Origin of the sequence: Salmonella sp. SAL00653, assembly GCF_046552515.1 — a bacterium.
In the GTDB taxonomy this organism is placed as follows: Bacteria; Pseudomonadota; Gammaproteobacteria; order Enterobacterales; family Enterobacteriaceae; genus Salmonella; species Salmonella enterica.
Map to the genome: position 1 here is coordinate 56,763 of NZ_JBGDTY010000005.1, position 115,343 is coordinate 172,105.

The following is a 115,343-nucleotide window of genomic DNA, read 5'->3' on the forward strand; positions in this document are numbered from 1 at the left end:
AGTTACCAATCCAGTTTGCGTGATAATAAAGAACGCCGGTCTGGAAACCAAACGCCGGAGATATTTCCCCAGCATAAGCGATAGGGCCACCCTGTTGAGGGTTTTTGGTTGCCAGCCTCGCATAAACATAAGCCAGCGACATTGCCCCAATAATAGAAATTACCCAGCCCCAGATGGCAATGCCACCAATACTGGCAAGGTTGGCGGGTAATAATGCAATCCCGCTCCCCATCATATTACCGGCAACGACGCCAGTACAGGCAAATAGCCCGATCTTTTTGACAGAACTCATGTTCATTTCTCCTGAGCTGTATTTTTAAGAACCGGGCTTATGCTTCATATATGATGCGTGCCCGTTCAACTGTCGACAAGATTAACGATTGGGTTGAGATAAGTCCTAAAGAAAAAGTGAAATAAACACAAACATGAAAAAACTGATAGATTGATTTTTTTGAATTAACATATAAATATCATGAAAAATATCATGAAAGGATAAACATCGTTTAATTACAAAGAGTTATATTTACATATCTTTGCGATGAATATGTTGCCAAAATTAACATAAGCTATTTTGGGAAACATGTTTTTCACAAAATAAAAGCGAAAAATTTAATATCTTTTCGCTTTTATTCGTCATGGTTCAGCGTTAAATTTAATCTTCTGCCAGAAAACTATTCAGATAAGGGACAATTTTCTGAACGGATGTCTGAAATACGCCATTTTCGATCCAGTACAGCGTGTTTTCACCTGGACGTAAATTAAAGGCGGTCAGATAGGCATCAGCGGCCAGACGATTCTCACCTTTCATTTCGTAAACTTTCCCCAACAGGACATAGTTAAACCACGACATTTCAAGCTCGATGCTTTTATTGATTTCCTCATACGCTGCATCGATATCACCTTTGCCTAACAGATCAACGGTCTTGATTTTATAATAAACAGAGGTTTTCTCAACGCCCGGAATTTGATCTATTTTTTTAAACTCTTCGTTCAGCGCAGCCACTTGTTCTTTATCAAACGGCTGCTGTGATTGCCGTAATACATCTACCAGCACTTTATATTCATAGGCATAGTTGAAATCAGGCGTTTCCTTAATAATGCCATTCAGAATATCGCTGGCTTTACTTAGCGCCTGCGCATCGCCGCTCAGAATAAGCTGGCGCGCCTCATAAAAACGCATCAGCGCGGTATTTTGCGGCGTTCTGAACAGGGCCAGTTGTTCTCGCATACGATCAGGCCAGGGCTGTGTTAAAACGAAAGACAGGCTATTAAACAGATCATCCTGGATGGACAACTGGTTAGTATTGGTGACGAAATAACGCTTATCCAGCATGGTTGAACCATCGGCGTTATCAATGAGCACTACAGACATAAAGCACTGCTGCGCCCGATAGTGGCGCTGATTGACAAACTGAATGGTTAACGTCTTACCGGAGCTGCTTGGCTCATTAACCCGGTAATTAGTTTTATCGTGCACCATAAAGGTCGAGTAGGTGTTCAGCAGGTCGGTGATTAAGCCGCCCAGACCGATGGCGTAGGACTCCTGCGAGACCCAGTTATTACAGGAATTGCCGCCTTCAAAACGAACATCTATATCTCGTGGGTTAAGTAATAACCGCGTTTTTGTTACCGCGGCATTATGATCTACCACCGACATCACGATAAACACCACCAGCGTCGCCAGCGAGAGCAGGAACATCACCCACGTCCAGAAAGCGGCGATACGCGGCTTTTTCGCCTTTTTAGTCGGCGTTTGCAAAGAGGCGGGCGGCACAGGCGTAGCGGCAGTAGCCCCCTCTGTCGGTTCTGCATTCGTTGCTGCGATCGGCGGCGGCGGCGACGTTGATGAATTATCGATCTCATCGCTATTTTCTTCGCACCAGATAACCGGCGCCGTCAGCTTATAGCCGCGTTTAGGTACGGTAACGATGTATTCAGCATTGCTGTCTCCGCCATCTCTTAATGATTTGCGTAGTTCAGAAATGCTTTGGGTGACAACATGGTTGGTCACGATGGTGCGCATCCAGACATGATCAATAATGTTATCCCGGCTTAACACTTCATCCGGATGATGCGCAAAATACATCAGAAGATCGATCAGCCGTGGTTCAAGAGTAATCTGGCGTCCCTGACGACTGATCTGATTAACAGAAGGTGTAACCAGCCACTCTCCAATGCGTACAACAGGTTGCTGCATAAAAAGATGCCCTAACGAGCTAAGTCAAACGTTAATAATAACACGATTTGCACAGACTTTTTTTATTCCCCTTTTTTGTAAAAGAAAGGCATAAAAAGCAGCGCAATAAGCAGGGGAACGGGGAGGAAAACGGGCGTTCGCCTTAACGATAACGCCCGTTTTTTCAGAGGATTTCTTGCAATTACAGCACCTTATGCGGGCCGAAGCATTCGTAATGAATGTTTTCGTTATTCACGCCAAGTGAAACCAGTTGTTTTGCGGCAAACTGCATAAAGCCTACCGGGCCGCAAAGATAGAACTGCATTGCCGGATCGCTGATCGCGGCTTCCAGTTTGCTTAAATCCATCAGCCCTTCGCTGTCGAAGAGGCGTTGGGCGCGATCGGCCTCAGTCGGCTCGCGGTACCAGGTATGGGCAGTGAAACGCGGCAGTGTACGGCCCAGCTCGCTCACTTCGTCGGCAAACGCATGAACGTCGCCGTTCTCCGCCGCGTGGAACCAGTTCACCTGCGCGGTATGCTGTCCTTTCGCCAGCGTATCGAGCATCGCCAACATCGGCGTCTGGCCGACGCCAGCGGAAATCAGCGAAACGGGGGTATCAGCGGCGACATTCATAAAGAAGTCACCTGCCGGCGCAGCCAGATGCACCACATCGCCCACGCTGGCGTGGTGGTGTAACCAGTTTGATACCTGGCCGCCGTCTTCACGCTTCACGGCAATACGGTACCCTTTGCCATCGGGTTTACGGGTCAGTGAATATTGGCGGATCTCCTGATGCGCAAAACCTTCCGGCTTCAGCCAGACCCCTAGATACTGCCCGGGACGGTATTCCGCCACCGTACCGCCGTCGACTGGTTCAAACTCAAAGCTGGTGATCAGTGCGCTACGCGGGGTTTTTGCAACGATGCGGAAGGGGCGCGTGCCTTCCCAGCCGCCGTCTTTGCTGGCGTTCTCGTGATAAATCTCGGCTTCCCGATGAATAAAGACGTTAGCCAGTACGCCATAGGCTTTGCCCCACGCGTCCAGCACTTCCTGGCCCGGGTTGAACATTTCGTCCAGCGTCGCCAGCAGATGCGTCCCGACGATGTTGTACTGCTCCGGCTTAATCTGGAAGCTGGTGTGCTTCTGCGCGATTTTTTCTACCGCCGGCAGCAACGCCGGTAAATTTTCGATATTGCTGGCGTAGGCCGCGATAGCATTAAACAGGGCTTCACGCTGATCGCCGTTACGCTGGTTGCTCATATTGAAGATTTCTTTGAGCTCCGGGTTATGCGTAAACATACGGTCGTAGAAGTGGGCGGTCAGTTTCGGTCCTGTTTCAACCAGTAGGGGAATGGTGGCCTTTACTGTAGCGATGGTTTGTGCGTCAAGCATACGTGCTTCCTTTATGTGAAAATCTAATGATGTATATCAAATACATCTTATAAAAATACCCTTGCATTGTAAATGGATCTTCTCTGCTTTACGTTATGGATGTAACAACGTGAAAAATCTGCATCACAAAGCTGAAAAGAAATCCGTTGAAATTCGTCAGGCTCTCGTTCAGGAAACCCTTATCTGGCGCATAGGTAATCGTTTGCGTAAAAACCTTTGTCAAGACCTGTTATCGAAGAATGATTCGGTTATACTGTTGGCCGAAGTCCCACGGACTGCCTTTTCAGGCACAAATTTTATTGTTAGCTGAGTCAGGAGATGCGGATGTTAAAGCGTGAAATGAATATTGCCGATTATGATGCCGAGTTGTGGCAGGCTATGGAGCAGGAAAAAGTACGTCAGGAAGAGCACATCGAACTGATCGCCTCCGAAAACTACACCAGCCCGCGCGTGATGCAGGCGCAGGGGTCTCAGCTGACCAACAAATACGCTGAAGGTTATCCGGGCAAGCGCTACTACGGCGGTTGCGAATACGTTGATGTCGTAGAGCAGCTGGCTATCGACCGCGCGAAAGAACTGTTCGGCGCTGACTACGCTAACGTGCAGCCGCACTCCGGTTCTCAGGCTAACTTCGCTGTTTACACCGCGCTGCTGCAGCCGGGCGACACCGTTCTGGGTATGAACCTGGCGCAGGGTGGTCACCTGACTCACGGCTCCCCGGTTAACTTCTCCGGTAAACTGTACAACATCGTACCTTACGGTATCGATGAGTCCGGTAAAATTGACTATGACGAGATGGCGAAGCTGGCCAAAGAGCACAAGCCGAAGATGATTATCGGTGGCTTCTCTGCCTACTCCGGCGTGGTTGACTGGGCAAAAATGCGTGAAATCGCTGACAGCATCGGCGCATACCTGTTTGTCGACATGGCGCACGTGGCGGGCCTGATTGCCGCAGGCGTTTACCCGAACCCGGTTCCGCACGCTCACGTTGTCACCACCACCACCCACAAAACCCTGGCGGGTCCGCGCGGCGGCCTGATCCTGGCGAAGGGCGGCGATGAAGAGCTGTACAAAAAACTGAACTCCGCCGTGTTCCCAAGCGCGCAGGGCGGCCCGCTGATGCACGTGATCGCCGGTAAAGCGGTAGCACTGAAAGAAGCGATGGAGCCGGAGTTCAAAGTTTACCAGCAGCAGGTGGCGAAAAACGCCAAAGCGATGGTAGAAGTGTTCCTGAACCGCGGCTACAAAGTGGTGTCTGGCGGCACTGAGAACCACCTGTTCCTGCTGGACCTGGTGGATAAAAACCTGACCGGTAAAGAAGCTGACGCCGCGCTGGGCCGTGCTAACATCACCGTGAACAAAAACAGCGTGCCGAACGATCCTAAGAGCCCGTTCGTGACTTCTGGTATCCGCATCGGTTCTCCAGCGGTCACTCGTCGCGGCTTCAAAGAAGCGGAAGTGAAAGAGCTGGCTGGCTGGATGTGTGACGTGCTGGACAACATCAATGATGAAGCCACCATTGAACGCGTGAAAGCGAAAGTGCTGGATATCTGCGCCCGCTTCCCGGTTTACGCGTAAGCGCTTGTGTTGTGAAAATGGCCCGATGGCGCTGCGTCTGTCGGGCATTACTTATGCGCCATAACGTGACGCCGCCGGAAGTCATTATCCGGCGGCGTTGCCGTTTGAACTTCTCCCTCCGCCTGTTAACCTTATGTTACCCTTGCCAGCGCAACCGTTTACCGCCAGACTATCGCCTCCAAACGGGAGGGAATCATGGCATTGCATTCCACGCGCTGGCTGGCGCTCAGTTATTTCACCTACTTCTTTAGTTACGGTATTTTTCTGCCCTTCTGGAGCGTCTGGCTCAAAGGTCTTGGGCTAACGCCGGAAACCATCGGTCTTCTGCTGGGCGTGGGTCTGGTCGCGCGTTTTCTCGGTAGTCTGCTCATTGCGCCTCGCGTAAGCGATCCTTCGCGGTTGATCTCCGCGCTGCGCGTACTGGCATTGCTGACGCTGGTATTTGCGCTGGCATTTTGGGCAGGAACGCATGTCGCGTGGCTAATGGTGGTGATGGTTGGGTTTAACCTCTTCTTTTCACCACTGGTGCCGCTGACCGATGCGCTGGCCAATACCTGGCAAAAGCAAATTACCCTGGACTATGGTCGGGTGCGGCTGTGGGGGTCCATCGCCTTCGTGATAGGGTCGGCGCTGACCGGTAAGCTGGTGAGTTTATACGATTACCAGGCGATTCTGGCGCTACTGACGCTCGGCGTCGCCTCGATGTTGCTGGGTATGTTGTTACGTCCCAGCGTGCCGCCGCAAGGGGAAAGCCGTCAGCAGGAGAGCGCAGGCTGGCCCGCCTGGCGTACGCTGGTGGCACAAAGTTGGCGTTTTCTCGCCTGCGTCTGTTTGCTGCAAGGGGCGCACGCCGCCTACTACGGTTTTAGCGCCATCTACTGGCAGGGGGCTGGCTATTCAGCATCGGCGGTCGGCTATTTATGGTCGTTGGGCGTGGTGGCGGAAGTGATCATTTTTGCCCTGAGTAAAAAGCTATTCCGCCGGTTTAGCGCCCGCGACTTGCTGTTGCTTTCCGCTGTGTGCGGCGTGGTACGCTGGGGACTGATGGGCTGGAGTACGGCGTTGCCGTGGCTGATTGTGATACAAATTCTGCACTGTGGCACGTTTACCGTTTGCCATCTGGCCGCCATGCGCTATATCGCTGCGCGTCAGGGAAGCGAGGTGATTCGTTTGCAGGCCGTCTATTCCGCTGTGGCGATGGGCGGCAGTATCGCGATTATGACGGTATTTGCCGGTTTTCTGTATCAACATCTGGGCGGCGGCGTATTCTGGATTATGGCGCTGGTGGCATTGCCCGCTATCTTCCTTCGGCCCAAAGTGGTTGCCGCGTCATGATTCTAGGATCTTGCGGATCTGCTGCTGTTGGTGCTCTGTGAGGGCGCGATCCGCATGAATTAATGGCGGTGAGAAGAGCGGTAGCGGCGTGGCGTAAGGGGTAACAATCAGCGCTACGCCGCGCGGGCATCCCTCTTTTTGAAACGTCTGGAGCGATATCCGTCTGATATTCAGCGGCAATAGGGTCAGTTCACGCAGTTGCTGCTCAATATGCGTCTCCAGCGCATCATTTTTATCCGCTAACAATACGATCTGTCTCTCATGCAAATCGTTATCCTGCATCAGCCAGGCGCCGAAAATCACTGCCACCAGCCCCGTCTCTTCCTCGGAAAAGTGGATACCATATTCGGCTTCAAACCCGGCGAGCGCCTCACGTGTGGTGCGAACCAGACGCGGATAAAGACGGTTGAACTCTTCCGGAAGCGTATTATCGATGCCAATCGTGAATAAACTTCGGTTCAGCGCCTGGGCGAGATGGACATAGAGCTGATCGTTAAGCCCTTGTTCGTCGCTGAAGCGTACGTTCCCTTTTTCTCGAAAGCGCAGCACCAGCCGCGCCACCTCCAGTCGCAGTTGCTGCGCCCGTTGATGCGTGTCGCGAATCGGGTCGGGGAGGCGAATCATTGAAAACAGTAACGCCATAAACAGCGCTTCATTGAGCGGTGCGGCCTGCATCACGTGGCGCTGCCAGTGACGACCAATTTCCTGGGCGAGTGGATATTCCGCGCACGACTGCGCCCAAATCTGCTGTACAGGGTTGAATTCCGGGGTGATGCCGGCATGGTGTTGTAGCAGACAATACTGTAAAAAGAGGCGCAGGAACTGCACGTCGCGATGTTCAAATGGTTTTTGCAACCGGCGGGCGCACAGATTGATGAGCGCGTGCAGATTAATATCGTCATACAGCGGACGCGCGATACCGCGCTGCTTTAGCGCGTTTTTTAAGGCCGGGGTAAACTGTTGCGTGACGAAGGTCGGGCATAAACGCAGGCCGCGCCTGAGCCAGTGTAAAAGGCAAAGGCGCTGATCGAGTGCTGTACCTTCGATCCGATAGCAACCGTTCTGGCATGTTGTGATGGCAAGGCGATGATAGCGCTGGATCTCCAGGCTTGTCTCAGTGATATCCTCACGGGCAGTATCATCATCAACGCCATTAAGCGCGCTGAAGATTTCCACCGTGGCAATTGGCTCCGGCTGGAAAAGCGTCAGCAATACCTGACAGCGGCGCTGGGGAGCGGAAAGTACAGATGGTGGGGCAATTGTCGGCATCATCTGTCAGGTCTCCCGTTAGTTTGTCTGGTAAGGATAGCTAAAGTTTGCGTGTGAAAAATGTGATAAGCGTGCTTTTAGGCCAGGAATGCTGAGGAGTGTCACAGAATTTTTATCGCGAGGAACAGATGAAGCCAGTGAAACGCAGCGCCTTAACACTATTTCTTGCCGTTTTATCTTTCGTGGCGGCGGCGCATCCGCATAGCTTTATCCGTCTGCAAACGCAGGTGGTCAGTGAAAATGAGCAATTTGTGGCGTTAAAAATGCGCTGGACAATGGACGCGCTGACGTCCGCAGATCTGCTGTATGACGCCGGAAACGCGGCACCGGGGTCAGAAATATGGAAAAAGTTGGCGGCGGAAGTGATGGCTAACGTACTTGGGCAGCACTACTTTACAGAAGTGTGGCGCAATGGCGCGAAAGTGAAGTTTAAAAACAGGCCGACAGAATACGGTATGACGCGTGACGCGCATCAGGCGGTATTGACCTTTACGCTACCGCTGGCTGAACCGCAGCCGTTAAGCGGACAGACTTATACCTTTTCAACGTTTGATCCCTCTTATTATGTCGATATGCATTATGACCAGGCCAGCGATATCACGATGCCGGAACCGCTGCGCGAAAAGTGTCGGATTCAGGTTTATACTCCTGCGCCCGGCGAAGAGACACTACGTTTCGCCCAGTCGCTGGATAAAGAGGACGCGCCGCCGGAGGATATGGATTTAGGTAAACAGTTTGCCCAAACGGTGACCTTGCAATGTCAGTAATTTTTTCTCAACGCGCTCCGGGGCGACGCTGGCTCTCGCTGTGGCCATTGGCGTTATTCCTGCTGCTGATGCTGGTTGGCGGTCTGTGGATATGGCAGGCCTGGCCGCAGGTGATGTTGAAAAGCGCTCTTTGGCAGCGGGACGTAAATCAGCAGTTGAGCGCGCTGCTTAACGCGGTGGCGACGCATCCTGAGCGGGCGGGCGGATCGTTGCTTCTGCTGAGTTTTATGTATGGCGTGCTTCATGCGCTGGGGCCGGGACACGGCAAAGTGGTGATCGCGACATGGCTGGCGACGCATCCTTCGAAGCTGAAATCAAGTATCGTGTTAACCCTCGCCGCCGCGTTATTACAGGGGCTCGTGGCTATCGGGTTGGTGGTGGGCGTGCTGACCGTATTGCAACTTCCGGCCAGGCAGCTCCATCTGAGCGGCTTCTGGCTGGAAAAGGGGAGCTATGCGTTAGTTGGCGGGCTGGGCATCTTGCTGTGCTGGCGGGCCATAAAAAGGTTACGCGCGCTGCTACGTAAACCTGTCTTTATCGCTTTTACGCCGCGCCATGTTCACCATGAAAAATGCGGCTGCGGACATCAGCATTTACCGACGCAGGAACAATTGCATAGCGGCGATGACTGGCGCGCGCGACTCATGATCGTACTGTCTATGGGGATGCGGCCCTGTTCCGGCGCGATAATGGTGCTGTTATTCAGTAAAGTGATTGGCGTTTTTAGCTGGGGAATGGCGTCGGTACTGGCAATGGCGGCGGGAACCTCGCTAACGATTACCTCGCTGGCGTTGCTGGTACACACTTTTCGTGCTCTGGCGGTGAAGCTCAGTGGAAACAAAGCGCCAGCGTTATGGCGGCAGGTAGGCTGGTCAACGCTGGCGCTGGCCGGAGGGGTCATACTGCTTGTCGCGGCGCTGGTCATGTGGTTTAGCGTGCCGCAGCCTGTGGGCGGGCTGCGGCCATGGCGTGGTTGATTAGTGTCCGGCGGGTTTGAGATGCATCCGCGCGACGGATTCGTCTTCGGCCCAGTAAATGCGTTCGGCGACCATCGCTTCCGGATTGAGCTGAACGCCGCGCAGTACCCGTTCTTTAAAACGCAGATAGCCGCCTTTGTCGATCAGATGGCCCATATGTAGATAGATCGGTTTTCCGCCGAGCATCTCTTTTTCAAATTCATACAGGTTAACGATCACCTGCTTTATCACATCTTCAGTCACCCAGTTGAGGAAGAGCTTGCCGACGCGCGGCGTCTTTTTACTGGTGCGTCCGCCCAGACGGACTTGCCAGAGCTGATCCGGCTTACGTTGCCAGGCCAGCGTCGGACAGGCCAGCACGCACTCGCCGCAGCCGATACAGGCGGACTCTTCTTTGACCGCTTTGCCGTTCTTCAGCGCCAGGCAGCCTACCGCGTGGTGACTACAGGCCTTCACGCAGGCGCCGCAGCCGATACAGCGATCGGCAGTGAAGCGCATTTTCGCCACGCCAATAATTCCCAGATCGGCCATTGACGCCTTCGCGCAATCATTCGGGCAGCCAACGATGACCGTTTTGAGATGATAAGGGCTGGGATAGACCAGTTTTTCAAGACGACGGGACAGACCGGTCGTGTCAGTGTTGGCTTTCTGGCAAATGCGGTTCCCCTGACAGGCGACAATATTTCGCCCGCCAATAGCGAGATAGCCCGCTTTGGTATCCTCAACCTGGACGTCGCACAGTTCTATTTCAATCTCGCGAAGAAATGGCTCCAGCGCAGCGTTCACGTTGTCGATATCTTCGTAACGGATACCCGGCATCGCCAGCTTCTGGCGGGTAGTGAGGTGAATTTGTCCGTTGCCCCAGGTTTCGGCTATGTCACGCGCCACCGTTAGCAAATGCGCGGGCAAAATACCGCCGGGAATGCGGACGCTGATCATGGCTTCGCCGCGCACTTTTGACAGGCGATATTCGTTTTTCGCACGGGCTTTAATGATATCAATATCAATGCTCATGGTGTTCTCCTTAATCGGCAAAACGTTGCGCGACGGCGTAGTTAAATATCGGGCCGTCGGTGCAGACATACACTTCGCCCATACGGCAGTGGCCGCACTTCCCGACGGAGCAGGCCATCCGGCGTTCGTAGTCCACCCAAATTTGCTCCGGCTTGAGCCCTTTTTGCAGCAGCATTTTTACGGTAAAGGTAATCATTATTGGCGGCCCAACGACGATGGCCTGCATGGTGTCGATATCGCTAAGCGTCATGTCGGCAAGCCGATCGGTCACCCGACCAATCTGGTAACGGTCATCAGCCTCGCCTTCATCCAGCGTGAGCACCAGATTATGTTTGCCGCGCCACGTCGCCATTTCTTCTTTGTACAGCACGCAATCGCGATTTTTATAGCCGAGAATCATATCCAGTTGACCAATTTCCTGGGGATTCTCAACGAAATAGCGCATTAAGCCTTTCACCGGCGCGACGCCCGTGCCGCCTGCGACAACCAGTAAGGGTTTATGGCGCAGCGTATCGACCGGATAGCCATTGCCATAGCAGCCGCGTAGCCACACGTTGTCGCTTTCTTTCAGCGTAAAGAGGGCGCTGGTCACTTTTCCGACATTACGAATCAGCAGATCTATCCAGCCGTCGCCGTAGTCGGAAACGGAGATGGGCGCTTCGCCGACGCGCGGCAGCGACACCTCAACAAATTGCCCCCAGTGCGCGGGAAAATCGACGGCCACGCGGAAATTCCACTCCAGCGGCGTGTGGCGAGTAATACTGAGGATGCGGTACGCCGCAGGCAGCAAACTGTGCTGCGGTTTATCATGACAGGAACAATGTGACATGCGTTATGCCTCCTCTGCCAGCGCCTGCCGAACGGCAGCGGTCATTTTGTTGATAATCAAAGAAAATTTGATGTATTGCGGGCAGCGATCGTCGCAGCGGCCGCAGCCGACGCACATATGTTCAATGCCGTTGCGCGCTTTGTAGTCATTGACCTTATGCAGGGCGCGGTAGCGCAGACGCTCGCCGGGTTTTTCGCGAAAACCATGACCGCCGGCCATGTCGCTAAAGCCCGGCATCATGCAGCTTGCCCACTGGCGGCGGCGTTCGCCGCGCTGCGGATTTTCATCATAGGCGACGTCAAAGACGCTATAGCAGGTACAGGTTGGGCACCCGGTAGTGCAGCGGCCACAACTGATGCAGCGGCTGTCGTAAGCGTCCCATAGCGGATGGCGGGTGAGAATGTCGCGAATTTTTTGCGGATCGCGGCAAACGCTGTCCGGCGTGACGACGGTTTCCCGGTTTTCGCTGACGAAAGAGGGGGTATAGTCAGCCTCCTGCCCCAGCCCTTGTATCGCCGCCTCGATAAAGGGATCGCGGATGCTGACAAGCGCGCCCTCATCGCTAAAACGCATGGCGGCGCTATAACAGTCAGTTTTATTAGTACCCATTGAGACGCAGAAACAATTTTCGAAGCTTTCTTCACACTCAATAAGGACGAAACGAATATGCTCCCGTAGCAGTTGATAACTGTAATCGGAATTATTCCCATTTGATAAATACATATAATCCAGCCGCGACATGGCGTTAATGTCGCAGGCGCGGGCAAAGATGATTATCGGGGAAATGTCTGTCTCGGCAATTTGAATGGTGTCTTTATCGAAATAAAAGAGCGTTTCGGTGATAGGGGCGATAATGGTATTCGGCGACATGTGCGATTTCTCGTGCCAGATGAGATCGCGCCAGCCGCTAATCCATTGATAAATAATGTTGTCAGTGTCGGAAAAACGTCCGCCGCGAAACTCTGCGGACGGGGCAAACACGCGCCATTTTTGGTTTAATCGCTGGATAAGCAAACTAAACTCGTCAGGCGTAATTTTGATAGCCATCACATACTCCACAGTAATATTCAGGAAAAACAAATGAAAATAAATTGTTATAAAAATCAGTTGAATATTACTGTTACGCTAGCGCTAATCCATCGCCTTCGCTAACGGGAAAAAATGGTTTTTACTATCGGTATAATAAATATATTCTTAATCATAAAATATGCATATATACAGCGTCGCGCTATTTAGCGGATAGCGCGGTCTGAATAAATTTAATCATTGCATCACGGTAAAGGTTTGCATAACGTCCGGAAAAAGCATCAATGTGATCGCCGTCAGGAATGAAGATTTTTTGTTTGGGCTCCCGGGCGAGGGCATACAATTTCTCACTGTCCTGCCAGGGAATAACATGGTCTGCCGTGCCATGAAGAATCAATACCGGAATGGGGCTGACGCTGGCAATATTGCGATCCGCGCTATAGCGGTCATCAAGCAAATAGCCGCTGCCCGGGATCATCTGGTTGGCGATGGAGGAATAGGATAAAAACGTTGAGTCAAGGATAATCGCACGTATGCCCGCCTGGTCGGCGTAGCGCATATTTGCGCAGCCTACGCAGTGGCCTACGGCGGCCAGTACATTATTGCCGCCCAGGCTCTGCCCCAGCAGTACCAGGCGCTCGGGGTTAACGTCGGCGCGATGCCGCACATAATCTATCGCGCTTTTCGTATCGTCCAGTAGCCCCTCTTGTGATGGGGTACCCTCCGATTCGCCAAAACCACGGTAATCAAACATAAACAGGTTTACGTTGCGTTCTGGCAGCCAACTGACTAACGGCCAGTGCGCCGACATATTTCCGGCGTTGCCATGGACATGAATCACCGTCGCGACGGCGTTTTCCGGCCTGCCGAAAGCAGTGGGAATAAACCAGCCGTGCAGATGCGTGCCATCTTTGGCGGTAAAGGTAATGGATTCAGCTTCGGCAGGGGTTGGCCCATAGACTTTATTGTCCGGGTAATAAAAGGCATTGATCGCTACGCGGGGTAGCAGATAAATACAGACCACAATGATAAACAGAATAAAAAGGGATTTGACGATGCGTCGGGTATGTTGAAGGGTCATGTTCGCTTCCTTGCCGCTTTATGCCAATAGCGGAGCAGGGAGCGATCGTACAAAAACATGCAGGCAAGTAAAGCGATGAGGCTGTGTTTAGGAAAAACGCCTGAAAAGGCACGGCGGATGAGTGGCCCCATCCGCCGAAGAGACTTAGCGCTTCAGCGCATCGCTCAGTTCGTCGCGCATATTCGCCAGCATGGCTTTAACGACGCGCGGATTCCCCGCCACGATATTACCGGTCATCATGTAGTTATGACCGCCGGTGAAATCGCTGACGATACCGCCCGCTTCACGAACCAGCAGTTCGCCCGCGGCGAAATCCCACGGACGAAGGCCAATTTCAAAGAAACCATCGACACGACCTGCAGCCACATAGGCCAGATCCAGCGCGGCGGAACCGGTGCGGCGGAAATCGGCGCATTCGCTGAACAGCTTGCCGATAATATTAATGTAGGTGGTCGCGTATTGTTTGGCTTTGAACGGGAAGCCAGTAGCGAGGATAGTGCCGTCCAGATCGCGCGCGGTACTGCCGCGCAGACGGTAGCCGTTCAGCTGTGCGCCCTGACCGCGGGTGGCGGTGAACAGTTCGTTACGCATCGGATCGTACACGACAGCCACTTCAGTACGGCCTTTAATGCGTACAGCAATGGAAACAGCGAAGTGTGGCAGACGTTTGATGAAGTTGGTGGTGCCATCCAGCGGATCGATAACCCATTGAACATCCTGATCTGTGCCAACGTGCTCACCGCTTTCTTCGGTGATAATAGTGTGTTGCGGGTAAGATTTGCGAATGGTGTCGATAATCACCGCTTCAACGGCCTTATCTACATTGGTCACAAAATCGTTACTGCCTTTTTGGCTCGCTTCTACAGCGTCCGGAGTTTCATAGTTTTTGGCAATTACATTACCCGCCTTGCGCGCTGCGCGCACGGCGATGGTCAGCATCGGATGCATCGGTCTCTCTCACTGGATGTTAAAGAACGGGAAAACGGCGCAGAGTATAGCAGCGAGATCGGAATCTGTCTTGGTTTTATGGTAAGATGTCAGAATAATCTTTAGCTGAAGAAAGACAATGCTGCAAAACATTCGAATTGTGCTGGTGGAAACCTCCCACACCGGCAATATGGGCTCCGTGGCTCGCGCTATGAAAACCATGGGCTTAACTAACCTGTGGCTGGTAAACCCGTTGGTGAAACCGGACTCCCAGGCCATCGCCCTGGCGGCAGGCGCCAGCGATGTGATCGGTAATGCGCAGATCGTCGATACGCTGGATGAAGCGTTGGCTGGCTGTAGCCTGGTGGTCGGCACCAGCGCCCGTTCCCGCACTTTGCCGTGGCCGATGCTTGATCCGCGCGAGTGCGGCTTAAAAAGCGTGGCGGAAGCGGCAAATACGCCGGTTGCGCTGGTTTTTGGTCGTGAGCGTGTCGGGCTGACTAACGATGAGTTGCAAAAATGCCATTATCACGTCGCTATTGCCGCTAACCCGGAGTACAGCTCGTTGAATCTGGCGATGGCGGTACAGGTCATCGCGTATGAAGTCCGCATGGCCTGGCTGGCGACGCAGGAAAACGGCGACGCGGCAGATCATGAAGAGATGCCGTATCCGCTGGTGGACGATCTTGAACGTTTCTACGGCCATCTGGAGCAGACGTTGCTCTCCACTGGCTTTATTCGCGAAAACCATCCGGGGCAGGTGATGAATAAATTGCGCCGTCTGTTTACCCGCGCCCGCCCGGAAAGCCAGGAGTTGAATATTCTGCGTGGGATTCTGGCGTCTATTGAGCAGCAGAATAAAGGCAAGTAACCGCATCAATATCGCACGGAACGCTAAATACCTGACTAATTTACTCAAGTAAATAGTTGACCAAATTACTCGGGAATGTCAGACTTGTCCCTGCTATGCAATACCCCCATTTTACAATAAAAACCCCGGGCAGGGGCGAGTTTGAGGTTAAGTAAGACATGAGACTGACATCTAAAGGGCGTTATGCCGTGACCGCAATGTTAGACGTTGCGCTCAACTCCGAAGCGGGCCCGGTACCGTTGGCTGATATTTCTGAACGTCAGGGGATTTCCCTTTCTTATCTGGAACAGCTATTTTCCCGTTTACGTAAAAACGGTCTGGTTTCCAGCGTACGCGGGCCGGGCGGCGGTTATCTGCTGGGTAAAGATGCTGGCAGTATCGCGGTCGGCGAAGTGATCAGCGCGGTTGATGAATCCGTTGACGCGACCCGTTGCCAGGGCAAAGGCGGCTGCCAGGGCGGCGATAAATGCCTGACCCATGCGCTGTGGCGTGATTTAAGCGATCGCCTGACCGGTTTTCTCAACAATATTACCTTAGGCGAGCTGGTGAATAACCAGGAAGTTCTGGATGTGTCTGGTCGCCAGCACACGCATGACGCGCCGCGCGCCAGTGGTCGTGCGCAGGACGCTATCGACGTTAAATTACGCGCTTAATTAAAATATTACGCCATCTCTTCTGGCGGCCTCATGCGGTGAATGCCGCGGTCGTCTGAAGGATGAAGCGTAAAAAAGAATTCAGAATCAGGCCGGGACGCGGACGTCCCGTCAACACGGTCGTACATCCAGCCGGTTGCCTGATTCCTTGCATTGAGTGATGTACGGAGTTTAAGAGCAATGAAATTACCGATTTATCTCGACTACTCCGCAACCACGCCGGTGGACCCGCGTGTTGCCGAGAAAATGATGCAGTTTCTGACCCTGGACGGAACCTTTGGGAACCCGGCGTCTCGTTCACACCGTTTCGGCTGGCAGGCTGAAGAAGCCGTCGATATCGCCCGCAACCAGATTGCTGAACTGGTCGGCGCCGACCCGCGTGAAATCGTCTTTACCTCAGGGGCGACGGAGTCCGATAACCTGGCGATCAAAGGCGCTGCCAACTTTTATCAGAAAAAAGGCAAGCACATCATCACCAGCAAGACCGAGCACAAAGCGGTGCTGGACACCTGCCGTCAGCTTGAGCGCGAAGGGTTTGAAGTGACCTACCTGGCGCCGCAGCGCAACGGCATCATCGATCTCAACGAGCTCGAAGCAGCGATGCGTGACGACACCATTCTGGTTTCCATCATGCACGTGAACAACGAAATCGGCGTGGTGCAGGATATCGCGACCATCGGCGAAATGTGCCGCGCGCGCGGTATCATCTACCACGTTGACGCCACCCAGAGCGTGGGCAAACTGCCTATCGACCTGAGCCAACTGAAAGTGGATCTGATGTCCTTCTCCGGTCATAAAATTTATGGTCCGAAAGGCATTGGCGCGCTGTATGTGCGTCGTAAGCCGCGTATTCGCATTGAAGCGCAGATGCATGGCGGCGGGCACGAACGCGGTATGCGCTCTGGTACTCTGCCTGTCCACCAGATCGTCGGCATGGGCGAAGCTTACCGTATCGCGAAAGAAGAGATGGAGACCGAAATGGCCCGTCTGCGCGGTCTGCGTAACCGTCTGTGGAACGGCATCAAAGATATTGAAGAAGTTTACCTGAACGGCGACCTTGAGCAGGGCGCGCCAAACATTCTCAACGTGAGCTTTAACTACGTTGAAGGCGAGTCGCTGATTATGGCGCTGAAAGACCTGGCGGTCTCTTCCGGTTCCGCCTGTACATCCGCCAGTCTGGAACCGTCTTACGTGCTGCGCGCGTTGGGCATGAATGACGAGCTGGCGCATAGCTCTATCCGTTTCTCTTTAGGTCGTTTTACCACTGAAGAAGAGATCGACTACACCATTGATCTGGTTCGTAAATCCATTGGCCGTCTGCGTGACCTTTCTCCACTGTGGGAAATGTACAAGCAGGGTGTGGATCTGAACAGCATCGAATGGGCACATCATTAATCGGTATCGGAATCAGGAGAATTTATAATGGCTTACAGCGAAAAAGTAATCGATCACTATGAGAACCCGCGTAACGTAGGGTCGTTTGACAACAACGACGATAACGTGGGAAGCGGCATGGTTGGCGCTCCGGCCTGCGGCGACGTCATGAAGTTGCAGATTAAAGTTAACGATGAAGGTATCATTGAAGACGCGCGCTTCAAGACTTACGGCTGCGGTTCCGCTATCGCCTCCAGTTCTCTGGTAACGGAGTGGGTGAAAGGGAAATCCCTGGACGAAGCGCAGGCGATTAAAAACACCGACATTGCAGACGAACTGGAGCTGCCGCCGGTGAAAATTCACTGCTCTATTCTGGCGGAAGACGCGATTAAAGCCGCTATTGCGGATTACAAAAGCAAACGCGAAGCGAAATAAAATAGAACGTTAACATTGAGGTTTTGTTATGTCGATTACACTTAGCGACAGTGCAGCAGCGCGAGTTAATACCTTCCTGGCCAACCGTGGTAAAGGGTTTGGTCTGCGTCTGGGCGTGAGAACCTCCGGCTGCTCAGGTATGGCTTATGTACTGGAATTTGTTGACGAGCCAACGGCGGAAGACACCGTGTTTGAAGACAAAGGCGTTAAGGTAGTGGTTGACGGCAAGAGCCTGCAATTTCTGGACGGTACACAGCTGGACTTCGTAAAAGAAGGTCTGAACGAAGGGTTTAAATTCTCCAACCCGAATGTGAAAGATGAGTGTGGTTGCGGCGAAAGCTTCCACGTGTAACCGTGTTCCGCTGTTATACCGAGCATTCGTGCTGTAGAAAAGCGGCAAGCGAGTGAATCCCCAGGCGCTTACTTGAGTAAATGACTGGGGGAACCCGCGCAGACAACGCATCTGCGGCGCGAAGTAAGAAGGTATAACCCCACCGTGGTCGCCTGCGTGTGGGGTTTGTTCTGACAGGCTATCCCTGAGAATGTTATGGATTACTTCACCCTCTTTGGCTTACCAGCCCGTTATCAGATTGACACCCAGGCGCTGAGCCTTCGTTTTCAGGATCTGCAACGCCAGTATCACCCTGACAAATTTGCCAACGGCACTCAGGCGCAGCAGCTTGCCGCCGTCCAGCAATCCGCCACGATCAACCAGGCCTGGCAAACGCTGCGTCACCCTTTGACGCGCGCGGAGTATCTGCTTTCCTTACACGGGTTCGATCTGGCCAGCGAGCAGCATACGGTACGCGACACCGCGTTTCTGATGGAACAACTCACGCTTTGCGAAGAGCTGGACGATATCGAACAATCAAAAGACGACGTGCGGCTGGAAAGCTTCATCAAACGCGTACAAAAGATGTTTGATGCTCGTCTTCAGCAAATGGTGGAACAGTTGGACAACGCCGCGTGGGACGCGGCGGCGGATACGGTGCGCAAACTGCGGTTTCTCGATAAACTGCGAAGCAGCGCAGAACAACTCGAAGAAAAGCTGCTCGATTTTTAACTGGAATCTAACATGGCCTTATTACAAATTAGTGAGCCTGGTCTGAGCGCCGCGCCGCATCAGCGTCGTCTGGCGGCGGGCATCGACTTAGGCACTACCAACTCTCTGGTTGCGACGGTTCGCAGCGGCCAGGCGGAAACTCTGCCTGACCACGAAGGGCGCCACCTGTTGCCTTCAGTGGTTCACTATCAGCAGCAGGGCCATACGGTCGGTTACGCTGCGCGTGACAATGCCGCGCAGGATACGGCCAACACTATCAGCTCTGTGAAACGCATGATGGGACGCTCGCTGGCGGATATCCAGGCGCGCTATCCGCATCTGCCTTACCGGTTTAAGGCAAGCGTTAATGGGCTGCCGATGATTGACACGTCGGCTGGATTGCTCAATCCGGTACGCGTATCGGCTGATATTCTCAAAGCGCTGGCCGCGCGGGCTAGCGAATCGCTCTCCGGCGAGCTGGATGGCGTGGTGATTACCGTTCCCGCCTATTTCGATGATGCCCAACGTCAGGGGACGAAAGACGCCGCGCGGCTGGCTGGCCTGCATGTGCTGCGCCTGCTCAACGAACCGACGGCGGCGGCGATTGCCTACGGTCTGGACTCAGGCAAAGAAGGTGTTATTGCTGTTTACGATCTCGGCGGCGGTACCTTCGATATCTCTATTTTACGCCTGAGCCGCGGGGTGTTTGAAGTGCTGGCGACGGGCGGTGATTCTGCGCTCGGCGGCGATGACTTTGACCATCTGCTGGCGGACTATATTCGCGAGCAGGCGGGAATTGCCGATCGTAGCAACAATCGCGTTCAGCGCGAACTGCTGGATGCCGCGATTGCGGCGAAAATCGCCTTAAGCGATGCCGATACCGTTCGCGTTAACGTTGCGGGCTGGCAGGGGGAGATCACTCGCGAGCAATTTAACGATCTCATTTCCGCGCTGGTTAAGCGCACGCTATTGGCCTGCCGTCGCGCATTGAAAGATGCCGGCGTTGAGCCCCAGGACGTTCTGGAAGTGGTCATGGTCGGCGGTTCGACCCGTGTACCGCTGGTGCGTGAGCGGGTGGGCGAATTTTTTGGCCGCACGCCGTTAACCGCTATCGACCCGGATAAAGTGGTCGCTATCGGCGCAGCGATTCAGGCCGATATTCTGGTCGGCAACAAGCCGGACAGCGAAATGCTGCTGCTGGACGTGATTCCACTCTCTCTTGGGCTGGAAACGATGGGTGGCCTGGTGGAAAAAGTCATTCCGCGCAACACCACTATCCCGGTGGCGCGCGCGCAGGATTTCACCACCTTCAAAGACGGTCAGACCGCGATGTCTATCCATGTGATGCAGGGCGAACGCGAACTGGTGCAGGACTGCCGCTCGCTGGCGCGCTTTGCGCTGCGCGGGATTCCGCCGCTGCCGGCGGGCGGGGCGCATATTCGTGTGACCTTCCAGGTAGACGCCGATGGCCTGTTGAGCGTCACCGCAATGGAAAAATCCACCGGCGTCGAGGCCTCCATTCAGGTCAAACCTTCCTATGGTCTGACCGATGGCGAAATCGCCTCGATGATCAAGGATTCCATGAGTTTTGCCGAGCAGGACGTGAAAGCGCGTATGCTGGCGGAGCAAAAAGTCGAAGCCGCGCGCGTGCTGGAAAGTTTGACCGGCGCGCTAACTGCCGACGCCGCGCTGTTAAGCGCCGCAGAACGTCAATGCATTGATGATGCCGCCGCACATTTAAGCGCGGTCGCACAAGGCGATGATGTTGACGCCATAGAACAAGCCATTAAAAACGTAGATAAACAAACCCAGGAATTTGCCGCTCGCCGCATGGACCAGTCGGTTCGTCGCGCGTTGAAAGGCCATTCCGTAGACGAGGTTTAACATGCCGAAGATTGTTATTCTGCCTCATCAGGATCTTTGTCCGGATGGCGCAGTTCTGGAAGCTGAGACCGGTGAAACCATTCTTGACGTTGCGCTGCGCAACGGCATCGAGATTGAACACGCCTGTGAGAAATCGTGCGCCTGCACCACCTGTCACTGTATTGTACGTGAAGGCTTCGACTCCTTGCCGGAAAGTTCGGAAGAAGAAGACGATATGCTGGATAAAGCGTGGGGGCTGGAGCCGGAAAGTCGACTGAGCTGCCAGGCCCGCGTTACCGACGACGATCTGGTTATCGAAATTCCACGTTACACAATCAACCATGCGCGTGAGCATTAACAGAGGGTAGTATGGGACTCAAGTGGACCGATAGCCGCGAGATCGGTGAAGCGTTATACGACGCATATCCTGATGTCGATCCTAAAACCGTTCGTTTCACCGATCTGCATCAGTGGATCTGCGAACTGGACGATTTTGACGACGACCCTAACGCATCCAATGAAAAAATTCTGGAGGCGATTCTGCTAGTCTGGTTGGATGAAGCAGAGTAATTTTTGCGTCATGATCCTCGCCGCAGGTGCGTTGGCTACGTTCGCTCACCCCAGTCACATAGTTTGCTATGCTCCCGGGGATTCGCTCACTTGCCGCCTTCCTGCAACGCGAATCATTTAGCAAAAGATCTAACGGGCTGCCCTACGGCGGCCCGTTTGCTAATAAGGAAAATAACAATGACAGAAGCCATGAAAATTACGCTTTCCACGCAGCCTGCCGATGCGCGCTGGGGCGATAAAGCCACTTACAGTATTAATAACGACGGTATTACCTTGCATCTTAACGGTAAAGACGATCTGGGATTGATCCAGCGTGCGGCGCGTAAAATCGACGGCCTGGGAATAAAACAGGTCGCGCTGACAGGCGAAGGATGGGATACCGAGCGTTGTTGGGCATTCTGGGCGGGTTACAAAGGACCAAAAGGCGTCCGTACCGTAATGTGGCCGGATTTAGACGATGCCCAACGTCAGGAACTGGATAACCGCCTGACCATTATTGACTGGGTGCGCGACACCATTAATGCTCCGGCGGAAGAGCTTGGGCCGGAGCAACTGGCGCAGCGCGCAGTGGATCTGCTGTGCAGCGTCGCGTGCGATAGCGTCACTTACCGTATCACCAAAGGCGAAGATCTGCGCGAGCAGAACTATATGGGGTTGCATACCGTAGGCCGTGGTTCTGAGCGTCCGCCGGTGCTGCTGGCGCTGGATTACAACCCGACGGGAGACAAAGATGCGCCGGTTTATGCCTGCCTGGTCGGTAAAGGTATCACCTTTGACTCCGGCGGCTACAGTATCAAACAAAGCGCTTTTATGGACTCAATGAAATCCGATATGGGCGGCGCGGCGACAGTAACGGGCGCGCTGGCGTTCGCCATTACCCGTGGGTTGAATAAACGCGTAAAACTGTTCCTGTGCTGCGCCGATAATCTGATCAGCGGCAATGCGTTTAAACTGGGCGATATTATTCGCTACCGTAATGGTAAGAATGCCGAAGTCATGAATACCGATGCGGAAGGGCGACTGGTACTGGCGGATGGCCTGATTGACGCCAGCGCGCAACACCCGCAGCTAATCATTGATATGGCGACGTTAACCGGCGCGGCGAAAACAGCGCTGGGTAACGACTACCATGCGCTATTCAGTTTTGACGATACGCTGGCGGGGCGCTTGTTGACCAGCGCGGCGCAAGAAAATGAACCGTTCTGGCGTCTGCCGCTGGCGGAGTTCCACCGTAACCAGCTGCCGTCTAACTTTGCGGAACTGAACAACACCGGCAGCGCGGCTTATCCCGCCGGGGCAAGCACCGCCGCGGGTTTTTTGTCGCACTTTGTTGAAAATTACCGCGAAGGCTGGCTGCACATTGACTGTTCCGCCACTTATCGCAAAGCGCCGGTTGAGCAGTGGGCTGCCGGGGCAACCGGTCTGGGTGTGCGCACCATCGCGAATCTGCTGACCGCCTGAACGGTGTTTTTGTAGGCCGGGTAAGCGAAGCGCCACCCGGCATTTTGCCTGATGACGCCGTGCGTCTTATCAGGCCTACAACCCATATACATAATTTGTGATTCCTATGTCCGAAACTAAAAATGAATTAGAAATTTTGCTGGAGAAAGCGGCGACTGAGCCCGCGCATCGTCCGGCATTTTTCCGTACCTTACTGGAGTCCACTGTCTGGGTGCCGGGCAGCGCTGCCGAAGGCGAGGCGATTGTGGAAGACAGCGCTCTGGATTTGCAGCACTGGGAAAAAGAAGACGGCACGACCGTCATTCCCTTCTTTACTTCTCTGGAGGCGCTGCAGCAGGCCGTGGAAGACGAACAGGCGTTTGTGGTGATGCCGGCGCGCACGCTGTTTGAAATGACGCTTGGCGAAACGCTATTCCTCAACGCTAAATTGCCGACCGGCAAAGAGTTTATGCCGCGTGAAATCAGCCTGCTTCTCGCTGAGGAAGGCAGTCCGTTAAGTACGCAGGAAGTGCTGGAAGGCGGCGAGTCGCTTATTTTATCCGAAGTGGCCGAGCCGCCGTCGCAGATGATTGATTCCCTCACTACGCTGTTTAAAACCATCAAACCGGTGAAACGCGCATTTCTCTGCGCGATTAAAGAACATGCGGACGCCCAACCCAATCTGCTGATTGGCATTGAGGCTGACGGCGATATTGAAGAGATCATTCACGCAGCGGGCAATGTGGCGACCGACACGTTACCGGGTGACGAACCGATCGATATTTGTCAGGTGAGGAAGGGCGAGCAGGGTATCAGCCACTTTATCACCGAGCATATCGCGCCGTTCTACGAGCGCCGCTGGGGCGGGTTCCTGCGCGATTTTAAACAGAACCGCATCATCTGAAGAAAAGAAAGCCGCCCAACAGGGCGGCCTCCTGGCTTACCTGCTCTGGACGTTGAGCGTTACGGGAACAGAATTACCTGGGTAGCTTCTGTCTGCGTGAAGACACAACGTGCCAGAAACAAGAAGCACGACACAAAAGTATCGTACCTTCATGTTGCGGTCCTTGCGAAGACCGCATCACGGCAGCACCGCTGGTGATAATGCCGTGATAGCAGGCACTACGGTGTGCCTGCGCTTACGGCCATGGGTTATCCTCTCCTGAAGCCAGCGCCCGTTTGCGAGACGGCGGAAAGGGCCGGGAAAGATAATACCTCAAATGTTGAATAGTTTCCCGGTAAATCATATTGACATTTGCTCCCTTAAAAGGGAGTATTAATCCCCTACGGTGTGCCTGCGTTGCTATGGCAACAAAGCCTGCTGGAAAGGCCGCGAACCGGACCAGCACAAAAAAACCGCTCAATTGAGCGGTTTTTTTGTAACCTGCTTAAACCGAATTTATGTAGATTCGTTTTAAATCAGCCTGAACGGTAGGCCGGATAAGCGTGAGCGCCACCCGACAGCATGTCGATTAATCGACGAGCGCGTCCAGTTTTGCCCAAAACGCCTCATGATAATCCTCCAGGTCAAGTAAAGCGGCATCGCGTTTTTCATTCATTTTTGCTGTGCCTTCCATTGCGAAAGATGTAAATCCTCTTCGGTAAAGCCAATGTCTTTAGCGCCCGAAATAATATTATAGAGATATTCCACCAGGGAAGACTCCGCCAGCCAGAATTCATTACGTTCCATGCGGGCAATAGGGTATTCGCCGTTGGCATCCCGTTCTGTGATATAGATAAAAATGGCCTGATCGCCGACATGATCGATACGAATTAATGCCGGAAGACGGGGATCGTTACTCCAGACAGGCATCAGATCTTCAATATCAATACCTGAGCTATCCATGCCAACGCCGTAATACGCCTCTTCATCAGGGGAGTAAGAATGAATTACTCCCTCTTTATCAATAGATCTTTGTAATGTTTCAATCACAGGCATATTATAATTGCTAAGTAGATCGCGGTCGTAGGCCAGTAGCGCCTTCAGGCTTTCAGGTAACTCAGTGGTTTCCGTATTTTGCGGATCGCGATACTTACGCACTCGCAGACGACTTATTTCCTCGGCAGACATAGGAGTAGGTACCTTATTACGGTTAACCTTTTTAACCAACTCAATTAAATTAGTGAGTGAAATATCCATTTTCCATCCTTAAAAAATTATATTTACAGGAGTTATTTCCCGGTGAAAACCAAAACAGCGGTGATGATACTCCTTATACCCGACGTAAAGTATTTACCGATAAAAAATAGGATTTTATTAAGAGAAAATAATGCCCGTTTGCAGAACAGCGGAAAAGAGCTGAATAAAAACAATGTCTGTAGATCGTTTTACATCAGCCTGAACGGTAGGCCGGATAAGCGTGAGCGCCATCCGGCATGGCAGATATTAAGCGGGTTCAACCGGTAAATCGGTACGCGCGCCCCATTCGCTCCACGCGCCGTCGTAAAGCGTGACGTCAGGCACATCCAGCGTGGCGAGCGCCAGCACCACGACCGCGGCCGTCACGCCGGAACCGCAACTGGCGATAATCGGTCTGTCGAAACTCACGCCGTGGCTGAAAAAAACCTCATTCAGTTCGTCAGTGGTCTTTAATTCGCCCTCATACACCAGTTCCGTCCACGGGACGTTTAGCGCGCCAGGAATGTGTCCGCGCCTCAGTCCCGGACGCGGTTCATCAGCCTGAGCGTTAAAACGCGCCGCCGGACGCGCGTCAACGATTTGCGCGGTTTTTTCATGGCTTGCCAGCAATACGTCGGTGAGACGCACCACGGCTTGCGGCGTGAATTTCGCCTCAAACTCGCCTCCTTCATGCGCTTCCTCGCCTTCGCGCAATAGCCATTCGTCGCGCTGCCAGCCCGCCAGCCCGCCCGCCAGAATGGACACTTTCTCGGCACCGAACGTGCGCAGCATCCACCATGCCCGCGGAGCGGAGAACAGATTGCCTTCATCGTATATGACCAGGTGTTTATCCTGGCGAACACCCAGTTCACGCATGGCCACCGCAAACGCTTCCGGGCGCGGCATCATATGCGGCAGCGGCGATGCGCGATCGGAAAGCGCTTCAATATCAAAAAACAGCGCGCCGGGAATATGTCCGGCGCGATATTCGCCCGCCATATCACGATGTTCCTGTCCTGGCGGCGCCATACGGGCGTCAAGAATTTGTATTTCCGGATCATCAATATGTTCGGCAAGCCAGTCGGCGGCGACAAAAAAGGCGGTGGTCATGGGCATCTCCATTGTTACCTGATTATGGTCAAATTGTCGGACGTTTCCCGAAAAGGGACAAGTAGAAGAGGCTGTTTTGGCTGGCGAAACCACATTTCTGCGTAAAATTTTCGCATCATCACAGTAATACGGACTTACACAATAAAATTTCTCGCGCATAATATCTCATCAACCGTTGCTGACAGGCCGTTAAGGCCAGGGATGAAAGATGAAACATTTACGCGTGGTGGCCTGCATGATCATGCTGGCGCTGGCGGGATGCGATAACAACGATAAAACCGCCCCGACGACTAAAAGCGAAGCGCCAGCCGTAGCGCAGCCCTCGCCCGCGCAAGACCCGGCACAGCTACAAAAGCTGGCGCAGCAAAGCCAGGGCAAAGCGCTCACGCTATTAGACGCCTCCGAAGCGCAGCTTGACGGCGCGGCGACGCTGGTGCTGACGTTTTCAATTCCTTTAGATCCTGAACAGGATTTCTCCCGTGTGGTTCACGTGGTTGATAAGAAAAGCGGCAGCGTTGACGGCGCATGGGAGCTGGCGCCAAATTTAAAAGAGCTAAGGTTACGTCATCTGGAACCTGAACGCGTGCTGGTGGTCACGGTTGATCCCGCCGTTAAAGCGCTGAATAACGCCACCTTCGGCAAGTCTTATGAAAAAACGATTACCACGCGTGATGTCCAGCCCAGCGTCGGCTTTGCCAGCCGGGGATCGCTGCTACCGGGGAAAATAGCGGAAGGACTGCCGGTCATGGCGCTTAACGTCAACCATGTTGATGTGAACTTTTTCCGCGTTAAGCCCGGATCGCTGGCGTCATTTGTCAGCCAGTGGGAGTACCGTAGTTCTCTCTCTAACTGGGAGTCCGACCATCTGCTGAAAATGGCGGATCTGGTTTATACCGGTCGTTTTGATCTTAATCCGGCGCGCAATACGCGTGAGAAACTGCTGCTGCCATTAAGCGATATTAAGCCGCTGCAACAGGCGGGCGTATATGTGGCGGTAATGAATTAGGCTGGACACTACAACTATAGTAATGTCGCTACGTTGTTTACCCTTAGCGATATCGGCGTGTCCGCGCACCGTTACCATAATCGGCTGGATATCTTTACGCAAAGCCTGGAAAACGGCGCGGCGCAGTCGGGAATTGAGATCGTTCTTCTGAATGATAAAGGGCAGACGCTGGCGCAGGCGACGAGCGACGCGCAGGGGCATGTGCAACTGGAGGCTGATAAAGCGGCGGCGCTATTACTGGCGCGTAAAGAGGGGCAGACCACGCTGCTCGATCTCACGCTTCCGGCTCTGGATCTGTCGGAATTTAATGTCGCTGGCGCGCCCGGCTACAGCAAGCAGTTCTTTATGTTCAGCCCGCGCGATCTCTACCGACCGGGCGAAACGGTTATCCTCAACGGATTACTGCGCGATAGCGACGGTAAAACGCTGCCCGATCAACCCGTTAAGCTGGAAGTGGTAAAACCAGACGGACAGGTGATGCGTACCGTCGTCAGCCAGCCGGAAAACGGGCTATACCGTTTGAATTATCCGCTGGATATCAACGCGCCGACCGGCTTGTGGCATGTCCGCGCCAACACCGGCGATAATTTGCTGCGGAGTTGGGATTTCCACGTGGAAGACTTTATGCCGGAGCGGATGGCGCTCAACCTGACGGCGCAAAAAACACCGCTGGCGCCTGCGGATGAGGTGAAATTCTCCGTTGTCGGCTATTACTTGTATGGCGCGCCTGCTAACGGCAATACCCTGCAAGGGCAACTTTTCCTGCGTCCGCTGCGCGACGCTGTCGCGGCGTTGCCTGGCTTCCAGTTCGGCAATATTGCTGAAGAGAATCTTTCGCGCAGCCTGGACGAAGTTCAACTGACGTTGGATAAAGGCGGATGTGGTGAAGTGAGTGCTGCTAGCCAGTGGCAAGAAGCGCATTCGCCGCTGCAGGTAATTCTACAGGCCAGCCTGCTGGAGTCTGGCGGTCGTCCGGTCACTCGTCGCGTAGAGCAGGCGATTTGGCCTGCCGATACGTTACCGGGAATTCGTCCACAGTTCGCCGCCAAAGCGGTATACGACTACCGTACGGATACCACCGTTAATCAACCGATTGTCGACGAAGACAGCAACGCCGCATTCGATATTGTTTACGCCAACGCGCAGGGCGAGAAAAAAGCGGTGTCCGGTTTACAGGTGCGGCTCATCCGCGAGCGTCGCGACTATTACTGGAACTGGTCGGAAAGCGAAGGCTGGCAGTCGCAGTTTGATCAAAAAGATCTGGTGGAGGGCGAGCAGACGCTGGATCTGAACGCGGATGAAACCGGAAAAGTCAGCTTCCCGGTGGAATGGGGCGCGTACCGTCTGGAGGTCAAAGCGCCGAATGAGACGGTCAGCAGCGTTCGTTTCTGGGCCGGCTATAGCTGGCAGGATAACAGCGACGGTAGCGGCGCGGCGCGTCCGGATCGCGTCACCCTCAAACTGGATAAAGCGAATTATCGTCCTGGCGACACCATGAAATTGCATATCGCCGCGCCGGTCGCCGGTAAAGGTTATGCCATGGTGGAGTCCAGCGACGGTCCGCTGTGGTGGCAGGCGATCGATGTGCCGGCACAAGGTCTGGAGCTCACGATTCCGGTGGATAAAACCTGGAATCGCCACGATCTCTATCTCAGTACGCTGGTGGTGCGTCCCGGCGATAAATCTCGTTCCGCGACGCCAAAACGCGCCGTGGGGTTACTACACCTACCGCTGGGGGATGAAAATCGCCGCCTCGATCTGGCGCTGGAAAGCCCGGCTAAAATGCGCCCGAATCAGCCGCTCACCGTCAGGGTGAAAGCCAGCGTTAAACACGGCGAAATGCCAAAACAGATCAACGTGCTGGTCTCCGCGGTCGATAGCGGCGTATTGAACATCACCGATTACGCGACGCCGGACCCGTGGCAGGCGTTCTTCGGTCAAAAACGCTACGGTGCGGATATCTACGATATTTACGGCCAGGTCATTGAAGGGCAGGGGCGGCTGGCGGCGTTGCGTTTTGGCGGCGATGGCGACGACCTTAAGCGCGGCGGAAAACCGCCGGTAAACCATGTCAATATCATCGCGCAGCAGGCGCAGCCGATCACGCTCAATGAGCAGGGCGAAGGGGTCGTAACGCTGCCGATTGGCGACTTTAACGGCGAACTGCGGGTTATGGCGCAGGCATGGACAGCGGACGATTTTGGTCGCGGCGAAAGCAAAGTCGTTGTCGCCGCGCCAGTGATTGCCGAGCTGAATATGCCGCGTTTTCTGGCGGGAGGGGATGTTTCGCGACTGGTGCTGGACGTCAACAATCTGACCGACCGCCCGCAGACGCTGAATATTGCGCTCGCCGCCAGTGGGTTACTGGAACTGCTTAGCCAGCAGCCGCAACCGGTCAACCTGGCGCCGGGCGTGCGCACCACCTTATTCGTTCCGGTACGCGCGCTGGAAGGTTTTGGCGAAGGCGAAATCCAGGCGACCATTAGCGGTCTGAATCTGCCGGGAGAAACCCTCGGCGCGCAGCATAAGCAGTGGCAAATCGGCGTGCGTCCGGCCTGGCCTGCCCAAACGGTAAATAGCGGCATTGCGCTGGCGCCGGGAGAGAGCTGGCATGTACCAGAGCAGCATCTGGCAAACGTCTCGCCAGCCACGTTACAGGGACAACTGCTGTTAAGCGGAAAACCGCCGCTCAATCTGGCGCGCTACATTCGCGAGCTGAAAGCATATCCATACGGGTGCCTGGAACAAACCACCAGCGGGTTATTCCCGGCGCTGTATACCAATGCCGCTCAATTGCAGTCGCTCGGTATTACCGGCGATAGCGATGAAAAACGGCGCGCCGCGGTGGATATCGGCATCTCCCGCATACTACAGATGCAGCGTGATAATGGTGGTTTTGCGCTATGGGATGAAAATGGGGCGGAAGAGCCCTGGCTAACGGCCTACGCGATGGATTTCCTCATTCGCGCGGGCGAGCAGGGATACAGCGTCCCGCCGGAGGCCATTAACCGGGGCAATGAGCGACTGCTGCGCTATCTGCAGGATCCCGGCACGATGCTGATTCGTTATAGCGATAATACCCAGGCCAGTACTTTTGCCGCTCAGGCTTACGCCGTGCTGGTACTGGCGCGTCAGCAGAAAGCGCCGCTCGGCGCGCTGCGCGAAATCTGGGAGCGCCGTAGTCACGCGGCTTCAGGACTGCCGCTGATGCAATTGGGCATCGCGTTAAACACGATGGGCGATGCCAGACGTGGCGAAGAGGCCATTACGCTGGCTCTGAATACGCCGCGTCAGGACGAACGGCAATGGATAGCGGATTACGGCAGTTCTCTGCGCGATAACGCTCTGATGTTGTCGCTACTGGAAGAGAACAACCTCAGACCGGACGTGCAAAACGCGCTATTAAGCTCGCTTTCTGAGCAGGCCTTCGGTCAGCGTTGGCTCTCTACCCAAGAGAACAATGCCTTGTTCCTCGCCGCGCATTCGCGACAGGCCAGCGCGGGCGCCTGGCAGGCGCAGACCTCGTTAGAGGTGCAGCCGCTGTCAGGCGACAAGGCGCTGACCCGTAATCTGGATGCTGACCAGCTGGCCGCCCTTGAGGTGACGAACACCGGTAGCCAGCCGCTATGGCTGCGTCTGGATAGCAGCGGCTATCCCTCATCTGCGCCTGAGCCTGCCAGCAACGTTTTGCAGATTGAACGACAAATACTGGGGACCGATGGTCAGCGCAAATCGCTGTCCTCGTTGCGTAGCGGCGAACTGGTGCTGGTCTGGTTAACGGTAGTGGCCGATCGCAATGTGCCGGATGCGCTGGTGGTGGACCTGCTCCCGGCCGGGCTGGAGCTGGAAAACCAGAATCTGGCTGACAGCAGCGCCAGCCTGCCGGAGAGCGGTAGCGAAGTGCAAAATCTGCTTAATCAGATGCAGCAGGCGGATATTCAGTATATGGAATTCCGCGACGATCGGTTTGTGGCTGCCGTCGTCGTCAATGAGGGCCAGCCCGTGACGCTGGTCTACCTGGCGCGCGCGGTAACGACGGGGACGTACCAGCTTGCGCAACCGCAGGTGGAATCGATGTACGTGCCTCAGTGGCGGGCAACCGGCGCGAGCGAGGGGCTGCTGATTGTGACGCCTTAAATGAACGGTTGGCGTGGTAAACGTGGCCGCTGGCTGTGGCTGGCGGGCGCGCCGTTTTTTATTCTCCTGGCGTTATGGGCGGCGGATAAACTCTGGCCGCTGCCGCTCAATGAGGTCCATCCTGCGCGGGTCGTGGTCGCCCATGACGGTACGCCGCTGTGGCGCTTTGCCGACGCCGGGGGGATCTGGCGTTATCCGGTGACGATTGAAGAGGTCTCTCCCCGTTACCTGGAGGCCTTAATCAATTACGAAGATCGCTGGTTCTGGCAGCACCCTGGCGTTAACCCTTTTTCCGTCGCGCGCGCGGCATGGCAGGATCTTACCGCCGGGCGCGTTATTTCCGGCGGCAGTACGCTGACTATGCAGGTGGCGAGACTTCTGGACCCGCATTCGCGCACGTTCGGCGGTAAAATCCGCCAGCTTTGGCGCGCCCTCCAGCTTGAATGGCATTTGTCCAAGCGCGATATCCTGACGCTGTACCTGAACCGCGCGCCGTTCGGCGGCACGCTACAGGGTATTGGCGCTGCAAGCTGGGCCTACTTCGGCAAGCCGCCCGCGCGCCTGAGCTACGCTGACGCGGCGCTGCTGGCCGTATTGCCGCAGGCGCCGAGCCGGTTACGCCCCGACCGATGGCCTGCGAGAGCCGAAGCGGCACGGAATAAAGTGCTGGATCGGATGGCGGAGCAGGGCGTCTGGCCTGCCGAAACGGTACGCGAGTCGCGTGAAGAGCCGGTCTGGCTGGCGCCGCGTCAAATGCCGCAACTGGCGCCGCTTTTTGCCCGAATGATGTTGAGTAAAAGCCAGAACGACAAAATTGTGACCACGCTGGACGCCGGATTGCAGCGGCAACTGGAAGATCTGGCGCGGGCATGGAAAGGGCGGCTGCCTGCACGCAGTTCGTTGGCGATGATCGTTGTCGATCATACCAATATGAGCGTGCGCGGCTGGGTAGGATCGGTAGACCTTAATGACGACAGCCGTTTTGGTCATGTCGACATGGTAACGGCGATCCGATCGCCGGGATCGGTACTCAAACCCTTTGTGTACGGTCTGGCGCTGGATGACGGCTTGATCCATCCCGCATCATTATTACAGGACGTTCCGCGCCGTACCGGAGATTACCGCCCGGGAAACTTCGACAGCGGATTTCACGGCCCGGTCAGCATGAGCGACGCGCTGGTACGCTCGCTGAATCTGCCTGCCGTTCAGGTGCTTGAAGCCTATGGGCCGAAACGATTTGCGGCAAAACTGCGTAACGTCGGCCTGCCGCTATATTTGCCTGCTGGCGCGGCGCCCAATCTTTCGCTGATTCTGGGCGGCGCGGGCGCGCGGCTTGACGAGATGGCGGCGGCATACAGCGCATTCGCTCGTCATGGGAAAGCGGCGAAATTACGGTTACAGCCGGACGATCCGCTGTCGGAAAGACCATTAATGTCGCCGGGAGCGGCGTGGATCATTCGACGGATTATGGCGGATGAAGCGCAACCCTTGCCGGATAACGCGCTGCCGCGCATTGTGCCGTTGGCGTGGAAAACCGGCACCAGCTACGGCTATCGCGATGCGTGGGCTATTGGCGTTAACGCGCGCTATATCATCGGCATCTGGACAGGCAGACCCGACGGCACGCCTGTGGTGGGGCAATTTGGTTTTGCCAGCGCGGTGCCATTGCTTAACTAGGTCAATAATCTGTTACTGGCGCATACGGGACGCCTGCCGGAAGATCCGCGTCCGCAGACGGTAAGCCGCGGCGTCATTTGCTGGCCGGGCGGACAGACTCTGCCTGCCGGAGACAGCAACTGTCGCCGCCGACTGGCGACATGGCTGCTTGACGACAGCCAGCCGCCCACGCTGCTGTTACCTGAGCAGGAAGACATCAACGGTATTCGTTTCCCGGTCTGGCTGGATGATATGGGGCGGGGTGTCGCTGCCGACTGTCCGCAGGCGCGTGCGCATACGTTTATCGTCTGGCCGCGGCCGCTGGAGCCGTGGCTGCCGCCTGCGGAAAGACGTAGCGCCCGCTTGCCCTCGGCGTCCGACCACTGTCCGCCGCTACAGGGCAGTGATGCCGCGCCGTTAATGCTGTCAGGAGTGAGGGATGGCGCGGTGATCAGGCAATTGCCAGGCCAGGAAAACGTTACGCTGCCCGTCTCGACTACCGGCGGTAAAGGGCGTCGCTGGTGGTTTTTAAATGGCGAACCTGTTAATGGCGCAAACAATCGTCTTTCTTTATTACTCAATATCGCTGGACGTTATCAACTTGTCGTAATGGATGAGTCCGGTCAGGTTGCTGCGGTTAATTTTGAATTAATACGTTAACAACTCTTCAGAATAAATTATGAATTTCATTTAATTTAAAGTTAATAAGAATTATTAATTTTTCCGGAATTATCCTTAATGAGGGAGCTTGATAAATATCAAGAGATCTAACACTTAAAAACGTGAGAATGGGTTTTTATTTGACGAGTCGGATCATGAAAAATATAAAAAGCCAGGGAAATGGCGAACAGCCTGCTATTTCTCGCCGCCACTTTATCCAGGCCAGCTCCGCGCTTATTGCGTTACCGTTTGTCTCCTCGCCAGCTACCGCTCAGGCGCGCGCTGTGACGGCCACTGAAAACAGGCCTGCGGAAAAAGTCGTTCAGACATGCAGCACTTTTGACTGCGGGGGCAAATGCGATATTCGGGCGCATGTTAGTGACGGTATCGTGACGCGAATTTCAACGCGACCGGATAATGCGCTGGATGCGCAAATGCCGGTGATGCGTGCCTGTGTTCGTGGACGCGCATACCGTAAATTTGTTTATCATCCTGACAGACTTAAATATCCCATGAAGCGCGTAGGAAAACGCGGTGAAGGAAAATTCGAGCGAATTTCCTGGGATGAAGCGACAACCTTAATCGCCGATAATTTAAAATCGATTACTGAAAAATATGGCCCGGCTTCGCGCTATGTTCATGTTGGTACCGCCGTTTCCGGCGGCACCTTTTCCGGCGATAAAATGGCGCGTCGCCTGTTGAATCTGACCGGCGGCTATCTCGAAAGCTACCATTCTGTGAGTATGGGCAACACGGCGGCCGCGACGCCTTATACTTACGGCATTGCCGCCAGCGGCAGTTCGCTGGATACGCTTTTGGAGACCAAACTGGTGATTCTGTGGGGCCATAACCCGACGGAGACCATTTTTGGTCATACCAACTATTTCTTGCAGAAGATGAAGCAGAACGGTACGCGGTTTATCGTGGTCGATCCGCGCTATTCCAACACCGTTTCGTCGCTGGCGGATCAGTGGATCCCGCTGCTGCCCACCACCGACAATGCGCTGATGGACGCGATGATGTACGTCATCATCAGCGAGAATCTGCACGATCGCGCATTTATTGCGCGCTACGCTATCGGTTTTGACGAAGACTCAATGCCGGAAGGCGTACCGGCTAACGAATCGCTGGTGGCGTATCTGACCGGCGCCAAAGACGGTGTCGTTAAGTCCCCCGAGTGGGCGGAAAAGATCACCCATGTGCCGGCGCAAACCATACGCCAGTTAGCGCGTGATTACGCGAATACCAAACCCGCCGCGTTGATTCAGGGGTGGGGACCACAGCGCCACAACTGCGGCGAGCGCACCGCGCGCGGCTCGACTCTACTGGCGACCATTACCGGTAATGTCGGCATCAAAGGCGGTTGGGCTGCGGGTTACGGCGGCTGCGCTAACCGTAAATTTGCCGCGGGTCCGGAGATGCCGGATAACCCGGTAAAAGCCAAAATTTCGGTGATGAACTGGGTGCAGGCCGCAGACGACGCCAGCAAAGTGACGCCGGATATGGGGCTGAAAGATGCCGATAAGCTGGACAGTAACATCCGTATTCTGTTCTCTCTGGCCGGGAACTATCTGGCGAATCAGAACCCCGATCTGCACCAGGCGGTACGCGTACTGGAGGATGAATCAAAGATCCAGTTTATTGTCGCCAGCGATCTGTTTGTGACGCCGAGCGCGAAATACGCTGATCTACTGCTGCCGGAAGCCAGCTTTATGGAACGCTGGAACATCGGTGAAACCTGGGGCACGGCAAGCTACCTGATACTCTCTGAAAAACTGATCGAGCCTGAATTTGAGCGGCGCTCCGACTACGACTGGCTACGTGAGGTGGCGGCGAAATTAGGCATTGAGAATGAATTTAGCCAGGGGCGCGATGAGAAAGCGTGGATTGAACACATCTGGGAACAGACGCGCCTGGCGATGCCGGACGAAAATCTGCCGGATTTTGCCACGCTGCAAAAGACCCGTCAGCATCTGTTCAAAAGCGCGCCATTTATCGCCTTTGAAGACAATATTCGCGATCCGGACAATCATCCGTTCCCGACGCCGTCAGGGAAAATAGAGATCTTCTCGAAGCGCCTGTACGACATGCAGCATCCGGAAATCCCGGCGTTGTCGCACTACGTTCCCGCGCATGAAGGCCCGGAGGATACGCTGGCGAAAGATTTTCCGCTCCAGTTAATTACGTGGAAAGGAAAAAACCGCGCCAACTCAACGCAATACGCTAACCCGTGGCTGATTGAAGTGCAGCAGCAGACATTGTGGATCAACCCGCAGGATGCGCAAACGCGCGGCATTACGCATGGCGACATGGTACGCATTCATAACTCACGCGGGATTTGCGAAATCCCGGCGGAAGTAACGCCGCGCATTATTCCCGGCGTTGTCGCGATGCAGGCCGGCGCCTGGTGGCAGCCGGATGAAAACGGCGTTGATAAAGGCGGCTGTGCGAACGTCCTCAGCTCGGCCCGTATTACCGCGCTGGCGAAGGGAAATTCACATCAAACCATGCTGGTGGAGGTGGCTAAAGCATGAGTCAGTTTACACATTACCCGCCGGTGAGCGATAAACAACTGGGATTTTTCATCGACTCCTCACGCTGCTCCGGTTGTAAAGCCTGCCAGGTGGCCTGCAAAGACAAAAACAATCTGGAAGTAGGCCGTCGTTTCCTCCGCGTCTATGAAGTCAAGGGCGGAAGTTTCATCCCGACCGGGCAGGGTGGGGTCAGCAATAACGTATTTGCTTATACGCTTTCCATTTCCTGCAACCACTGTGCGGACCCTGTCTGCACCAAAAATTGCCCGACTACCGCTATGCATAAACGCCCGGGTGACGGCATTGTGCGCGTTGATACCGACAAATGCGTCGGCTGTGGCTATTGCGCCTGGTCCTGCCCTTATGGCGCGCCGCAGCTTAACGAGCAGACCGGCCAAATGTCTAAGTGCGACATGTGCGTTGATTTACTGGCGAAAGGTGAACCGCCCGTCTGTGTTGCGACCTGTCCGCTGGAGGCCATCAAGTTTGGTCCGATTGATGAACTGCGCGCGAAGTACGGTAGCGTATGCGACGTTAACGGGCTGCCAGATTCATCCATAACCAAACCTAATCTGGTTGTTAAAGCGCATCAGGGCGCAGAAAAAGAGGGTAAACGCCATGCATGAGTTACCGCTGCTGATTTTTACGCTCTGTTTGCAAGGGTCCGTGGGCGTGACTCTGTGGCTGGCGTTGGGCCGCCAGTACGCCGTAGAGGGACGGGGGCCTGCACACGGCGCGCTTCCCGCGATGGCGGGGGCGTTTGTACTGGCCTGCGTAGGGCTGCTTGCTTCAGCGTTGCACATGGGCTATCCCCTGAATGCGCTAAATGCGTTACGTCATGTCGCCAGTTCGTGGCTGAGTCGCGAAATCGTCTTTGCCAGCCTTTATCTGGCGGCGCTGGGACTGGGGGTTGTGCTGCTGTTTTTCCGAAAGCCAGGCTGGCAGCCGCTGCTGGCGCTGGCGGCAGCGTTCGGGCTGGTGGATGTATTCTGCATGGCGCAGGTTTATATCCATGCCTCGGTGGCGACCTGGCAGCATAGCAACACGCTGGCGCTGTTCTTTGGCACGTCAGGCATTATCGGCTCGGTAGTCATTGCGCTGGCTTATCTGCGCAACGCTGGCGCCGCAATGCGCTGCGCTGTGGTGGTGGTCGCACTGATGGTGCTGATTCGCCTGATCATGCAGCCGCTATGGTTGGCGGATATTAATGCGGTGGATACGACGGTCGTCACTTTCCCGCATCATCCGCTACAGGCGCTGGCGCAGTTGCGTGACGTCTATCTTCTCGGCTGGTGTGTCTCAGCGGCGGGAATGCTCTGCTTTGCCGCAGGCGGTCTTCGAAACGCCAGAGGGACGCTGGTGGCGGGCAGCGTATTGCTGCTTATCGGCGAGATTATGCTGCGCTACGTCTTCTTTAGTATTGGCTGATGGTTAACCTGACGATCGATCCGGCGGTAGACGTGACGCAGGCCTGCGTCCGTCGTCGCTTTCGTTTTTCTTCCTGCCGCGCTTGCGCCGATGTTTGTCCGGCGCAGGCGTTTTCGCTGGCGCAGGGGCAGGTCAGCATAGATACGACGCGCTGCATAGCCTGTGGCGACTGTCTGTTTGTCTGTCCTGTTGACGCCATTATCGGTATCAAACCGGTTAAACGCTTTGTGCAGGGGGATACGTTGGTGGGGCCGTTTTCGCTACAGGCGCCAACGGTCGATGAACTGCTTCTCTGGCACAGCCAGTACGGTATTCGCTTTATTGATATTGCGGTGGAGCGATCGGCGCAGTGGCTGATGGCGCTGGCGAGGCTAAATTTAGCGCTGCGCCGCTACGGCGAGCCGGGCTGGTCTTTCAAACACGTTGTCGGCGCGGAGATTAACGCCTCGCGGCGCACTCTGTTTCATGTTCCGCGCGACGCCATTACCCCGTGTGCCGTCGAGCCGGGGAAACGGCGTCTCAGACAGGCGTTTTCCGCGTTCAGCGAATGCGTACCCGAAATCAGTCCGCAAGAGTGCAGGATGTGCGGTGCCTGCTGGCGAAGCTGCCCGGAAAACGTTATCCAGTTTGACGACGACACGCTGACGATAGCGGCGGCGCGTTGTACGGGATGCGGCGGCTGTGCGGCGGTATGCCCGCATCAGGCGCTGCGGCTGCGTTTTGACGTGGAACCCGCCTCAACGCGGCATAGTGCGGTGCATACGCTCACCTGCGAAAGCTGCAAACGTACTTTCCATGCTCTCACGCCTGAACACACGCACTGCGTGCTGTATCAGTCCCCTGAGTTTGCTGTGCGCCTTTAACTTTTGTTGCTAATGCTCATTTTATTTTAAAAAAATGTTACCTGCATCCATAGGCAATTGATGGGATGCTCTTTATAATCCGCGCCTGACATAACAACAGAACATATTTCAGAGGTAAACATGGCTATTGAACGGACTTTTTCCATCATTAAACCCAACGCGGTGGCAAAAAACGTTATTGGCAGCATCTTTGCGCGCTTTGAAGCTGCAGGGTTCAAAATTGTTGGCACTAAAATGCTGCACCTGACCGTTGAGCAGGCGCGCGGCTTCTATGCTGAGCACGACGGCAAGCCGTTCTTTGACGGTCTGGTGGAGTTCATGACCTCTGGCCCTATCTTGGTATCCGTGCTGGAAAGTGAAAATGCGGTACAGCGTCATCGCGATCTGCTTGGCGCCACCAATCCGGCGAACGCGTTGGCGGGTACGCTGCGCGCCGACTACGCTGATAGCTTAACTGAAAACGGCACCCACGGTTCGGATTCGCTGGAATCCGCGCAGCGCGAAATCGCCTTTTTCTTCGGTGAAGGCGAAGTGTGCCCGCGCACCCGTTAATCTCCTTCGTCTTTCACGCTGTAAATGCGTTGGCGATAAATTATCGGTTCAAATATTATTTTTGCTAATGCCGCGTGCAGACGTGGCATCCTTACGCCAGAATTTGTACAATGCAGCGCCCCCGGACGAGCAGTAAGCTTACCGGGGCGTTTCTTTTTTCAACCCTCCAGGGGCCATAACGTGTAATAACGAGGCCGGAATAGCATATGTCTGAACAAATTGTCACACCTGAAAGCAGTACCCCGGTAGTTCTTAACAACGAAACAAAAATCAACCTGCTGGATCTAAACCGTCAGCAGATGCGCGAGTTTTTTAAAAACTTAGGTGAAAAGCCTTTCCGCGCCGATCAGGTGATGAAATGGATGTATCACTATTGCTGCGATAATTTTGATGAGATGACCGACATCAACAAAGTGTTGCGCGGCAAATTAAAAGAGGTCGCGGAAATTCGCGCGCCGGAGGTCGTTGAAGAGCAGCGTTCCTCAGACGGCACCATTAAGTGGGCGATTGCTGTCGGCGATCAGCGCGTTGAAACGGTCTATATCCCGGAAGACGACCGCGCTACGCTGTGTGTCTCTTCACAGGTAGGATGCGCGCTGGAGTGCAAGTTTTGTTCAACTGCGCAGCAGGGCTTTAACCGCAACCTGCGCGTATCGGAAATTATCGGTCAGGTCTGGCGTGCGGCGAAAATCGTCGGCGCGGCCAAAGTCACCGGCCAGCGTCCGATCACTAACGTGGTCATGATGGGGATGGGCGAGCCATTGCTTAACCTGACCAATGTCGTACCGGCGATGGAAATTATGCTCGATGACTTTGGTTTCGGCCTGTCCAAACGTCGTGTCACGCTCTCAACGTCCGGCGTAGTGCCTGCGCTGGATAAACTGGGCGATATGATAGATGTCGCGCTGGCTATCTCCTTACATGCGCCGAATGACACTATTCGCGACGAAATCGTCCCGATCAACAAAAAATACAATATCGAAACGTTCCTGGGCGCGGTTCGCCGCTATCTGGAGAAATCCAACGCCAATCAGGGGCGCGTGACGATTGAATACGTAATGCTTGACCACGTTAACGACGGCACTGAACACGCGCATCAACTGGCGGAGCTACTAAAAGAGACGCCTTGTAAGATTAATCTGATTCCGTGGAACCCGTTCCCTGGCGCGCCGTATGGCCGCAGCTCTAACAGCCGTATCGATCGCTTTTCTAAGGTTTTGATGAGTTATGGTTTCACGACCATCGTACGCAAGACGCGTGGCGATGACATTGATGCGGCATGCGGACAGTTGGCTGGCGATGTGATTGACCGTACCAAACGTACCCTGCGTAAGCGTATGCAGGGAGAGGTGATTGACATCAAGGCTATTTGATAGCAGTTGTGCCACGGGGCATTCATTATACCGTGGCGCAATGTCAGTTGAATAATGTCTGGCGTTGTACTTGTCTGGTCAATAATAACGGTGCGTTTTTGTCGACTTTAAGGCAGTATGTAATGGTGCAACAAGAGTTTAGCCTTGTGTCTTAGCGGTTTTGTCATCTGCGGCCTGACAGGCTTATACTGTCTGACTAAGGTTAACTAACCTGATGTTTCGCGGTGTGGGCGGGCATTACGGCTCGTCGGCGCCTGAATCCTAATTTACACGTACCTGTAGCTGTAGCGAATGAATACTGAAGCCACGCACGACCAAAATGAAGCACAAACCACCGGCGTTCGTCTGCGCAATGCCCGTGAACAACTCGGACTCAGCCAGCAGGCTGTCGCTGAGCGACTTTGCCTGAAGGTTTCTACGGTACGCGATATTGAAGAAGATAAGGCGCCGTCCGATCTTGCTTCAACCTTCCTGCGCGGATATATCCGCTCATATGCGCGTCTGGTGCATGTTCCAGAAGAGGAACTGCTGCCGGGGCTGGAAAAACAAGCTCCGCTGCGCGCCGCTAAAGTCGCCCCGATGCAGAGTTTCTCATTAGGAAAGCGTCGTAAAAAACGCGACGGCTGGTTAATGTCTTTTACCTGGCTGGTACTGTTTGTGGTCGTAGGGCTGACCGGCGCCTGGTGGTGGCAGAACCATAAGGCGCAGCAGGAAGAGATCACGACAATGGCCGATCAAAGCACGGCTGAACTGAACGCAGATAAGGACAGCGGCCAAAGCGTACCGCTGGACACCCGTGACGCGACAAGCCAGGATACGACGCCAGCGCAAACGGCTCCGGCGCCTGCGACGCCGGTTGATTCGACGGCGGCGACGCAAACGCCAGCGCCAACGGCGGCGGCGACGCAAAATACGGTAGTCGCGCCTTCGCAGGCGAATGTCGATACGGCTGCGACATCTGCCGCGCCAGCGGCAACGGAGACGCCGTCCGCGCTGCCGACCAGTCAGGCTGGCGTAGCGGCGCCTGCTGCCGATCCGAACGCGCTGGTGATGAATTTTACCGCTGACTGCTGGCTCGAAGTCACTGACGCCACGGGTAAGAAGCTGTTTAGCGGTATGCAGCGTAAAGATGGTAATTTAAACCTAACCGGTCAGGCGCCTTATAAACTTAAAATTGGCGCGCCGGCCGCGGTGCAGATCCAGTATCAAGGAAAACCTGTCGATCTGAGCCGCTTTATCAGAACTAATCAGGTTGCGCGCCTGACCCTTAATGCCGAACCGACACCGGCGCAGTAACAGACGGATAACGCGGGAGATTTTTCATGCATAACCAGGCTCCGATTCAACGTAGAAAATCGACACGTATTTACGTTGGGAATGTGCCGATTGGCGATGGCGCCCCTATCGCCGTCCAGTCGATGACTAACACGCGTACCACTGACGTGGAAGCGACGGTTAATCAGATCAAAGCGCTGGAGCGCGTTGGCGCAGATATTGTTCGTGTTTCTGTACCGACCATGGACGCCGCCGAAGCGTTCAAGCTTATCAAACAGCAGGTTAACGTCCCGCTGGTTGCCGATATTCACTTCGACTACCGCATTGCGCTGAAAGTAGCGGAATACGGCGTTGACTGCTTGCGTATCAACCCCGGCAATATCGGTAACGAAGAACGTATTCGTATGGTGGTGGACTGCGCGCGCGACAAAAACATCCCTATTCGTATCGGCGTAAACGCCGGATCGCTGGAAAAAGATCTGCAGGAAAAATACGGTGAGCCGACGCCGCAGGCGTTGCTGGAATCAGCCATGCGCCATGTGGATCATCTTGATCGTCTCAACTTTGATCAGTTCAAAGTGAGCGTAAAAGCGTCCGATGTATTCCTTGCCGTTGAGTCTTATCGTTTGTTGGCTAAACAGATCGATCAGCCGCTGCATCTGGGGATCACCGAAGCGGGCGGCGCGCGTAGCGGGGCGGTCAAGTCGGCGATCGGTTTAGGTCTGCTGTTATCGGAAGGCATCGGCGACACGCTGCGCGTATCGTTGGCGGCCGACCCGGTGGAAGAGATCAAAGTCGGTTTTGATATCCTGAAGTCGCTGCGCATTCGCGCGCGCGGCATCAATTTCATCGCCTGCCCGACCTGTTCTCGCCAGGAGTTCGACGTTATCGGCACGGTGAACGCGCTGGAGCAGCGTCTGGAAGATATCATCACCCCGATGGACGTCTCGATCATCGGTTGCGTAGTGAACGGGCCGGGCGAAGCGCTGGTATCGACGCTGGGTGTGACGGGCGGCAATAAGAAAAGCGGCCTGTATGAAGACGGCGTGCGTAAGGACAGACTCGATAACGACGATATGATCGCGCAGCTTGAATCCCGTATTCGCGCGAAAGCAAGTCAACTTGATGAAGCGCGTCGGATTGACGTGCTGCAGGTTGAAAAATAAGAACGTGATGGGAAGCGGCGCGCTTCCCGTGTATGATTGAACCCGCATGGCTCCCGGTTCGTTCGGGGAAGCGCTGAGGGTTCATTTTTATATTCAGAAAGAGAATAAACGTGGCAAAAAACATTCAAGCCATTCGCGGCATGAACGATTATCTGCCTGGCGAAACCGCCATCTGGCAGCGCATTGAAGGCACACTCAAAAACGTGCTCGGCAGCTACGGTTACAGTGAAATCCGCTTGCCGATTGTAGAGCAGACCCCGTTATTCAAACGCGCGATCGGTGAAGTTACTGACGTAGTTGAAAAAGAGATGTACACCTTTGAGGATCGCAACGGCGATAGCCTGACATTGCGCCCTGAAGGTACGGCGGGCTGTGTACGCGCCGGCATCGAACATGGTCTCCTGTACAATCAGGAACAGCGTTTGTGGTATATCGGCCCGATGTTCCGTCATGAGCGTCCGCAAAAAGGCCGCTACCGTCAGTTCCATCAGCTAGGCGCCGAAGTCTTCGGCTTACAAGGCCCGGATATTGACGCGGAGCTGATTATGCTGACCGCACGCTGGTGGCGCGCGCTGGGCATCGCTGAACACGTTAGCCTGGAGCTGAACTCTATTGGTTCGTTAGAGGCGCGTGCGAACTATCGCGATGCGCTGGTCGCGTTCCTCGAACAGCATCAAGAGACGCTGGACGAAGACTGCAAACGCCGCATGTATACCAATCCGCTGCGCGTGCTGGATTCAAAAAATCCGGACGTACAGGCGCTGCTCAACGACGCGTCCGCTCTCGGCGACTATCTCGATGACGATTCACGCGAGCACTTTGCCGGCCTGTGTAAATTGCTGGACGCGGCGGGAATTGCCTACACCGTCAACCAGCGTCTGGTACGCGGTCTGGATTACTACAACCGCACTGTATTTGAATGGGTAACAAACAGTCTGGGGTCACAAGGCACCGTCTGTGCGGGTGGTCGTTATGACGGTCTGGTGGAACAACTGGGCGGTCGCGCTACCCCGGCAGTGGGCTTTGCGATGGGCCTGGAACGACTTGTTTTGTTAGTTCAGGCAGTTAATCCGGAATTTATTGCCTCTCCTGTTGTCGATATATACCTGGTAGCTGCCGGCGCACAAACGCAGTCTGCGGCAATGACGCTGGCGGAGCGGCTGCGCGATGAAATGCCAGGCGTGAAGCTAATGACAAACCACGGCGGCGGCAACTTTAAGAAACAGTTTGCCCGCGCCGATAAGTGGGGCGCCCGTATTGCACTGGTTCTTGGCGAATCTGAAGTCGCCGATGGGACTGTTGTAGTGAAGGATTTGCGCTCCGGTGAGCAAACGGCAGTGGCGCAGGACAGCGTCGCCGCGCATTTGCGCACTTTATTGGGCTAAGGAGAAGGACAGCGTGGAAATTTACGAGAACGAACACGACCAGGTGGATGCGATTAAACGCTTCTTTGCCGAAAACGGCAAAGCGCTGGCTGTCGGAGTGATTTTAGGGGTTGGCGCGCTGGTTGGCTGGCGTTACTGGAGCAGCCATCAGACGGAGTCCGCGCGTGCTGCTTCTCTGGCGTATCAAAATGCGGTGACGGCGGTAAGCGCCGATAAGCCGGATAGCATTCCCGCCGCTGAAAAATTCGCGGCTGAGAATAAAAACACCTATGGTGCGCTGGCGTCTATGGAACTGGCACAGCAGTTTGTGGATAAGAATGAACTTAAAAAAGCCGAAGCCCAGTTGCAGCAGGGGTTGGCGGCCACCAGCGATGAAAATCTCAAAGCGGTGATTAATCTACGTCTCGCTCGCGTTCAGTTGCAGCTTAAGCAAGCCGACGCCGCGCTGAAAACTCTGGATGCCGTTAAAGGCGAAGGATGGACAGCCATTGTTGCTGATTTGCGCGGCGAAGCGTTGCTGAGTAAGGGTGATAAAAAAGGCGCGCGCAGCGCATGGGAAGCGGGCGTCAATAGCGATGCTTCTCCGGCGTTGAGCGAAATGATGCAGATGAAAATCAATAATTTGTCCATCTGAGAGGGACCCGATGCAATTGCGTAAATTACTTCTGCCAGGGTTGCTTTCCGTTACCCTGCTCAGCGGCTGTTCACTGTTTAGCGGCGAAGAAGATGTCGTCAAGATGTCTCCATTACCGCAGGTTGAAAACCAGTTTACCCCGACCACTGTCTGGAGCACCTCTGTCGGTAACGGAATTGGCGAATTTTATTCTAACCTTCATCCGGTAATGGTAGATAACGTGGTCTATGCAGCCGATCGCGCGGGCGTGGTAAAAGCGCTCAATGCGGATGATGGCAAAGAGATCTGGTCTGTGAATCTGGGCGAGAAAGACGGCTGGTTCTCTCGTTCGTCCGCGTTGTTGTCCGGCGGCGTCACTGTCGCGGGCGGTCACGTCTATATCGGCAGTGAAAAGGCCGAGGTTTATGCGCTGAATACCAGCGACGGTACCACAGCATGGCAGACGAAGGTCGCAGGCGAAGCGTTGTCTCGTCCGGTTGTCAGTGATGGAATCGTTCTTATCCATACCAGCAACGGTCAGTTGCAGGCGCTAAATCAGGCGGATGGCGCAATTAAATGGACGGTGAACCTGGATATGCCTTCGCTGTCGCTGCGCGGCGAATCTGCGCCGGCAACCGCGTTCGGCGCGGCTATCGTTGGTGGTGATAATGGCCGCGTCAGCGCCGTGCTGATGCAACAAGGGCAGATGATTTGGCAGCAGCGTATCTCCCAGGCCACTGGCCCAACGGAAATTGACCGTCTGAGCGACGTCGATACCACGCCGGTTGTGGTAAACGGCGTCGTTTACGCGTTGGCGTATAATGGTAACTTAACGGCGCTGGATCTGCGCAGTGGTCAGATTATGTGGAAACGCGAGCTGGGTTCGGTCAATGACTTTATCGTCGACGGAGACCGTATCTACCTGGTCGATCAGAACGATCGCGTGCTGGCGCTGGCCACTGACGGCGGCGTAACGCTGTGGACGCAAAGCGATTTGCTGCACCGTTTGCTGACCTCCCCGGTGCTGTATAATGGTGATTTAGTCGTCGGCGATAGCGAAGGTTATCTGCACTGGATTAATGTTGATGACGGGCGTTTTGTGGCCCAACAAAAAGTAGACAGTTCCGGTTTTCTGACCGAACCGACGGTGGCGGATGGTAAACTGCTCATCCAGGCCAAAGACGGTACGGTCTACGCGATTACGCGTTAATCGTCACGGTTGTGTGTTTTAAAAAACGGCTCCTGGTGTAGGGGCCGTTTTCCTGTTTTTAACAACGGCGTAAAAATGACGCGCGTTGTCTGATGATTTTTTAAATGAGGCTTTAAACATGGTACCTGTGGTCGCGCTTGTCGGGCGCCCTAACGTCGGAAAATCCACGCTATTTAACCGTCTGACCCGCACCCGAGATGCGCTGGTTGCGGATTTCCCGGGTCTGACTCGTGACCGTAAGTACGGTCGTGCGGAGGTTGAAGGCCGCGAGTTTATCTGTATCGACACTGGCGGTATTGACGGCACCGAAGACGGCGTCGAAACGCGGATGGCGGAACAGTCGCTGCTGGCGATTGAAGAAGCGGATGTGGTGTTATTCATGGTAGATGCGCGCGCTGGCCTGATGCCGGCGGATGAAGCGATTGCCAAACATCTGCGTTCCCGTGAAAAACCGACCTTCCTGGTGGCGAATAAAACGGATGGTCTCGATCCCGATCAGGCGGTTGTCGATTTTTACTCGCTGGGATTAGGCGAAATTTACCCTATCGCCGCCTCACATGGTCGCGGCGTATTGAGCCTGCTGGAACATGTGCTTCTGCCGTGGATGGATGATGTCGCGCCGCAGGAAAAGGTGGATGAAGACGCGGAATACTGGGCGCAGTTCGAGGCGGAACAAAATGGCGAAGAAGCGCCGGAAGATGATTTTGACCCGCAAAGCCTGCCGATAAAGCTGGCGATTGTCGGTCGCCCGAACGTAGGTAAGTCCACACTCACTAACCGTATTCTCGGTGAAGAGCGCGTGGTGGTATACGACATGCCGGGCACCACTCGCGACAGCATTTATATCCCGATGGAACGCGACGAACGGGAATATGTGCTGATTGACACGGCGGGGGTGCGTAAGCGCGGAAAAATCACCGATGCGGTAGAAAAGTTCTCGGTGATTAAAACGTTGCAGGCGATTGAAGACGCTAACGTCGTACTGTTGGTCATCGATGCGCGCGAGGGGATCTCTGACCAGGACTTGTCTCTGCTGGGCTTTATCCTCAATAGTGGGCGCTCACTCGTTATCGTAGTCAACAAATGGGATGGCCTGAGCCAGGAAGTCAAAGAGCAGGTGAAAGAGACGCTGGATTTCCGTCTGGGCTTTATTGATTTTGCCCGCGTTCATTTTATCTCTGCGCTACACGGCAGCGGTGTCGGCAACCTGTTTGAGTCCGTACGCGAGGCTTACGACAGTTCCACTCGCCGGGTGAGCACTGCGATGCTGACCCGTATCATGACGATGGCGGTGGAAGATCATCAGCCGCCGCTGGTGCGCGGTCGCCGTGTGAAACTGAAATATGCCCACGCTGGCGGCTATAACCCGCCGATTGTGGTTATTCACGGCAACCAGGTAAAAGATCTGCCAGACTCCTATAAGCGCTATCTGATGAACTACTTCCGCAAGTCGTTGGAAGTGATGGGGACGCCGATTCGCATTCAGTTTAAAGAAGGGGAGAACCCGTATGCGAACAAGCGTAACACACTGACGCCAACGCAAATGCGCAAACGTAAGCGTCTGATGAAACATATCAAGAAAAGCAAGTAATGCTTTTTCAGTAATATTCCAGGCCTGACAAGCGCTGCGCTATCAGGCCTTTCAAGTAAAAGTGAGTCATGCGCCTGAGGAGAATGTTATGGAAATAACCTGCCCCGTTTGCCATCACGCGCTGGAGCGCAATGGCGATACTGCGCATTGCGAGACATGCGCTAAAGATTTCTCGTTACAGGCACTTTGTCCTGACTGCCGCCAGCCGTTACAGGTTTTGAAAGCCTGCGGCGCAGTGGACTATTTTTGCCAGAACGGTCATGGTTTAATTTCAAAAAAACGGGTTAATTTCGTCATTTCCGATCAATAAAACCGCTGTCGACGTTGCGCCGCAGAGCAGAGGCGCCGACGTCTTATCCGGCTAAGGGCAAAAGCGTTATTCGATACTCCCGTAATATCAGCATAGTATCCTGCCCGGCGGTTATTTTATTCTTTTTATTGATTCAACTATTTATAGGGAATATTATTCCCGAAAATTAATATTAGAAATAAATAACAGCCTTCTTTTTATTTATTATATCAATATTATAAATCTGTTTCATATTAAACTTTTCTTTTTAGGAATATATTTAGGCCTGTTAGTTATGATTCCATCTGAATCATCCATATAATATCTTTTCATAGAGGCGTGTTTATTTAACGACAGGGATATCATATGGTGCGAAGGATTCGCATTCTGGTTTTGCTATTAGTGTCTGGAGTCTCAGTTGCGGCTTCTGGCGCAGATAACTCTGCATCTGCAAATGATGAAAGCCACTCCTCCCTGCCTGATTTAGCCAGCGAATCCGCGAAAAAAGAAGAACAGGAAAATAAAGGAAAGTCCTTTAAAAAACAGGGCGCTGACTACTTTATTAATTCCGCCACCCAGGGCTTTGATAATCTCACCCCGGAAGCGCTGGAATCCCAGGCGCGTAGCTATTTGCAAAACCAAATCACTTCCTCAGCACAGTCATATCTTGAAGGTGTAATGTCACCTTATGGCAAGATCCGTACCAGCCTGTCCGTGGGCGAAGGCGGCGATCTGGACGGCAGTTCGCTGGATTATTTTATTCCCTGGTATGACAACCAGAGCACGCTTTTCTTTAGCCAGATTTCGGCTCAGCGTAAGGAAGACCGCACCATTGGTAACTTTGGGCTTGGCGTTCGCCAGAACGTCGGCAACTGGCTGCTTGGCGGCAACGCATTCTATGACTACGATTTTACGCGCGGTCACCGTCGATTAGGTCTGGGAACCGAAGCCTGGACGGATTACCTGAAATTCTCCGGCAACTATTACCATCCTCTTTCTGACTGGAAAGACTCCGAAGATTTCGACTTTTATGAAGAACGACCCGCGCGCGGCTGGGATATCCGCATGGAAAGCTGGCTGCCGTTTTATCCGCAGCTTGGCGCTAAATTAGTTTACGAACAGTACTACGGCGATGAAGTAGCGCTGTTTGGCACCGATGATCTGCAAAAAGATCCTCATGCCGTCACTTTGGGGCTGGAATATACGCCGGTACCGCTGGTCACGGTTGGTACGGATTACAAAGCCGGTACTGGCGATAGTAACGACTTTAGCGTTAACGCGACCGTGAACTACCAGATAGGCACGCCGCTGGCGGCGCAGCTCGATCCGGAAAACGTTAAAATTCAGCACTCCTTAATGGGCAGCCGCACCGATTTTGTCGATCGTAACAATTTCATCATTCTCGAATATCGCGAGAAAGATCCGCTGGACGTCACGTTGTGGCTGAAGGCTGACGCCACCAATGAACACCCGGAATGCGTGATTGAAGATACGCCTGAGGCCGCTGTTGGTCTGGAAAAGTGCAAATGGACTGTCAACGCGCTGATTAACCACCATTACAAAATTATTTCTGCCTCCTGGCAGGCGAAAAACGACGCCGCCCGTACGCTGGTGATGCCGGTGGTAAAAGCTAATGCGTTAACCGAAGGCAACAATAACAGCTGGAATCTGGTGCTTCCTGCCTGGGTTAATGCCGATACCGAAGAGCAGCGCACCGCCCTGAACACCTGGAAAGTACGCATGACGCTGGAAGATGAAAAGGGCAATAAGCAGAACTCCGGCGTGGTGGAAATCACCGTCCAGCAGGATCGCAAAATTGAGCTGATCGTCGACAACATTGCCGATACCGATCGCAGCGATCACAGCCATGAAGCCAGCGCGCTGGCCGATGGCGAAGACGGCGTGGTGATGGATCTGCTGATCACCGATTCCTTTGGCGACTCCACGGATCGCAATGGTAACGAACTGGTGGACGATGCCATGACGCCCGTGTTGTACGACAGCAATGATAAAAAAGTCACCCTGGCCCAGACGCCCTGCACCACGGAAACCCCCTGCGTGTTTATTGCCAGTCGTGACAAAGAAGCGGGGACGGTGACGCTTTCCAGCACCCTGCCGGGGACTTTCCGCTGGAAGGCGAAAGCAGACGCCTATGGCGACAGTAACTACGTTGATGTCACTTTTATCGGCGACAACCTGAGCGCGCTGAATGCGGTGATTTATCAGGTCAAAGCCGCCAACCCTGTCAACCTTATCGGCAAAGAAGATAAGCACCCTACGGTCAATAATGCTTACCGTTTCCTGCTGTGGCGCGACAAAAATAAAGACGGCGTATTCCAGATGTCCGAGCAGCTCACGGAAGAAGAGATGGCGCTGTACGACTACCAGTGGGAGTTTACCGGGCAGAGTACAAACGGACATACCGGCGCGCTGGCCAACACCATGAATGAAGATCTTGTCCTGCCAGTAACCAATAAAGAGGCGGCGCAGAAGTTTGCCGCCAATGTGGAAGATGGCGTTCAGGGTTACGGCATACGCGTTACGTATAGTCAGAAATAGCGTCAGCGTTGTGGCTGACCAGCCAGCCGCTGAATTTTGAGAAAAAGGAGAGTCTGAATGCAAGCAACAGTAAAACGGCGGCTGACGAAGGTCGCTTTAGCATTAGTAGTTGCCGGGTATTGCGCCGCGCCAGCGGTGGCGGCAAACGGTAATCTGAAATCGGGGCAGTGGCAGATTGTCTCTGAACAGACGGGCACCATTCAGGGTACGGTGCCGTGGATTACCCGTGCGGCGGATAAAACTGCGGATACCGACAAAGATCACGTAACGGTAACTATCGATCGCGGCGATCGTAAAATTGTGACCGAAGGCGATAAGCAGTTCCACGTTGGCGATAAGGTCACGGTGAACTGGGCGATTGGCGATACGGAAGGCGACCTGGACACCGACAACACGGCAACTAAAGTCACCGTGAAATGGGTGAGCTTTAGCGATCAGAATGGCAGCGACCCCAAAGATCTTGGTACTGGTGACAGTTATGAAATCCAGGCCGCTGATGCGGATCGTTATATCGGTATCAAAATCACGCCAACCACTACCACCGGTGACCCTGCCGTGGCAACCGAACTGCTGTTGAAAGACTTGTCGACCGATGCGGGCGGTGGTTCGGATGATGACGAAATTCCGGAAGGTCCGGTGGTGGATGAAAACGTCCATGTGGTTATTCATGAGAAAGATTCGAATACCAACCTGTTGAAGAATACAGGGACGACACTCAAAACGAATACCACCTATCAGGTATTGCTGTGGAGCGATAAGAACGGCAACGGTACCTATGATGCCGGTGAAAACGTTACCGACCAGTATGACTACCGCTGGAAATTCGTCGGCACCAGTAAAATTGCAGGTACCGGTACCGGCGGTATCGTCAACGAAAGCTGGAACGATAAAGACCTTGTCATCCCTGTCACCAACGCCGAAGCGAAAACGGCGTTCGAGGGAGCAGACGGCGGCGTTACCGTGGGTAGCGACGGTGTCCAGGGCTTTGGTCTGTCCATCGACTACAAACGCAAATAAGTTGTCCTCAACATACCACTCCCCGCGGGGAGTGGTATTTTCCGCGCACTTTGCTTAGCCGCGCGCTAAGCAAAGTGGGTTGAATTACGACAGAGAATGAAAACGGGTGGCTATCGCTCATGGACAGGAATCGGCAAGTGAATAAAGTTGTACATTTCTTACTGACATTACTGATCATGTTTGCAGCGTCGATCGCACCTGCGCAGGCGCTATTGAAGGGCGGAACCTGGCAAGAGCTGAACTCAGTCACCGGTGCGGTTAACGGCACCGCGCCGCTGGCCGACGGCGCTATTATCCCCCTTTACCAGGGAAGTACGCTGCTTGACCCGAGCAAAACCCACGATATTGAATTCAGCGCCATGCCGCGCGATTTTAGCGCGGATGCTACCTCAACCTCGATGCGGGCGGTCAATTCCACCGATACCGAAGGCGATCTCTTTAGCGATCCGCCCACCATCGCCTGGGAAAACCGCCAGCCGCCCGCCATGGGCCTGGTATGGGCCGATGCCGCCACGCCCGACACGCCGCTCTCGCCGCAGCCGGTTCCGAACCTGACCTTTTGCGCCCAAAACCTCGCCGGGCGACAGCTGGTGGCCTGGGCGCAGGTGGAAGATGAAACCAACATTCCCGCGCTGTGGCTCTTTACGAATACTGGGGTGCCGAATTATGCGACCATTCCGCTGTTAAGTCCGAAAGTGACGCTGAATATCAAACCAGCGGTGAGCGATCCTGTTTCTGTGAGCGGCGATCATGTCGATGCCAGTTTTGAAGCATCGAAAGTTAAGGTCGGAGAAAGTATTACTCTTACTGTCACCACCAAAGCGTGTGATGGCGAACCTGCGATCAATGCGCCGTTTGTGATCCGTCGCGAGGATGCAATAAATCGCCAGGGTGTGGTCAATAACGCTAACCCGGTGCGCGTTGGCAATACCGAGTTAACGACTGCGCAAACAGAATATCATGGTGTAACGGACGGGCAGGGCAACGCCACGGTGGTGGTAACGCAAGAGAACGGTCCGGGGGTAAAAACGCGACTTATCGTCTCTTCGCAAAACTATCCCACGCTGACCGACAATGTCGACGTCATTTTCACCACCATCACCAGTCCGGACAGCGATAAGGCCAGTATGTACGGCCATATGGTGGAGAGCACCACCGCGACGCTGAACGGTATAACCTACACCTTCACCCGGCCGAAGCTGGCGGCGGAAGCGAGCGGCGCTGACAAAAGCGTCGTCGATACCAACGAAACCTGGGCGCTGTTCGACTGGAACGGCGCCGATAACCATTGCAATATTCTGCCGGACGCCGAACAACTGGTGCAGATGCGACATGAGCACAGCACGCTGGCAACGTACACCGGCTGGCCGGCGACGGACGATGCCGAATACTGGTCGTCGACCAAAGATCAGATGAGCGGCTACCACGCTGCCGTACATATGAACAGCGCATCGGTCGTCAGGGCCGCCGACAGCGACACGCTGCTGGTCAGTTGTGTGGATAAAGCCCAGCCTGCGGCGCACCCGCAGATTACTCTCTCCCCACAAGGACCGTATAAAGCGCAGGTGGGGGAGTCGATTGATCTGACGATGACCGTAGTTGACCGGGACACGCAAAAACCGCTGCCTTACCGCTACATGGAGCTGTTTATCGACCCGGCGAAAAACCGCAAAGGGGAACATCAGGACGCATGGGATAACCTGCGGGTCACCGTTGATTCCGAAGGTATGAGCGCCTCGTCGCCGGAGCACTATACCGGCGTGACTGACGTCAACGGCCAGGCGCACCTGACGTTAAAACATAACAGCGGCCTGGGCGTCGAAACGCCCATCCGCATCGTGATGCCGGACGACGAAGGCGGCAACGTCGAGCTGTCCTTTAGCGTAATTTTCACCGTGGTCACCAGCCCGGACGTGGACGGCGCCAACATGTGGGGCCATATGCGCGGCGTGGTGGACGCGGGCAACCTGTACAAACGTCCGCTGCTGGCGGTGGAGGCCAGCCATAAAGACGGCCAGTTCAGTGAAAATAACGAAGAGTGGGCGACATTTAACTCCGTGGCGTCGGCCACCGCGCAGTGCGGTGTCGGCCAGGTGCCGGATCAGTCGTCGCTGGCGCATTTGTACAGCGAACATGCGGGCGGACAGATGGAAAGCGAGCACGGCTGGCCGACTGAAGATTATTTCATCGCCGCCGACAGCGACGCCTCCGGGACGGTACACGTCAACCTCGAAAACGGCGATAGCGGCAAATTTACCGATACGCCCAACTACCTGACCTGCTCGGCCAATGAAATGGTGGCGGTGCTGGACGTCTACTTCAACGACGATCCGGTGATCAAAAACGCCGACGCCAAAGTGGATGAACAGGTTAAGATGAACATCCATTCGCGCAACGCCCTTAACGGCATAGCGATCGGCAATACCGACTTCACCATCACCATGGCGAACGGCAGGCGGCGTGACGGGCTGACGACCGGCTTTACCGATACCAGCAACGGCGAGATGCAGTTTGACGACGTGGGCTACGTTGCCGGGCAGGTTTATCACGGGATCACCGACGCTAACGGCGATGCGACCATTATCCTCACCCAGAAAAAGGGCGTGGGGCTGCTGACGCCGTTAAATATTGCGCCCGTCGATTCATTAATCAGCACGCCGGTTTCCCGCAGCGTGAAGTTTACCGTCGCCACCAGCCCGGATACGCCAGCGGCCAAAATGTGGGGCCATATGGCCGACACGATTACCGTGGGCGACTGGACTTTTGAGCGGCCCAAACTGGCGGGTGAAGTGAGCAACCCGCTGCGTACCCAGGACGAGAGCAATGAGACCTGGGCGCGCGTGGCCCATAGCGACGCGGTGGGCAACCCGGATGCGGGCGGCTGCGCGGCGAACCGCCTGCCGCGCATCGACCAGCTTGAGGCGCTGTATAACGCCAACAGCGGCGGCAAGATTCACAGCATTCAGGGCTGGCCGACCTATCTTAACTACTGGTCGTCCACCTACCAGAGCGCCACCACCTGGAAACTGATCGCGCTGACGAACGGCAGTGAATTTGCCAACAGCAACGTCTCGATTTACGCCAGCTGCCTGGCCAGCGATAACCCGGTGGCGGCGTCCATCACCATTGAACCGGTCAATCCGTCGCAGTGGTACGACGGCAGCGACGTCCACGCGGTCAAAGTGAAAAAGGGCGAGACGATGCAGCTCAAGGTGACGGTGAAGGACGCCAGCGGCAACCCGATCCCGGAAGCGCCGTTTGTGCTCACCCGCGGCGACGGTTACGATCGCCGGGGCGAAAAGTATACCGCTCAGGACGGTGACGATCTGCAAGGCATCGTGACGCCCGTGGTGATCGACGGCGAATCGCTGGCATGGACCACCACCAAAATGGGGTCGCAGACCGGCACTGACGGCACCCGTATCATCAGCGTCACCCGCCCGGACACCCACGGCACCCGCACCGCGATTAACGCGACGTTGTATGAAAATGCCGCCGTGAGTGCCAGCATCGACACTATCTTTACCGTCGTCACCAGCCCGGATGTCAGCGTTGCCCGCATGTGGGGGCATATGGCGCCATCGCTGATGGCGGCGGATGGCGCGGTGTACCAGCGCCCGCTGCTGTACGCTGAGCTGTCCAGTACGGACAATACTGCGTCTAAGCAAGAAACCAACGAAACCTGGGCGGTTTTTCATGGGCCAGCCAGTGAAGGGGCCAATCCGGCCCGTTGCGCGGCGGGCTATTACCCTGCCGTTGAGGCGCTGGATTCGCTCTACAGCAAATACCCGAGCCGAACGATAAATACCGCCCAGGGCTGGCCGGTCTACTATTCTTACTGGAGCGGATCGAACTCGACGTCATTTTCCAGCGGGGCAAAACTTGACTTCTATTACGCAGTCGATTTGGCTGATGGTTCGCGTCGGTCAGAAAACAGCTCGTCCAGCTCTGTCTGGCAGTACCAAATTTGCGCCAGGACGCCGTTGCCGCAGGCCACGCTGATTACCCTCACCTCCCCGCAGGCGATGGATGACGCTATTCAGGCGGTAAAGGCGAAAAATAGCGAGTCGATCCCGCTGCTCATTACCACTACCGATGCGATGGGCAACCCGGTGCCTTATGCGACTTTTTCGCTTAAACGCGACGCCGGGAAGGCGCGCAACCCTGACTATAATAAATTTGTAGCCACTAACGGCACCAACATGACGGTGACGCCGCTCACCGGTGCGCAGCAACAGTTTTACTATGCCACATCGGTTCTGACCGGCGCCACCGGCGCGGATGGTACGCTGGCCCTGACGCTTGCCGAACCCGGCGGCATAGGGTTGAAAAACCAGCTGACCGCGAATCTGAACGATACGCCGACGGCGACCTCATCGCTGCCGGTGGTGTTCACCGTCCTCACCAGCCCGGACAGCGACAAGGCCAACATGTACGGCCATATGCCGGAGACCTTCACCGCCAGCAACGGTGCGGAGTTTAAGCGCCCGCTGGTGGAAGGCGAGCCCTCATCGGAGGCGCACACGGATACCTATTTCGAAACCAATGAAAACTGGATCATGGTGAATAGTTTTAATACCGGCAATTACGGCGGGTGTCCGATGAACCAGATGGCTGCGATAGATGATTTCACTGCGCTGTACAACGATCACCCAAGCGGCAAGGTGGCGACCGATATTGGATTGCCCGTCGGGAAGCGGTGGTGGGCGGGGGATAGCCTGCTGAAAGGCTCAACCCTTTACTGGCAGTATAAAGATCTCAAGACGGGGAAAAACTACAGCATGTCGGAAAACCCGGGTAACTACTACTTACAACTCTGCCTGACAACATCGCGCAGCGGGCTGAATATCGCGCTCTCTTCCGACGCATGGAACGCCGATAAATCAGCGGCTGTGGCGAAAAAAGGCGAAACGATACCGATGACGGTAACGGTGACTAACGACGCCGGGCAGCCGCAGGCCGGGGTGGCCGTACTGTTGACGCGTGAATACTCTTATTCGCGCGGTGCGGTGGATAAGCAATACATTGAACCAGGCGTGATTGGCGAGCCGGTTCCGTTTACAACTTCGCCGGCGAATATGATGCTGACGCCGGTTGCACCTGCGGGTACGGCAGTGGCGTTTAATAACCAGAATGGCCTCAGCACAAAATGGTCTGGCTTCACCGGCGATGACGGTAAGTTGCGGTTTACGTTAACTCAGGATAAATCGCTGGGGTTAAAAACGTCTGTCACGGCGGCGCTTGCGAATCAATTTGATGAGGCGGCGAGCGTAGATGCAATCTTTACGGTACAAACCAGCCCGGATACGCCGTATGCGTCATACTGGGGTCATATGCCGGATACCGTGCAGGTGAACGGCGTTACGCTGCGCCGCCCGTACCTGAAAGCCGAGCTCTCTGCCGCGCCCCGGGATACCTGGCCGTTTAATAATGAATTCTGGGGGACGAACTATTATTATCAGTCCGAACACGTGGAAACGTCGTTGACGCATCTTTGCGGATCGCAGGAAAATATAGCCTCGCTGGACGATCTGAAAGCGTTGCAGAGCGTTATCGGCACGTTGCAATGGCCGACGACATCATCCTGGGACTATGTGTCGCAAGATGAAGGTCAAAGCAATAAGTACTACTGTTCATTTAACGAAACGACCGGCCAGACAACCTGTACTCGTGAAAAAGCGACGACCTCGGGCTTAGGCTCGTGCCGGGTGCCGTAGTGAATGGGGAATGGGGCCGGGAGCGCGTTTGAATGTTGGGTGACGCTTTGCGGCGCCCAACCTGGGTATCCCTTGTAGCTGGCGCTGTTCCGGTAGCGATGTATTTTTACGTTTTTGTATTCATGGAATGAACTGCAACGAAATGGACTTTTCTCAGGTACGTCAGTGAAATCGAAAAAGTGTGTCGGTTTTTTACCCTGGCTGCTGCTATGCGCCCTCAGTTTAACGCCTTTCTTCGCGCAGGCCGTGCGAAGCAGCGGCGCATGGCAGGAACTCACTGAGCAAACTGCGGCTATTAATGGCACTCCGCCTCAGGCCGACAGTGTAACGATCCCGGTATATCAGGGCAGCGTGCAGTTGCGCTCTGATGCGGCGAATCCTGTTGACTACTCCGCGAAGCCCAGCCAGTTCAGCACCAGTGATGCTGGCAGCGCGCTGACCTTAACCAATCCGCACGACACCGAAGGCGATATCTTCGCCGTGCCGCCGCTGGTCTGGCAGGCTGAACGCGCGCCCACCGTCACGCTGGTGTGGGCCGACGCCGCCACGCCGGACACGCCGCTTGATCCACAACCCGTCAGCAATATAAGTTTCTGCGCGCAGAATCTGGCGGGCCGCCATCTGGTGGTCTGGTCGCAGCTGGATACCTCAACCGCCATACCGCCGCTGTGGTTGCTTACCCGCACCGGCGTGCCTTATAACACGGCGGTCGAAGTGCTTGATCAAAAGTTTGCCGTGGATATCGCGCCCGCCGTGGGCGACCCGGTAACGCTCGCCGCCGATCATCTGGATGAGTCGCTCAACGCCGCGAAGGTCAAAGCGGACGAAAGCATCATGCTGACGGTAACGACCAAAGACTGCGGCGGCGAACCGGAGGGCAACGTTGATTTCGTGATTACCCGCGGCGACGCGCAAAACCGCCAGGGCGTGGTAAACAATGCCGCGCCGGTGCGCGTCGGCAACACCGAACTGACCACCACCGCCACGGAATATCACGGTACGACCAACGCCGAGGGCGTGGCGACCGTGGTCGTCACCCAGGCGAACGGCCCGGGCGTTAAAACGCCGCTGATAGCGCACCCGTCGAGCGCGCCAGCGCTGAAAGCCAGCGTGGACGTGATTTTTACCACCCTCACCAGCCCGGACAGCAGCAGCGCCAACATGTACGGTCATATGGCAGAGACGTCCACCGCCACGGTGGACGGCGCAAGCTACACCTTTTACCGCCCCAAACTGGCGGCGGAAACCGACGGTGAAGACCGCACCGCCAGCATCAACAATGAAACCTGGGCGCAGTTCAACTGGGGTCACGCCGACGCGCACTGCGATATTCTGCCGGATGCACGCCAACTGGAAGGGTTAAAAATTGCGCGCGGCGATCTGGCCACCACCCTCGGCTGGCCGGTAGGGCTGACATCCGGTGATGAAGAGTACTGGTCCTCCTCCCAGGGATCGACTGCCACTGACCATATCAGCATTGATATGCGCAGCCGCGCCCTTACGCAGATGCCGGACGCCACGCAATCGCTGGTTAGCTGCGTGGATAAAGCCCCGCCTGCGGTCACGCCGAAATTAGTGATTAGCGCCGATAATTTTGATTCAACGGTCAACGCGGCGAAAGTGAAGGTGGGCGAAGAGATCAACATGAAGATCACCGTCACCGACAGCGCCACCAATAAACCGCTGCCTTATCGCTACTTTAACGTCTACCTGGGCGACGAGCAAAATCGCCAGAATCAAAAGAACGCCGATATTGACGCCGCCCATCAGTGGACGGATGATCCGGTAATTATCACCAATCTGGCAGGCAGCGACGGCCACTATCATGGCGTCACCGACGCCAACGGTCAGTTCTCGCTGGTGTTGACTCAGGATAAGGGTGCGGGCGTATTAACCCCGGTGCGCGTGGTGCTGTTCGACGGCACGGAAGCGACGCAGAACGTGATTTTTACCGTCGTCACCAGCCCGGACGTGGCGCAGGCGCGCATGTGGGGCCATATGCAGGGCGTGGTGGAAGCGGGCAATATCTACAAACGCCCGCTGCTGGCAGAAGAGGCCGCGCAGGATACCGGTTCCGAATTTGAGAATAACGAATACTGGGCGACGTTTAACTCGGTAACGGCGGCGACGAACCAGTGCGGTACCGGCCAGGTGCCGGGGCAACTGCTATTGGATACGCTGTATCAGGCCCATTCCGGTAACGCGATGGAAACGACCTACGGCTGGCCGACGCAGAAACACAGCTATATCGCGGCGGATACTGATGGTTCCACCACCGCGCACGTCAACCTGGCGACCGGCGCGGACAGCATGTTCAGCGGCGCCGAACCGAACTATCTCTCCTGCTCCGGCAATGAGTTGGTGACCAGTCTGGACGTTTACTTTAATGGCGATGAGTCGTTACGTAATGCGGTAGCCAAAGTCGGCGAACAAATCACGATGAACGTCCATTCCGTTAATGCGCTGAACGGGTTAAGTGTGCCCAACGCCAGCTTTACCGTCACCATGTCGCACGGCAAAAATCGCGACAACGCCACCACGGGCTTTACCGATCCCAGCGACGGAACGCTGGTGATGGGCGGAACGCCTTTCGGCTCTTCCCGGGCGTCGATGACGTACCAGGGCATGACCGATGCCGAGGGCAACGCCACGCTGGTGATTGAACAGCCGCAGGGCGTGGGCTTGCTGACGCCGTTGAGCGTACTGCCGGTCAACTCACTGATTACCACGCCCGTCAACCGCAGCGTGAAATTTACCGTTCCCACCAGCCCCGATACGCCGGAGGCGCAGATGTGGGGCCATATGGCGGACACGCTCACCGTAAGTGATATGGAATTCCAGCGGCCAAAGCTGGCGGCGGAAGCGACTGCCGCCACCCGTACCCAGGAGCAGGATAACGAAACCTGGGCGCGCGTCAGCCACGCCGACGCGCTGAATAACCCCAACGCTGGGGGCTGCGAGGCCGGCCATCTGCCGCGCGCCGATCAGCTTGCCGCACTGTATGCCTCCAGCGACGGCAATAAAATCCACACCGTATCCGGCTGGCCGACGACGTATGACTACTGGTCTTCCACCTTCGCCAGCGCCGCTACATGGCAGGCGGTATCACTGGCTGCGGGCGGCTATACCGCTTCCGGCGATGCGTCGGACTACGTGAGCTGTCTGGTCAGCAAAAATCCGACGGCGGCGTCTATCACTATTGAGCCGGTGGATGCGGCATTGTGGTATAACGCAAACAGCGAACACGCGGTGAAGGTGAAAAAGGGCGATACGCTCCAGCTTAAAGTGACGGTAAAAGACGCCAGCGGCAATCCGCTGCCGCAAGCGCCGTTCGTGTTAAGCCGCGGCGACGGCTATACCCGCCAGGGGGAGAAACATATCGCTGGTAGTGGCGACGGCATCGTCTCGGCGGTGGTGATTGACGGCGATTCGCTCAACGACAGCGCCACCCAAATCGGCGGTATGACCGGTGAAAACGGCAGCAAAATCATCAACGTCACCCGCCCGGATGCCCACGGGACGAAAGTCGCGATTACGGCGGCGCTGTACAATAACGCCAGCGCGACGGCCAGCATCGATACTATTTTTACCGTGGTCACCAGCCCGGACAGCGACAAAGCCAAAATGTGGGGCCATATGCCGGAAACGACGACGGCGGTCAACGGCGAGGTGTTTAAGCGCCCGCTGTTATCGGCTGAAATCGCCAGCGGCGTTACCCACGGCGACAATACGGAAAACAACGAAGCGTGGGGAATCGTCGATTTTGAAATGGCGAACGACGCCTGCGGCGCGGGATACGTGCCGACCCTTGCCGATATGCAATCGCTGTACGACGCCAGGCCCGGCGGCGCCATGAATACCCAGCAGGGCTGGCCGCTGGACGGTAAAAACTACCAGGACAGCACCGCCGATTTGAGCCGGAGTACGCAAAACCGCTACGTTAAGTCGATTAATCTGCGCGACGGCGGCGTCGGTTCGCTATTGTGGAATGAACAACTCTATTTTGTCTGCCTGCAAAACGCCCATCCGGCGGCGACGCAGATAACGCTCACTTCGCCTGTGTATAACGACAGCGACGGATTCGCCAAAGCGAAAGTCGGCGAGACCATCCCGGTCATCATCACCACGCGGGATGCCCAGGGCAACCCGGCCGCCGACACGCCGGTTATCTTTACGCGCGGCGACAGCGTCGGGCGCGCGAATCAGGAGGTGAATAGCTCGGCGGCGGCGGATATACAGATAAACCACAGCGACGGGCGTAGCAGCGGCGCTAACTATTACACCGCCACGGGCGCCGACGGCACGCTGACGCTGAATATCAGCCAGGACAGCGGCGCGGGCTTTAAAACGCCGCTGACGGCGGCGATAGAACACAACGGCGTAACGAGCGCGCCGCTGCCAGTCATCTTTACCGTGGTCACCAGTCCGGACACGCCGAAGGCCAACTACTGGGGCCATATGGCGGAAACGCTGACCGACAGCAGCGGCGTGGCGTACAGGCGTCCGCTGCTGGCCAGCGAGTTTAGCGCTACGCCCGGCAAAACGCTGACCATCGCCAACGGCTACTACGACAAAGGCGAAACCTGGGGCATGATAACCGTCGATAAAGCCTGGAACGGCACCGGTGGCGGCTGTGGGCGCGACACGCTACCGACCGTAGCCAACCTCCAGACGCTGTACGGGACATACCCGGATAACGCCATGCGCAGCCGTAACGGCTGGCCGATGACCAGTTCAGGCAACAACAACGTCAGCCGCTACTGGTGGGCGGGGGATTACGTGATATCGTCAGACGGCACGAAGTCGCTCTACGCGGCGGTCAACCTGTTTAACGACGGCAATGATGTCAAAACGACGACCAGCACCTCGATGTACTACATGCAGACCTGTCTTGCCTCGCCGCGCAGCGCCGCCGCCAGCCTGACGCTTACGCTGGCAGGCCAGGATGAAACCACCGGAAGCGCAAAGGCGAAGAAGGGCGAGCAGATGGCCGCCACCATCGACGTGAAAGACGCCGCAGGTCAGCCGATGAAAAACGTGATGGTGAAAATCAGCCGCGGATCTTCGTACAATCGCGCCAACAGCGCCACATCGTCCTCAAGCGTCACAGACGATATTACGCTGCGTAATGTGATGCTGTCCGGCCTGGCGACATACCTGCTGGATACCTCGGCGAAATATCTGTATGCGCAAACTGATGCCCAGGGACAGGTGACATTTACCCTTGCGCAGGACAGTACCGCCGGTTTAAAAACCACTATCAGCGCCGCCACGATGGACGGCAGCAACCTGACAGACAGCAAAGACGCAATCTTTACCGTAGTGACCAGCCCGGACAGCGATAAGGCCAAATACTGGGGCCATATGCCGGAAACCTTTACCAACAGTAAGGTGGTTGAATTTAAGCGACTGCTGCTGCGCGCTGAACTTTCTTCAACGGCGGACACGTCGGGTTATACGGAAAATAACGAGACCTGGTATACCTGGAGCCGTTATCCGAATATGTATCAGGACACCGCCAGCCCGTGCGATCGGCTGGGGTTGCCGACGGTAAATGATTTACAGACGCTATATACCGATTATCCCAATGGCGCACTCACGACAACGCCTGGCCTACCGGTGGCATCAGGAAAATATTGGGGGGCGGGTAACTCAGTACCGGATGCCACGCACTCAGACAGTCAGTTTCAGTATGTCAGACTCAGCGATAATAATACGCTGACAACCAAAGCCAATACCGCCACGGCGCAGCTTTGTCTGGCAAAGCGCCGGGACTTGTCGATAGAACTCACCTCCAGCGACATGGATGCGGATAAAGGCGCTCCAGTGGCGAAGAAGGGCGAGAGCCTGCCGTTGACCGTCACTGTGAGGGATGGTTCCGGCACGCCGCAGCCCAATACCGCTATCCGTTTGGGACGAACGCTTTCGATAGACCGGGCGGGTGTCGTTGATGGCAGTTCCGGCGGAGGCATGGTACTCACATCGGTTGCGCCGTCTACGGGCTCAATGACGTTTAACTGCACGGTATCTTCGTGCACAAGTTATTGGTATGGCATTACGGATGAGGATGGTAAAGCGCAACTCGAAGTGACGCAGGATGATTCCCGTGGCCTGAGAACACCGCTACAGGCGATGCTTGTCGACGATCCGCTGACAGTTAGCGATATGGACGTCATTTTCACCGTCATTACCAGCCCGGACAGCGATAAAGCCAAATACTGGGGACACATGCCGGAAACCGTGACCAACAGCGCGGGCGTGAAGTTCCGGCGTCCGCTGCTGGCGGCGGAGATGACGTCGAATAGCGGTACTTACCTGGTTAACAATGAAACATGGCCCTTAGTCACCGCAGCGAACACTGAAAAAGCGGGCGCAACCGGCTGTGATGCGGAATACCAGCCGTTGTCGGGCGATCTGCAAACGTTGTATAGCGACAATCCTAACGGCGCAATCGGTACAAATTACGGCTGGCCGGTGGCGGGGAACAAATCCTGGTGGGCGGCGGATCGTGCGCCGAATACCGGATATTACCAATTTATAAACCTGAATAGCGGCGGTAAGGGCACCGCCAGTTCATCGACTGCCACCGGCGCTCAGGTGTGTCTGGTCGAGCCGCGTACTTCTACTCCTGCCAGTATTACGCTGACCTCGACGGCGATGGACAGCGCGAAAAATGCGGCGGTAGTGGCGAAGGGAAGTGCGATGCCGTTAACGGTGACGGTAAAAGATAGCAGCGGTAACCCGGTCGCCAACGTCGGTTTTACGTTGTCACGTGGCGATTCGAAAAATCGGGCAGGTATGGTGATAACGGATGGCGACGTGGCAGCGGATGCCGGAGCAGACGATCTCATGCTTAAAGAGCTGACTCCCGCAAGCGCCAGCCAAAGTATGACCACCACCGGGATTGTCTTTACCGGCACTACCGGCAGCGACGGTACGGCAACGTTTACGCTCAATCAGGATAAAAGCCTGGGGTTGAAAACGCCACTCACGGTGAAAGTGACGGACAATACGACTCTTCACGCATCGCTGGATGTGATTTTTATGGTACTTACCAGCCCGGATACGGATAAAGCGTTGTTCTGGGGAAATATGTCGGATACGACATCCGTCAACGGAAAAACGCTGCATCGTCCGTGGCTTCAGGCTGAGATGCTGTCAGGCGTGACGCCAGTATTTACCAACGGAGTGCATGCAAATAACGAGTACTGGGCGATGGCGCATACGGTGGACAACACGAAATGGGATATTGCCAAACAGTGCGGTAGCCTTAGCAAAGCACCGGATAATAACGACCTGTTGACGCTGTATCATTCAATTAGCTCGTTAGGCTGGCCGACGCTGGGCTATCCCTATTTATCTAAATCAACCTCGAGCGGCGGCATGTATTGCGGCGTAGATGAGAATACCAAGAGTCAAAACTGCGCCATTAAGCCGGCAGGCACAGCGGGTTATGCGACGTGCGTGGAGTAACGTATTATGCGTCTGGCACGAAAATAATCTGCTTTTCACATTCAATTGAGCTTCATGAAAAAGTGAAAGTAGCATTCATTGAAAAGTATATGTTCTGCTAATTGGCGTCACCACCGTTTGCCACGCGTGTGTAAAAGCGCCGTCTCCCTTCTGCAACCCGGCATCTGGCGCTACGTATATACTCTAAATAATTCGAGTTGCAGGAAGGCGGCAAGCGAGCGAATCCCCGGGAGCTTACTAAAGTAAGTGACTGGAGTGAGGGAACGCAGCCGCAGCACATGCAACTTGAAGTATGACGAGTATATTTAAAATAACGCAGGTGTCGCATGATAATCACACCTTTTTGTTTCACGCATTTATTTATTTTAATATATGAAGTTATTAAATGTTATTCACGGCATAAATATTTATTAAATGGATGAATGTATTTATATCAATTATAAATCAACCAGAAATTGACCTGGCATTGAAATAAGCCTTGAAATTAGTTAATAATTTGGCTTGGATAATATATTGTTTCAGGTGATTGCAACCATTCATAGAGCTGTATTTTTGTTATTTATTATTTAACTCATTGATAATGTAGCATTTAAAGGCTATTTGCAGCCCAATCAAAATCCAGTTTGCTTCGTGAACGTTATTAAAGGGAAATTTAAAAATTGAACAGGACTTACAGTATTGTCTGGAGCGCCGTGCGAAATATGTATGTCGTGGCTTCAGAACTGGCGCGAGGCCACAGCAAAGTTAAAGCGCAAGTATGCGCGAGTGAAATCCATTCCCTAAACAAAAAGTCCGAATATGGACAAATAATAAAAGCAACGCGCGCGGCGCTGGCTTGCGCCGTGGCTGCAGCGCTCGGATTTTTCAGCCCGCTGGCCATGGCCGACAATCAGGTATCATATGCTGATGCGCAGACCCACGTTCTGGATGCGTCAACGCCGCCGATGAGCTATTCGGGCACCGATGAAGGCGCGGCGCTATATGTCTCGGGTGTCGCCACCGTCGGCTGGCAGCCCACCACGGTCACAGGGACGGGGCTCGTCATTGAAACAAGCGGAGGCGGAGCTGATGATCCGGATGGCGGTAAGTATGTTTCCAACGCCATTTCGCTGGATCATTACGCTATCCTTGAGCTTACCGACGCGAAGATAACCACTACGGGCATTTATACCCAGGGTATTTCCGCAGCGGATGGCAGCACACTGACGTTAACAGACAGTACGCTAACGATTGACGGCAATTTCGGCGTAATGACGTTGTATACGGGTTCAGAAGCAACGCTGGACGGTACCATCGTTGAGGCAGCTAACAGCAGCAGCGCGCAGGTGCAACAAGGCAGTACGCTGAACGTGCTGGACGGTAGCACAATCACCCTGGCGCAAGGCCAGATAAACGTTGTTGCCGGAAACACCGCGACAGACGAGGGTTCCACCCTGAACCTGTCTGATAGCTCGGTCAGCTCTGCAGGTACGATGAGCACCATCCAGGGTACCAATAAGGCCGCTCTTAATCTCACCAACGCGACCATAACACATACCAATGCCAGCGGCGCGGCGGTACAGGCCAATAACGCCACTACCCTGGATATTACAGGCGGCAACATTACCTCTGCCGGTACGGGCGTGTATATTCTGGCGTCGGACGCCAGGATCGACGGCGCCACCATCAACGCCGACGGCGACGGTATCTTTATAACCAGCAAAAGAAAACTCGACGGGTATGAGGATCTCAACGCGCTGACGGTCAACAAAGCACAGGTTAATTCAGACACGATTGCGCTGCATGTGGACACTGGCACGACGATTAACGCTCCTATCGTGCTGACCGACAGCACATTTGAAGCGCCGGAAGTGATCAAGCTTGGCAGCAAGGCGGTAATTCAGGCCAACAATACGACATTGATCGGTGACGTTGCTCAGAGTGACATGTCATCGTCATCGCTCTCTTTAAGCCAGGGGTCCACGTTAACCGGTAGTGTAGATGCGATGTTTACTACGCTGTCGCTCGACGACACCAGCCAGTGGAACATGACCGACCCGTCAACCGTCGGCAATCTGACCAACGACGGCGATATTACGCTGGGCAACGCGAGCGGTTCGACAGGTACGCTGCTGACGGTGGACAATACCCTGACCTTACAGGATAACAGCCAGATAAACGCGACGCTGGATACCGCCAACAGCGCGCCAATTATCAAAGCCGCCAACGTCACGCTGGACGGGACGCTGAACCTTAGCTCAACGGCCACCTTTGTCGCGCCCGAAACCGACGAACACTTTGGATCGATCACGCTGATTGATTCACAAAGCGCAATCACTACCGATTTTGACAGCGTAACACTGGATGCTGACACCTCCGCTATGCCGGATTATCTGACGATCAACGCGGGCGTTGATGCGAATGATAATACCAACTACGAGTTGTCTACGGGCTTGAGTTGGTACGCGGGCGCAAATTCTGCGCGCGCTGCGCATGGCACTTTTACCGTTGATGCAGGCAGTACCTTTACCGTCACCAGCGAACTGGACGAAACCACGGCGACCTCCAACTGGAACGGCAGCAAGCTAACCAAACAAGGCGACGGCACGCTGATCCTCAGCAACACCGGCAACGACTACGGCGATACTGAAATTGACGGCGGCATTCTGGCCGCCAAAGACGCCGCCGCGCTCGGCACTGGCGATGTGACGATTGCAGAAAGCGCAACGCTTGCGCTGAGCCAGGGCACGCTGGATAACAACGTGACCGGCGAGGGCCAAATTGTCAAAAGCGGTAGCGATGAGCTGATCGTGACCGGCGATAACACTTACAGCGGCGGCACCACTATTTCCGGCGGTACGCTGACGGCTGACCATGCGGATTCGCTGGGTACCGGGGCTGTTGCTAACAGCGGCGTGCTTCAGGTCGGCGAAGGCGAGCTGGAAAATACGCTTTCCGGCAGCGGCTCGCTGGTGAAAACCGGCACAGGCGAGCTGACGCTAAGCGGCGACAACACTTACTCCGGCGGCACCACCATTACCGGCGGTACGCTGACGGCTGACTATGCGGATTCGCTGGGCAGCGGCGATATCGATAACAGCGGCGTGCTTAAGGTGGGCGAAGGCGATCTGGAAAATACGCTTTCCGGCAGCGGTTCGCTGGTCAAAACCGGTACCGGCGAGCTGACGTTAAGCGGCAATAACACTTACTCCGGCGGCACCACCATTACCGGCGGCACGCTGACGGCTGACCATGCGGATTCGCTGGGGACCGGGACTATTGCCAACAACGGCGTGCTTCAGGTCGGCGAGGGTGAGCTGGAAAATACGCTTTCCGGCACCGGTTCGCTGGTGAAAACCGGTACGGGCGAGCTGACGTTAAGCGGCGACAACACTTACTCCGGCGGCACCACCATTACCGGCGGTACGCTGACGGCTGACCATGCGGATTCGCTGGGCACTGGCGCTATCGCTAACAGCGGCGTGCTTCAGGTCGGCGAGGGCGAGCTGGAAAATACGCTTTCCGGCAGCGGTTCGCTGGTGAAAACCGGCACAGGCGAGCTGACGTTAAACGGCGATAACGATTACTCCGGCGGCACCACCATTGACGACGGTGTGCTGATTGCTGACCATGCGGATTCACTGGGGACCGGAGCTGTTGCCAACAACGGCGTGCTTCAGGTCGGCGAGGGCGAGCTGAAAAATACGCTTTCCGGCACCGGTTCGCTGGTGAAAATCGGCACGGGCGAGCTGACGTTAAGCGGCGACAACACTTACTCCGGCGGCACCACTATTGACGACGGTGTGCTGATTGCCGCCAACGTTAACGCGCTGAGCGGCGGTGATGTCGACAACAGCGGTACGCTGATGCTGGATGCCAACGGCGCATTCGAGCTTGCGAACATCACCACCCATACCGGCGCCACGACCGCGCTGGCGGCGGGCAGCACCCTTGACGCGGGCCAGCTCACCCAGGAAGACGGCAGTACGCTAAGTATTGACCTCGGCGCGGCCACCGACGACGCCGTGATTACCGCCGACAGCGTCACGCTGGGCGGCACTCTGAATGTTACCGGCATCGGCAGCGTTACAGACAGCTGGACGCCTGAGGCATACACCTATACGCTGATTGACAGCGACAGCGCCATTACGAGCGATTTCGACGATCTGACCATTGCAGGGATGAACCGCGAAGATGTTGACTTCCTGACTATCGACGGAAAAGTCGATGAAGCAGACAACACCCACTATGATCTGACGGCCTCCCTCTCCTGGTATGCGGACAGAGACAACGCCACTACCGACGCCCACGGCACCTTTACCCTGAGCGACCCTGACGGCAGCTTTAACGTTGCGGCTACACTGACAGACGTTGACGATACGCTGGATCCGGGTAGCAGATGGGACGGTAAATCGCTGACCAAAGAAGGCGCAGGCACGCTGATCCTCTCTGGCGACAACGACTACAGCGGCGGCACCACCATCAATGAAGGTACGCTGGTCGCCGCCAGTACGACGGCGCTGGGCACCGGTCTGGTAGACAATAATGCCACGCTGGTGCTGGACGCAGACGGTGAAGTCAGCGCGGTGGGCGGCATCACCACTCATAGCGGCGCGACGACCCAACTGGCGCTCGGCACCTCGTTGGATCTCGGCGACAGCGCGTTAATTCAGCAAGATGGCAGTACGCTGAGCGTTGAGCTGAATAGTGACTCAGTGCAACCGCTGATTACCGGCAGCAGCGCCACGCTTGGCGGCGATTTGGTCGTCAGCGACGCCAACCTGCAAGCGCGCGCCTCCGACGCGGAGTTCCAGTCCTTTAAACTGATGGATATGACCAGCGATATCAGCGGCGACTTTACCAGCCTGACGATGAACCTCACTGACAAGCCGGACTATCTGACCGTAACCGGGACAATCAATCCTGAAGATGCGTCAGAATATCTGCTTACCGAAGGGCTGAGCTGGAATGCGACCGCCACGTCAGCGACGCCAGCACACGGCACCTTCACTCTGGGCGCAGGCGATAGCTTTGAAGTCACCAGCGTACTGGGCGATAAAACCGGCAACGGCGACTGGGATGGTAAAACGTTGACCAAACTGGGCGCGGGTAAACTGACGCTGAGCGGCGTGAACACCTACACCGGCGATACTAACGTACAGGAAGGCACGCTGTGGCTGGCCGGAGACGGTACGATTGGCGAAGTGGGCAGCCAGCAGGCGGTGAACGTCGCTTCTGGGGCGACCTTCGGCGGCAGCAATGGTACGACCGTTAACGGTAAGGTGACCAATGAAGGGACGCTGGTCTTCGGCGACAGCGAGGAGACAGGCGCTATCTTCACCCTCAATGGCGATCTGGTCAACATGGGGACGATCGCCAGCGGCAGCACCTCCAGCACGCCGGGCAATACGCTTTATGTTGATGGCAATTACACCGGCAACGGCGGCTCGCTTTATCTGAATACCGTCCTGGGCGACGATGATTCGGCGACCGATAAGCTGGTGATTACCGGCGATGCCTCCTGCACCACCGATCTGTACATCAACGGCATCGGCGATGGAGCACAGACCACTAACGGTATTGAAGTGGTGGATGTTGGCGGCGTATCGACCAGCGATGCGTTTGTGTTAAAAAATGAAGTTAACGCCAGTCTGTATACCTACCGTCTGTACTGGAATGAAAGTGACAACGACTGGTATCTGGCGTCAAAAGCACAGTCTGATGATGACGACAGCGGTGGTGATGACAGTGATGTCACGCCTTCGGATGGCGGTGACGATGGCGGTAATGTCACGCCTCCGGACGATGGCGGCGATGTCGCACCACAGTACCGTGCGGATATCGGCGCGTACATGGGCAACCAGTGGATGGCGCGCAACCTGCAAATGCAGACCCTCTATGACCGCGAGGGCAGCCAGTATCGTAACGCAGATGGCAGCGTATGGGCGCGCTTCAAAGCGGGTAAAGCAGAATCAGAGGCTGTCAGCGGCAATATCGATATGGACAGCAACTACTCCCAGTTCCAGTTAGGCGGCGACATTCTGGCCTGGGGCAACGGCCAGCAGAGCGTTACCGTTGGCGTCATGGCGAGCTACATCAACGCCGATACCGACAGCACCGGTAACCGTGGCGCGGACGGTAGCCAGTTCACCAGTAGCGGCAACGTAGACGGCTACAACCTCGGCGTCTATGCCACCTGGTTTGCCGATGCCCAAACGCATAGCGGCGCGTATGTCGATAGCTGGTATCAATACGGTTTCTACAACAACAGCGTAGAGAGCGGTGATGCGGGATCTGAATCTTACGATTCAACCGCTAACGCCGTCTCGCTGGAAACCGGTTATCGCTACGATATTGCGCTTAGCAACGGTAATACTGTCAGTCTGACGCCGCAGGCGCAGGTTGTCTGGCAGAATTACTCAGCGGATAGCGTGAAGGATAACTACGGCACCCGGATCGATGGTCAGGATGGCGACAGTTGGACAACGCGTCTGGGTCTGCGTGTTGACGGCAAGCTGTACAAAGGCAGCCGTACGGTTATCCAGCCGTTTGCTGAAGCTAACTGGCTGCACACCAGCGATGATGTGTCGGTATCGTTTGATGATGCTACGGTGAAACAGGATCTTCCGGCTAACCGTGCGGAGCTGAAAGTGGGTCTGCAGGCAGATATCGATAAGCAGTGGAGCGTTCGCGCTCAGGTTGCCGGGCAGACTGGCAGCAATGACTTTGGCGATCTGAACGGTAGCCTCAATCTGCGCTATAACTGGTAAGTTAGACAAAACCGGGCGGGTGTTCCCTGCCCGGTTTTGAGGCGAATGACAAACCGGTTGATCGTCAGATTATGGCTACACCTTATCCGACGTGGCGCGTAGGTTGGCTGAGGCGAAGTCGAAACCCAACATCGCGCTGCAAAGGGTGGGGGAGTGTTGGATTACGTGCCCGGCGTGACGGATTTGACTTCACTTTCAAGCCAGCCGTCCTCCAGTCTCGTGGTCATGATATCGCCTGCTTTGACCTGTTTGATCTTTTTCAGCACCTTGCCGTCCGTTGTCGTCGAAACCGTATAGCCGCGCGCCAGCGTGGCTAACGGGCTGACCGCTTCCAGATGCGTGACCGCGTTGCCAAAACGCTCGCGCTGTTCGCTTAACCGTGAGCGGATATTCTCCGTCAGACGATATTCCAGCTGTTGGATGCGCGACTGCGCGCGGTGAATGCGCGGCTGCGGATTTTGCTGGCTCAGGCGTTGACTTACGCGCTGTTGGCGTTGATTGGCCTGCTTAATCCTGGCCTCAAGCGCAAATCCCATCCGTTGGCGTAGACGTTCCAGCGCGGTTTGCTGACGGGCCAGACGCAGTTGCGGATGTTGCTGTTGCAGACGGTGAAAAATCTGCGTGAAACGGCGGCTGCGATTGGCGAGGTAGTAGTCCATCGCCATGCCCAGACGCTGCTGGGCGGACTGGATCTGACGCAACAACTCCTGCTGGTTACGGCTGACAATTTCTGCCGCTGCTGATGGCGTAGGCGCGCGCAGGTCGGCGACAAAATCAGCTATCGTGACGTCCGTTTCGTGACCGACGGCGCTGACCACCGGAATGCGGCTGGCAAAAATCGCCCGCGCCACGCGTTCGTCGTTAAAACTCCACAAATCTTCCAGCGAACCGCCGCCGCGCCCGACGATCAGCACGTCGCACTCGCCGCGCGCGTTTGCCAGTTCGATAGCACGAACGATCTGCCCCGGCGCGTCGTCGCCCTGTACCGCGGTTGGATAGATAATAACGGGCAGGGATGGGTCACGACGCTTCAACACATGGAGAATATCGTGCAGCGCCGCGCCGGTTTTCGAGGTGATTACCCCAACGCAGTGGGCCGGGGAGGGCAACGGCTGTTTATGCTGCTGATCGAACAAGCCTTCGGCCTGGAGTTTGGCTTTTAGCTGCTCATATTTCTGCTGCAACAAGCCTTCGCCAGCCGGCTGCATACTTTCGGCGATGATTTGATAATCGCCGCGCGGCTCGTACAGCGTAATGTTGGCGCGTACCAGCACCTGCTGCCCGTGCTGCGGACGGAACGTCACCCGGCGGTTGCTGTTACGGAACATCGCACAGCGCACCTGAGCGGTATCGTCTTTGAGCGTAAAGTACCAGTGACCCGACGCAGGCTGCGTGAAATTAGAAATCTCGCCGCTGATCCATACCTGTCCCATCTCCTGTTCTAACAGCAGACGAACCGTCTGGTTAAGGCGGCTTACGGTAAAAATTGAGGAAGTTTGAGAGGATAACATGTGAGCGGGATCAAATTCTAAATCAGCAGGTTATTCAATCGATAGTAACCTGCTCACGGGGGATCGCAAGCACTATTTGCAAAAAAAATGTAGATGCAACCGATTACGTTCTGTATAATGCCGCGGCAATATTTATTAACCTCCCAGGTGAGATATTGCCCATGCTACGTATCGCTAAAGAAGCCCTGACGTTTGACGACGTCCTCCTTGTTCCCGCTCACTCCACCGTTTTGCCGAATACTGCCGATCTCAGCACGCAGTTGACGAAAACTATTCGTCTGAATATTCCTATGCTTTCTGCGGCGATGGACACCGTGACGGAAGCGCGCCTGGCAATTGCCCTGGCCCAGGAAGGCGGCATTGGTTTTATCCACAAAAATATGTCCATTGAGCGCCAGGCGGAAGAAGTTCGCCGCGTGAAGAAACACGAGTCCGGCGTAGTGACCGACCCGCAGACCGTCCTGCCAACCACCACGTTGCATGAAGTGAAAGCCCTGACCGAGCGTAACGGTTTTGCGGGCTATCCGGTGGTGACTGAAGATAACGAGCTGGTGGGTATCATCACCGGTCGTGACGTGCGTTTTGTGACTGACCTGAACCAGCCGGTGAGTGTCTACATGACGCCGAAAGAGCGTCTGGTGACCGTTCGTGAAGGCGAAGCCCGTGAAGTGGTGCTGGCAAAAATGCACGAAAAACGCGTAGAAAAAGCGCTGGTCGTTGATGATAACTTCCATCTGCTTGGCATGATTACCGTAAAAGATTTCCAGAAAGCGGAACGTAAACCAAACTCCTGTAAAGATGAGCAGGGCCGTTTACGTGTCGGCGCGGCGGTCGGCGCAGGCGCGGGCAACGAAGAGCGCGTTGACGCGCTGGTGGCGGCAGGCGTTGACGTACTGCTGATCGACTCCTCTCACGGTCACTCTGAAGGCGTGTTGCAACGTATCCGTGAGACGCGCGCTAAATATCCTGACCTGCAAATCATCGGCGGCAACGTCGCCACTGGCGCAGGCGCTCGCGCACTGGCGGAAGCCGGTTGCAGCGCGGTGAAAGTGGGTATCGGCCCGGGCTCCATCTGTACCACTCGTATCGTGACTGGCGTGGGCGTTCCGCAGATCACCGCTGTTTCCGACGCGGTAGAAGCGCTGGAAGGCACCGGAATTCCGGTTATCGCTGACGGCGGTATCCGTTTCTCCGGCGATATCGCCAAAGCCATCGCCGCAGGCGCGAGCGCGGTAATGGTTGGCTCTATGCTGGCCGGTACCGAAGAATCCCCGGGCGAAATCGAACTCTACCAGGGCCGTTCGTACAAATCTTACCGCGGCATGGGTTCTCTGGGCGCGATGTCCAAAGGTTCCTCCGACCGTTACTTCCAGAGCGATAACGCCGCCGACAAACTGGTGCCGGAAGGTATCGAAGGCCGCGTAGCCTATAAAGGTCGCCTGAAAGAGATCATTCACCAGCAGATGGGCGGCCTGCGCTCCTGTATGGGGCTGACCGGTTGTGCTACCATCGACGAACTGCGTACTAAAGCGGAGTTTGTGCGTATCAGCGGTGCGGGTATCCAGGAAAGCCACGTTCACGACGTGACCATCACCAAAGAGTCCCCGAACTACCGTCTGGGCTCCTGATTTTCTTCGCCCGACCTTCGCGTCGGGCGATTTATTTAATCTGTTTCACTTGCCTCGGAATAAGCGTCAATGACGGAAAACATTCATAAGCATCGCATCCTCATTCTGGACTTCGGTTCTCAGTACACTCAACTGGTTGCGCGCCGCGTGCGTGAGCTGGGTGTTTACTGCGAACTGTGGGCGTGGGATGTGACAGAAGCACAAATTCGTGACTTCAACCCAAGCGGCATTATTCTTTCCGGCGGCCCGGAAAGCACCACCGAAGAAAACAGCCCGCGCGCGCCGCAGTATGTCTTTGAAGCAGGCGTGCCGGTATTTGGCGTTTGCTATGGGATGCAGACCATGGCGATGCAGCTTGGCGGTCATGTAGAAGGTTCTAATGAGCGTGAATTTGGTTATGCGCAGGTTGAAGTGTTGACCGACAGCGCGCTGGTTCGCGGTATTGAAGATTCCCTGACCGCAGACGGCAAACCGCTGCTGGACGTGTGGATGAGCCACGGCGATAAAGTGACGGCGATTCCGTCCGACTTCGTGACCGTCGCCAGCACCGAGAGCTGCCCGTTCGCCATTATGGCCAACGAAGAAAAACGCTTCTACGGTGTACAGTTCCACCCGGAAGTGACCCACACCCGCCAGGGTATGCGCATGCTGGAGCGTTTTGTGCGTGATATCTGCCAGTGTGAAGCGCTGTGGACGCCGGCGAAGATCATCGACGACGCCGTGGCGCGCATTCGCGAGCAGGTAGGCGACGATAAAGTGATCCTCGGTCTCTCCGGCGGCGTGGATTCTTCCGTCACCGCGATGCTGCTGCACCGCGCGATCGGTAAAAATCTGACCTGTGTATTCGTCGACAACGGCCTGCTGCGTCTCAACGAAGCCGAGCAGGTGATGGACATGTTTGGCGACCATTTTGGCCTGAATATCGTTCACGTTCCGGCGGAAGAGCGCTTCCTGTCCGCGTTGGCTGGCGAAAACGATCCAGAAGCCAAGCGTAAGATCATTGGCCGTGTTTTTGTGGAAGTGTTCGACGAAGAAGCGCTGAAACTGGAAGACGTGAAATGGCTGGCGCAGGGCACCATCTACCCTGACGTTATCGAATCTGCGGCGTCTGCAACCGGTAAAGCGCACGTCATCAAATCTCACCACAATGTCGGCGGCCTGCCGAAAGAGATGAAGATGGGTCTGGTTGAACCGCTGAAAGAGCTGTTCAAAGACGAAGTGCGTAAGATTGGTCTGGAGCTGGGCCTGCCGTACGACATGCTGTATCGCCATCCGTTCCCGGGGCCGGGCCTTGGCGTGCGCGTACTGGGCGAAGTGAAGAAAGAGTACTGCGACCTGCTGCGTCGCGCGGACGCTATCTTCATTGAAGAGCTGCGCAAAGCGGATCTGTACGACAAAGTCAGTCAGGCGTTTACTGTCTTCCTGCCGGTCCGTTCCGTTGGCGTCATGGGCGATGGTCGTAAGTATGACTGGGTTGTCTCTCTGCGTGCCGTCGAAACCATCGACTTTATGACCGCACACTGGGCGCACCTGCCGTATGACTTCCTCGGTCGTGTTTCCAACCGCATCATCAATGAAGTCAACGGGATTTCCCGTGTGGTGTATGACATCAGCGGTAAACCACCGGCTACCATTGAGTGGGAATGATTTCGCGTCTAGCAACAGCCTGCACGTAAAAGCAGTAAAGTACCTCTAAGCCCGCGTAACTGCGGGCTTTTTTGTTTTTATGTCTGGCACTTTCTGGCAGCTGTTAGCAACGGGAAGCACGGTTTTTTCAATGGAATTTTTGATGGTACTCTCTGGTTTTGAATTCAGGTTTGAAAAAGTACCATGTGATAAATTTCGGTTGAGTTATGGTATTTTTTTATAACTCGATTAAAAACAGATAGTTAAATAACTTTTCTGAATTTTTTACAACATGGTATTTTTTGATAAAGGAAAACAATAAACCATGTTGACTGATACCAGGCTGCGTCACCTTAAGCCGAAGGAGAAACTCTATAAAGTTAATGACCGTGATGGTCTGTATGTTGCGGTCACTCCGGCTGGAACGATCTCATTTCGTTATAACTATTCAATAAACGGAAGACAGGAGACCGTTATTTTTGGCCACTATGGTGTTGGAGGGATCACGCTTGCAGAAGCGCGTGAACGGCTCAATGAAGCCAAAAAAATGGTTGCCGGTGGAGGGTCACTCGAAACCTCGACGTAACCAGAGTAAGGGCGATATATAAGAAAGCTGATTATCGTGAACAGCGTAAAGCCAAGATGCAGGACTGAGCTGATATGATTGACGAGTGAGCATTATGGTGCTCGAAAGATCAGTAGTTCAAAATGGGGTGATAAGAATGAATATGGAAGAAGATCGAAAGAAGGCTGTAGCTTCTTTATTGAAGGATATGGAATCCATTGCTGACCGAATGCGTGAGTTGATTGTCAAAATGCCTCCGCATGATTTGCTCGGGTACATCTACGCTCAGCACATGATGAAAAAAATGGGAAACCAAATTGGGGGCGAAAAGCAAGGCCAAGAGGGTAGCCCAGCTGACGTAGTTAATGAAACCCAGTTCTTACTGGAGTATGTTCACGCGGTTCTGGCATCTGAGGCCGCACCTGCGGATATGGAATTCGACGAAGCACTGTGCGCTGAGCTGTTTGAACGTAGCCGAAAACTGAGAGAGCTGGCCATGTTCTTTGCTATGGCCACCTCTGCTGATACCAAAGATGGCATCTTCGGTCCTAATACGGCCGACATTGAATTCCGTGCGAAATCCACTTGGGTCATGATACGCGGGAATCGTTATCAAGTTTTGGAGGGCGAGTTCTATCGCTACGTTCTGGCGCCTCACAATGATGTTTTGGAGGAGGTGTACGGCATTGGTGCCACCGATATTGCGGAAGGCTTTCAAGCCATGGCCGACGCTACTCGTTCTGGACAGGCCAACGCTATCATTGAGATGATGAAGCAGTGTGAGGCGGTAAAAGCTTTTTCTATAGAGCAAAGTAAGTCTATGGAAGACGCTATAGAGTCATGGATTGCTGAAAATGAGGAGCAGTCGAAAGCGGCCCGGGGGGCGATGGAGGATATACTTCGCGGCGGTATTGCCAATGTAAGTCGTCACACGAAGTTGCCACCGACATTGCTAGCAGACTTGTCATACCAGCGAGGAGAAGATACAGAGTTCTTCGCAGCGGGCGATTTTAAGGGGACACCCTTTCGGACACTGCCAGCACGTAAGAAACCTCTAATTCAACTTGGGTCGGACTACTACGCGGTCGATCCCTGTTTTGCTCGCGATGCGGGGTATCGTGCGCTCCTATTTAATCTCCTTCAGCGAAAGCCGGATTACAATAAGGTCTTTAAAGATCGGCAGAAAATGATGAGCGAAGCAGCCTTTGCTGACATTCTCTATGCCCAGCTTCCGGGAGCCACAGTTCTCCAGGAGGTTTACTACAAGGATCCTGACAGCAAGCAGTGGTCCGAAAACGATACTCTCATCCTGGTCGATGATGTGCTGTTACTAGTTGAGGCTAAGGCTGGTGCAGCTGCCACCATTGCATCACCGGCGCTTGATTTTGGCCGCCATGCTCAATCAGTGCAGGACTTAGTACTCAAGGCATATAAACAATGTGCGCGCTTCTTCAATTATATGAATTCGGCGGATGAAGTGTCCCTCTACCACCTCGTGAATGGCAAATACGAAGAGTGTTGTCGTGTGCGTCGCTCTGACTACCGGGTGATGGTGCCGATTGGGTTGACAGTCGAGTCGTTCTCGCCCTTTTCCACGTACTGTAAAGAATTACCGCAGGTTGAGCCTTTACTTGGAAAGCATGCTTTCATTTCACTGTCCATCGACGATTTGTTTGTGCTCAAGCGACTCTTGCCCACACCCGGGGAGTTCGTCCATTACTTGGAGGTGCGGCAAGCCGTGGCCGGAATACGCGGGGCTCATCTCTTTGATGAGTTCGATCACTTGGGTGCTTACCTGTCGAAGAACCGTTTTGATCAGGATATTATCGAGCAATTGAAGGAAGAGAAAGCGAACATGGTTATCTGGGATGGCATGAGTGACATCGTCGACAGGGCCTTCGAAGGTGAGGAGTGGGAAAGCAAACCGTTCCCAAGTCAGAAGTTCCCGGAGGAGGTTCTGAAGCTGCTTGGAGCACTCGATAGCACCCGAGCTAGCGGCTGGCTTTCAGCAGAGAGTCATATCCGTGACCTAGGAGAGGAAGGCCGGAATAATCTGGCCAGGATGCTGTCCGACCATCGAAAAACACTGATTCAGCATCCCGTTCGTTACTTTGTTCTGGGCGGGGACGGTGTACTGCTCTTCGTTTGGCTTCAACGGCATGGTCATCCAATTGACTGGAATAAGGTGAACAATAAGGCTAGCGCAGTTGCGTTGAGCGCCAAGGCTACTAACGTCATTGGCGTTGTGGCTGAAGTTAGTGCCGATGGTACTTATGTCCAGGCGCGGTCTTTCAAAATTTATATACCGACGGAGCAAACAGCAGAAAACGCACACATTTATGAAGACGCGGCGAAAATGGCCAATCCTGTACGTACGGTCAATCTCGAACGGGAAAAACAAGTCCACCTTGGTCGCAAGAGCAAAAAGATTGGCCGTAATGTCCCTTGTCCATGTGGCAGTGGCATGAAATACAAGAGATGTCATGGACGGTAGAATCTGCTTAGGAGTTCAAATGGAGGTTGTGCATAAATTTGTGTAATATACTGATTTTTATCTTTAATTTGAGATTTTATTCATGTTGTGCGAGAGTTTTCTCAGCATGAGCCTGAGCTTAATAAACATCGATGAGCAGAAAAAATAAAAAAATCTCCGCATGGTATAGATTGTGGTATCGAGAAAGATCGACTTTATAAATAACTGTTATTTCGATTAATTTTAATTTAATTGATAATTGAGTGGGAATAAGTCGATAATCCTTCCTGTGTTTTCATGAACAGGTAAAAGTGAATTTAACCCTCTGTTTTTGCAGAGGGTTTTTATTTATGTGCATTCATGAATTTTCTATGTGGCGCACAGCTTCTGGCGGCAAATTTGACGTAATCATGAACCCACGAAGGTTGGCTGTATCTTGCCGTGGTCGTTGATTTGTTCTCGCGCAAAGTTATCGGTTGGTCAATGCAACCACGAATGACAAAAGACATTGTCCTGAATGCGCTTCTGATGGCCGTGTGGCGACGTCATCCCCAAAAACAGGTGCTGGTTCAGTCTGATCAGGATAGTCAGTACACCCGCTATGAATGGCTGAAATTGCACGGACTGGAGGGCAGTATGAGCCGTTGTGGCAACTGTCATGACAATGCGGTTGCAGAAAGCTTTTTCCAGCTACTGAAGCGTGAACGGATAAAGAAAAAGATCTACCAACGACTCAGAAGTGTCCAGGTTATCCGTGGCGATTCAGCCCAAATAAGGGGTATTTAAAAATATGATAACTTTATTCTTCAACTATATAACCAACGCCCAGCTTTAGCACTTTCAACGAGCATACCAACCGTTAGTGGCTTACGCGGATCAGGCTCTTTACTTCCAAAGTACTCTGGATTCAGATAGTTGAGTATGTCAAATCCTTCTGAATCTACATTCCAACGCTTGAAGTACTTTTGTAGAAGTTCTTCACTATCTTCAAAAACGAGTTTAAGATCATCCCTAATACTGGTATCAAGCGTGATGATTCGCTTTGGCCCACAGAGAAAGTACTTTTTAGTGTTATATTCCTGAACGATAAAATCGATAATTTCTTTCTCAATATCTCTCATTAGAAGTACGTCCACTGAATGCGATCTTTAGGAACCGCCACACGATTAAATGTATCTTTAATATCACGCTGGATATCATAAATCGTAGTGAATGTCATAACCCAACCGAGCCAGGGTACATTACGACCAACGAAACGACCTAAATTATTCGTTGAGCTTAGCTGTAATGAGTTGATGGTTTTGCCTGTCAACGTTGGTAATCTGATCCCAGGTGGCTCTTTACAAAACAAATTCTGACGTATAGGACTGGTCACCTTATTCTCCTCCCACGATGGTTATCTTCCTGATTTCGCATTGACTCTGGTGGATAGGGCGGAGCCGCAGGTGACCTTTGAGTATACGTTTACGGTAAAGCACTGCATCGACACAATAGCTGGTTTTCTGAAGTGCGTTGAGGTTGAGCCGCATCCGGTTATCGCAGAGATACTCACACAGTTTGAGAGTACCGTACGTCAGTGCCCGCTGGGATTCCAGATTTGCCCTGAACTTGTGCCAGCTACCGGGAGTTTAACCACGCTGAAGGCTATCGGATTTTGTATTCAGTCGAGGGAATCTTAGTAACCGCGCATGTGATCTTATCACCCAGGCTGGATATCCCGCGGTTGCTCTTTAAGCGTCTGATCATGGCCTGAACCCATTGAGTGGGATTGTCTTTTTGCGTTAACGCTAAAGCTTCTTTTTCTTGCGCGGGCTTTTTAACGGATAACAGCTTAACGTTGTCCCGGTGTGGTGACAGAAAGCGATGACTGTTGCGCTTCTTTTTTATCCTGATGGTGCTGCCAGGCGCTGATAGAAGAGTAGACGAAACGTCCAAAGAAGAAGAGAAAACTGATAAGCAGTACGATACGGGTCATGCGAGTGTTAAATCGATGTCGTTTTCGCATACTGTTGGCCTGACTCACAAAGGGTTCCTTAACGTTGGCCCAGCGGTATGGGCGGGATCAGGCTGGGTTCTTCAAGGGTATTATCAAGGCGAAGAACGTAACAAGCCTGCGTTCACTCTACATTAAGGCATACTGCGAACCGATGGTCAATTCCTCTTAATGTAAAATTGCGTCAGTTGATTTATCTTATATTGTTATGGAAGATAATTTTAGTATTTACATTAATAATAAATTAATGATAACAAAGAATAAAAAGGCGAATAAAGGCTGCAGGAGAAAGGTAATAATTGACTTAAATCAAATGTTACTTTTGTTTAATAATTACAATCGATGACTATCGTGTGATGTATATCGCATCATCAATTTAAAGTCAGGTGGGATGCCTGTCTGTTAACGCCCCTTTGGGATTGGGGGGTTCTGCTGAGCATCTATGAAACTAAATAAAACTTATATAAATATCAGAGATAAATGGTGGGGACTACCGCTCATTCTCCCTTCGATTTTACTGCCTGTTTTAAGTAGCGCAAATACTTATGCGCTTACCAGCACTGGAAATGTGGTTCTTTTTTACCTGCCGTTAGCTTTTATGCTTAGCCTGATGCTCTTTTTCGGCTGGGCAGCACTGCCGGGCATTGTGCTTGCTATCTTCTGGCGCAGATACCCGCAGACAGGGCTGTATGAAACCCTTTCCGTGACGATGCACTTTATCATTACTATCGTGCTAAGCTGGGGCGGCTATCGTGTCTTTTCCCCCCGGCGAAACAATGTTTCCCACGGCGACGCCCACCTGCTGTTTCAACGAATATTCTGGCAGGTATTTTGTTCTGCAACATTATTTCTGGTCATCTACCAGTTTGCCGCTTTTGTTGGCATGTACGAAAGCAAAGCCAGCCTGATGGGGGTAATGCCCTTTAATATCAACACGCTGATTAATTACCAGGCGTTACTGGTCGGTAACCTTGTCGGCGTGCCATTGTGCTATTTTATTATTCGTACTCTCCGCAATCCGCTGCACCTACGGGGGTATTATCAGCAATTAAAGCTACAGATTGATAGCAAGGCCACTAAAAAAGAGATCGTTATTTGGCTGGCCGTATTGACTACACTAATGTTTATACTGTGTATGCCATTGACTGATAATAGTTCAATATTTAGTACAAACTATACGCTTTCGTTATTATTGCCGGTCATGCTGTGGGGTGCGATGCGCTATGGCTATAAGTTTATTTCAATTATCTGGGCCGTCGTGCTAATTACGTCGATTCATTATTATCAGCGTTATATGCCCTGGTATTCAGGTTATGATACGCAATTAGCGATTACCTCTTCGAGCTATCTGGTTTTTTCTTTTATTGTTAATTATATGTCTGTACTGGCCACGCGTCAGCGCGTAGTGAGTGGTCGCGCACGGCGGCTGGCCTATCTTGACCCGGTTGTACATCTTCCCAATTTACGTGCGTTAAACCGCGCGCTCCAAAATGCGCCTTGGTCTACGATCTGTTTTTTACACGTGCCGGGCCTGGAGCTATTGGGTAAAAATTATGGCGTCATGCTACGCATCCAGTATAAGCAAAAGCTCTCTCACTGGATTACGCCGATGCTGGCCTCAAATGAGTGCGTCTACCAGATGTCAGGGCACGACCTGGTGCTGCGTCTTAATACAGAGGCGCATCAGCAGCGTATTGAAGCGCTGGATAAACATATTAAGCAGTTTCGGTTTATCTGGGATGGACTGCCGCTACAGCCGCCTGTCGGCGTGAGCTACTGCTGCGTGCGTTCTCCGGTTAGCCACCTTTATCTGCTGCTGGGCGAATTAAGCACCAGTTCCGATCTTTCGTTGACGACTAACGCGCCGGAGGATTTACAGCGGCGCGGCGCAATGCACCTGCAGCGCGATTTGAAGGGCAGAATTGCGATGATGAATCGCCTGCAACAGGCGTTGGAGCACGATCATTTTTTCCTGATGGCGCAGCCTATTTTCGGTGTTCGTGGGGACGTTTACCATGAAATTTTACTGCGACTCAGGGATGACAACGGCGACGTTATCAACCCGGACAATTTTTTACCCGTGGCGCATGAGTTTGGTTTGTCTTCCGCTATCGATCTCTGGGTGATTGAAAACACGCTGCGGTTTATGGCGGCCAGCCGGGAATATATGCCCGCGCATCGTTTTGCCATTAATCTGTCGCCAACATCGGTATGCCGCGCTCGTTTCCCTGCAGAAGTTAAGCAGTTGCTTACGCAATATCAGGTTGAACCCTGGCAACTGGTTTTTGAGGTAACGGAAAGCAACTCTCTCACCAATGCTGAGCAGGCGCAGTTGACGCTGGGACAGCTACAGCAGTTTGGCTGTCAGATAGCGATTGATGATTTCGGTACTGGCTACGCCAGCTATGCGCGGCTGAAAAACGTTGACGCCGATATTCTTAAAATTGATGGCAGTTTTATTCGCAATATAGTGTCAAACAGTCTCGATTATCAGATTGTGGCTTCTATTTGTCATTTAGCGCGAATGAAAAATATGCAGGTCGTCGCGGAGTATGTCGAGAGCGAAGAAATACGAAGCGTCGTGCTCTCGTTGGGGATCGACTATCTTCAGGGATATTTAATTGGCGAGCCGCAGCTATTATCTGAGATTCAGTAAAGACAGACGCCGCGGCGCGGCGTCTGGCTCACAATTTACGCGGCGATCTCCGGCGAGCTTTCTTCCTCAATATTGAGACGCCAGCCAGTTACAGCTTCCCAGTACTGCTGTTCTTTTTCCAGATCAAGCAGTACCAGCGCATTCTGGCTGAACCAGTCATGCGGAAAACATAACGTCCAGTGGCTGTCATCGGTCGTTAGTCGCAGCGTCGGCGGCGTAGTGGTCGCCTGCCGCTGGTTGTTCAGTAATACGCCCAGCCGAAGTAGCTGAATTAACGGCAGATACTGTTTTTTCTTAAACAGCGTAAAGCGGGGCATATCATCCAGTTTTATGGCTTTACGATGGTAACGCACCAGCGTCGCCATCATCATTTGCTGCTCCTGATTAAAGCCGGGCAAATCGCTGTGTTGCAGAATATAAGCCGAATGGCGATGTAAACCGCTGTGATTAATATTCAGTCCAACCTCATGCAGCATTGCCGCCCAGCGGAGCAACGCTTCAAGCTGCGGATGCGCCAGTTTTGGCTGCTGGGCCTGCCACTGCTCGTACATCTGCATGGTGGTTTCCAGCACGCGTCTGGCCTGTTCTCTGTCAATGTTGTATTGATTGGCCAGACTTTTTGCGGTACGGCTGCGAACATCCTGATGGCGGAAGCGGCCTTCCATTTCATACAGCACGCCTTCGCGCAACGCGCCGTCGGAAAGGCGAAGCTCGCGGATAGCCAGAGCATCAAAAACGCCGCACAGAATCGCCAGGCCCGGCACAAAGACCGCTTTTCGTTCTTCAGACAGACCCGGCAGGCTGAGCGCATTAAAGGAGCGGTGCTTCAACACTTCTGACTTCAGTTTATCGAGGCGCTCCGGCGTAATGAAGCCATCTTTCTCACCCAGCGCCAGGAGAACTTCATGAGCGGCCTTAATCGTACCGGAAGCGCCCATCGCCACGTTCCAACCCTGAATACGATACTGCCAGGTTAAGGTTTCCAGTTTTTGCGCTGCCGCCATTCGGGCGCGCTGGAAGTTTTCTTTATTGATAACGCCGCCGGGAAAGTAGAGCTGCGCGAAGCTCACGCAGCCCATACGACGGCTTTCAACCAGCCTGGGTTCGAAGTTTTCGCCAATGACCAGCTCTGTTGACCCGCCGCCGATATCGATCACCAGCTTGCGGCCTTTTTCCGGCTGCGTATGTTCTACGCCCATAAAAATCAGGCGCGCTTCTTCGTTACCGGAAATAATCTCTATCGGGTAGGGAATAACCTTTTCCGCGCGTTTGAGAAAATCAGCGGCATTTTGCGCCTGACGTAACGTATGGGTGCCTACGATACAGACGCTGGAAGGGGAGAAACCTTGTAAGCGTTCAGCAAACAGCGACAGACAGCTAAGCCCCCGTTCCATGGCTTCTTCGCTGAGTTTATTATCTGCGCCCAGCCCGTCCGCCAGATGGACGCGCTGTTTTAAACGCCCGATAATCTGCATTGCGCCGTCAACCACGCGGGCAATGACCATATGAAAGCTGTTTGAGCCGAGATCGACCGCAGCGAACTCCTGCGGACGAGGGGATTTATCGTAAATTGGCATAGCGTTAGTCTGGTTGCTCGAGTGATTTGATGTAGTCATAAATTGCCAGCTGCGCCTGGACTTTACGGCGATTGCCGCGCGGTACGTAGCGGTTGCTGAGTTCTTTATCGATAAAACGCGCTTTTACCGTGTCGCTAAACAGAATGTCAATGATATCCAGGACGCGCTGTTTAAGCCGCGGGTCGAGGATAGGCGTAGCGACTTCGATACGGTAGTCAATATTACGCGTCATCCAGTCAGCTGAAGAGAGCCAAACTTGCTTATCACCGCCGTTTTCGAAAATATAAACCCGATCGTGTTCCAGATAGCGATCCACGATGCTAATCGCGCGAATATTATCGCTAATGCCTTCCAGTTGCGGAATAAGAGAACACATACCGCGTACCAGCAGATTGACCTGGACGCCCGAACCCGACGCGGCGTATAGCCTGTCGACCAACCCTTTATCAACCAGGTTGTTAAGCTTTAAGGTAATCCCTGACGGTAAGCCTTGCTGGGCATTGGCGATTTCACGATCGATCATCTCATACAGCAGACGCCGTGAGTTTTGTGGAGAAACCATCAAATAATCGAAAGTGACCGGGCGATAGGGGTTTTCAATAAAATTAAAGACCCGACGCACTTCATTGGTAATGCGCGCATCGGCGGTCAGCAGCGAATAATCGGTATACAGCCGCGCTGTTTTTTCGTTGAAGTTACCGGTGCCGATATGCGCATAACGCACCACGTCATCACCCTCTTTTCGTGAGATGAGAAAGAGTTTGGCGTGAATTTTCAGCCCGGGCGCAGAGAAAATAACATGGACGCCCGCTTCGGTTAACCGCTTGGCCCAGTGAATATTTGCCTCTTCATCGAAGCGCGCCTGCAACTCCACCACCACGGTGACTTTTTTGCCGTTATGGGCGGCATGGATCATCGAGTCAATAATGCGCGAGTCTTTCGCTACGCGATAAATATTGATTTTGATCGCCAGCACGCTTGGGTCAAACGACGCCTGACGCAGCAGTTCCAGCACATGTTCAAAGGTGTGATAAGGATAATAGAGCAGCACATCACGTTCACGAATCGCGTCGAAACCGTTACGAAACTTCTCTTTATCAAACCAAAGATGGCGTAACCGCGGTAACGGTTTATTGACCAGGTTGGCTTTACCGACATTCGGAAAATTAATAAAGTCTTTAAAATTGTGGTAGCGCCCGCCGGGTACGATTGAGTCATACCGGGAGATCGTCAGTTTTTCCCGCAGTACGTCGACCAGCGCGGCGGGCATATCGCGTTGGTAGACAAAGCGCACAGGTTCAGCGGTCAGGCGCTGCTTCAGGCTGGAGGACATCAGCTCCATCAGACTGGATTCCATCTCATGCACCAGGTCATATTCGGCATCGCGGGTCATTTTCATCGAATAGGCATTAAGCGCGTCATAGTCGAAGAACCCTTTAAAAATGTCATCCAGGCAGTAGCGCAGAATATTATCCAAGAGGATCATCGGTTTGCGTCTGCGCGGTGTCTCCGGCGGCAGATTAACGAAGCGTGGGACTTTGTCGGACGGTATCTCCAGCAGCGCATAGTTGATGGTGTCGCCACGGATAATCTCCACCGCCAGATAGGTGTAATCATCTTTTAAAAACTGAACAAGATCCGTCTCCCGGTTAATGAGAATCGGGGTAATATGCTGGCGCAAATAGTGCTTAAAATAGTGGCGCAACCAGCTTTGTTGGTTCACCGAGAGCTGACGCTCGTTGATCAGAAAGATTTGATTACGCGCCATTTCCAGCAGTAATTCGTTGTACAGGCCGTCGAACTCCTGGTCTGCTTTCAACACGCGGGACTGAATTTTGCCTAACAAATGGCGTGAATGAGAATTTGAACCCTGTTCTTCGCTGATAATAATGCGTCGTTTCAGTTCAGCGAAACGCACTTTGTAGAACTCGTCGAGGTTATTAGAGTAGATTCCCAGGAACCGCATCCGCTCAATCAACGGGTTGGATTTATCCGCCGCTTCCTGTAACACGCGTTCGTTAAATGCTAACCAGCTCAGTTCTTTCTCGATATATAGCTTTTCCTGACCCATTACTACCTATACTCCGTTTTATTCACGGGACACTGCCTGATGATTATGGCGAGCATTACGCGTTAATGTCCAACTGCGCCAGAAAAATATGACAATAAACTGATAGCATAAAGGAAGGGAAAAGAGTAGGCCGGATAGGCATTTATGCCGCCATCCGGCAAGCAGACGCAGTCCTGTCCGATGACATATTATTCGTCAGACGCATAACCTTGCGGCGGCAGACGACGCCCGTCCAGCCAGGCGGCGTTATCGCGCATCTTTAGACGCCCCTGCGCAAACCAGCTAATCACCAGCGGATAAATCGCATGTTCCTGAGTCTGTACGCGTGCGGTGATATCATCTTCGCTGTCGTCGGCAAAAACCGGCACCTTCGCCTGGAGAATGACCGGGCCGCCGTCGAGTTCGTCTGTCACGAAATGTACCGAAGTACCGTGCTCCTCATCGCCGTTTTCCAGCGCCTGGCGATGGGTATGCAACCCCGGATATTTTGGCAGCAGGGAAGGGTGAATGTTCAGCAGACGCCCGTAGTAATGCGCGACAAACATCGGACTCAGAATACGCATAAAACCGGCCAGCACGACCACATCGGGCGCATACGCGTCTATCTTGCGAATCAACTCGCGATCGAAGGCGTCGCGGCTGTCAAACCGATCGGCAGTCAGCGCTTGCGCCGGAATACCGGCTTCTCTGGCGCGTTCAAGGCCGAACGCGTCGGCCTTATTGCTGAATACTGCCCTGAGGGTGCCTTTAATTTTCTTCGCTTCGCAGGCATCGATAATCGCCTGTAAATTGCTTCCATTGCCGGAAATCAGCACCACAATATTCATTATTCAATAACCACACGCTGTTCGGAATCAGAGGCTTTGATGATACCGATTTTCCATGCGTTTTCACCTTTCTCGTTTAGCAGAGCAAGCGCTTTGTCCGCTTCCGGAGCGGAGAGCGCAATCACCATGCCGACGCCGCAGTTAAAGGTACGGTACATTTCATGTCGGCTGACATTACCGGCGGTTTGCAGCCAGGTAAAGATGGCGGGCCACTGCCAGGACGACTCATTAATTACCGCCTGGGTATTCTCCGGCAGAACGCGCGGAATATTTTCCCAAAAGCCGCCGCCGGTGAGGTGGGCGATAGCGTGTACATCGATGTTTTCAATCAGTTCCAGAACCGATTTTACGTAGATACGGGTCGGTTCAAGCAGATGATCGGCCAGCGGCTTCCCTTCCAGCAGAGTGGTTTGTGGGTCGCAGCCGCTAACGTCAATAATTTTCCGCACCAGCGAATATCCATTCGAATGTGGGCCGCTGGAGCCGAGCGCAATCAGCACGTCGCCTTCGGCAACCCGGGAGCCGTCGATGATTTCTGATTTTTCGACTACGCCGACGCAGAAACCCGCCACATCGTAATCTTCGCCGTGATACATGCCCGGCATTTCCGCCGTCTCGCCGCCGACCAGCGCGCAGCCGGATTGCAGGCAGCCTTCGGCAATACCGTTGATCACGCTGGCGGCGGTATCGACATCCAGTTTACCCGTGGCATAGTAATCGAGGAAAAACAGCGGTTCCGCGCCCTGAACGACCAGATCGTTTACGCACATTGCCACCAGATCAATACCGATAGCGTCGTGGCGCTTTAAGTCCATCGCCAGGCGAAGTTTGGTGCCTACGCCGTCAGTGCCGGAAACCAGTACCGGTTCACGATATTTTTGCGGCAACGCGCACAGCGCACCGAAACCGCCCAGACCGCCCATAACCTCCGGGCGGCGAGTTTTCTTCACTACGCCTTTGATTCGATCAACCAGAGCGTTACCCGCATCAATATCGACGCCGGCATCTTTATAGCTAAGAGAGGTCTTATCGGTCACTGCCTGGTTCCCCACGTTTTTTTTGCGGTAAAAGTTAAATTCGGCGCAATTCTAACAGGGAAAGCAAACGTTTGCGAGCGTGGTCTGCGCCCTGGTTATCCGGGCGATTTTTTTTGCATGGTTTCGGTCGCTGCTTGAAAATTTCCCTGTTGGTAAAAAAGAAAAGGATATCCAGCACTTGGTTTACGACAGGCGGTCGGGACAGGTCATTCACCCTTAAAATTGCTAATATTCAAACGGTTGTTAGCCTTTATCGCCTGTTTCAACGTGAGTGATTTATACTCACTTTTCCGCTATCAGCGCTTTTGGTTGATCCAAGTCAAGCATACATTGTGTTGCGTCAGAGAGGAAAAGCGGTATAATCCGGCGATTTTTTTTGTGGTTGCCAGTCATCTGAGGATAGGAGAAGAGTATGAAGATCGTGGAAGTCAAACACCCACTCGTCAAACACAAGCTGGGTCTGATGCGTGAAAACGACATTAGCACTAAACGCTTTCGTGAACTCGCCTCAGAAGTAGGCAGCCTGCTGACGTATGAAGCGACAGCCGACCTGGAAACGGAAAAAGTCACCATCGAAGGCTGGAATGGCCCGGTGGAAATCGACCAGATCAAAGGTAAAAAAATTACCGTTGTGCCGATTCTGCGCGCGGGTCTGGGCATGATGGAAGGCGTTCTGGAAAATGTACCGAGCGCGCGTATCAGCGTAGTCGGGATGTACCGTAACGAAGAGACGCTTGAGCCAGTACCTTATTTCCAGAAACTGGTATCGAACATTGATGAGCGCATGGCGCTGATCGTCGACCCGATGCTGGCGACCGGCGGTTCTGTCATCGCGACCATCGACCTGCTGAAAAAAGCCGGCTGTAGCAGCATTAAGGTGCTGGTGCTGGTCGCCGCGCCGGAAGGCATTGCGGCGCTGGAAAAAGCGCACCCGGACGTTGAACTGTACACCGCCTCTATCGATCAGGGGCTTAACGAGCACGGATACATTATTCCGGGGCTTGGCGATGCCGGCGATAAGATTTTTGGTACCAAATAAGTGAATAAATAATTAAAAGCCGACTTTAAGAGTCGGCTTTTTTTTGAATAAAACCACTCATAACAAACACACTTAGAGGAAAACACTATGACGCGCCGTGCTATCGGGGTGAGTGAAAGACCGCCGCTTTTACAGACAATCCCGCTTAGTTTACAGCACCTTTTCGCCATGTTTGGCGCGACCGTGCTGGTGCCAGTTCTGTTTCATATCAATCCCGCGACGGTGCTGCTGTTTAACGGTATCGGAACGTTGCTGTATCTCTTTATCTGCAAAGGTAAAATTCCTGCCTACCTCGGATCGAGCTTTGCCTTTATTTCCCCGGTATTACTGTTGTTGCCGCTGGGTTATGAAGTGGCGCTGGGCGGTTTTATTATGTGCGGCGTGTTGTTCTGTCTGGTCTCTTTCATCGTTAAAAAAGCGGGCACCGGCTGGCTGGATGTGATGTTCCCGCCTGCGGCAATGGGCGCAATCGTTGCCGTCATCGGTCTGGAGCTGGCTGGCGTCGCGGCGGGGATGGCCGGATTACTGCCTGCGCAAGGGCAGTCGCCGGACACGAAAACAATTATTATCTCCATGGTCACGCTGGCGGTGACGGTGTTCGGCTCCGTACTGTTTCGCGGTTTCCTGGCGATCATTCCGATTTTGATCGGCGTGCTGGCGGGCTATGCGCTGTCATTCGCGCTGGGGGTGGTCGATACCACGCCGATTGCTCAGGCGCACTGGTTTGCGCTGCCGACCTTCTATACGCCGCGTTTTGAATGGTTCGCGATCCTGACGATTCTGCCCGCGGCGTTGGTCGTGATCGCCGAGCATGTCGGTCATCTGGTGGTGACGGCGAATATCGTCAAAAAAGATTTAGTGCGCGATCCCGGTTTGCACCGCTCGATGTTCGCTAACGGACTGTCGACGATCATTTCCGGTTTCTTCGGCTCCACGCCGAATACCACCTATGGGGAAAATATTGGCGTCATGGCGATCACCCGCGTTTACAGTACCTGGGTTATCGGCGGCGCGGCGATTTTCGCCATTCTGCTTTCCTGCGTCGGCAAACTGGCGGCGGCGATTCAGATTATCCCGTTACCCGTGATGGGCGGCGTCTCGCTGCTGTTGTACGGCGTCATCGGCGCGTCGGGGATTCGCGTCTTGATCGAATCGAAAGTCGACTACAATAAAGCGCAAAACCTGATCCTCACCTCGGTGATTTTGATCATCGGCGTGAGCGGCGCGAAAGTGCATATCGGCGCGGCAGAATTGAAAGGGATGGCGCTGGCGACCATCGTCGGGATTTGCCTGAGCCTGATTTTTAAACTGATTAGCCTGTTGCGTCCGGAAGAAGTGGTACTGGAGGCAAATGATGCGGAGCCCCCGCATCAGTAACGGGTTGCCGGGCAGCGATGCTGCCCGGTTCTATCTCACGGGAATTATGTGGTAAACTCAGCGCGATTTTATGTCATCCTGGGTTGAGGTATCTCTGAACACACCGGCACAGCTCTCTTTGCCACTTTATCTTCCTGACGACGAAACTTTCGCAAGTTTCTGGCCGGGGGATAACGCCTCTCTACTGGCCGCGTTACAAAACGTGTTGCGCCAGGAACATAGTGGATATATCTACCTTTGGGCGCGTGAAGGCGCGGGCCGCAGCCATTTACTGCACGCCGCCTGCGCTGAATTGTCGCAGCGTGGAGATGCGGTAGGCTATGTCCCGCTCGATAAACGCACCTGGTTTGTGCCGGAAGTGCTCGACGGTATGGAACACCTCTCGCTGGTGTGTATTGATAACATTGAGTGTGTCGCTGGCGATGAACTGTGGGAGATGGCGATCTTTGATCTCTATAACCGCATTCTGGAGTCCGGTAAGACGCGGTTATTGATCACCGGCGATCGTCCGCCAAGACAGTTAAATCTGGGCTTGCCCGATCTCGCTTCCCGTCTGGACTGGGGGCAAATCTATAAACTCCAGCCTCTTTCCGATGAAGACAAACTTCAGGCGCTACAGTTGCGCGCCCGGTTACGGGGGTTTGAACTGCCGGAAGATGTCGGGCGGTTTTTGCTCAAACGTCTTGATCGCGAAATGCGTACGCTGTTTATGACGCTGGATCAGCTCGATCATGCGTCGATCACTGCCCAGCGAAAACTGACGATCCCGTTTGTCAAAGAGATCCTGAAACTGTAATACGCCGCGACGGCGGCGTTTAACGGTTAACCGAGGATGTCCAGCACCTGCTCAGGCGGTCGGCCAATACGCGCCTGACCATTTGCCACTACAATGGGGCGCTCCATCAGTTTAGGGTGTTCAACCAGCGCCTGGATTAACGCCTCTTCACTCAGCTGGCTATCCGCCAGGTGAAGCGTCTTATAGAGATCTTCTTTCTGGCGCATCAGTTCGCGCGCGCTGGACATGCCCAACATACGCAGCAGTTCCCGCACGGTGGCGGCATCGGCGGGCGTATCCAGATAAAGCACCACTTCCGGTTCCACGCCGTTAGATTTCAGCAGGTTCAGCGTGTCGCGGCTCTTCGAGCAGCGCGGGTTATGGTAGATTTTAATCGTGTCGGTCATGAGTTCTCCTTGTGACGCCGTCCGGCTAATAAACGACGATTACATTTTCGTGTATGGCTTGAAGCGTTCCTGTAACTGGCGCAACTGGTCGATACGCGCATCGTAACGCGCCTGTTGCTGACTACCCAGTTTTGCCTGGGCGCTGGCGCTGCTGAGCAGTGAAATTGCCTGATCCAGTCGTCCCGCCAGCGCATAACTTTCAGCGCGCGCCGCCAGCTCCTGATCGCGGTTGTTCAGCGCGGCTTCGGCCTGAGCAAGCAGATCCCAGCCGTTACCGTCATCTTTATGGCTAAAGGTGTAGCGATTCAGAATGGTTTCCGCCGCTTTCGGCTGGCCTCCCTGGAGGTACGCATTGGCGAGGTTTAACTGCAGCACAGGATTAACGCGCAGATCGCGGGCATTTTTCAGGCGATTAATCGCGTCGTTGGCTCTTTTCTGCCCCAGGTCAATATCGGTGGCGAGGTCAAGATACCAGGCATTATTCGGTTCCGCGCTTAATAGCGGCTGCAACGTTTTGCGCGCTTCATCGTACTTGCTCGCTTCCATCGCCTGCAACGCCCGGCCATATTGCGCCGCATGTTGCTGACGCACGTTGCCTTTAGACCATTGATCCAGCAGGTCGCTGGTGAGCTGGTTACGTCCGGAATTGTACATTCCCAGGGCGCGCGCTTTGGCGAAATAAAAGTCGGCGGAAGATTGCACCACGACCGGGCGCATCTGGTTGGCACGGTTGCGGGCATCCGCAAGGCGGCTTTCCGGTAAGGGGTGAGTGAGCAAAATTTCAGGCGGGCGCGTGGAGTAACGCGCCTGGTCGAGCAGTTTTTCGAGGAAAGAGGGCATCGCCTGTGGGTCAAATCCGGCGCGTTGCAGTACCTGAATACCAATACGGTCGGCCTCTTGCTCATTTTGCTGGGTGAAACTTATCATTCCCTGGCGCGTTCCCGCCAGAGTACCGGTTAGCGCCGCCATACCGGCCTGTGGGCTGGCCATGGCCAGCAAAATGGAACCCAGCGCGCCCACCCAGGTAAGCGGCGCGCTGCGCTTTTGATCTTCCATCGCGCGCGCCAGGTGGCGCTGCGTAACGTGGGAGATTTCATGCGCCATGACTGAAGCTAGCTGGCTTTCGTTATCCGCGTAGCGAAAAAGTGCCGAGTGCAGCACCACATTGCCGCCAAAGAACGCGAACGCGTTGATTTCGTCATTATTGATCAAGAAAAAATGGAAGGGCGTTTTGACGGAGTCGGCGTGCGAGACCAGACGCATACCCAGCGCGTTAATGTATTGCACCAGCAGCGGATCGTTGATTAACGGCGCGCTACCGCGTAGCTGGCGCACATAAAAGTCGCCCATTTGCATCTCTTGTCCGATAGAAAGCGTGCTTCCTGCCGAGGTTCCCATATCGGGCAGCGTGTCGGCAGGGTCGGCAAATGCGGGCGCGACCTGACCGAGAGCCAATGCTGCAATGAGGGTTGCCACCAGGTTTTTTTCCAACTGCCTGAACATAACCTCTATCCTGTTGTTTTGAGATAGCCCTTTGACCAACGTCGTGAAATATCGTTCCACGCTCCGACACTTCATAAGTGTAACTGTGATGAGCACAGACTCACTATTTTAGTTTCCTGAATCAACGATAAAAAGCGAAGTCTTTTTTGTGACATTTCGATACAATTCGGCATCACAATCCCGCAGTTGAGTTCTGGGAAGGGTTTTATGCTCGAAATGTTAATGCAATGGTATCGCCGTCGCTTCAGCGACCCGGAGGCGATTGCCTTGCTGGTCATTCTGGTGGCTGGTTTTAGCATCCTCTTTTTCTTTAGCGGCCTGTTAGCGCCGCTGCTGGTCGCAATCGTACTGGCCTACCTGCTGGAGTGGCCGACGGCGCGCCTGCAGGCGATTGGCTGTTCCCGGCGCTGGGCAGCCTCCATTGTCCTTATCCTCTTTGTCGGCATTCTGTTATTAATGGCCTTTGTGGTGATGCCGATTGCCTGGCAGCAGGGTATTTACCTGATTCGTGATATGCCCGGTATGCTGAATAAACTGTCCGATTTCGCCGCGACCTTGCCGCGACGCTATCCGGCGCTGATGGATGCGGGCATTATTGATGCGATGGCGGAAAACATGCGTACCCGGATGCTTAACATGGGAGATTCGGTGGTGAAGTATTCGCTGGCGTCGTTAGTCGGGCTACTGACGCTGGCGGTATATCTGGTGCTGGTGCCGCTGATGGTCTTTTTCCTGGTAAAAGATAAAGAGCAGATGCTGAATGCCGTGCGCCGCGTACTGCCGCGTAATCGCGGGCTGGCGGGGCAGGTGTGGAATGAGATGAATCAGCAGATCACCAACTATATCCGCGGAAAAGTGCTGGAGATGGTGGTGGTGGGCGTAGCGACCTGGCTGGGCTTTTTGCTGTTTGGACTCAACTATTCGCTGCTGCTGGCGGTACTGGTGGGCTTTTCGGTCCTGATCCCCTATATCGGCGCCTTTGTGGTGACAATTCCGGTGGTGGGCGTCGCGCTGTTTCAGTTTGGCCTGGGGACGGAATTCTGGAGCTGTTTTGCCGTTTATCTGATTATTCAGGCGCTGGATGGCAATCTGCTGGTACCGGTACTTTTCTCCGAAGCGGTGAATTTGCATCCGCTGGTGATTATTCTGTCAGTGGTGATTTTCGGCGGTCTGTGGGGATTCTGGGGGGTGTTTTTCGCCATTCCATTGGCGACGCTGATTAAAGCCGTTGTCCATGCCTGGCCGGATGGTCAGGTGACGGATGCCTCATCCTGAGCGGTCAGTACAAAAGTTGTAAAGCGTGAACGACATCATAGTGCCCTGCCGCCATTTTGCGCACGCCTGATGAGGGACAAGCGCTTAGAAAGCCGCTCTTTTTTTTAATGCCGCACCGTGTTGCGGCATTTTTATTGTCGGAACCTACAAAATTCTCGCTGTAAAGCCGCCAAAATTTGGTGACTTAGCCTAAGCATTCTTCTGAGAAATTCGTTAATAAGTGACATCATTGATGCGAGATTGTTTTTTTAATGTGAAGCGATAACGAAACAGGGAATGAGTGTGTTGAGAAAACATTACTTGAAAGGGTATACCGCGCGGCAAATTGTACAGCGAGCCATGAAAATTATTCCTTACTCGGTAAACGTCATGGATGAGCATGGCGTCATTATCGCGTCTGGCGAACCTTCGCGGCTTCGCCAGCGTCACGAAGGGGCCATTCTGGCGCTGAAGGAAAACCGTATTGTAGAAATTGATTCCGCTACCGCCAATCAGCTTAAAGGCGTGCGATCCGGCATTAATCTTCCCATCTCTTTTCATGAACAGCTTATCGGCGTGGTCGGCATTACCGGCGAGCCGGAGGAGGTTCGCGCGTATGCCGAGCTGGTTAAAATGGCGGCGGAGCTGGTGATCGAGCATATGGTGCTGATCGAACAGCGACAATGGGATAAACGCTATCGCGAAGAGCTGATCAACCAATTGATTTTACGAGAAAATTCAACAGAGTCGTTGCGCTCCATGGCGGCCTATCTGGGTATTGATCTGGCGGTTCCCAGAGTGGTGCTGATTATTGAACTTTCCCAGCCGGATCGCGAAGCGCTGCGCAATGTAATGGATTATTTCGAGAATCACGCGCGTAACCATTTGGTGACGTTTACCGAATTTAATGAATTAATCATTATTAAGCCTATCACGTTAAAAGAGGGAAAGTGGAATACCCGCCAGGAAATGGGCGAATTGCAGATTTTTAAATCATGGGCTGCATCATCGGGCTTTAGCCGTATTTTGGTTGGGGGCTATTTTGCCGGCGAGACGGGATTGCACCGATCTTTGCTCACAGCGAGAGCCACGCAGGCGATGGCGAAAAGACAAAAGCTGCGCAGCCAGTACATTTTTTATCATGACCACGCGCTTCCCGCGCTGCTAAGCGGGCTGTCTGAAAGTTGGCAAGTGCAGGAGTTATCGCGTCTGTGGCTGCAACTGGCGCAACATGACGCGAAAGGCGTATTGCAACAGACGCTGCGGACTTGGTTTGAACATAATTGTGACCTGACGCAAACGGCCAAAGCATTGCATATTCATGTGAATACATTGCGCTATCGCTTACAGCGCTGTGAGGATATTACGCACATAAAAATCAACGAGTTAAAAAGTACGCTTTGGCTTTATATCGGTATGGAGCTCCAGGCCGAATCTGTACCGTCCGACAAGTTACCGCTGCCAGGTCGAATCGAAATTTGTTGAAAGCTCCAGCGGATTTTTAGGCGGGTTTTCCATACTGCGCGCTCCATGTTAAAGGAGGCGCAGTATATGACGTCGATATCCACCCTGGGAGCCATTGCCGCATTGGTTGTGGCCATCGTATTAATTTTAAGAAAAGTGTCGCCAGCCTACGGCATGATGGCGGGCGCGCTGGTCGGCGGTTTGATTGGCGGCGCCGATCTTCTGCAAACCGTGTCGCTGATGGTGTCAGGCGCGCAGGGCATCGTTAATGCCGTATTGCGTATTCTGGCCGCAGGCGTACTGGCGGGCGTATTAATTGAGTCCGGGGCGGCGAATACGATTGCTGAGACGATTGTCCGCAAAGTGGGGGAAACCCGGGCATTATTGGCATTAGCCATTGCCACACTATGTTTGACCGCCGTCGGCGTATTTATTGATGTGGCGGTGATTACCGTCGCGCCGATTGCGCTGTCGATTGCGCGTAATGCAGGGCTGTCAAAAAGCGCTATTCTGCTGGCGATGGTTGGCGGCGGCAAAGCGGGTAATGTGATGTCACCCAACCCGAACGCTATTGCCGCCTCTGATGCGTTTCATGTTCCTCTTACCTCTATTATGCTGGCGGGCGTGGTTCCGGGCATCGTTGGGCTTATTATCGCCTATCTGTTAGCGAAACGGCTGAATAATAAAGGCGCGGGCGTCGCCGATCATGAAGTGACTCACCATGATGACTCCGTCGCCAGACCAGGCTTTCTGGTGGCGATTAGCGCGCCGCTGGTCGCTATTTTCCTGCTTTCTCTCCGTCCGTTTGCCGGCATTTCCATTGACCCGTTAATTGCCCTGCCCGTAGGGGGATTGGTCGGTCTGCTGTTGATGGGACGCGCGCGCCACTGTAACCAGTACATGGTCGCCGGTCTGATGCGTATGGCGCCTGTCGCTATTATGTTGCTGGGAACCGGTACGCTGGCCGGCATTATCGCTAATTCCGAACTTAAAGATGTCCTGATTCATGGCCTCACCGCTTCGGGATTGCCGTCCTGGCTGTTGGCGCCCGTGTCTGGCGCCATGATGTCAATGGCGACGGCCTCAACCACGGCGGGAACGGCGGTGGCGTCCGGCGTTTTCTCTCCCACGTTACTTGAACTTGGCGTTTCCGCCCTGGCGGGAGCCGCTATGATCCATGCGGGCGCCACGGTGCTGGACCATCTGCCGCACGGCAGCTTTTTCCACGCGACGGGCGGCAGCGTCAATATGCAAATTCATGAACGTTTAAAGCTAATGCCGTATGAAACGCTGGTGGGGTTAGCCATTACCTTTATTTCTACTCTGATGTTCGGTTTCTTTGGTTTTGCAGGATAATCCCTATGAAAATTGTTATTGCTCCTGATTCATTTAAAGAAAGTTTGTCCGCAATGGCGGTCGCTGAGGCGATAGAAAAGGGGTTCCGCGAAATTTATCCTGACGCCGACTACGTTAAAGTGCCCATGGCGGATGGCGGGGAAGGAACTGTACAATCAATGGTGGAGGCCAGCGGCGGGCGTTATGTTGACCAGTGGGTACAAGGCCCGCTTGGGCAACCGGTGGCCGCGCGCTGGGGAATGCTGGGCGATAGCGATACCGCCGTGATTGAAATGGCGGCGGCATCCGGGCTGCATCACGTTTCGCCTGAATTGCGCAACCCGCTTAATACCACCAGCTACGGCACCGGCGAGTTAATCGTCGCGGCGCTGGAGCGTGGCGTAAAGCGTATTATTCTGGGAATTGGCGGCAGCGCGACGAATGACGGCGGCGCGGGGATGATGCAGGCGCTTGGCGTTATATTGCGCGATAAACAAGGGCGCTCGCTTTCTCCGGGCGGCGAGGCGCTGGCGGCGCTGGCCTCTATCGATCTGTCCGGTTGTCACCCATTGCTGCGTAAGGTATCGATAACCGTGGCGTGTGATGTCAACAATCCGCTGTGTGGTCCCCAGGGCGCATCGGCCATTTTTGGCCCACAAAAAGGGGCGACAGCGGAAATGGTGAACACCCTGGACGCGGCGCTGGAAAACTGGGGCCGACATATTTATCAGGCTACGGGATGTGAGGTGATTAATGCTCCCGGCGCGGGGGCGGCAGGTGGAATGGGCGCCGCGCTTTTAGGATTGCTCAATGCGGAATTACGCGCCGGCGTAGAGATTGTCGTGGAAACGCTACAGCTTGAGCAGGCGGTTAAAGATGCCGATCTGGTGATTACCGGAGAAGGGCGGCTGGACAGCCAAAGTATTTGCGGCAAGACGCCGATTGGCGTCGCCAGAGTGGCGAAGCGGTATCATAAACCGGTTATCGCGCTCGCCGGTGGGCTGCAACACGATCATCACGTTGTGTATCAACAGGGTATCGATGCGGCGCTGTCGATTTTGTCGCATATCGTTACGCTGCCGGAAGCCTTACACGAGGCGGAATATAACCTGAGCCTGTCGGCGCGCAATGTGGCGGCGATATGGCGTCTGGCGCGGCAAGCCTGACGGCGCATTCCCTTTCCAGGCCGCACATCAGCGCGGCCTGAGGCTTTTACGCGTTTTCTTTCAGCCAGTTCAGCACCACATCATGGTGATTGCTGGTTTTAAAATCATTAAAGACGTGTTCAATCTTACCATCAGCGTCAATCAAAAAGCTGATGCGGTGAATGCCGTCATACGTTTTGCCCATAAACGACTTTTCGCCCCAGACGCCGAACTGTTCACACACCTGATGGTTTTCATCGGACAAAAGGGTAAAGTTCAGCAGCTCTTTTTCAGCGAAACGGGAGAGTTTTTCAGGTTTATCGGTGCTGATGCCCAGCACGTCCACGCCTGCTTTTTTGAGCTCGTCCATGTTATCGCGTAAGCCGCAGGCCTGCACGGTACAGCCGGGTGTCATGGCTTTTGGGTAGAAATAAACCAGAACGCGCTGTCCCTGGAAGTCGGTCAAATTTACTTGTTCCCCGTCTTGATCCGGCAAGCTAAATTTCGGTGCGATATCACCGGCTTTCAGTGGATTCATTACTTAACTCCATCCTGTTCATCATGTTGTGAGTAATTGACGACGTTTATACTGCCTTGCGCATTGAGTTCTGTACATAGTGCTTTAAAGGCTTGCTCAATATTTGCGGAATTTTGCGACGCCGGGCTATGTGCGGTGATTTGAATAAATAATTGCGCAGCTTTATCACCTTCAGCCGGCTGTGTGCGGGAGACCAGCTCCGCAATATTCATTTCATGACTATTAAACAGCGCGGTGAATCGCTCAATTAAATGCGGGGAGTCGGCGACCTCAACCTGAACCCATACCGTCGCGGGCATTGCCGGGCGGGGGCGGTCGGACGTCCGTTTCATCACAATCAGCAGATCCAGCTCTGCGCCTTTTAACGGCAATGTCGATTCAATCAAGGTAATCGCGTTCCACGTGCCGGACAACAGCATAATAAACGTGAATTCATTGCCCAGCATCGCCAGTCGGCTGTCTTCGATATTACAGCCGCAACTGCTGACATGGCGAGTAATGGTATTCACAATACCGGGCCTGTCGGCGCCCAGCGCAGTGATAACCAAATAGTGTTGTGATGACGGTGTCAAACCAGTTATTCCTTTGAGCGGTGAGGTAATCTTAAGGAAACCATAAAAAAAACCTGCATACAACAATCAGAACGGCTTTGGTCGCTTGCTTTTATTGCCATACCAAACGTACCATTGAGGGACTTGTTTGCACAGAGGATGGCCCATGTTCACGGGAAGTATTGTCGCGCTTGTTACGCCGATGGATGAGAAAGGTAACGTCAGTAGGTCTTGCCTGAAAAAACTCATTGATTATCATGTCGCCAACGGTACCTCGGCGATTGTTTCGGTTGGCACTACCGGCGAGTCTGCCACGCTAAGCCATGATGAACATGGCGATGTCGTGATGATGACGCTGGAACTGGCTGACGGACGTATTCCGGTTATCGCCGGCACGGGCGCAAACGCGACCGCGGAAGCGATTAGCCTGACGCAGCGTTTTAACGATAGCGGCATTGTTGGCTGCCTGACGGTAACGCCGTACTACAATCGCCCCACGCAGGAAGGTTTGTTCCAGCATTTCAAAGCCATCGCGGAACACACTGACTTGCCGCAAATTCTGTATAATGTGCCGCCCCGTACCGGTTGCGACATGTTGCCGGAAACCGTGGGTCGTCTGGCGGAAATAAAAAATATTATCGCTATCAAAGAGGCGACAGGGAACTTAACCCGCGTTCACCAGATCAAAGAGCTGGTTTCAGACGATTTTATTCTGCTTAGCGGTGATGACGCGTCTGCGCTGGACTTTATGCAACTGGGTGGTCATGGCGTGATTTCCGTTACGGCTAACGTAGCGGCGCGCGATATGGCTGACATGTGCAAACTGGCGGCGGAAGGGCAATTTGCCGAGGCGCGCGCTATCAACCAGCGTCTGATGCCGTTACACAACAAACTATTTGTCGAACCCAATCCTATCCCGGTGAAATGGGCATGTAAGGCATTGGGTCTTGTGGCGACCGACACGCTGCGCCTGCCAATGACGCCTATCACAGACCATGGTCGTGACATCGTCAAAGCAGCGCTTCAGCATGCTGGCCTGCTGTAAAGTTTAGGGAGATTTGATGGCTTACTCAGTACAAAAGTCGCGCCTGGCGAAGGTTGCGGGTGTTTCGCTTGTTTTGCTGCTCGCTGCCTGTAGTTCCGATTCGCGCTACAAGCGCCAGGTAAGCGGCGATGAATCCTATCTGGATGCCGCGCCGCTTGCTGAACTTCACGCCCCGGCAGGAATGATCCTGCCGATAACGACCGGCGACTACGTTATTCCGGTCACGAAGGGGAGCGGCGCGGTTGGTAAGGCGTTGGATATCCGTCCGCCAGCGCAGCCGTTAGCGTTAGTGAGCGGCGCGCGTACCCAGTTCTCTGGCGATACCGCTACGCTATTGGTGGAGAATGGCCGGAGCAGCACGCTGTGGCCGCAAGTCGTCAGCGTGATTCAGGCGAAAAATTATCCGATTGAAAAACGTGACGATGCCAGCCAGATCCTGACGACCGATTGGGTGAGCTGGAACCGCCTGGATGAAGACGAACAGTATCGTGGACGTTATCAAATCTCGGTGAAGCCGCAGGGCTATCAGCAGGCGGTAACGGTAAAACTGGTTAATCTGGAACAGGCTGGCAAGCCGGTTGCTGATGCGGCGTCGCTGCAGCGCTATAGCACGGAAATGATGAACGTCATTTCCGCCGGTCTGGATAAGACCGCTACGGATGCGGCAAATGCCGCGCAGAACCGTTCCGCCGCAACGATGGATGTGCAGAGCGCCGCTGATGATACCGGTTTACCTATGCTGGTCGTTCGCGGTCCGTTCAACCTCGTGTGGCAACGCCTCCCGGCCGCGCTGGAAAAAGTGGGCATGAAAGTCACCGACAGCACTCGCTCTCAGGGCAGCATGGCGGTAACGTACAAACCGTTGTCTGACAGCGACTGGCGGGATCTGGGCGCTAGCGACCCGGGCCTGGCATCCGGAGACTATAAATTGCAGGTCGGCGATTTAGATAACCGCAGCAGCTTGCAGTTTATCGATCCTAAGGGGCATACTCTGACGCAAAGCCAGAACGACGCGCTGGTTGCCGTCTTCCAGGCAGCGTTCAACAAGTAATTTAACAGGGCTGGAGTAATCCGGCCCTTTTTTCTGATAAGATACGCAAACGTGTGCGTCGGTACAAAAACGCGATTTAACCGCTATTTCGCACCACAATTACAGGCCGACGTCTCCGGCAGGCGTAGCAGGAAATGAATACTTATCGTTAATTCACACCCAGGAGTGTTAAAGATGCAAAAGCAAGCTGAGTTGTATCGTGGTAAAGCGAAAACCGTATACAGCACGGAAAACCCGGACCTGTTGGTGCTCGAATTCCGCAATGATACGTCAGCAGGGGATGGCGCGCGCATTGAACAGTTTGATCGCAAAGGCATGGTAAATAACAAATTCAACCATTTCATTATGACCAAACTGGCCGAGGCGGGCATCCCGACCCAGATGGAACGTTTGCTGTCTGATACCGAGTGTCTGGTGAAGAAGTTGGAGATGGTGCCGGTTGAATGTGTGGTGCGCAACCGTGCGGCTGGGTCGCTGGTCAAGCGTCTGGGCGTGGAAGAAGGCATGGAGCTTAACCCGCCGATATTCGATCTGTTCCTGAAAAACGACGCGCTGCACGACCCGATGGTGAATAGTTCCTACTGTGAAACGTTCGGTTGGGTAAGTCAGGAAAATCTGGCGCGTATGAAAGGGCTAACCTACAAAGCCAACGACGTACTGAAAAAACTGTTTGATGACGCGGGTCTTATCCTGGTGGATTTCAAACTGGAGTTTGGCCTGTATAAAGGCGAAGTGGTGCTGGGCGATGAGTTTTCGCCGGACGGCAGCCGCCTGTGGGATAAAGAGACGCTGGACAAAATGGACAAAGACCGCTTCCGCCAGAGCCTGGGCGGTCTGATTGAAGCCTATGAAGCCGTCGCGCATCGACTGGGCGTGAAATTAGATTAATTCCGCTTCTGACCGGGGGGCAACCGCTCTCCGGTATCATCCTTTCCTCATTCTGATAGCGTTTACCTGTGGTAATCCTGCGCCTGACCGCCTACGATCATCTGTATAACAAAGAGAGAATGAGGTGATTATGCGCTGGCAAGGGCGTCGTGAAAGTAACAATGTAGAGGACAGACGTAATCGGCCAGGCGGCCCCTCGCTGGGTGGCCCAGGCTTTCGTCTTCCGCGCGGAAAAGGCGGCATCATTCTGTTGGTGGTGGTGTTGGTCGCAGGGTACTATGGGGTGGATTTAACCGGTCTGTTGACCGGTCAGCCGGTTTCGCAGCAGCAGTCGACGCGTTCGATAAGCCCCAATGATGATGAAGCGGCAAAATTTACCTCGGTGATTCTGGCGACGACCGAAGATACCTGGGGGCAACTCTTTCAAAAAATGGGGCGCGGCTATCAGCAGCCAAAACTGGTGATGTACCGTGGTATGACGCGCACCGGCTGTGGTGCGGGTCAGTCCGTGATGGGGCCGTTTTACTGCCCGGCGGACGGCACCGTCTATATCGATCTCTCATTTTACGATGATATGAAAAATAAGCTGGGCGCGGACGGTGATTTTGCTCAGGGTTATGTCATCGCCCACGAAGTCGGCCACCACGTACAAAAACTGTTAGGTATTGAGCCGAAAGTACGCCAGTTGCAGCAAAACGCGTCGCAAACGGAGGTGAATCGCCTTTCGGTGCGCATGGAACTACAGGCGGATTGCTTTGCCGGCGTGTGGGGACACAGTATGCAGCAGCAAGGCGTACTGGAGGCGGGCGATCTGGAAGAGGCGCTCAATGCCGCACAGGCTATCGGCGACGATCGCTTACAGCAACAGGGGCAGGGGCGCGTCGTGCCGGATAGTTTTACCCACGGCACCTCAGAACAGCGCTACAGCTGGTTTAAGCGTGGATTTGACAGCGGTGACCCGGCGCAATGTAATACGTTTGGCAAAAACTTTTGATAAACTGGGGCAGGGATGTCTGATATCGATGCGCTACGGGCGTTAACGTCGCAAATGACACAGGAAGGTATTCGCCGTTTACTGGTCATCAGCGGCGATGCGGCGTGGTGCCGGGAACGGGCCGAGGCGATACGCGCTGTATTGCCCGGTGACTGGCTGTGGGTCTCGCCTGACGCGCCCGCCCAGCTGCGCTGTACGCCACAGGCGTTACAAACGCTGCTGGGCCGTGAATTCCGTCATGCGATATTTGATGCCTGGCAGGGCTTTGACGCCGCAGCGTTTGCCGCTCTGAGCGGGACCTTGCAGGCCGGAAGCTGGCTGCTTCTGCTGATGCCGCCGTACGAGACGTGGGAAAGCAGGCCTGATACCGATTCACTGCGCTGGAGCGACTGCGCGCAGCCTATCCCTACACCGCAGTTTGCACAGCATCTTAAACGGACTCTTTCCCGCGATCCGCAAACGCTGCTTTGGCGACAGCGCCAGCCGTTTTGCTGGCCATCTTATCCTTTCCGTGGACGCTGGCGACCCGCCACCGGCGAGCCGCAGCCGGAGCAGGCGGCTATCTTATCGCGTTTACGTGAAATGCCGCCCGGCGTGGCGACGGTGATTGCCCCCCGTGGGCGCGGCAAATCGGCGCTGGCCGGGCAATTCATCTCCCGGATGGCGGGCACGGCTATCGTGACCGCACCGGCGAAAACGGCAACGGATATCCTGGCAGCGTTTGCCGGTGAGCGGTTCTGCTTTATGGCGCCGGATGCGTTGCTGGCGAGCGGGGCAAGAGCCGACTGGCTGGTAGTTGACGAGGCGGCGGCAATCCCCGCGCCGCTGCTGCTGCAACTGGTTTCGCGCTTTCCCCGCATACTACTCACCACCACCGTTCAGGGCTACGAAGGCACCGGACGCGGTTTTTTACTTAAGTTTTGCGCCCGTTTTCCGCAGCTTCACCGCTTCACGCTTCGTCAGCCTGTCCGCTGGGCGCCAGAATGCCCGCTGGAAAATATCGTCAGCGAGGCGCTGATATTCGACGATGAAGCGTTTGCGCAGGCGCCGCATGGCGGGATAGCAATCTCGGCGTTTTACCAGCAGGCCTGGAGGGAGACGCCCGCGTTGCCGAGGGCTGTGTATCAGTTACTGTCGGGGGCGCACTATCGTACTTCGCCGCTGGATCTGCGCCGAATGATGGATGCGCCAGGACAGCATTTCTTGCAGGCTACGGCGAATAACCGTGTGGCGGGCGCCCTCTGGCTGGTCGAAGAGGGTGGGTTATCCGCAGAACTCAGTCAGGCTGTATGGTGCGGTTTCCGGCGTCCGCGTGGAAATCTGGTGGCGCAGTCGCTGGCGGCGCACGGTAGCGACCCTTTAGCCGCGACGCTGGTTGGGCGTCGCGTAAGCCGTATCGCAGTGCACCCCGCTCGCCAGCGTGAAGGCATCGGTCAGCAGTTGATTGTCTGCGCGTGCATGCAGGCGGCGCAGTGTGATTATCTTTCCGTCAGCTTCGGCTATACGCCGGAGCTGTGGCGTTTCTGGCAACGCTGCGGCTTTGTACTGGTACGGATGGGCAACCATCGGGAGGCGAGCAGCGGTTGCTATACGGCGATGGCGTTATTGCCGCTGAGCGACGCGGGAAAACGGCTGGCGCAGCAGGAACACCGACGTTTGCGCCGCGATGCGGATATCCTGACGCAGTGGAACGGCGAGGCGATACCGCTGGCGGCGTTAGATGAACAGGCGCTTAATGATGAAGACTGGCGTGAGCTGGTAGGTTTTGCTTTCGCGCACCGCCCGCTACTGACATCGTTAGGTTGCCTGCATCGTTTACTGCAATACAGCGCATTGCCATTACCGGCGCTGAGAGGGCGGCTGGAGGAAAAAGCCAGCGATGCCGAACTGTGCGCCCGGCTACGCATTTCAGGCCGTAAAGCTCTGCTGGCGTTGCAGCGTGCGCAGGCGGCGCAGGCGCTGATTGCGCTGGATGCCGGACGAACGCAGCGTTTGCGCGACGTAATGCCCGGCGGTGAGGACCATGCCGGCTAGCGATACCTGTCCGACATGATATCCGGTTACTTTTTCGGCTGATCTTTCTTCGGCCAGTCGTCTTCATCGTCCCACTTATCGTTAAAATCGCGATGCGGGGGCAGCTCAGGTTTATTGGCAAGGAATTTCTTATGGTCGATGCGTTTGAGATCTTTGATCACATTCAGCAGTACGCCTACCAGAAACACCAATACCAGAATCCACCAATATTTTGTCAGCCAGTCCATGCTTATTTCCTCTTACCGGAACGCTCATCAGGCGACGAGCTGTTCCATAATGCGTTGATACATACGGGCCAGTAGCTGGAGATCGGCGGCATTCACACATTCATTAATTTTATGAATGGTGGCGTTCACCGGCCCCAGTTCTACCACCTGTGCTCCCATACGGGCGATAAAACGTCCGTCGGACGTACCGCCCGTCGTCAGTAATTGCGGTTTAATTTCATTATAGTGCTCAATGGCGTTTACCACCGCGTCCACCAGCTTTCCGCGCGCGGTCAGGAACGGCTGACCGGAAAGCCACCAGTCTACGGTATAACGTAGCTGATGCTTCTCAAGCAGCGCATGTACCCGTTCTTTGATTATCTCATCGGTCAGTTCCGTGCTGAAACGGAAGTTAAACTGTACGAACAGTTCGCCGGGAATGACATTATTGCTGCCGGTGCCTGCCTGGATATTGGCTACCTGCATACTGGTGGCCGGGAAAAAGTCATTGCCCCGATCCCACTCGATAGCGACCAGTTCATTAAGAAAAGGCGCAGCGCGATGAACAGGGTTATCCGCCAGATGCGGATAGGCGACGTGCCCCTGAACGCCATGAATAGTGAGGTTACAGGTGAGAGAACCGCGACGTCCGTTTTTGACGACATCGCCCACAATTTCGGTACTGGAGGGTTCGCCGACCAGACAGTAATCCAGCCGCTCGTTACGGGCCATCAGCGCTTCAACCACCTTTACGGTGCCATTTTTTGCGCTGGCTTCTTCATCAGAGGTAATCAAAAATGCGAGGCAGCCCCGGTGATGAGGATGCTGCGCAACAAAACGTTCAGCAGCCACCACCATGGCCGCCAGTGAACCTTTCATATCCGCCGCGCCGCGACCGAACAACATTCCGTCGCGAATCGTAGGTTCAAACGGCGGATTGATCCAGCGATCGACATCGCCAGCCGGTACGACGTCAGTATGCCCGGCGAACGCCAGCGTTTCGCCACGCCCACGCCATGCCCAAAAATTTTGCGTGTCGCCAAAATCCATATGCTCAATGGTAAAACCGATTTTACGCAGGCGTTCAATCATTAATGCCTGACAGCCTGCGTCATCCGGACTCAGGGAGGGGCGACGAATAAGTTGCTGTGTCAGCTCAATAACCGGGCACGACATAGACTACACCTCATCAAAAAACTGCTGATAACGGGATTCACTGAAACCAAGCAGCATAGGCTTCCCGGGCGCGCAGAGCAATGGGCGTTTGATGATTGCCGGCTGTTCAACCATGAGAGCAGCGACGGAGTCGGCATCGGTAATCCCGCTGCGGTGGCCTTCATCCAGCTTGCGCCATGTTGTGCCGCGCGTATTCAGTAAAGGCTGCCAGCCGAGTTCGGCAATAAAGGTATTAAGAAGAGGGAGGTCTATGCCATCCACACGGTAATCGTGAAAACGATAATCAATGCCATGCTCCCCCAGCCAACGGCGCGCTTTTTTGATCGTGTCGCAATTCTTAATGCCATAGAGGGTAATCATATTGAATCCTTTAACGCGAAATTCGAATAAATAATCAATAGTATCGTCTGCGGGATAATAAGTGTGGCCGTTTATGGTTATTTATCCAGCGCTGATCGGCAATCAATATAACATTGTTGAGTGAATGTGAATAATGATTCCAAAACGCTCCAGATGTGGCTTGTTTATACTTCGTGGAATAAATCCTATTTTGTGCATATGCAATTGTTTGTTTTTTAACCCAATTTGATAAAGTAGTAGAAAAGGTATTAATGTTGCTAAATATTGCAGTAAGTCACATAAAATTTACGGCTACAGCGCCATAGTAATATCATAGACAGCATAACCAGAGGATATCGCAACAATCGGTTAAATGAACTTCTCTCTATACCGCTAACTACGTAGAATACCCATAATAATAAGAGAGGCTATTATGATTGAACGTGAACTGGGGAACTGGAAAGATTTTATCGAAGTCATGCTTCGTAAATAAATGCCTGGAAGGCACCGCGCTCCCATAGGGGATAAGAAAAGGCGACTCAACGAAAGTCGCCTTTTTTGTGCCCGACACCTCGTATCAGGCTGGCCGGGATCTTATTTCGGGCGCGGCTTCAGCGGGAAGCGGCGACGTATCAGCACGAAAAACAGGGGTACAAAGAAGATAGCCAGAATGGTTGCTGAGATCATTCCCCCCGTCACGCCGGTTCCGACAGCATGTTGGCTACCCGAGCCTGCCCCGGTGCTGGTGGCCATCGGCAATACGCCAAAGATAAACGCCAGCGAAGTCATCAGTATCGGTCGCGGGCGCTGGCGGCTGGCGTACAGCGTGGCGTCTAACAGCGCGTGTCCCTTCTGATTCATTTCGTTGGCGAATTCCACAATCAGAATCGCGTTTTTCGCCGAGAGACCGATAACGGTCAACAGCCCCACCTGGAAGTAAACATCGTTTTCCAGCCCGCGCATCCAGGTAGCGAGTAGCGCGCCAATGACGCCGAGCGGCACAACCAGCATCACCGAGAAGGGCACCGACCAGCTTTCATACAATGCCGCCAGACACAGGAAGACGACTAATAGCGAAATAGCGTACAGCGCGGGCGCCTGCGCGCCGGAGAGCCGTTCCTGGTAAGACATGGCTGTCCATTCCAGGCCAAAACCGCCCGGTAGCTGATGCACCAACGACTCCATGACATCCATCGCCGTCCCGGTACTGACTCCCGGCGCGGCCTCTCCGACAATTTCTACCGCCGAATAGCCGTTATAGCGTTCCAGACGCGGCGAGCCGGTTTCCCAGCGCGAGGTGGCGAAGGCGGAGAAGGGGACCATGCCGCCATCTTTGTTACGGACATACCAAAGATTAATATCATCCGGCAACATACGATATTTCGCTGCGGCCTGAACATAGACCTTCTTCACGCGACCACGGTCCATAAAGTCGTTGACGTAGCTCGATCCCCAGGCTGTTTGCAGGGTGTCGTTGATATCGTCAATCGATACGCCCAGCGCCTGCGCTTTTCGTTGGTCAATATCAATTTGCAGTTGCGGGCTGTCGTCCAGGCCGTTGTGGCGCACGCGGGTCAAGGAACTGTTTTTCCCAGCCAGCTCAATGAGTTGATCTCGTGCGGCCATCAGCGCGTCATGGCCTGCTCCGGCGTGATCCTGTAATTCCATGTCAAAACCGGCGGAGCTGCCCAGACCGCTAATTGCCGGCGGGCTGCTGGCGAAGACGCGAGCTTCTTTAATCTGGTTAAATGCTTTTGTCGCCCGCTCAATAATGGCGAACGAGGAGCCGGTGGTGGGATCGCGCGCGTCCCAGTCTTTCAAGCGAACAAACATGCGCGCGACGTTTTGCCCGTTCCCGCCAGGGCCGGAACCGACCGTCGAGAAGACCGACATAATGTTGTTTTTCTCATGGGTGAAGTAATAGTTTTCAACCTTTTCAACAACTTTCAGGGTCTGCTGTTGCGTAGAGCCGCTCGGTAGCTGGATAGACGTAGTGAACATGCCCCGATCTTCTTGCGGCAGAAAGGAGGTGGGGAGGCGCAAAAACAGGAACACCATTCCGCCAAGCAACAGAACATAAATCAGAATCCAGCGCAGGCTGCGATGCAAAATTTTCGCTACGCCTTTCTCATAACGTTCGGCATTACGATTGAAGGTACGGTTAAACCAGCCGAAAAATCCGCGTTGCCCGTGCTGCTCGCCTTTGTGCAGCGGTTTTAATAACGTTGCGCACAGCGCCGGTGTCAGGATCATGGCGACCAGCACCGACAGCACCATTGCCGAGACAATTGTAATAGAAAACTGACGATAAATCGCCCCGGTGGTACCGCCAAAGAACGCCATCGGCACGAATACCGCAGACAGCACCATCGCGATACCGACCAGCGCCCCCTGGATTTGTCCCATGGATTTGCGCGTCGCTTCACGCGGCGTGAGCCCTTCTTCGCTCATGATACGTTCGACGTTTTCCACCACCACGATGGCATCGTCGACCAGGAGCCCGATCGCCAGCACCATCGCGAACATGGTTAATGTGTTAATACTGTAGCCAAACGCGTAAAGCACGGAGAAGGTGCCCATTAATACTACCGGCACGGCGATCGTCGGAATCAGCGTGGCGCGAAAGTTTTGCAGGAACAGATACATCACCAGGAAAACCAGCGCGATAGCTTCCAGCAACGTTTTGACCACATCGATAATCGAGGCTTTGACAAAGGAGGTGGTTTCATACGCGATCTTGTATTCCAGGCCGTGAGGGAAGTACTGCGCCAGCTCGTTGAGGCGATCCAGTACCAGCTTCGCGGTCGCCATTTCGTTCGCGCCGGAAGCCAGCTTAACGCCAAGACCGGAAGCCGGATTGCCGTTAAAACGGCTGAGGTAGTCATATTTTTCCGCCCCCAGCTCCACGGTGGCGACATCGCCCAGTTTGACCTCGGAACCGTCCTGATTAACGCGCAGGGTGATATCGCGAAATTGTTGCAGCGTTTGCAGCAGCGACTGCGCATTAATGGTGGCGTTCAGCGCCTGCTTGTCGACCGAAGGCGTACCTCCAAGCTGCCCGACGGCGATTTGCGCATTCTGCGACTCAATTGCATCGGTCACGTCTTTCGTGGTCATCTGAAAACTATTCAATTTGGCCGGATCGAGCCAGATACGCATAGAGTACTGTGAACCATAAGCGTCAATATCGCCCACGCCGTTGACGCGGCTGAGCGGGTCCTGAATATTACTGGCGACGTAGTCGGCGATATCCTGCTTGTCCATAGAACCGTCGGTAGAGACGAAAGCGATGGTCAAAATATTGGTATCGCCCGTTTTGCGTACCGTGACGCCTTGATCCTGTACCGCCTGCGGCAGTTTACGCATCGCGGACTGTAACTGATTTTGCACTTGCTGAACCGCCTCATCAGGATCGGTTCCCGCAATAAAGCTCAGGGTGATGGTCGCCTGTCCGGTTCCGCTGCTTTGTGATGACATGTACATCAGATTATCGAGGCCCGTCATATTCTGCTCAATAACCTGGGTTACGGTATTTTCCAGCGTTTGCGCTGACGCTCCCGGATAATTCGCGGTAATACGTACGTTGGGCGGCGCCAGATCGGGATATTGTTCAACAGGTAAAGAAAAAATGGCTAACGCCCCTGTCAGACACAACAGGATAGCCAGCACCCAGGCAAAAATGGGGCGATCGATAAAAAAATTCGCCATTAAAGGGGAACCTCGTGTTTCTACATATCGTTATAGATTTGAACTGCTTCACTGTAGCGGCAAGCTACGAGCCAAACGTGGAGAAATAAAGGAGATAATGTAAATTATCATGCGCTTTTACAGCATACTTTTTGTGCCAACGCCGGAAAGCCTGACATCTGGCCTTCCGGTGATTTGCCGTTCTTTACGTTAACTGACTCTCTTCCTTGTTGGAGGAGCGAAAACTGATACTGACCAGCGTGCCGCCGCCGGAGGGTTGCGAAAAATTCAGCGTGCCGCCAAGCCGCTCCGCGCGCTCACGCATTATATTCAGACCATAGTGTCCGGCAGGCTCATGCGGTTCGCCGATACCAATGCCATTATCGCGAATATAAACGGTATGATCGCCGTCAGGCGCGGTGACGCAGCTCACGGCGATTTCGCTCGCGTTGGCGTGTTTAATGGCGTTCAGGACCGCTTCACGCACAATTTGCAATAAATGTACCTGCATTTGCGCATCCAGCGCCAGCGTGGGTAAACGGCAATCCAACGTGAGTTTGGCCGGAGTCTGACTCTGTAAATCTTCCAGCATCTCATGCAATGCGGAGGGTAAATCGGCCTGCTGTAACGTCAGACGGAACGTGGTGAGTAACTCCCGAAGCTGACGGTAGGCGTCGTTCAGCGCTCTGGAGAAATCCGCCATGATGCTTTGCGCACCGGCGTTATCTTCTGGAATGGCGCGCTTCAAAAGCGTTAACTGAATACGTAAATAAGAAAGTACCTGCGCCAGCGAATCGTGTAGCTCACGGGCAATCGTCGCGCGCTCTTCCATTAACAAAAGTTGCTGGAAGTGTTTTTGCGCCTGATTAAAGTACAAACCACGCCCCAGCATCGTGGAGACGCTGTTCAGCAGCGGCGTAGAGGCATTAACGTTGGGGCTTTGCCAGTGGAGTTCGCCATAGACCGTGTCCTGCATCGTCACTGGCAGCATTTGCATCGGCAGGTCGGGGCTTTGCGTGCCTTCGCTAATCCGCCAGTTATCGCCCACGGTTAACTCCAGATACCAGGCGGCGTCATGTTCACGGACAATTTGCAAAATATGGCGAAAACAGTGGACATCGATTTGGCTGGTATTCAGCGCTTGGGAGCACTGGTATAACACCTCCAGGCGGCGATGCGCTTCGTGCAGATCGTGCGTTTTTTCTTCCACCGAGGCTTCCAGCGAACGGTAAAGTTTATGCAGCTCGCTCGACATCTGGCTAAACGTTTTCGCCAACAATCCCAGCTCATTGGGTAAGCTGGTATCCAGCGGCAGCGGGGCGAACTGACCATGTTCAATTCGCTGACTGGCGGTGACCAGTTGATTCAGCGGGCGAACGACCTGCTGGCGAATACGCCGTAGGGTAAAAAAGACCAGCGTAAATATGCCGATACCGCCCGCCAGCGATATGGCGACGACCAGCATGACTTTACGCTCGGCGTAATGCTGTAACGCCAGAACGAAGAGATCAATTTGATCGACGTAATTGTTGATATTGGTCTGATACCAGGCAATGTCGCCGTCCTGTAGGCGGCTATTCATCTCCAGCCAGTTGGCGTGCAGGCGCGCGTAGCGAGTTTTCACCGCCTGCGGCACATACCAGGCGTTGAGATTTTGCAGTACCGGCGAGTTGAGCGCGTGCTGGAAAAGTTGACGATGCGCATTAATCTGCGGGCTACGGCTTTGCAGATCGTAACCCAGCCGATAGCTCTGCATTCGTAGCGAACCGGCGATATTGATCGCTTCGGCATCCCGTAAACTGCTGGTCAGCGTCAGTAATGCGCTGCCGGTGGACAGAATAGACAACAGCACAATATAGAAAAAAGCCTTAGCCAGACTGGCCGAGACCGGGCGTTTAACCGTCACACTGGTACTCCCCGCATTTAGCTGAACCGCAATTTCATTTGCTTTGAAATAAATTGATCTGCCACAGGTTCTGGACAGATAGTTGTGCTTCCTGGGCAGATGAACATTGCCGACCCCGCCTTCGTCAGTTAATAACAATGCTCATATAAAGAATAAGGTTTTTGCAACCAAAACAGAAGGACGCCATGAATCGTTTTATTATGGCCAATAGCCAGCAGTGTCTGGGCTGCCATGCCTGCGAGGTCGCCTGCGTAATGGCTCACAATGATGAGCGACATGTCCTGACGTCACAGCGCTATCAGCCCCGAATTACTGTCATCAAACATCAGCGCCAGCGCAGCGCGGTTACATGTCACCATTGCGAAGATGCGCCCTGCGCCCGTAGCTGTAGCTGTCCGAACGGCGCGATCGCGCATATTAACGACAGCGTGCAGGTCAATGCGCAGAAGTGTATCGGCTGTAAATCCTGCGTCGTCGCCTGCCCATTCGGCACCATGCAGATGGTATTGACGCCCGTCGCGCCAAACCAGTTCAAAGCCAGCGCGCATAAATGCGATCTGTGTCAGGGACGTGAACAGGGTCCGGCCTGTGTGGAAAATTGCCCGGCGGATGCGCTGCAACTGGTCACCGAAGACTCGTTGACCCGTCTGGCTAAAACGCGACGGCTGCGTACCGCCCGGCAGGAGATTCGCCCCTGGCATACCGTGGATACACAACACAGTGGGACAGCAAGCAGCAAAGTCGAGCGTATGCAGGCGACGCCGCCGCGCGGCGAACTGGATAAACTGGCGATTGAAGCGCGTAAAACCACCTTTGAGGAAATTTATCTGCCGTTTCGCGCCGCGCAGGCGGAGCGTGAAGCGGCCCGCTGCCTCACATGCGGGGAACACAGTATCTGCGAATGGACCTGTCCGCTGCATAACCATATTCCCCAGTGGATCGAACTGGTGAAAGCCGGCGATATTGATGCGGCGGTAGAGCTTTCCCACCAGACCAACTGTCTGCCGGAAATTACCGGGCGCGTCTGTCCGCAGGATCGGCTATGCGAAGGCGCGTGTACACTCCGCGATGAGTATGGCGCGGTTACCATCGGCAACATTGAGCGTTATATCTCCGATCGCGCTCTGAGCAAAGGCTGGCGTCCCGACCTGTCGGACGTACAGAAGAGCGATAAGCGCGTGGCGATTATCGGCGCGGGGCCGGCAGGTCTTGCCTGCGCTGACGTGCTGGCGCGCCATGGCGTAAGCGCCACCGTCTACGATCGCCATCCGGAAATCGGCGGTTTACTCACCTTTGGTATTCCGGCTTTCAAACTGGATAAATCTCTGCTGGCGCGCCGTCGGGAAATCTTCAGCGCGATGGGGATTCGTTTCGAGCTTAACTGCGAAGTAGGGAAAGATATTTCTCTGGAGACGCTGCTGGAGAGTTATGACGCCGTCTTTGTTGGGGTTGGAACCTATCGTTCCATGAAGGCTGATTTACCGAATGAAGATGCGCCGGGGGTATATGATGCGTTGCCATTCCTCATCGCCAATACCAAACAGGTGATGGGGCTTCCGGCGT

Annotated in this window: 81 protein-coding genes and 7 pseudogenes (2 of these 88 cut by a window edge); 59 read left to right on the forward strand and 29 right to left on the reverse strand. The window is 54.3% G+C overall.

The features are described from left to right. The 3 genes from cadB to hmpA all read right to left on the reverse strand — a co-directional run. Positions 1 to 292, reverse strand: partial view of a cadaverine/lysine antiporter gene (gene cadB, locus ACLJRU_RS08050; RefSeq protein ID WP_000100008.1) — the beginning only. The gene continues 1,040 nt to the left of window position 1, outside the view; the window shows 292 of its 1,332 coding nt (coding positions 1–292); its start codon is at positions 290 to 292; its stop codon lies beyond the left edge, outside the window. A 360-nt stretch (positions 293 to 652) separates the two neighbouring features. After that, entirely contained in the window at positions 653 to 2,197 is a 1,545-nt protein-coding gene (gene cadC, locus ACLJRU_RS08055; protein WP_023235144.1) for a lysine decarboxylation/transport transcriptional activator CadC, read from the reverse strand. 181 nt (positions 2,198 to 2,378) lie between these two features. Beyond that, a complete protein-coding gene (gene hmpA, locus ACLJRU_RS08060) occupies positions 2,379 to 3,569 on the reverse strand; it encodes an NO-inducible flavohemoprotein (RefSeq protein WP_000883151.1) in 1,191 nt (396 codons plus the stop codon). Between the two features lie 324 nt (positions 3,570 to 3,893). On the opposite strand from hmpA, the gene glyA reads away from it, so the two are divergent. Together glyA and ACLJRU_RS08070 are read left to right on the forward strand one after the other, a co-directional pair. Next, positions 3,894 to 5,147, forward strand: a complete 1,254-nt coding sequence (gene glyA / locus ACLJRU_RS08065) for a serine hydroxymethyltransferase (protein WP_000919178.1) — start codon at positions 3,894 to 3,896, stop codon at positions 5,145 to 5,147. Between the two features lie 195 nt (positions 5,148 to 5,342). Then, entirely contained in the window at positions 5,343 to 6,482 is a 1,140-nt protein-coding gene (locus tag ACLJRU_RS08070) for a 3-phenylpropionate MFS transporter (protein WP_001173729.1), read from the forward strand. Here the strand turns inward: ACLJRU_RS08070 and csiE are convergent. Further along, entirely contained in the window at positions 6,477 to 7,754 is a 1,278-nt protein-coding gene (csiE, locus tag ACLJRU_RS08075) for a stationary phase inducible protein CsiE (protein WP_023235143.1), read from the reverse strand. The two genes, ACLJRU_RS08070 and csiE, sit on opposite strands and share 6 nt — an antisense overlap. A 125-nt stretch (positions 7,755 to 7,879) precedes the next feature. On the opposite strand from csiE, the gene ACLJRU_RS08080 reads away from it, so the two are divergent. Both ACLJRU_RS08080 and ACLJRU_RS08085 read left to right on the forward strand, forming a co-directional pair. Continuing rightward, entirely contained in the window at positions 7,880 to 8,518 is a 639-nt protein-coding gene (locus ACLJRU_RS08080; protein ID WP_001540629.1) for a DUF1007 family protein, read from the forward strand. Continuing rightward, complete coding sequence (locus ACLJRU_RS08085) at positions 8,509 to 9,495, forward strand: nickel/cobalt transporter (RefSeq protein ID WP_000111006.1); 987 nt, start codon at positions 8,509 to 8,511, stop codon at positions 9,493 to 9,495. Before ACLJRU_RS08080 ends, ACLJRU_RS08085 begins: the two co-directional genes overlap by 10 nt. Here the strand turns inward: ACLJRU_RS08085 and asrC are convergent, their stop codons facing one another. The 5 genes from asrC to suhB form a co-directional block, all read right to left on the reverse strand. Beyond that, positions 9,496 to 10,509 (reverse strand): sulfite reductase subunit C, encoded by a 1,014-nt coding sequence (gene asrC / locus ACLJRU_RS08090; protein WP_000020685.1) that lies wholly within the window; start codon positions 10,507 to 10,509, stop codon positions 9,496 to 9,498. Positions 10,510 to 10,519: 10 nt separating this feature from the next. Further along, a complete protein-coding gene (gene asrB / locus ACLJRU_RS08095; RefSeq protein ID WP_023235142.1) occupies positions 10,520 to 11,338 on the reverse strand; it encodes an anaerobic sulfite reductase subunit AsrB in 819 nt (272 codons plus the stop codon). A gap of 3 nt (positions 11,339 to 11,341) precedes the next feature. Further along, on the reverse strand, positions 11,342 to 12,385 hold the full coding sequence (gene asrA / locus ACLJRU_RS08100) for an anaerobic sulfite reductase subunit AsrA (RefSeq protein WP_011264350.1): 1,044 nt from the start codon (positions 12,383 to 12,385) through the stop codon (positions 11,342 to 11,344). A gap of 181 nt (positions 12,386 to 12,566) precedes the next feature. Beyond that, positions 12,567 to 13,445 carry an alpha/beta hydrolase gene (locus ACLJRU_RS08105; RefSeq protein WP_000174944.1) on the reverse strand — a complete coding sequence of 293 codons (879 nt, stop codon included), beginning with the start codon at positions 13,443 to 13,445 and terminating at the stop codon, positions 12,567 to 12,569. Positions 13,446 to 13,589: 144 nt separating this feature from the next. Beyond that, positions 13,590 to 14,393 carry an inositol-1-monophosphatase gene (gene suhB, locus ACLJRU_RS08110; protein WP_038394030.1) on the reverse strand — a complete coding sequence of 268 codons (804 nt, stop codon included), beginning with the start codon at positions 14,391 to 14,393 and terminating at the stop codon, positions 13,590 to 13,592. Positions 14,394 to 14,511: 118 nt separating this feature from the next. Between suhB and trmJ the strand changes: the two genes are divergently transcribed. The 11 genes from trmJ to sseB all read left to right on the forward strand — a co-directional run bounded on the left by trmJ (position 14,512) and on the right by sseB (position 23,524). Continuing rightward, positions 14,512 to 15,243: a tRNA (cytosine(32)/uridine(32)-2'-O)-methyltransferase TrmJ gene (gene trmJ, locus ACLJRU_RS08115; protein ID WP_000940031.1), complete on the forward strand. Its 732-nt coding sequence runs from the start codon at positions 14,512 to 14,514 to the stop codon at positions 15,241 to 15,243. A 158-nt stretch (positions 15,244 to 15,401) separates the two neighbouring features. Continuing rightward, positions 15,402 to 15,896, forward strand: coding sequence for a Fe-S cluster assembly transcriptional regulator IscR (gene iscR / locus ACLJRU_RS08120; RefSeq protein ID WP_001241346.1), 495 nt, complete (start codon positions 15,402 to 15,404; stop codon positions 15,894 to 15,896). A 180-nt stretch (positions 15,897 to 16,076) separates the two neighbouring features. Continuing rightward, positions 16,077 to 17,291, forward strand: coding sequence for a cysteine desulfurase (gene iscS / locus ACLJRU_RS08125; RefSeq protein WP_000775263.1), 1,215 nt, complete (start codon positions 16,077 to 16,079; stop codon positions 17,289 to 17,291). Positions 17,292 to 17,318: 27 nt separating this feature from the next. Then, positions 17,319 to 17,705, forward strand: a complete 387-nt coding sequence (gene iscU, locus ACLJRU_RS08130; protein WP_000331704.1) for a Fe-S cluster assembly scaffold IscU — start codon at positions 17,319 to 17,321, stop codon at positions 17,703 to 17,705. A gap of 28 nt (positions 17,706 to 17,733) precedes the next feature. Then, positions 17,734 to 18,057 (forward strand): iron-sulfur cluster assembly protein IscA, encoded by a 324-nt coding sequence (gene iscA / locus ACLJRU_RS08135; RefSeq protein ID WP_000028952.1) that lies wholly within the window; start codon positions 17,734 to 17,736, stop codon positions 18,055 to 18,057. Positions 18,058 to 18,252: 195 nt separating this feature from the next. After that, a complete protein-coding gene (hscB, locus tag ACLJRU_RS08140) occupies positions 18,253 to 18,768 on the forward strand; it encodes a co-chaperone HscB (protein WP_001540624.1) in 516 nt (171 codons plus the stop codon). Between the two features lie 12 nt (positions 18,769 to 18,780). Continuing rightward, positions 18,781 to 20,631: a Fe-S protein assembly chaperone HscA gene (gene hscA, locus ACLJRU_RS08145; RefSeq protein WP_001540623.1), complete on the forward strand. Its 1,851-nt coding sequence runs from the start codon at positions 18,781 to 18,783 to the stop codon at positions 20,629 to 20,631. Between the two features lies 1 nt (position 20,632). Beyond that, positions 20,633 to 20,968 (forward strand): ISC system 2Fe-2S type ferredoxin, encoded by a 336-nt coding sequence (gene fdx, locus ACLJRU_RS08150; protein ID WP_001124466.1) that lies wholly within the window; start codon positions 20,633 to 20,635, stop codon positions 20,966 to 20,968. 11 nt (positions 20,969 to 20,979) lie between these two features. Then, positions 20,980 to 21,180 carry a Fe-S cluster assembly protein IscX gene (gene iscX, locus ACLJRU_RS08155; RefSeq protein WP_000523621.1) on the forward strand — a complete coding sequence of 67 codons (201 nt, stop codon included), beginning with the start codon at positions 20,980 to 20,982 and terminating at the stop codon, positions 21,178 to 21,180. A 177-nt stretch (positions 21,181 to 21,357) separates the two neighbouring features. Next, entirely contained in the window at positions 21,358 to 22,641 is a 1,284-nt protein-coding gene (gene pepB, locus ACLJRU_RS08160) for an aminopeptidase PepB (protein WP_011264349.1), read from the forward strand. A gap of 106 nt (positions 22,642 to 22,747) precedes the next feature. Then, positions 22,748 to 23,524, forward strand: a complete 777-nt coding sequence (gene sseB, locus ACLJRU_RS08165) for an enhanced serine sensitivity protein SseB (RefSeq protein WP_001522413.1) — start codon at positions 22,748 to 22,750, stop codon at positions 23,522 to 23,524. 36 nt (positions 23,525 to 23,560) lie between these two features. Here the strand turns inward: sseB and timP are convergent, their stop codons facing one another. Further along, on the reverse strand, positions 23,561 to 23,677 hold the full coding sequence (timP, locus tag ACLJRU_RS08170; protein WP_350400019.1) for a small toxic inner membrane protein TimP: 117 nt from the start codon (positions 23,675 to 23,677) through the stop codon (positions 23,561 to 23,563). A gap of 415 nt (positions 23,678 to 24,092) precedes the next feature. Then, positions 24,093 to 24,760 (reverse strand): annotated as a pseudogene (locus tag ACLJRU_RS08175) (DUF5066 family protein). A gap of 42 nt (positions 24,761 to 24,802) precedes the next feature. Here ACLJRU_RS08175 and ACLJRU_RS08180 point away from each other — a divergent pair. Next, complete coding sequence (locus tag ACLJRU_RS08180; protein WP_000851099.1) at positions 24,803 to 25,027, forward strand: hypothetical protein; 225 nt, start codon at positions 24,803 to 24,805, stop codon at positions 25,025 to 25,027. Here the strand turns inward: ACLJRU_RS08180 and sseA are convergent. Further along, entirely contained in the window at positions 25,007 to 25,849 is an 843-nt protein-coding gene (gene sseA, locus ACLJRU_RS08185) for a 3-mercaptopyruvate sulfurtransferase (protein WP_000205251.1), read from the reverse strand. The genes ACLJRU_RS08180 and sseA overlap by 21 nt on opposite strands. Before the next feature lie 208 nt (positions 25,850 to 26,057). Here sseA and ACLJRU_RS08190 point away from each other — a divergent pair. The 21 genes and pseudogenes from ACLJRU_RS08190 to shdA all read left to right on the forward strand — a co-directional run bounded on the left by ACLJRU_RS08190 (position 26,058) and on the right by shdA (position 71,102). Beyond that, positions 26,058 to 30,992 (forward strand): annotated as a pseudogene (locus ACLJRU_RS08190) (alpha-2-macroglobulin family protein). Next, positions 30,993 to 33,308: pseudogene (pbpC, locus tag ACLJRU_RS08195) on the forward strand (peptidoglycan glycosyltransferase PbpC). Between the two features lie 155 nt (positions 33,309 to 33,463). Further along, complete coding sequence (locus tag ACLJRU_RS08200; protein ID WP_023235139.1) at positions 33,464 to 35,842, forward strand: DMSO/selenate family reductase complex A subunit; 2,379 nt, start codon at positions 33,464 to 33,466, stop codon at positions 35,840 to 35,842. Beyond that, on the forward strand, positions 35,839 to 36,468 hold the full coding sequence (locus ACLJRU_RS08205) for a DMSO/selenate family reductase complex B subunit (protein WP_001540619.1): 630 nt from the start codon (positions 35,839 to 35,841) through the stop codon (positions 36,466 to 36,468). The genes ACLJRU_RS08200 and ACLJRU_RS08205 overlap by 4 nt, the downstream gene beginning before the upstream one ends. After that, the gene (locus ACLJRU_RS08210) at positions 36,461 to 37,270 is read left to right on the forward strand and encodes a dimethyl sulfoxide reductase anchor subunit family protein (RefSeq protein WP_001540618.1); all 810 of its coding nucleotides are present in this window, start codon (positions 36,461 to 36,463) and stop codon (positions 37,268 to 37,270) included. The genes ACLJRU_RS08205 and ACLJRU_RS08210 overlap by 8 nt, the downstream gene beginning before the upstream one ends. Further along, complete coding sequence (locus ACLJRU_RS08215) at positions 37,270 to 38,133, forward strand: 4Fe-4S dicluster domain-containing protein (protein WP_001540617.1); 864 nt, start codon at positions 37,270 to 37,272, stop codon at positions 38,131 to 38,133. The genes ACLJRU_RS08210 and ACLJRU_RS08215 overlap by 1 nt, the downstream gene beginning before the upstream one ends. Positions 38,134 to 38,253: 120 nt before the next feature. Further along, positions 38,254 to 38,685 (forward strand): nucleoside-diphosphate kinase, encoded by a 432-nt coding sequence (gene ndk, locus ACLJRU_RS08220; protein ID WP_000963840.1) that lies wholly within the window; start codon positions 38,254 to 38,256, stop codon positions 38,683 to 38,685. A gap of 206 nt (positions 38,686 to 38,891) precedes the next feature. Then, a complete protein-coding gene (locus tag ACLJRU_RS08225; protein WP_000003206.1) occupies positions 38,892 to 40,058 on the forward strand; it encodes a bifunctional tRNA (adenosine(37)-C2)-methyltransferase TrmG/ribosomal RNA large subunit methyltransferase RlmN in 1,167 nt (388 codons plus the stop codon). 291 nt (positions 40,059 to 40,349) lie between these two features. Then, entirely contained in the window at positions 40,350 to 41,354 is a 1,005-nt protein-coding gene (gene rodZ / locus ACLJRU_RS08230; RefSeq protein ID WP_001090898.1) for a cytoskeleton protein RodZ, read from the forward strand. 26 nt (positions 41,355 to 41,380) lie between these two features. Then, positions 41,381 to 42,499: a flavodoxin-dependent (E)-4-hydroxy-3-methylbut-2-enyl-diphosphate synthase gene (gene ispG / locus ACLJRU_RS08235; RefSeq protein WP_000551804.1), complete on the forward strand. Its 1,119-nt coding sequence runs from the start codon at positions 41,381 to 41,383 to the stop codon at positions 42,497 to 42,499. Between the two features lie 110 nt (positions 42,500 to 42,609). Next, positions 42,610 to 43,884, forward strand: coding sequence for a histidine--tRNA ligase (gene hisS / locus ACLJRU_RS08240; protein ID WP_001540616.1), 1,275 nt, complete (start codon positions 42,610 to 42,612; stop codon positions 43,882 to 43,884). Between the two features lie 13 nt (positions 43,885 to 43,897). After that, positions 43,898 to 44,518, forward strand: coding sequence for a YfgM family protein (locus tag ACLJRU_RS08245; protein WP_000409190.1), 621 nt, complete (start codon positions 43,898 to 43,900; stop codon positions 44,516 to 44,518). A 10-nt stretch (positions 44,519 to 44,528) separates the two neighbouring features. Beyond that, positions 44,529 to 45,707: an outer membrane protein assembly factor BamB gene (gene bamB / locus ACLJRU_RS08250; RefSeq protein WP_001540614.1), complete on the forward strand. Its 1,179-nt coding sequence runs from the start codon at positions 44,529 to 44,531 to the stop codon at positions 45,705 to 45,707. Positions 45,708 to 45,825: 118 nt separating this feature from the next. Next, positions 45,826 to 47,298, forward strand: a complete 1,473-nt coding sequence (gene der / locus ACLJRU_RS08255; RefSeq protein WP_000249416.1) for a ribosome biogenesis GTPase Der — start codon at positions 45,826 to 45,828, stop codon at positions 47,296 to 47,298. An 88-nt stretch (positions 47,299 to 47,386) separates the two neighbouring features. Next, entirely contained in the window at positions 47,387 to 47,608 is a 222-nt protein-coding gene (locus ACLJRU_RS08260; RefSeq protein ID WP_000406466.1) for a zinc ribbon domain-containing protein, read from the forward strand. A gap of 345 nt (positions 47,609 to 47,953) precedes the next feature. After that, on the forward strand, positions 47,954 to 50,146 hold the full coding sequence (sinH, locus tag ACLJRU_RS08265; protein ID WP_001540613.1) for an intimin-like inverse autotransporter SinH: 2,193 nt from the start codon (positions 47,954 to 47,956) through the stop codon (positions 50,144 to 50,146). Between the two features lie 57 nt (positions 50,147 to 50,203). Beyond that, positions 50,204 to 51,163 carry a SinI family autotransporter-associated protein gene (locus ACLJRU_RS08270; protein ID WP_001149067.1) on the forward strand — a complete coding sequence of 320 codons (960 nt, stop codon included), beginning with the start codon at positions 50,204 to 50,206 and terminating at the stop codon, positions 51,161 to 51,163. Between the two features lie 119 nt (positions 51,164 to 51,282). Further along, positions 51,283 to 56,880 (forward strand): DUF823/DUF824 repeat adhesin RatA, encoded by a 5,598-nt coding sequence (gene ratA, locus ACLJRU_RS08275; protein WP_071841893.1) that lies wholly within the window; start codon positions 51,283 to 51,285, stop codon positions 56,878 to 56,880. A gap of 165 nt (positions 56,881 to 57,045) precedes the next feature. Continuing rightward, complete coding sequence (gene ratB / locus ACLJRU_RS08280; protein WP_038394029.1) at positions 57,046 to 64,353, forward strand: DUF823/DUF824 repeat adhesin RatB; 7,308 nt, start codon at positions 57,046 to 57,048, stop codon at positions 64,351 to 64,353. Next, complete coding sequence (locus ACLJRU_RS08285) at positions 64,341 to 64,454, forward strand: IS1 family transposase (protein ID WP_001667815.1); 114 nt, start codon at positions 64,341 to 64,343, stop codon at positions 64,452 to 64,454. The genes ratB and ACLJRU_RS08285 overlap by 13 nt, the downstream gene beginning before the upstream one ends. 558 nt (positions 64,455 to 65,012) lie before the next feature. Beyond that, positions 65,013 to 71,102 carry a fibronectin-binding autotransporter adhesin ShdA gene (shdA, locus tag ACLJRU_RS08290; RefSeq protein ID WP_187790634.1) on the forward strand — a complete coding sequence of 2,030 codons (6,090 nt, stop codon included), beginning with the start codon at positions 65,013 to 65,015 and terminating at the stop codon, positions 71,100 to 71,102. 161 nt (positions 71,103 to 71,263) lie between these two features. On the opposite strand, the gene xseA is transcribed toward shdA, so the two are convergent. Continuing rightward, positions 71,264 to 72,613, reverse strand: a complete 1,350-nt coding sequence (gene xseA / locus ACLJRU_RS08295; protein WP_000953167.1) for an exodeoxyribonuclease VII large subunit — start codon at positions 72,611 to 72,613, stop codon at positions 71,264 to 71,266. Positions 72,614 to 72,774: 161 nt separating this feature from the next. On the opposite strand from xseA, the gene guaB reads away from it, so the two are divergent. The 5 genes and pseudogenes from guaB to ACLJRU_RS08320 all read left to right on the forward strand — a co-directional run. Beyond that, positions 72,775 to 74,241, forward strand: coding sequence for an IMP dehydrogenase (gene guaB, locus ACLJRU_RS08300; protein ID WP_000944174.1), 1,467 nt, complete (start codon positions 72,775 to 72,777; stop codon positions 74,239 to 74,241). Positions 74,242 to 74,310: 69 nt separating this feature from the next. After that, entirely contained in the window at positions 74,311 to 75,888 is a 1,578-nt protein-coding gene (gene guaA / locus ACLJRU_RS08305) for a glutamine-hydrolyzing GMP synthase (protein ID WP_000138296.1), read from the forward strand. A gap of 304 nt (positions 75,889 to 76,192) precedes the next feature. Beyond that, positions 76,193 to 76,435: pseudogene (locus ACLJRU_RS08310) on the forward strand (Arm DNA-binding domain-containing protein); the annotation flags it as partial. A 154-nt stretch (positions 76,436 to 76,589) separates the two neighbouring features. Next, the gene (locus ACLJRU_RS08315) at positions 76,590 to 78,926 is read left to right on the forward strand and encodes a YecA family protein (RefSeq protein ID WP_038394027.1); all 2,337 of its coding nucleotides are present in this window, start codon (positions 76,590 to 76,592) and stop codon (positions 78,924 to 78,926) included. Between the two features lie 393 nt (positions 78,927 to 79,319). Next, positions 79,320 to 79,631 (forward strand): annotated as a pseudogene (locus tag ACLJRU_RS08320) (DDE-type integrase/transposase/recombinase); the annotation flags it as partial. Positions 79,632 to 79,711: 80 nt separating this feature from the next. On the opposite strand, the gene ACLJRU_RS08325 reads toward ACLJRU_RS08320, so the two are convergent. After that, positions 79,712 to 80,041, reverse strand: coding sequence for a DUF1493 family protein (locus ACLJRU_RS08325; RefSeq protein WP_023228776.1), 330 nt, complete (start codon positions 80,039 to 80,041; stop codon positions 79,712 to 79,714). Then, a pseudogene (locus ACLJRU_RS08330) lies at positions 80,026 to 80,247 on the reverse strand (hypothetical protein); the annotation flags it as partial. The gene ACLJRU_RS08325 and the pseudogene ACLJRU_RS08330, both read right to left, overlap by 16 nt. 267 nt (positions 80,248 to 80,514) lie before the next feature. Here ACLJRU_RS08330 and ACLJRU_RS08335 point away from each other — a divergent pair. Then, a pseudogene (locus ACLJRU_RS08335) lies at positions 80,515 to 80,658 on the forward strand (hypothetical protein); the annotation flags it as partial. A gap of 78 nt (positions 80,659 to 80,736) precedes the next feature. Here the strand turns inward: ACLJRU_RS08335 and ACLJRU_RS08340 are convergent. Further along, on the reverse strand, positions 80,737 to 80,928 hold the full coding sequence (locus ACLJRU_RS08340; protein ID WP_001540599.1) for a YfgG family protein: 192 nt from the start codon (positions 80,926 to 80,928) through the stop codon (positions 80,737 to 80,739). A 178-nt stretch (positions 80,929 to 81,106) separates the two neighbouring features. On the opposite strand from ACLJRU_RS08340, the gene ACLJRU_RS08345 reads away from it, so the two are divergent. Then, a complete protein-coding gene (locus ACLJRU_RS08345; RefSeq protein WP_001540598.1) occupies positions 81,107 to 81,244 on the forward strand; it encodes a hypothetical protein in 138 nt (45 codons plus the stop codon). A 96-nt stretch (positions 81,245 to 81,340) separates the two neighbouring features. Next, complete coding sequence (locus tag ACLJRU_RS08350) at positions 81,341 to 83,554, forward strand: sensor domain-containing phosphodiesterase (protein WP_000773647.1); 2,214 nt, start codon at positions 81,341 to 81,343, stop codon at positions 83,552 to 83,554. Between the two features lie 35 nt (positions 83,555 to 83,589). Here ACLJRU_RS08350 and ppx read toward each other — a convergent pair whose 3' ends face one another. The 4 genes from ppx to purM all read right to left on the reverse strand — a co-directional run bounded on the left by ppx (position 83,590) and on the right by purM (position 89,066). Further along, on the reverse strand, positions 83,590 to 85,131 hold the full coding sequence (ppx, locus tag ACLJRU_RS08355) for an exopolyphosphatase (protein ID WP_001123330.1): 1,542 nt from the start codon (positions 85,129 to 85,131) through the stop codon (positions 83,590 to 83,592). A gap of 4 nt (positions 85,132 to 85,135) precedes the next feature. Further along, positions 85,136 to 87,202 carry a polyphosphate kinase 1 gene (ppk1, locus tag ACLJRU_RS08360; RefSeq protein ID WP_000529555.1) on the reverse strand — a complete coding sequence of 689 codons (2,067 nt, stop codon included), beginning with the start codon at positions 87,200 to 87,202 and terminating at the stop codon, positions 85,136 to 85,138. Between the two features lie 188 nt (positions 87,203 to 87,390). After that, the gene (purN, locus tag ACLJRU_RS08365) at positions 87,391 to 88,029 is read right to left on the reverse strand and encodes a phosphoribosylglycinamide formyltransferase (RefSeq protein ID WP_001028589.1); all 639 of its coding nucleotides are present in this window, start codon (positions 88,027 to 88,029) and stop codon (positions 87,391 to 87,393) included. After that, positions 88,029 to 89,066, reverse strand: a complete 1,038-nt coding sequence (gene purM, locus ACLJRU_RS08370) for a phosphoribosylformylglycinamidine cyclo-ligase (RefSeq protein ID WP_000130475.1) — start codon at positions 89,064 to 89,066, stop codon at positions 88,029 to 88,031. Before purM ends, purN begins: the two co-directional genes overlap by 1 nt. A 412-nt stretch (positions 89,067 to 89,478) precedes the next feature. Here purM and upp point away from each other — a divergent pair, with 412 nt between their 5' ends. The 3 genes from upp (at position 89,479) to ACLJRU_RS08385 (ending at position 92,278) form a co-directional block, all read left to right on the forward strand. Next, entirely contained in the window at positions 89,479 to 90,105 is a 627-nt protein-coding gene (gene upp, locus ACLJRU_RS08375) for a uracil phosphoribosyltransferase (protein WP_000706208.1), read from the forward strand. 87 nt (positions 90,106 to 90,192) lie between these two features. Continuing rightward, the gene (gene uraA, locus ACLJRU_RS08380; protein WP_000198335.1) at positions 90,193 to 91,482 is read left to right on the forward strand and encodes a uracil permease; all 1,290 of its coding nucleotides are present in this window, start codon (positions 90,193 to 90,195) and stop codon (positions 91,480 to 91,482) included. Positions 91,483 to 91,576: 94 nt separating this feature from the next. Continuing rightward, a complete protein-coding gene (locus ACLJRU_RS08385) occupies positions 91,577 to 92,278 on the forward strand; it encodes a DnaA inactivator Hda (protein WP_061835882.1) in 702 nt (233 codons plus the stop codon). Positions 92,279 to 92,304: 26 nt separating this feature from the next. Here the strand turns inward: ACLJRU_RS08385 and arsC are convergent, their stop codons facing one another. Together arsC and bepA are read right to left on the reverse strand one after the other, a co-directional pair. Further along, positions 92,305 to 92,664 (reverse strand): arsenate reductase (glutaredoxin), encoded by a 360-nt coding sequence (arsC, locus tag ACLJRU_RS08390; protein ID WP_000132650.1) that lies wholly within the window; start codon positions 92,662 to 92,664, stop codon positions 92,305 to 92,307. 39 nt (positions 92,665 to 92,703) lie between these two features. After that, positions 92,704 to 94,167 carry a beta-barrel assembly-enhancing protease gene (gene bepA, locus ACLJRU_RS08395; protein WP_000489623.1) on the reverse strand — a complete coding sequence of 488 codons (1,464 nt, stop codon included), beginning with the start codon at positions 94,165 to 94,167 and terminating at the stop codon, positions 92,704 to 92,706. Positions 94,168 to 94,374: 207 nt separating this feature from the next. Between bepA and ACLJRU_RS08400 the strand changes: the two genes are divergently transcribed. From ACLJRU_RS08400 to ACLJRU_RS08415, 4 genes are all read left to right on the forward strand, one after another. Then, on the forward strand, positions 94,375 to 95,442 hold the full coding sequence (locus ACLJRU_RS08400) for an AI-2E family transporter (RefSeq protein WP_000892056.1): 1,068 nt from the start codon (positions 94,375 to 94,377) through the stop codon (positions 95,440 to 95,442). Positions 95,443 to 95,718: 276 nt separating this feature from the next. Further along, positions 95,719 to 96,906: a sugar diacid recognition domain-containing protein gene (locus ACLJRU_RS08405; protein ID WP_001533732.1), complete on the forward strand. Its 1,188-nt coding sequence runs from the start codon at positions 95,719 to 95,721 to the stop codon at positions 96,904 to 96,906. Between the two features lie 66 nt (positions 96,907 to 96,972). Next, entirely contained in the window at positions 96,973 to 98,241 is a 1,269-nt protein-coding gene (locus ACLJRU_RS08410; RefSeq protein WP_000200859.1) for a GntP family permease, read from the forward strand. A 5-nt stretch (positions 98,242 to 98,246) separates the two neighbouring features. Then, the gene (locus tag ACLJRU_RS08415; RefSeq protein ID WP_000706375.1) at positions 98,247 to 99,386 is read left to right on the forward strand and encodes a glycerate kinase; all 1,140 of its coding nucleotides are present in this window, start codon (positions 98,247 to 98,249) and stop codon (positions 99,384 to 99,386) included. 46 nt (positions 99,387 to 99,432) lie between these two features. Here the strand turns inward: ACLJRU_RS08415 and bcp are convergent, their stop codons facing one another. Together bcp and ACLJRU_RS08425 are read right to left on the reverse strand one after the other, a co-directional pair. Further along, positions 99,433 to 99,903: a thioredoxin-dependent thiol peroxidase gene (gene bcp / locus ACLJRU_RS08420; protein ID WP_001068686.1), complete on the reverse strand. Its 471-nt coding sequence runs from the start codon at positions 99,901 to 99,903 to the stop codon at positions 99,433 to 99,435. Further along, complete coding sequence (locus ACLJRU_RS08425; protein WP_023235132.1) at positions 99,903 to 100,475, reverse strand: glycine cleavage system transcriptional repressor; 573 nt, start codon at positions 100,473 to 100,475, stop codon at positions 99,903 to 99,905. Before ACLJRU_RS08425 ends, bcp begins: the two co-directional genes overlap by 1 nt. A gap of 145 nt (positions 100,476 to 100,620) precedes the next feature. On the opposite strand from ACLJRU_RS08425, the gene dapA reads away from it, so the two are divergent. From dapA to tmcA, 5 genes are all read left to right on the forward strand, one after another. Beyond that, positions 100,621 to 101,499: a 4-hydroxy-tetrahydrodipicolinate synthase gene (gene dapA / locus ACLJRU_RS08430; protein ID WP_023235131.1), complete on the forward strand. Its 879-nt coding sequence runs from the start codon at positions 100,621 to 100,623 to the stop codon at positions 101,497 to 101,499. Positions 101,500 to 101,515: 16 nt separating this feature from the next. Further along, entirely contained in the window at positions 101,516 to 102,550 is a 1,035-nt protein-coding gene (gene bamC, locus ACLJRU_RS08435; RefSeq protein WP_000331873.1) for an outer membrane protein assembly factor BamC, read from the forward strand. 174 nt (positions 102,551 to 102,724) lie between these two features. Next, entirely contained in the window at positions 102,725 to 103,438 is a 714-nt protein-coding gene (purC, locus tag ACLJRU_RS08440; protein ID WP_023235130.1) for a phosphoribosylaminoimidazolesuccinocarboxamide synthase, read from the forward strand. A 130-nt stretch (positions 103,439 to 103,568) separates the two neighbouring features. Beyond that, on the forward strand, positions 103,569 to 104,432 hold the full coding sequence (locus ACLJRU_RS08445; RefSeq protein ID WP_001267523.1) for a neutral zinc metallopeptidase: 864 nt from the start codon (positions 103,569 to 103,571) through the stop codon (positions 104,430 to 104,432). Positions 104,433 to 104,447: 15 nt separating this feature from the next. Continuing rightward, the gene (gene tmcA, locus ACLJRU_RS08450; protein ID WP_001279845.1) at positions 104,448 to 106,466 is read left to right on the forward strand and encodes a tRNA cytosine(34) acetyltransferase TmcA; all 2,019 of its coding nucleotides are present in this window, start codon (positions 104,448 to 104,450) and stop codon (positions 106,464 to 106,466) included. A 26-nt stretch (positions 106,467 to 106,492) separates the two neighbouring features. Here the strand turns inward: tmcA and ACLJRU_RS08455 are convergent, their stop codons facing one another. The 3 genes from ACLJRU_RS08455 to ACLJRU_RS08465 are packed head-to-tail and all read right to left on the reverse strand — an operon-like array spanning position 106,493 to position 108,208. Further along, positions 106,493 to 106,693 carry a YpfN family protein gene (locus tag ACLJRU_RS08455; protein ID WP_001540594.1) on the reverse strand — a complete coding sequence of 67 codons (201 nt, stop codon included), beginning with the start codon at positions 106,691 to 106,693 and terminating at the stop codon, positions 106,493 to 106,495. A 27-nt stretch (positions 106,694 to 106,720) separates the two neighbouring features. Beyond that, entirely contained in the window at positions 106,721 to 107,848 is a 1,128-nt protein-coding gene (gene dapE / locus ACLJRU_RS08460) for a succinyl-diaminopimelate desuccinylase (protein WP_023235129.1), read from the reverse strand. A 3-nt stretch (positions 107,849 to 107,851) separates the two neighbouring features. Continuing rightward, positions 107,852 to 108,208 carry an ArsC family reductase gene (locus tag ACLJRU_RS08465; protein WP_023235128.1) on the reverse strand — a complete coding sequence of 119 codons (357 nt, stop codon included), beginning with the start codon at positions 108,206 to 108,208 and terminating at the stop codon, positions 107,852 to 107,854. Positions 108,209 to 108,620: 412 nt separating this feature from the next. On the opposite strand from ACLJRU_RS08465, the gene ypfM reads away from it, so the two are divergent. Further along, complete coding sequence (ypfM, locus tag ACLJRU_RS08470; RefSeq protein WP_001386977.1) at positions 108,621 to 108,680, forward strand: protein YpfM; 60 nt, start codon at positions 108,621 to 108,623, stop codon at positions 108,678 to 108,680. Positions 108,681 to 108,781: 101 nt separating this feature from the next. Here the strand turns inward: ypfM and acrD are convergent, their stop codons facing one another. Continuing rightward, entirely contained in the window at positions 108,782 to 111,895 is a 3,114-nt protein-coding gene (gene acrD / locus ACLJRU_RS08475) for a multidrug efflux RND transporter permease AcrD (protein ID WP_023235127.1), read from the reverse strand. Positions 111,896 to 112,079: 184 nt separating this feature from the next. Continuing rightward, positions 112,080 to 113,780 (reverse strand): nitrate/nitrite two-component system sensor histidine kinase NarQ, encoded by a 1,701-nt coding sequence (narQ, locus tag ACLJRU_RS08480; RefSeq protein WP_000216814.1) that lies wholly within the window; start codon positions 113,778 to 113,780, stop codon positions 112,080 to 112,082. Between the two features lie 185 nt (positions 113,781 to 113,965). On the opposite strand from narQ, the gene aegA reads away from it, so the two are divergent. Further along, positions 113,966 to 115,343: the 5' portion of a formate-dependent uric acid utilization protein AegA gene (aegA, locus tag ACLJRU_RS08485; protein WP_023235126.1), read on the forward strand. Its footprint extends 590 nt past the window's final position; only the first 1,378 of its 1,968 coding nucleotides appear in the window; it begins with the start codon at positions 113,966 to 113,968; its stop codon lies off the right edge, out of view.

What these genes read in the sequence shown, in the direction of transcription:
- iscR (WP_001241346.1), top strand. Translation starts at nt 15,402, where the DNA reads ATGAGACTGACATCTAAAGGGCGTTATGCCGTGACCGCAATGTTAGAC.
- der (WP_000249416.1), top strand. Translation starts at nt 45,826, where the DNA reads ATGGTACCTGTGGTCGCGCTTGTCGGGCGCCCTAACGTCGGAAAATCC.
- ACLJRU_RS08200 (WP_023235139.1), top strand. Translation starts at nt 33,464, where the DNA reads ATGAAAAATATAAAAAGCCAGGGAAATGGCGAACAGCCTGCTATTTCT.
- ACLJRU_RS08270 (WP_001149067.1), top strand. Translation starts at nt 50,204, where the DNA reads ATGCAAGCAACAGTAAAACGGCGGCTGACGAAGGTCGCTTTAGCATTA.
- arsC (WP_000132650.1), bottom strand. Translation starts at nt 92,664, where the DNA reads ATGACCGACACGATTAAAATCTACCATAACCCGCGCTGCTCGAAGAGC.
- ACLJRU_RS08465 (WP_023235128.1), bottom strand. Translation starts at nt 108,208, where the DNA reads ATGATTACCCTCTATGGCATTAAGAATTGCGACACGATCAAAAAAGCG.
- uraA (WP_000198335.1), top strand. Translation starts at nt 90,193, where the DNA reads ATGACGCGCCGTGCTATCGGGGTGAGTGAAAGACCGCCGCTTTTACAG.
- ACLJRU_RS08105 (WP_000174944.1), bottom strand. Translation starts at nt 13,445, where the DNA reads ATGACCCTTCAACATACCCGACGCATCGTCAAATCCCTTTTTATTCTG.
- iscX (WP_000523621.1), top strand. Translation starts at nt 20,980, where the DNA reads ATGGGACTCAAGTGGACCGATAGCCGCGAGATCGGTGAAGCGTTATAC.
- asrA (WP_011264350.1), bottom strand. Translation starts at nt 12,385, where the DNA reads ATGGCTATCAAAATTACGCCTGACGAGTTTAGTTTGCTTATCCAGCGA.
- hscA (WP_001540623.1), top strand. Translation starts at nt 18,781, where the DNA reads ATGGCCTTATTACAAATTAGTGAGCCTGGTCTGAGCGCCGCGCCGCAT.
- guaB (WP_000944174.1), top strand. Translation starts at nt 72,775, where the DNA reads ATGCTACGTATCGCTAAAGAAGCCCTGACGTTTGACGACGTCCTCCTT.
- iscS (WP_000775263.1), top strand. Translation starts at nt 16,077, where the DNA reads ATGAAATTACCGATTTATCTCGACTACTCCGCAACCACGCCGGTGGAC.
- timP (WP_350400019.1), bottom strand. Translation starts at nt 23,677, where the DNA reads ATGAAGGTACGATACTTTTGTGTCGTGCTTCTTGTTTCTGGCACGTTG.
- guaA (WP_000138296.1), top strand. Translation starts at nt 74,311, where the DNA reads ATGACGGAAAACATTCATAAGCATCGCATCCTCATTCTGGACTTCGGT.
- ppx (WP_001123330.1), bottom strand. Translation starts at nt 85,131, where the DNA reads ATGCCAATTTACGATAAATCCCCTCGTCCGCAGGAGTTCGCTGCGGTC.
- bamC (WP_000331873.1), top strand. Translation starts at nt 101,516, where the DNA reads ATGGCTTACTCAGTACAAAAGTCGCGCCTGGCGAAGGTTGCGGGTGTT.
- asrC (WP_000020685.1), bottom strand. Translation starts at nt 10,509, where the DNA reads ATGAGCATTGATATTGATATCATTAAAGCCCGTGCGAAAAACGAATAT.
- ACLJRU_RS08405 (WP_001533732.1), top strand. Translation starts at nt 95,719, where the DNA reads ATGAGTGTGTTGAGAAAACATTACTTGAAAGGGTATACCGCGCGGCAA.
- sseA (WP_000205251.1), bottom strand. Translation starts at nt 25,849, where the DNA reads ATGACCACCGCCTTTTTTGTCGCCGCCGACTGGCTTGCCGAACATATT.
- rodZ (WP_001090898.1), top strand. Translation starts at nt 40,350, where the DNA reads ATGAATACTGAAGCCACGCACGACCAAAATGAAGCACAAACCACCGGC.
- upp (WP_000706208.1), top strand. Translation starts at nt 89,479, where the DNA reads ATGAAGATCGTGGAAGTCAAACACCCACTCGTCAAACACAAGCTGGGT.
- dapE (WP_023235129.1), bottom strand. Translation starts at nt 107,848, where the DNA reads ATGTCGTGCCCGGTTATTGAGCTGACACAGCAACTTATTCGTCGCCCC.
- ACLJRU_RS08410 (WP_000200859.1), top strand. Translation starts at nt 96,973, where the DNA reads ATGACGTCGATATCCACCCTGGGAGCCATTGCCGCATTGGTTGTGGCC.
- ACLJRU_RS08225 (WP_000003206.1), top strand. Translation starts at nt 38,892, where the DNA reads ATGTCTGAACAAATTGTCACACCTGAAAGCAGTACCCCGGTAGTTCTT.
- sinH (WP_001540613.1), top strand. Translation starts at nt 47,954, where the DNA reads ATGGTGCGAAGGATTCGCATTCTGGTTTTGCTATTAGTGTCTGGAGTC.
- ACLJRU_RS08415 (WP_000706375.1), top strand. Translation starts at nt 98,247, where the DNA reads ATGAAAATTGTTATTGCTCCTGATTCATTTAAAGAAAGTTTGTCCGCA.
- suhB (WP_038394030.1), bottom strand. Translation starts at nt 14,393, where the DNA reads ATGCATCCGATGCTGACCATCGCCGTGCGCGCAGCGCGCAAGGCGGGT.
- ACLJRU_RS08350 (WP_000773647.1), top strand. Translation starts at nt 81,341, where the DNA reads ATGAAACTAAATAAAACTTATATAAATATCAGAGATAAATGGTGGGGA.
- ACLJRU_RS08400 (WP_000892056.1), top strand. Translation starts at nt 94,375, where the DNA reads ATGCTCGAAATGTTAATGCAATGGTATCGCCGTCGCTTCAGCGACCCG.
- purC (WP_023235130.1), top strand. Translation starts at nt 102,725, where the DNA reads ATGCAAAAGCAAGCTGAGTTGTATCGTGGTAAAGCGAAAACCGTATAC.
- ACLJRU_RS08455 (WP_001540594.1), bottom strand. Translation starts at nt 106,693, where the DNA reads ATGGACTGGCTGACAAAATATTGGTGGATTCTGGTATTGGTGTTTCTG.
- xseA (WP_000953167.1), bottom strand. Translation starts at nt 72,613, where the DNA reads ATGTTATCCTCTCAAACTTCCTCAATTTTTACCGTAAGCCGCCTTAAC.
- ACLJRU_RS08080 (WP_001540629.1), top strand. Translation starts at nt 7,880, where the DNA reads ATGAAGCCAGTGAAACGCAGCGCCTTAACACTATTTCTTGCCGTTTTA.
- purN (WP_001028589.1), bottom strand. Translation starts at nt 88,029, where the DNA reads ATGAATATTGTGGTGCTGATTTCCGGCAATGGAAGCAATTTACAGGCG.
- cadC (WP_023235144.1), bottom strand. Translation starts at nt 2,197, where the DNA reads ATGCAGCAACCTGTTGTACGCATTGGAGAGTGGCTGGTTACACCTTCT.
- ACLJRU_RS08215 (WP_001540617.1), top strand. Translation starts at nt 37,270, where the DNA reads ATGGTTAACCTGACGATCGATCCGGCGGTAGACGTGACGCAGGCCTGC.
- trmJ (WP_000940031.1), top strand. Translation starts at nt 14,512, where the DNA reads ATGCTGCAAAACATTCGAATTGTGCTGGTGGAAACCTCCCACACCGGC.
- ppk1 (WP_000529555.1), bottom strand. Translation starts at nt 87,202, where the DNA reads ATGGGTCAGGAAAAGCTATATATCGAGAAAGAACTGAGCTGGTTAGCA.
- ACLJRU_RS08210 (WP_001540618.1), top strand. Translation starts at nt 36,461, where the DNA reads ATGCATGAGTTACCGCTGCTGATTTTTACGCTCTGTTTGCAAGGGTCC.
- hmpA (WP_000883151.1), bottom strand. Translation starts at nt 3,569, where the DNA reads ATGCTTGACGCACAAACCATCGCTACAGTAAAGGCCACCATTCCCCTA.
- bamB (WP_001540614.1), top strand. Translation starts at nt 44,529, where the DNA reads ATGCAATTGCGTAAATTACTTCTGCCAGGGTTGCTTTCCGTTACCCTG.
- asrB (WP_023235142.1), bottom strand. Translation starts at nt 11,338, where the DNA reads ATGTCACATTGTTCCTGTCATGATAAACCGCAGCACAGTTTGCTGCCT.
- iscU (WP_000331704.1), top strand. Translation starts at nt 17,319, where the DNA reads ATGGCTTACAGCGAAAAAGTAATCGATCACTATGAGAACCCGCGTAAC.
- acrD (WP_023235127.1), bottom strand. Translation starts at nt 111,895, where the DNA reads ATGGCGAATTTTTTTATCGATCGCCCCATTTTTGCCTGGGTGCTGGCT.
- bcp (WP_001068686.1), bottom strand. Translation starts at nt 99,903, where the DNA reads ATGAATCCACTGAAAGCCGGTGATATCGCACCGAAATTTAGCTTGCCG.
- ACLJRU_RS08445 (WP_001267523.1), top strand. Translation starts at nt 103,569, where the DNA reads ATGCGCTGGCAAGGGCGTCGTGAAAGTAACAATGTAGAGGACAGACGT.
- sseB (WP_001522413.1), top strand. Translation starts at nt 22,748, where the DNA reads ATGTCCGAAACTAAAAATGAATTAGAAATTTTGCTGGAGAAAGCGGCG.
- csiE (WP_023235143.1), bottom strand. Translation starts at nt 7,754, where the DNA reads ATGATGCCGACAATTGCCCCACCATCTGTACTTTCCGCTCCCCAGCGC.
- ispG (WP_000551804.1), top strand. Translation starts at nt 41,381, where the DNA reads ATGCATAACCAGGCTCCGATTCAACGTAGAAAATCGACACGTATTTAC.
- tmcA (WP_001279845.1), top strand. Translation starts at nt 104,448, where the DNA reads ATGTCTGATATCGATGCGCTACGGGCGTTAACGTCGCAAATGACACAG.
- ACLJRU_RS08345 (WP_001540598.1), top strand. Translation starts at nt 81,107, where the DNA reads ATGGAAGATAATTTTAGTATTTACATTAATAATAAATTAATGATAACA.
- ACLJRU_RS08085 (WP_000111006.1), top strand. Translation starts at nt 8,509, where the DNA reads ATGTCAGTAATTTTTTCTCAACGCGCTCCGGGGCGACGCTGGCTCTCG.
- glyA (WP_000919178.1), top strand. Translation starts at nt 3,894, where the DNA reads ATGTTAAAGCGTGAAATGAATATTGCCGATTATGATGCCGAGTTGTGG.
- ACLJRU_RS08070 (WP_001173729.1), top strand. Translation starts at nt 5,343, where the DNA reads ATGGCATTGCATTCCACGCGCTGGCTGGCGCTCAGTTATTTCACCTAC.
- ACLJRU_RS08205 (WP_001540619.1), top strand. Translation starts at nt 35,839, where the DNA reads ATGAGTCAGTTTACACATTACCCGCCGGTGAGCGATAAACAACTGGGA.
- ACLJRU_RS08315 (WP_038394027.1), top strand. Translation starts at nt 76,590, where the DNA reads ATGAATATGGAAGAAGATCGAAAGAAGGCTGTAGCTTCTTTATTGAAG.
- ACLJRU_RS08260 (WP_000406466.1), top strand. Translation starts at nt 47,387, where the DNA reads ATGGAAATAACCTGCCCCGTTTGCCATCACGCGCTGGAGCGCAATGGC.
- fdx (WP_001124466.1), top strand. Translation starts at nt 20,633, where the DNA reads ATGCCGAAGATTGTTATTCTGCCTCATCAGGATCTTTGTCCGGATGGC.
- bepA (WP_000489623.1), bottom strand. Translation starts at nt 94,167, where the DNA reads ATGTTCAGGCAGTTGGAAAAAAACCTGGTGGCAACCCTCATTGCAGCA.
- dapA (WP_023235131.1), top strand. Translation starts at nt 100,621, where the DNA reads ATGTTCACGGGAAGTATTGTCGCGCTTGTTACGCCGATGGATGAGAAA.
- pepB (WP_011264349.1), top strand. Translation starts at nt 21,358, where the DNA reads ATGACAGAAGCCATGAAAATTACGCTTTCCACGCAGCCTGCCGATGCG.
- iscA (WP_000028952.1), top strand. Translation starts at nt 17,734, where the DNA reads ATGTCGATTACACTTAGCGACAGTGCAGCAGCGCGAGTTAATACCTTC.
- hscB (WP_001540624.1), top strand. Translation starts at nt 18,253, where the DNA reads ATGGATTACTTCACCCTCTTTGGCTTACCAGCCCGTTATCAGATTGAC.
- ndk (WP_000963840.1), top strand. Translation starts at nt 38,254, where the DNA reads ATGGCTATTGAACGGACTTTTTCCATCATTAAACCCAACGCGGTGGCA.
- ratA (WP_071841893.1), top strand. Translation starts at nt 51,283, where the DNA reads ATGGACAGGAATCGGCAAGTGAATAAAGTTGTACATTTCTTACTGACA.